Here is a 111,363-nt window from a genome sequence, read left to right as displayed (position 1 = left end):
CAACGTTGCAATTGACCTGCCGTCTCAGACGGTGTCAGTCGAGACAGAGGCCGACGCCGACAGAATCAGGAGCGCGGTGGAGGCTGCAGGCTACACCGTTAAGGCGGCCTGAGATCCGCCGCCATCATAAGAGTGGACGACTGGGTATGGAGTTGAGGGACGACCTCGATCTTCGCGGCAGTTGGTTTAGTGGCCTGGTCGGCTTCTTGCTCGGTCTGCTCGGCGGCGTCGGCTCCCTTCTGGCCACGCCGCTGTTCATCTACGTACTCGGGTAACGCAGCCGAATATTGCTGTTGGAACCGTGACCTTGCGGTTTCGGTGAACGCCTTCGGATCGCGGAGTTCATCGGCGGAGGCTCATTGGCGACCTTTACAGAAGGCTGCTCGCCACTCGTCTCGGCAAAACACGGATACAGTCCACCGTTTGTTCGTCGCGCTGGTGCTAGAGGTCGCGAGTTATATTTTCTACCGGAGCTAGGAACATTGAGGATTGGCTGAGCGCGGCCTAGCGACAGCGGACTGCGGTTCGTGCTGCCGCGGTGCCTCAGGCGATCATGCGGAGGGACGTTGGCGGGCGTCGTGCTGATCCAGCCGATCAGAGGGCGGGTAGGCCGATGCCATGGCGGCTCGGGTTCCCTTCCCTATGTTGCCTGGCAGGCTTGCAGCGACTGACCACGCGTGGCCGATCCGCATAAGGAGGAATAATGATGCACGACATGATGGGTGGCAGGATGATGTGGGGCATGGGCTTGATATGGCTGCTCGTGCTGGTCGTCCTGGTACTAGCGGCCCTCGCCCTGGTCAAATATATCCGCAAATAGCGCCCGCCGTCCTCACCCGGTAACTTGTCTACGCTCGATCGGTGGGCAACTACACGCTCTTGGGCACCGGCTGCGCCAATCGGCTCGAAGGGGACCCGATCGCGCTGTACCGGGCGACCTGCGAAACGCGTGTACGCGACATTCGAAACCTGTGTCGCTGCTTTACCGCCTCTTAAGCCGTTGATGCTGGATTGGCTTAAAGGGGGTTCAGAAATCACAGGAGAGTCGCCGCAGACAGGAATGGCGCCGAGAGCAACATTCCTGGACTTGCAGCTGCAAATTTATGGTTGCGTTAACCATTCCCTCATTGGCTGAAGGCAAACCTTGTCCTAAGATGATCTCAAGCTCCGGCAACAGGACAGATCAGGTGCGGCGCATGTTCTTCCAGATTGCGGGCGTCGCGCTGCTTGGTGCGCTTCTCGCTGCGTGCAACAGCGACCTTGGCATGCTCGATACCGATACGAAGGCGATACAGCCAATACCCGCGAAGGTCGTGGCCGACATGCGTAGCCGCAACATGACGCCTGCGGACCCGATCGTCGTGCGCATCTTCAAGCAGGAAAGCGAACTCGAGATCTGGAAGCGCGACCGCTCGGGAAGGTACGCTCTCCTCAAGGCCTATCCCATGTGCCGCTGGTCCGGGAAGCTCGGCCCCAAGACCCGGGACGGGGACCGCCAGGCGCCGGAAGGCTTCTACCACGTCAATGCGGGAATGCTGAATCCTGCCTCCCAATACTACCTGTCGTTCAATCTTGGCTACCCGAACAAGCTCGAAGCGGCTCTCGGATACACGGGCGAGGCACTCATGGTCCACGGCGCCTGTTCCTCTTCTGGATGCTTCGCCATGACCGACGAGGGGGTCGCCGAAATCTACGCCCTGGGACGGGAGGCCCTGAACGGCGGCCAGCGCCTGTTCCAGGTCCAGTCCTATCCGTTCCGCATGACCGCCCAGAACATGGCCAAGAACCGCAACGACCTGAACTATGACTTCTGGCGAAACCTGAAGCGCGGCTACGACCTTTTCGAGGTGACAAAGCAGCCGCCGAGCGTGGGTTACTGCGGCCGGGGCTATGCTTTCGGACCTGCGGGGAGCCAGGACCTTCCGGCTGATCCGTTGGCCGCGTGCCCTGCGGACACTTCGGTCACGGATGCCCTGATCGCGTCCCGGCAGCAGTCCGACGACCTGAAGGTTGAGACTCTGGTGGCGGAGGGCTACGCCCTGAGGGCACACGCCTATTCTGACGGGGGCATGCATCCAGACTTTCGCAGGCTCCTCAAGCGCGAAGGCGCGAAGGGACTTTCCAAGCGAACCTCCCTCAACGCCGTCCCCGTGTCACGGCCGGACGCCGCGCTAGCAGACCCGCACGATCCCGGTACGGAAGACTGACCGGTCTTTACCCGGAGCAGCTGAAAGGTCGAGCGCGTTCGATACCGTGGCTTCATGAGGCCCCGCGCAGCGCCTCCTGGTTGCCCCTTCCGGCGCCGAACTCCTGGGTGCCCCAGGAGGGTCCGTTGCTGTTTACGACTGGACCACTCCGGGTGCAGGTTTCGATGACCAGCGCCCGCGGCGGCCGACACCTCTGGTACTGCGGTCGCGTTCTGATCAGAAGGCTTCGGTGCCGCGGAAGCGCATGAATGCGGCAGTGCCTTCAATCGCGAATGCTACGTTGTATGTGACGGGGAGCGTGCCTTCCGGGGCATCCATGCCGGGGGAGCAGATGATGGGTATTCCAGGCACTGCCAGGCCGATACATCCGGCCGGTCGCGCAGGAGCTTCGCGATCGCTGCCGCAGGAACGTGGCCTTCGATCACATAATCCCGATCTGTGCGGTCTGACAGGAGCGCAGGTCCACCGGACCCCCCAGCTTGCCCTTCAGCGCCTCCATGTCCTCGAGTTCGTTGACCTGGGCGGCGTGGCCGGTCGCCCTCATGTGGGCGACCCATCCGCCGCAGCAGCCGCAGTAGGAGTCTTTCCAAACTACAAGATCGCTTTTTCCGCTGGCGCGGGAAGGAAAGGCTGGCATGGCAGCAAGTGCGGCCGCCGCACCCATGACGATGAAGCTCCGTCGGTCGTGCATGTGGACCCCCATGGCGGTTCTCCGGATTACACTCGTGCCAATGACATATCACGTCCGGCCTTGAAGCAGGGCCGTCCGAATGGTCACAGTTCGTGGCGGGAGCACCGGAGCAGCGCCCGGTTCCCGGGAATACTGAGGGCCATTCCGGCGGTTAAGGACCGGCGACCAGCTCGCGCGCCGGGGCGGCGGGTCTGCCGCCCCGGCTCTGGGTCTTCGCCGGCTGTTCCGTCGGCGAGGCAAGAAAGGGGCTGATCAGGGACGCCGCGGCGCCCCTGAGTTCCGGCTTACTCGGCGATTTCTCCGGCTGCCCGCTCCTCGAGCCAAGTGAACATGTCGGAGATCTCCTGCTCCTGGTTCTCGATCACGGACTGAGCCAGTTTCTTCGCCCAAGGGTCATCGCCGTGCTCGAGCTGTGCCTTGGCCATGTTCACGGCGCTCTGGTGGTGCGGGATCATCCCGCAAACGAAGGCGACATCGATGTCTTCAGCCATCATGCCGATCATCATCTGTCGGTTCATCTCGTCCATGCCTTTCATGAGATCAGCGTGGGCCTCGTCCATGGCGTGGCCGGTTCCCGTGCCCATTGCCATGCCTCCCATGCCCTGCTCGCCTGCGGCAAGGCAGATCTCCGGGAGCTTGATTTCTCCGGCAGGCGCACGGGATGTTTCCGCAGCCGGGGCCTGATGACCTGTGCCGTGCCCGCCATGCGCGTCCTGTGCGAGGGCGATGGACGTGGAGGCAGCAAGGATCGAGGCGACGAATGCTGTAGTCTTAAAGAAGTTCATCTTGGGATATCCTGATTGAGCGAGACGTGTTTCTGCGAGTCAGGATCGCCGGGGAGGTCGATAGAGGCGTTCCCCTGGCCAGCGGTCCGCCACGCGGTCAGGCAGGGGCGAGGGACGGGGCATCTCCCAGTCAGGCAAGCTCACCCGGTTATCCGCCGGGAGTCCCGGAAGACACAGCCCCGCTCCGCAACAGGCGGGAGGGTTATGGTGACCATACGAAGGCGCGGGATCACCGCTGTCCTGGGCGGCATGGACATGCTCGTGCGGCGGACCCGAATGGACGACCAGGCCGGCCATGGCGTTGTGCAGGATCGGGCTGGCTGCGACGGCCACCAGGACCGCCAGCATCACTCCCAGGCTGAACAGGCCGGCCTTCCAGCGCTGCACGCAGGCCACCCTTGGCCGAAGTAGACGCCCGGAGCTGGCCGCGGCGATCATCGACGTAGACCACGTCGCTGCGCAAGGCAGCCCGGGCGGCAGCGTGACGCCAGGCGAAAGCGGGTAAAGCCGTCCTGCAGCAAAGGAAGTTCCCAACGCGTTGTAGATGAAGGCTAAGAATAGATTCGGGCGGATGTTCGGCATGGTCGCACATGCAGGTGGCACCCTGGACGACGCCGGGCATGCATCCGATTCCGGCACCTCCCCACATGCAAGTCGATCGCGACGTGCGCCGTTGCGCGGGGTCAATCGATGGCCGGCCCCCGGAACTTTCACGAGGCTGCCGACGGCGCGGCAGCCTCGTGCGCGGTCGGCTAGTTGGATGACTTGCCTTCGGACCCCGCTTCGTCGTCGCTTTCGGCAGCGGCATGCTCCTCCGCCCAGGCGATAAGCTCCCGCAGCCCCTTCTCGTTCTCGTCGATCGTCTTTTCGGCCAGGCGGCGGGACTCTTCGTTGTCCGCCTTTGCAAGTCCGGCCTGCGCCATCGCGATGGCGCCCTGGTGGTGAGGGATCATCGCGCATATCCATGAAACGTCAGCGTCGATGTTCATCGACCCTTCCATCATCGGGCCGTTCATCTCAAGCATGGATCGGTGCATGCTGCGCTGCGTTTCCGTCACCTGGCTCATCGCCTCCTGGACCGCCTCCATGTTCTTCGACATGCCCTGCTTCATCTGCTGCATCTGATCGCCCGCTCCCGTCGACATAGCAGCCGTGCGGCAGGCCTCGGGCAGGCTGATGGACTGCTCCTGGGCGAACGCGACAGGGGAGGTGAGGCAAACCGCTGCGGCGAGCGAAGCGACGTATGGTTTCATGGTCGATCTCCTTGGTTGAGGATAGCGTTCAACACGGTGGGCGGGTGCTGGTTCCAGCGGCGCAACGGTGGAGGTTGAGAGACTAGAACTGCACTCTCCCTGAGGGAGGAGGTTCTACTGACTGGGGCTCCGCGCGCTGCTTGCGCACCAAAGATGATGCTCCTGAAGGGCCTCACGAAGACAGATGCGATGCGTTCCGCGCTCTGCTTATCGGCGGTGGTCAAGAACTGTCCGCCATGGAGGCAAAGAGGGATGGCTGCTTTGCGCCCCATGCACGAACCCGCTTCGCGGGAGGGGCGCTTCGGCCACAGCAAGCTGGAAACGACCGCGCTCTACACCAAGGTCTCGACCTGGACGATCCACGCTGTCGCCGGACCTCTCGACCGGCTAATGGCGCTGATGGAAGGCAAGATGCCGCCCGGCTAAGCCGTGCGCGCTTCGGTCGAGGTCGCCGATATCTTCCGCGCAGCTGGGCCTGCTTACCGGGCCTCTCATGCCGGTCAACCTGAGCCTGCAGCAACTGAAGGTCGTGTCAGCGATCGAGCACTGCCGCACCGCAGCCCTTGGCCGTCAGGTCGAGGCTTGCGAGGACTGTGGTCAATGGCGCGTCGCCTACAACTCCTGCCGCAACCGGCACTGTCCGAAGTGCCAGGACGCGGCGGCGCGGACGTGGCTGGCGAAACGCGACGCCGACCTGCTGCCGGTCGGCTACTTCCACGTCGTGTTCACGCTTCCGGCCGAGGTCGCCGACATCGCCTTCCACAACAAGGCGCTCGTCTACGACCTGCTGTTCAGGGCGGCGTCGGAGACGATGCTGACCATCGCCGCCGATCCAAAGCATCTTGGCGCGCGCATCGGTGTTACAGCCGTGCTCCACACCTGGGGATCGGCAATGACCCACCATCCGCATGTCCACATGATCGTGCCGGGCGGCGGCATCGCACTGGGCGGAAGCAGCTGGGTCTCCTCGCGGCCGGCGTTCCTGCTTCCGGTGCGCGTGCTCGGGAAGCTGTTCCGCCGACTCTTCCTCACGCGGTTGCTCGCGCTTTACGAAACGGGCCGGTTGGCGTTCTTCGGGACCATCGCACACCTCACTGACCGCCGAGCATTCCTGCGTCACCTTGCTGCCGTCCGGACAAGGCGCTGGGTGGTCTATGCCAAGGCGCCGTTCGCTGGACCGGAGGCGGTGCTTGCTTACCTGTCCCGCTATACCCACCGCGTGGCGATCTCAAACCGCCGCCTGATCGCGTTCGACAAGTACGGCGTCGCCTTCCGCTACAAGGACTGCCGCCGCGACGGCGCGGATCGCCAGCAGGTCATGAGGCTGGCGACCAACGAGTTCATCCGCCGCTTCCTGCTCCATGTGCTGCCACGCGGCTTCCACCGTATCAGGCACTACGGTCTGCTTGCCGGCTCCGCCCGCAAGGCCAGTCTAGCACTTGCCCGGGAACTCCTGAATGTCGTCGCTCCCCCCGATGTCGACACACCAGGCGAACCGGACGACTACCGCCCGCGATGCCCCTGCTGCGGCGGACGCATGATCATCATTGAGACCTTTGAACGCTGCAGACAGCCGCGCGGACCTCCCGATGCAACCGCCACAAACCGGGACGGTTGGCCATGACCCGGCATGGCAAGGTCGAACCCTCAGCCGAAAGCCCAGCCGACGGCAACGACCTGCGCGCGCCGATGGTGACTGTTGCCGCCGACAGGCTCACGACGGGCAACGTGCGGCGCCGGCTAAACCGCGCCGAGGCGCAACGATGCCTCCTGTCCGCACCTCTCCCGGCGCTTCCCAGCGGCGGTCACGCGATCGCCGAAATCCACCACAAATCGAAATCGCCATAGACACCGACTATGGCCCACGGGTTCCTGGATGAGAGGCTTTCGTACGCCTGCCGGCACCCGAAACCCTTCACCTATCCTGTCATTTCACCGCAACCTCTACGAGCCCGAAAGCTGACATCATAGCCTGCCGAACCACTGCTGCGGTTAGCCGGTCATTCTACCTTTATCTGGTTTCCTGCCTATCTGGCTGTCGGGCTTCGGCCTTGCCAGAAATGCTGAAATCATTACTGTGCCGCTGCGAACATCGACGCATGCGTCTGCGATAGGGGGATTCGTATGGCTGGCAGCCCGGAAAGTGGCGGTGCCATCGACAGCGCAGTTGAGAGCGACAACAAGACGCTGAACTTCAAGGTGAGCCTGGACTTCAAGAAGGAGTTCAAGGGCTTCGCGGGTTCGCAAGGCATCACGATGACCGAGCTTCTCAAGGAGGGGTTCGCGCTCTCGAAGAAGAAGCGGCAGAAATGACCGCTCGCATATGGCGGTCCGACGCCGCTCCTTGGGACGAGCCGCGGCGATGACGATTCACGCACCCGAAGATGCTTTCGCGGCGGCACAGTGGTTGTTTGACATTGGCAACGGCGACCTCCCGCTTGCCGAAGGGCTGGTCGCAGTCAACGGCTTCAATCCAGAAGGGCAATTGCCCGACGTGGTCTCCGTCATCGAACGCGCGCAGAGCTATGGCGCGCGTGCCGTGCTATTCGAAGCGGAGCACAATGGCCGCGCGCCAGTCGCGCAGGCGTTCGTGTTCAATCAGCAGGACTATGGCGACGACGCCGAATTTGCCGAGCTCCACAAGCGCCTGTGGAGCTGGGGCGGCATCCCGCTCGTCTATCGCGCGGGTCCTGGCGTCATCCAACTCTTCCGGTGCGTCCACAAGCCCGACTTCCTGGGCGACAACGATATCCCGGTAATCAACCCGATCCGGACGTTAAAGATCGGCGCCGACATCGCTGCTCAGGAGATTTGGTGGGATCTCGACCGTATTCATAACGGCGCCATCTGGGACGATCCCGACGCGTGCGACCTCATGCTGTCCGCATCGAAGTCGGCGCATCGCAAGCTCGTCGCCGGCGTCCGGGCACTCGCCATCCAGCTGTCGGACAGCGAGCTCCTCGATGCACGGCTGCGCCGGCGGCTTCTTATCCTCTCGCTGCTAATCGCCTATCTCGAAGAGCGGCTTGTCCTGCTGCCCGAGGATTTTGCTGCGGCGCTACCCGGTGCCGAGCGTTTCTTCCAAGTGCTAGCCAACGGGCCAGCTCTCGTCAAATTGCTTGAGGCACTGGAGGAGCGCTTCAACGGCCACGTCTTCCGGCTGACCGATGCGGACCGCAAAGTGCTGGGCTCGAGCAACGAACTTGGAAATTATGCCCGCCTCGTCCAAGGTTATGAGGACGAGGATGGCCAGATCAGCTTCTGGCGCCTCTATTCATTCCGTGACCTCCCCGTCGAGCTGATAAGCAACATCTACCAGCTGTTCGTGAAGGACGCGTCCAGCTCGATCTACACGCCGCCAGCCCTCGTGCGTCTGATGCTGGAGGAAGTGCTGGATTGGGATCGGATCGACAAGCTGATGACCGGCAACGGTATCATATTGGACCCGGCATGCGGCTCGGGCGTTTTCCTGGTTGAAGCCTACAAGCGCCTCGTCCTTCATTGGCGGTCGCGCAACGGTTGGAGCCGACCGGGCGTCGATGTGCTGCGCAAGCTGCTCGTCCGCGTTCATGGCATCGATCTCGAAGACGGCGCGATCGAGCTCGCCGCGTTCAGCCTGTGCCTTAGCCTTTGCGACGCGTTGGAGCCGATGGAGATCCGCGCGAGCATTAAGCTGTTCCCGCGGCTCGCCGGCGAAACTTTGCACCACAGCTGCTTCTTCGACGCGAAGCAGCAGGCTCTCATCAGCTCCCCCGTCTCGATCGTGATCGGCAATCCCCCGTTTGAATCCGTGCTCACGACGGACGGCGCGAAGCGAAGCGCGGTCGCCTATGCCAAGGAGCACGACCAGCTAGCCGACAACCAGCTAGCCTATCTGTTCCTGCACAACGCGATGGGCATGCTCGTCCAGAACGGTGTTCTCGCGATGGTCGAGCCAGCGGGCTTCCTCTACAATCAGAATGCGCTGGGCTTTAGGCAGACCTTCTTGAATCAGTGGCGCGTGCGTGAGCTGCTCGACTTCGTGTCGGTCCGTGGCATGTTCAAAAAGGGTAATGCCGACCCCAAGGTCGTGGTGGTCATCGCCGAGGCGACTAAGCCCGAGCCCGACAGCCGCATCCTGCATGCAGTCTTCCGCCGCAACGGACGGGCGACCGCCGAGCAAGGCTTCGATGTCGACTATTACGACTTGCACTGGATACGCAACGCAGATGCGGAGAAGTCGCGCGACGTCTGGCGGGCGAACCTGCTCGGCGGCAATCGGGCGCGCGACCTGATCGAGCGCCTCCGCACCTTCCCGACGCTGGGAGCGCACGCCAAGGAGAAGGGCTGGGATGCCGGAGAAGGCTATCTCGGCGGAGAGAAGCACGCTTCGAGCAACGTCGCCCATCTGATCGGGCGTCCGCTGCTTCCGACCGGAGCGCTCAATGCTGAAGGGATCGATCGCAACGCGATCACCGTCGTGCCGAAGAAGGGGATCAAGGATCCCAAGTTTGAAAGCCGCTTCAAGTCGCCGCTCCTCCTGGTGAAGGAGCATCAGGATCTTCACCTCGACGTCTGGACGGACGGTTATCTCGTGTTCAAGAACGAGATCGTCGGGTTCTCGGCTCCCGGCCAAGTCAAAGCCCTGTGCGCAGCCGCGGACTGGCTGGCCAGCGAGCGGACTATCCTGCAGGCCTATGTCGCGGGTATCAGCTCGCGCCTCTACACGCAGCGCGCGACTGCGATCTTCAGCGCGGACATTCTGGCCCTGCCTTTCCCAGCCGATGGGAAGCTCGACATCAGCACCAATGAACGCATCGTAGCCGAGGATATCGTCAATTATCAGCGCGACTTCATCCGGCTCGGTACAGACGCCAAGGTCATGCAGAGGGTGCCAGAGCCCGCGCTAGCGACCTTCGACGAGGTTCTTACCACCCAGCTCGGCCAAGCCTATGGCCGCAAGCCGCTGCGTCCCCTTTGCGCCTATCATTGGGCTGGCGCGGTCTGCAAAGCCTACACTTTCGGCAATGGAACCGTGGACTGGTCTGGTGCCGAGGAACTGCGCGAAAGGCTCGATGCCCTGCTGCGCCAGCGCCGCAAGTCCGGCCTGACTGTCACCCGCATCGTCCGGCTCTACGATAAGGAATTCGTGTTCTTGCTGAAGCCTGACCGGCACCGCTTCTGGACCCGGTCGATTGCCCTGCGCGATGCCGACGACGTGCTCTCCGACTTGCGAGCGCAAGGCTTCTGATATGCTGGCAGATGAAGCTGATACTAAGGCCAATTCGGGCGCTCTCGCCGATGACCTGCTGCTGCCCAAAGAGTGGATCTCGTCTCTCATCACATTCATCGCCGATGCCCTTCCGGCGTGGCGCGACGACTCCCGCCGCACGGGGGAAACGGGCGAAAACAAGCTCTCCGCGCAGCTATGTGGTCGCCTCAACAGCGTGTGTCGCCACACACCCGGATGGGACTTCTTGCAGTTCCGCCGCGAAGAACCCAGTGAGAGCGATGGCCGCCGCGCGATCGACCTGGTGGCAAGCCCGTCCGGAAACATAATCTGGATCAACGGCCGAAGCTATGACCACTATCAGTACCTGCTCCCGATCGAGTGCAAGCGTCTACCTACCCCCGAGGATAAGGGTCGTGACCCACGCGAGTATGTAATCACAGACAGTGGTTCCACCGGTGGGATTCAGCGTTTCAAGGCAGGCCATCACGGCGATCAACATGAGCGCGCCGCCATGATCGGATATGTTCAGGCGAACGATGTCGCCCACTGGCACAAGACGGTGGGGATATGGATCGACGACCTCATCACGAGCTCGGTTCCCGGATGGTCGGTGGCCGACAAGCTTACGCTTGCGAGCCACGACAAGACGACGCGCGTCGCTACGCTCGCGTCGACCCACGATCGGACAAAAGGGATCACGTCTTACATCCAGATCGATCATCTCTGGATTGAACTGTAGCGCGCCCCGACGAACAGCCGAGCGACCTAGGCGGATGTCTGCTTTCGCTTCGTACTCTTCGATAGCAGCCAATCCGTTTACGTGAAGAGTTTCGGGCGCCGGCAGGCGTACGAAAGTCCCCGAGGAAGGAACCCGCGGGCCACAGGCTTCGGCTATGGGGATTTCAATCTGCGGCTGATGTCTGCGGTGGCGCGACCGTCATTGGGAAGCGCCGGGATGGATGCGGACAAACTGTTTCGTTGCGCCTCCACCCGGCCTAGCCAGCCTTGCACGCGGCTCGTCGCGGCATTGTCGGCGTCAGCGATTGCCGTGGCCGCGCGCGGGTTGGTTGCCGGAGGCGGGGCGCCCGCGGCTATAGGCTCCACCGTGCCATGCCGGGTCATGAAGCAGTCTCTCGGTTCGCCGCTGATGCGTGCGGCGGTCCGCGCGGCTGTCTCCGGCGTTCGAACACCTCGATGACGATCATCCGTCCACCGCAGCAAGTACACGGCGGGCGGTAGTCTTCCTGTTCGCCAGGTTTGTCTTCATCGGGCGGAGCGGCGACATTCAGGAGTTGGCGGGCGAGCGCAAGGCTGGCCTTGCGGGCGGAGCCGGCCAGCAGTCCGTAGTGCCGGATGCGATGGAAGCCTCGCGGCAGGATATGGATCAGGAAGCGGCGGATGAATTCGTCGGCCGAAAGCGTCATGACCTGCTGCCGGTCCGCGCCGTCGCGGCGGTAGTCCTTGTAGCGGAAGGTGACGCCGTCCTGGTCGAAAGCGATCAGGCGGCTGTTCGAGATCGCTACCCGGTGGGTGTAACGCGACAGATAGGCGAGCACCGCCTGCGGTCCAGCGAACGGCGCCTTGGCATAGACGACCCAGAGCTTTGTCCGGACGGGAGCAAGGTGGCGCAGGAAGGCATACCGCTCGGCGAGATGAGCGAGGGTGCCGAAGAAGCTGAGCCGCCCAGCGTCGTGCAGCGCGAGCAGCCGCGTGAGAAAGAGCCGTCGGAACAGCTTGCCGAGCACCCGCACGGGAAGCAGGAAGGCAGGGCGTGACGAGACCCAGCGTGACCCGTCGAGCGCGATGCCGCCGCCTGGCACGATCATGTGCACGTGCGGATGGTGGGTCATCGCCGATCCCCAGGTGTGGAGCACGGCGGTGATGCCGATGCGCGCGCCGAGGTGTTTTGGATCGGCGGCAATTGTCAGCATCGTCTCCGATCCCACCTTGAACAGCAGGTCGTAGACCAGCGCCTTGTTCTGGAAGGCGATGTCGGCGACCTCCGCCGGCAGCGTGAACACGACGTGGAAGTAGCCGACCGGCAAGAGGTCCGCCTCGCGGTCGGAAAGCCACGTCCGCGCGGCGGCGCCCTGGCACTTCGGGCAGTGCCGGTTGCGGCAGGAGTTGTAGGCGATCCGCCATTGGCCGCAATCCTCGCAGGCTTCGACATGACCGCCGAGAGCCGCGGTACGGCAATGCTCGATCGCCGACATGACCTTGAGCTGGCCGAGGCCCAGGTGTCCTGCATGAGCTGCCCGATACGAAGGCCCTGCGGCACGGAAGATGTCGGCGACCTCGATTGAGGCGCGCACGGCTCAGCCGTCGGGCAAGATCTCTGACGGCCTGAACAGGCCAAGCCTGTCGAGCGGGCTCGTGACGGTGCGCACCGTCCGTGTCGCGACCTTGGCGTAGAGAGCAGTGTTGTTGAGCTTGGCATGCCCGAGCAGGACTTGGATGATCCGGATGTCGGTGCCGTCTTCCAGAAGGTGGGTTGCGAAGCTGTGGCGCAGCGTGTGCGGCCCGACCCGCTTGGCGATATCGGCGGCCCGGGCCGCCTCGACAACGATGCGATAGAGCTGGCGCGTGCTGATCGGCTTCATCGCGTGGTGTCCGGGGAACAGCCAGCCGTCGCGGTGCATCACGCCTTGCTGCCGTCCGACTTTCCACCACTCACGTAGGAGAGCCAGCAGATCCTTGGAGAGCATGGCGTTTCGTCAGCGCCCGCCCTTGCCGCGTTCGACGCGCAGCAGCATGCGCTCGCTATCGACGTCGGCGACCTTCAGCATCGACACCTCGGCGACGCGCAGGCCGGCCCCATAGGCGACGGACAGTGCGGCCTGGTGCTTGAGGCACGTGGTGGCATTGAGCAAGCGAGCAACCTCGTCGCGGCTCAGCACCACGGGCAGGTTGCGCCGATGCGCCAGCCGGACGAGCCTGCGCGCCAGGTCCGGGCGGTCGAGCGTGTGGGTGAAGAAGAAGCGCAGCGCCGATACGATGCTGTTCATGGTCGGCACGGGCACGCCGTCCTCCTGCTGCTCTATCTGGAACCGCCGCAGGTCGTCGGCGGTCGCCGTGTCAGGTGAACGCCCGAGGAATGCCGCCAGGCGCCCGATGTCGCGGAGGTAGTTGCGCTGCGTCTCGCGTGAGAAGCGCCGCATGTTCATGTCGTCGATCAGCCGCTGGCGCAGCGGGCTGATGGACGTGTCGAGATGAGGGTACTGCATGGACAGGCTCCTTGTTAAAGAAGCCCTTCATGCTCTGCCGTTGTCCGACGTCGCTCAATGGATGCGCAACCTCCGGCCTGTGCCTTCTACATCAAGCCCAAGCGCCCTCCCGCGGGAGCGGGTTCGTTCTACGGCCCACTAACAGCCGTAGGAAATCATTTTCCCCAAGTCTAGCTTGATTGGAGTGTAAAGCCGATAGTCGGCTCAGATCCCAAGAGCAAAAAGCGAGCCGCTCTCGGTCAATGAAGGGGAGCCCAAAGCGCAGAAGGCAGTGTGCCCCTCAATTGAGGGACATTGTTCAAGCCATACCCACGGAATGTAGCGCAAGGCTGCCTGCGGCGCAGCCTGCCAGAACCATGACCGGGCCAAGCTTGAAGCGAAACACGGCGACGAGCGCGACAAGGACCAATGCCGCAGCCGCCAGGTTGATCGACGACCAAACGGGCACTTCGAGATCGAGGCCGAGGGTCGTGATTGTCTGGAGCTCGTTGAAGACGACGTGCATACCGAACCAGACGGCGAGGTTCAGGATGACGCCCACAACGGCCGCTGTGATGGCAGTCAGCGCCGATGACAGCACCTTGTTGTCGCGCAGGCGCTCTATAAATGGTGCACCAAGGAATATCCAAAGGAAGCAGGGGAGGAAGGTCACCCAAGTCGTCAGAAGTCCGCCCAGGGTTCCTGCCATCAGAGGCGACATCCCGCCCGCGTCGCGGAACGCGCCCATGAAGCCCACAAACTGGGTCACCATGATTAGCGGGCCAGGTGTCGTCTCAGCCATGCCGAGGCCATCTAGCATCTCGCCCGGTGCAAGCCAGCCGTAGTTCTGCACGGCCTCCTGCGCAACATAGGCCAGAACCGCATAGGCGCCGCCGAAGGTGACAACCGCCATGACGCTGAAGAAGCCGGCGATCTGGGCGAAGACATTGGCGGGGCCCAGCCCGGCGAAGAGGACGGCGACCGGCGCCAGCCACAGCACAAGAAAAACTGCCGAAATCCGAAATGCCCAGCCCCGGTTGACCAGCGTATGGTCTGGTGACTCCTCGCCCAACAAAGTGTCGGCGTCATCGACCTGGACCTTGCCCACCTTGCCGTGTCCGCCGCCGGAACGGAAGGCTGGCAGGCCCGCACGCGCTCCGAGGAACCCCGTGAGGCCAGCGATCAGGATAATTATCGGGAAAGGCACGGCGAACCCGAATATCGCGATGAACGAGGCGGCGGCGATGGCGACCATCGCGTTGTTCTTCAGCGCACGTGATCCGATGCGGATGACTGCCTGCACAACGATGGCCAGCACCGCTGCCTTCAGGCCGAAAAAGAGCGCCTCGACGGGGCCGACGTTGCCGTAGAGGGCATAGATCCAACTCAGCGCCATGATGGCGACGACCCCGGGCAGCACGAACAGGATGCCCGCGATGATGCCGCCAAGCGTCCGATGCATCAGCCAACCGATATAGACGGCGAGCTGCATCGCTTCCGGCCCCGGCAGCAGCATGCAGTAGTTGAGCGCATGGAGGAACCGTTTTTCCCCAAGCCAGCGCTGCTCCTCCACCAGAATGCGGTGCATGAGGGCAATCTGGCCTGCAGGGCCGCCAAAGCTCAAGAGGCCGATGCGGACCCAGATGCGGGTAGCCTCGGCCAAGGTGGGGTAAGCGCGGTCCTGCATCATTGCGCCTTCGGCTTGTTGGTGGGCCAGTTGTGGGTCTCCTCGGCTGCGTCTCGCGCCCAGCGATAGAAGGCGTCGTAGAGCAGCATTCCGGCGTCCAGCTGTTCCAGATCGTCGGAGTACATCCGCGACAGGCCAAGCGAAGCCGCAAGCAGACCGGCTGTCTCTGGCGCGAGGTCGAGCCTGGCGGTGTCAGCGCCGCGTACGATGGCGGCCAGGCGGTCTAGGGCGGAAATACTCAAGCCGAACTCTGCCAGCATGACATCGAAGGTGCAGAGCTCCCCCCGGTGGCTCCAAAACACGCCCTCGATGTCGAAGGGCGCGGCATCGTAACGCTCGGCGACGCCCACCACTTCGGCGGGCGCGACAAACAGGATGATCGCGCGGGGATCGAGAAAGCGCCGGATCAACCAGGGGCACGCGATGCGGTCGATCTTGGGGCGCGACCGGGTGACCCAGACGGTGCGGCCCTGTGGATCGCGCGTGGGCAGCTTCGCCGGATCGATCAGCGGTAGCCCAGCCGCTCGCCATGCCTCAAAGCCACCCTCGAGATACTCCGAAGGGCAGCCTTCGGCACGAAGCCAGGCGGCCGTGCCCTGGCTGCGCCGATGGCCGGCTTGGCAGACGGCAATCGACGACTGACCGCCTATCTGGGAAGCCAGGCCGGCAAGCGCCTGGTCGTCGACCCGGGTGGCGCCGGGAACCGATCTTGGATCAGCGGCAAAATCGTCCTCGGATCGCACGTCGAGCAAAAGCGGGGCGCGGGGGGTTCCGATGACGCGGGTGAGCTTGTCGATAGAAATGGCATTGGGCGCAGGCATGTGCGTTCCTCCGTCGCCGGGGTTGAAAAGGAACGCGATCTTCGGCTGGCGCCTCGTGGGGAGCTCGCAATCCCCATGATAGGCAGATATCGACATCCCAAGCTGATCGTCAACATCGCTGTGGCAGAAGGCGACAAGTCGCTTCCACAGAATGGCAGCTCCTAGCGGAGATTCACAAATGTTTGGCAGATGAAAGGGGTCGAACGGACCGTCCGCTTCCGACAGTCTGTCGCTCGTCAACGGACAGACCGCAGTCGGCCCAGTTTAGGACATCCTGAACGCTTTTTGGATGCTGAACCGCGACTGGACTTCGTCTGCAAAGGAAGCGTGTGTATTCTCGGTAAGAGGACACGGACATGGCGAGCAGGAAGAAAAGGCAGCACGAAGAAGGTCGTGCAACGATCGTCGATCTGCTGCTCAGAATGGAGCCTGAACTGAAGCAGCTGCAGGGGGGCATCGAGATCTTGCGAGCGCTTGGAGAAACGGCGGAGAGTGTTGAGCCTATCGCGCTAGCCACACTGGCGCGATGCTGCGAGAGCGGCTTTGAGCAGTTGATGGCGCTGTGGCGAACCTCGCTGGACAGCGCGCGTTAGAGATTCAAATCGCTCAACTTCATGGTGCCCGTCTTAGTGCGGGCTCGTCTCAGTACCAGCGGCAGATTGTCCGCTGGCTCAACTGGGAGACAGTCCATGAATCAGATCCACAACCATCTCGAGCAGCTTCACTTAGGCGATGCCGATCACGAGCATTCACCAACGACCGCCGTTTCTGCTTCAAAACGCCCGGGAGCCTCGACGGCCAGCAAGACGGAGATCGTGCTGCGGCGACTGCGCAGCGCGCGAGGCGCCTCAGTTGCCGATGTGATGAAGCTGACCGGCTGGCAGGCTCACTCGGTACGCGGGTTCCTGTCAGCCACCGTGCGCAAGAAGCTTGCGCTGCAGCTGGTCAGCGAACCCGGCAAGGACGGTGTGCGACGCTACCGGATCACCGCGGCCGAACAGCCCGGTCAAAACAGCTGATGGTCGCTTCCGCCAAGATCGCGCAAGAGCTTGCCGCTCTCGCTGATGAACCGCGTGAAAGTCTCGTTGCTCAGTGGGAACGGGCTTACAGCTGCACGCCACCGCCAGGAGTTCGCCGCGAGATGCTCCTTTATGCTGCCGCCTGGCATTTGCAGGCAAAACGGCTTGGTGGGTTGTCGGGCGCGACCAAACGTCTGCTGAGAGAGGAGGTCGAACGCATCAAAGCCAGTACTACGCAGCGCGCCCCAGATGGGCAGGGGAGCGGTACGGAGGCCACCGAGCCTTCCTCGCAGGTCGACACGTCCGCAAGTTACCACGGCGAAGATGGCGTCGTTGCAACTCAGCCTCGCCGCAAGCTCGGACCCGGCGCACGGCTGGTCCGCGAATGGCATGGACAGACCTTCGTCGTCGACGTCACCGATCGCGGATACCTGTTCGAGGGCAGACATTATCGGTCACTGACGGCTATCGCCTTGCAGATCACCGGGGCGCAGTGGTCTGGACCGAGGTTCTTCGGCCTATGAGCGCACAACCGAAACTTCGCTGTGCGATCTACACCCGCAAATCAACGGAGGAGGGGCTGGAGCAGGAGTTCAACTCGCTCGATGCCCAGCATGAAGCCTGCGCCGCCTACATCACCTCGCAAATCGGCCTCGGCTGGAAGCTAATGCCAGACCGCTATGACGATGGCGGTTTGTCGGGCGGCTCCATGGAGCGGCCTGCTTTGCAAAGGCTGCTGCGAGACATCCGCGACGGCAAGGTTGATGTCGTGGTGGTCTACAAGATCGACCGTCTGACCCGATCGCTGATGGACTTCTCCAGAATCGTCGAAACGTTCGATAGCCAAAACGTCTCCTTCGTGTCGATCACCCAGCAGTTCAACACCACAACCTCGATGGGACGCCTGACCCTCAACGTCCTGCTCTCCTTCGCCCAGTTTGAACGCGAGGTTACGGCCGAGCGCATTCGCGACAAGGTCGCTGCTTCCAAGAAGAAGGGCATGTGGATGGGAGGCACGGTGCCCACCGGCTACGTGGTGAAGGCGAAGAAGCTGCAGATCGACCAAGCCGGTGCCGACGAGGTGCGATCGCTCTTCAGCCGGTACCTGGAAGTCGGCTCAGTGCCGGGCCTTGTCGACATTCTCAACGAGGAGCGTGCAAGAGCCGCAACGGATGAAAACTGGAAGAGGGTCAGCAAAGGCAAGCTCTACTATATGCTCGCCAACCCGCTCTACATCGGCAAAGTCCGCCATGGCGAAGAGGTCCACAAGGGCGAGCATCGGCCGATCATCGACGAAGCAACCTTCGCCGAGGTTCAAGCCAGGCTTGCAGAGCAGGCACCGCGACGAAAAGGCTTGCCTGTCCAGAAGGACATCCACCTGCTGAACGGCATCCTCTATGATGACCTCGGTGATCGGATGAGCCCAATCCATGCCACGAAGGCTGGCAAGCGCTACCGCTACTACATGTCCAGCCGCCTAAAGAACGGCAAACGGCACGAGCACGATGGCTGGCGTATCGCAGCACAGGAGATCGAAGCAATCGCGCTGCATCAACTGCGTGCAGTGCTCAGCGATCAGGTCATGCTAGCCGACTGGATCGTCGAACATGCCACCCAGCAACAGGTGGCGACCGGCCTCGACCGCGCAGCACCCTGGTTGATGGCCATCGAGCAGAACCAGCGACCATCACTGCTGCGCCAGGCACTGCAAATCGCCATTCACCGCATCGAGCTGGCGCAGGATCGGCTTCGTCTGCATGTCAGTCGCCCAGCCATCGTCAGCTGGTTGATCGCGGATCAAGTGTTAGACGATGGTGAGCTAGCTGTTACTCGACGCAGCAAGCGAACGCGCAGCCGCGGCGGCAGAAGCAAGGGAAGGGATGCATCCGTGCATCGTGATCCAGCAGACCACCACGTCATCGAACTGCCGATGGTGATGAAGCGGCGTGGCATCGAGAGCCGCATTGTGATTGAAGGCATGGCTATCGCTCGCAAGCCTGACCGCCCCTTGGTAGACATGATCGCCAAAGCGCACGCTTACCTCGAAGCTTTCACCGATGGCCGCGGCCTCGACCGCAAGCAAGTAGCTTCGCGGTTCAGAGTTCACCCGGAAGATGTGAGCCGCTTGCTGCCGTTGGCCTTCCTATCACCACGTATGGTCGATGCCATCCTGCAGGGCCGTCAGCCTGTCGATCTTTCCGTCCGCCATCTCGCGCGGGCTGTCGATCTGCCCATCGCCTGGAATGATCAGGCCGAGCTACTGTCGTTCTGACAAGCAGAGGCGGCGGAAGCCGTCTGCCGAAAAGCACTTTCCTCAAAGCACCAGTATCGCAAGCGATGCACTGAGCATCACGGCGCCGACTTAGTGGAACCAGCGAATGGCTATTCGAGACGCTTGGGCTAAAGTCTGTGTACTTCGCGGGATATTGAGCTCCGCCGTCCCACTATCTTCGTCTCGGAAGCCGCTAAGTCGCGGAACAGTCGACACAAAGTTGGCGGCAGCGAGAGACGTAAGAAAAAGGTGGACCGGATGGTGGGCGTGACAGGGATTGAACCTGTGACCCCTACGATGTCAACGTAGTGCTCTCCCGCTGAGCTACACGCCCATCCGTGGCGCGGCTTACACCATTTTGCCGGCGTGGCGTCAAGGGAGCTCCGCGCGCTTTGTACCCGCTTCGCAACCGTTTGCGACGGCGGACCAGAGAACATCGGCCGGAGCCGCGAGAGCCCTGATTGCGATAGGTGTCGTCAGGCCGCCTTCAACATCTTTTCCACCTCGTTGACGAGGTCGCGAAGGTGAAACGGTTTTGAAAGGACCTTGGCATCGCGCGGCGCCTTTGAGTCGGGGTTGAGGGCCACCGCGGCGAAGCCGGTGATGAACATCACCTTCAGGTCGGGATCGATCTCCGTGGCGCGGCGCGCCAGCTCAATCCCGTCCATTTCCGGCATCACAATGTCGGTCAGAAGCAGAGAAAACGGCTCTTCGCGCAGGCGCTCATAGGCGCTTGCGCCATTGTCGAAGTCACTCACGTCGTAGCCCGCACGCTCCAGCGCCTTCACCAGGAAGCGGCGCATGTCGTTGTCGTCTTCCGCAAGCAGGATGCGTTTCATCGATATCGTCCGGATCCGCGAAGCGCCGCCAGAACGGCGGCGCGTTAACCATGCCCAAGATATGGCGTCGCGAGGGTAAACATCCAGTGAACACAACGCCCGCGCTGCTTTGCCCGCAAGCTCAGCGGCTGGACAGCCGTTTTCTGCCATGCGAGTTTTTGTTCAAACGGATTGGAACGGGATTGAATAAGCGAGGAAAAGGCAGATCGCGGCGCGGAGCGCGCTTGAAGTGACCTTGGCCGAAGATTTTCCGCACGGGGTGTTTTCGGTTCGCCTTCCTGCGGAACAGCTTGCTCCGTTTGTGTTCAACTCGCCGCATAGCGGGCGCGTTTATCCCGCTCGCTTTCTCCAGATGAGCCGGCTTGATCGGGTTACGATCCGGCGTTCGGAAGACAGTTTCGTGGAGGAATTGTTTGGTGCCGCGCCATCGCTCGGGGCGCCGCTCCTTTTTGCACACTTCCCGCGCGCCTTTTTGGATGTGAACCGCGAGCCCTTTGAGCTCGACCCGAAGATGTTTCGCGAGACCTTGCCGCCGCAGGCCAACGTGCGGTCGGCGCGCGTGGCCGGCGGTTTGGGCACGGTGCCAAAGGTGGTGGGCGAGGGGCAGGAGATCTACGCCGGTCGCATCAGCCTTGCGGAAGCCGTTGGTCGGATCGACAACATCTATCGGCCGTATCATCAGGAACTGGACCGGCTGCTTGCCGAAACAAAGAGCCTGTTCGGCTCGGCCGTTCTGGTTGACTGCCATTCCATGCCTGCCAGTATTCGGGTCGGCGACCATGGAATGAGGCCCGATTTCATTGTCGGCGATCGCTTCGGCGCTTCAGCAAAGCGCCCGCTTTCGGAAGCGGCCCTCGGGCTTCTGGCAGGCATGGGCTACACGGTGGCGCATAACCGACCTTATGCCGGCGGCTTCATCACGGAACACTACGGCCGGCCTGCGGAGGGCATTCAGGCGATCCAGATCGAGATCAACCGCGGCCTTTATCTCAATGAACGGACGCTGCAGAAAACCGCCGGCTTCGAGCCTCTTTTCCAGGACCTGACCCGCTTTTGCGCGAATCTCATCGCGCTGTGGGAGGAATGGAACTGGACTCCGCTCGCTGCTGAATGAGATTTGCTGCGGCAAGCCCTCGCAGCGCTTGTTCCTTTGCATACGAAAAAAAGACCGCATCGTTGACACGACGCGGTCTGAGTCTAGGGAGGAAACGCCCAAGGAGGGCATGAACAGGAACCCCCTGTTCACCCGTGAAGCTATCTTGGGTCTTTTCCAGCGTCAAGCTAATTTCTGAGCTGAATTTCAAAGTGCCTACTAATGAGGCATATCCAAGATGATCCGAGACAAGCGCTTTATGGTCGAGCCTGCGTTTTTCCGAAGCCTTGCCGCCGCCGCTGCGGCTGAAACACTGCCGCGGTTCCGGCAGCATGGGCCTGTGAGCAACAAGCTGGCAGCGGGGTTTGACCCAGTCACCGAAGCCGACCAGAAAGCGGAAGATGCCATCAGGCGGTTGATTACGGCGGCCTTTCCGCAGCACGGCGTTCTTGGCGAAGAGTACGGCAGCACGGCAGGCGATGGCGAGCATGTCTGGGTGATCGACCCGATCGACGGGACGCGCGCGTTTATTTCCGGTTTGCCGGTCTGGGGGACGCTGGTTGGCCTCACCCAGCGGGGTGATGCGGTCGCTGGAATGATGTCGCAGCCCTTCACGGGTGAGCTTTTCTACAGCTGCGGCAGCGGCTCCTTCTTCGAAGGCCCGGGCGGCGAGCGAAAGCTGCAAACGCGACTCACGACCGACCTTGCAACCGCCACGCTGTTCACCACCACGCCGGCCCTGTTCAAGGACGCGGCGCGCGCCCGCTATGACCGGCTGGAAGCGTCCGTGCGCCTCGCGCGCTATGGCGTGGATTGTTATGCGTTTGCCATGGTTGCAGCAGGCTTTGCCGATCTGGTGATCGAGGCGGGACTTCAACCCTATGACATCGTGGGGCTAATTCCGATCATCGAACAAGCGGGCGGCGTGGTGACAAGGCTCGACGGAGGGCCCGCCGAAACTGGCGGCGACATCCTGGCCAGCGCCACGGCTGGGCTGCATGCAGCCGCGCTCGCTCGTTTCAACGACTGATCAGTCGGTGCCCGGAACGAAGGCGTCGAAGGCCGCGAAAAACTGGTCACGAAAGATGTCCCGTTCCTGCAGCAATTCGTGCTTGGCCCCGTCGATGGTGAGGATCGAGCCGGATCGCAGGCGCCGCGCGTAAAGCTCGGTCGCCCGCGTCGACACGATCGTGTCCGCGCCGGCGGCCAACAACAAGGTCGGGATCTGGATCCGCTGGACGAATTCCTGCTCCTGGATCGCTGCGGCGGCGCGACACGACGCTCGCACCCAGGCTGCGGTAGGCCCGCCAAGGGCAAGTTCAGGGTGTTCGGCGTAGATTGCCTGATTGCGGCGGTAGCGCTCGGGATCGCTGGTGACGGTGTTGGTTTCAAATGGCGCTGCTTCACGTGGCTTGGGGCCGCTGCCGAGATAACGGCCACCCAAGCCCAGCCAGAACAGGAGGTTGGCGGTGCGGCTGACCGCCGGCATGGTTGTCGTGTAGCCGGCCAGCGCGATGAACGGGGCAGACAGAACCATGCGCCGGACGCGGTTGATCAGGCGGGGGGTGGCAAGCAAAGCGATGAGCCCGCCGGTGGAGTGCGCCAGCATGGTGAAAGGGGCGCGGCAGTCCGGCAGCACCACCTGCATGAAAAGCGCGTCGAGATCGTCCACGTAATGGTTGAAGTCGCGAATGTGGCCGCGCTCCCGGTCGCGGTGGATGCGGTCTGAATTGCCTTGGCCACGCCAGTCGCTCACCACCACCTCGAAGCCGCGGGCCTGGAGATCGCGTACCGTTTCGAAATACTTCTCGATGCACTCGTTTCGACCGGTGAGCACAATCACCGTGCCCTTGTGAGGACGGACGGCTGTGCGGAAGTGGCCGTAGCGAATTCTCTTGCCATCGCGCATCGTCAGCATGCCTGCGCTGGCATGGTCCGGCAGGGGATTGCCGGGCGTGGCAAAAAGAAGGTCTGTCATGTCTGCGTTGCGGCTGCTCGAAGTGAGCGAGACCATGATAGGAACGGCGAAGCCATTGCAAGCTTTGGCGATCAGGCGGAGGGTCCTATTCGATGGTGGAAAACAAGGTGGCTTTGGTCACGGGAGCCGGCAGCGGCGTCGGGCGCTCCGTGTCGCTTGCACTGATGCGGGCGGGCTGGACGGTTGTTCTGGTTGGCCGCCGCGAAGGTGTGCTGGAAGAGACGCTCGGGATGGCGGGGCGAAGTGCTGGCGACAGCCTTGTTCTTGCCGGTGATGTGTCGGATCCCGCTTCGGTTGAAGAGATCTTCCGGCGCGTGGAAGCCGAGTGCGGCCGGCTCGACCTCCTTTTCAACAATGCGGGCACCTTTGCGAAAACCGCCACGATCGACGAGATACCCGTGGACACCTGGAGCGAGGTTGTTGGTGTGAATCTCACCGGGGCGTTTCTTTGCGCACGTGCAGCCTTTGCCCTTATGCGACGGCAGGTGCCAAGGGGCGGGCGCATCATCAACAACGGCTCGATTTCGGCCACAACGCCGCGCCCAGGCTCAGCGCCATATACGGCCACAAAGCATGCCATCGCCGGGCTGACCAAGACGATTGCGCTCGATGGGCGGCCGTTCGACATTGCTTGCGGCCAAATCGACATCGGCAATGCCGCCAGTGACATGACCGAGCAGATGGCGAAGGGAATCCTGCAGCCGAACGGCCAAACCGCACCGGAACCGGTTATGGATGTGTCTCACGTCGCCGACGCCATTCTGCACATGGCCAGCCTGCCGTTAGAGGCCAATGTGCTGTTCATGACGGTGATGGCGACGAAGATGCCGTTTGTCGGGCGCGGCTAGGCGGCGTTTTTCTCGAGATACGCGCCCATGCGCTCCAGCGCCCGGATGATGTTTTCTTCCGAGTTGGCATAGGACAGCCGAAGGTAACCTTCGCCGAGCACACCGAAATCCGGTCCGCCGATTAAGGCGACGCCGGCCTCCTCAAGCAGCGTGGACGCGAGTTTCTTGGCCTTCCAGCCTGTTTTCGCAACATTGGGAAAAGCATAGAAGGCGCCCTTCGGGGTGGCGCAATGAACGTTCGGCAAGGCGTTCAGCCCTTCAACAACCAGGCTCCTGCGGTTGTCGAAGGCCCGCATCATGGCCTCCACGTCGTCCTGTGGCCCGTCTATCGCGGCGATGCCGGCATACTGGCTTGGCGCATTGACGCAGGACCAGCAGTTCACGGCAAGCTTGCGCACTTTGTCGTAGAGGTTGGCGCTCTTCTCGCCGTTCGGCCAGATTGACCAGCCCATGCGCCAGCCAGTCATTGCCCATGTCTTCGACCAGCCATTCAAGACGATGAGACGGTCACGGATCTGCGGAAACTGCAGCAAGGAGCAGTGCTCCTCTCCGTCATAGGTCATCGTGTCATAGATCTCGTCGGACAGGATCGCCACCCCAGGATGGGCTTCGAGCCCCTTCACCAGCGCTTCGATTTCGCTGCGCGGCGTGATGCCGCCCGTGGGATTGGCCGGCGAGTTCAAGATCAGGAGGCGGGTTTGCGGCGTGATCAGCGCCAGCGTTTCCGCCGCGGAAAAGGCAAAGCCGTTTTCCTCGCGGACAGGCACAGGCACCGGCCGAGCGCCGGTGAATTCGATCATGGAACGATAGATCGGGAAGCCCGGATCCGGGTAAAGGATGTCGTTGCCTGGTTCACCGAATATGCTGATCGCCGCGTACATGGTTGGCTTGCCGCCTGGCAAGATCATCACGTTGTCCGGCGAAACCTCGACGCCGGTCGTGGTCAGCGTGCGCCGAACCACCGCCTCGCGCGTCGCAAGCAGGCCTGTTGCCGGCGTGTAGCCGTGATGCCCGTCCCGCAGCGCCTTGATGGCGGCCTCCACGATGTGCTCCGGCGTGCGGAAATCCGGCTGGCCGATGCCGAGATTGATGATGTCACGCCCGTTCTGGCTCAGGGCCGTCGCCCGCGCCAGCACCGCAAATGCATTTTCCTCGCCCATCCGGTCGAAGGCGGCAACAGTGTGGATCATCGTCGTTGTGTTCCTGGGTCTTCCGTCTTTCGCGCGTTCTGACAGAACTCAGCTTAACTGCAATGCGGAATCGTCCTGGAGCTCCCAATGGTTGCCGACCTCGCCAACTGGACGCCACGGCCGCGACCGGCCCGCGCCGGACTTTCCGGGCGCTATGTGCGCTTGGAGCCGCTCGATCCCGCCAGGCATGGCGATGATCTCTTCGAGGCATCACAGGCGTCGCACTCCGCCGAGCGCTTCCGTTACCTTTTCGAAGAGCCTGCGGTGGATCGCGAAGCCTTTCAGAGCTGGCTCCAGAAAGTTGCGGCGGGCGGCGATCCCCTGTTTTTCGCTGTCGTGGACGTTGCATCGGGCAAGGCGGTGGGCCGGCAAACGCTGATGCGCATCGACACCAATCACGGCGTGATCGAGATCGGCAACATCTATTGGGGTCCGCGACTTTCGCAAACCGCGGGTGCAACGGAAGCGCTTTATCTTTTCGCCGATTACATTTTCGCGCTCGGCTATCGCCGCTTCGAATGGAAGTGCAACAACGAAAACGAGCCCTCGAAGCAGGCAGCCGAACGCTTCGGCTTCGTTTTCGAGGGCACCTTCCGCCACCATATGATCCAGAAGGGCAAGAACCGTGACACGGCATGGTTTTCCATGCTGGACAGCGAGTGGCCGGGCTTGAAGGCTGCCTATGATGCTTGGCTCGATCCGTCGAACTTCGATGCGGCTGGACGCCAAAAGCAGCGCCTTGCCGCGCGGCGTCCGGGCTGACCCACGTTTAATCAGAGACGGAAGCGGGCTTGCCAGCGAGCAGTCCATCGGCCATGCGTTTGCAGGAACCTGCGGAAGATGCCGCCACACTTTCCCGCATTGCTCGTTCAGCGGAGAACAAAGCCCGTGATCGCCCCTGAAAATCGCGGACCGCTTTTGGCGGCCGCCCTTATCCTGCTTTTCTTTGGCCTGGGCGGCTTCTTCCTGCCCACGATCATGCTGCTCGTCGGCGACTATTCCACGACGGTCGCCGGGATTATCGCGATGGTGTTCGTGGCTGCCTTCTTTGGCGTGTTTTGGCTGCGCGCGCGCGCGCAGGCCCGTCGTGACGGGTCAAGCTGAAAGGCTGGCCCCAAGCAGCAAAAGGCCGATCAGCAGCAGGGCCGCAGCTCCGGCGATCTCGATGATCACGTGAAGCGTCGTGCCGATCTTGCCGCCGCCGGCCATCGCAAGCGCGCCGTGCTTCGCGCTCACGGCCAGAATGGCCAGCGCCGCCACCGTCACGGCCGTGCCGACAGCCATGGCAAACACGGAAACGATGCCGCCGAACCACAAGCCGTTCAGCAAGGAGAAGGTCAAAACGATCAGAGCGCCGGAACAAGGGCGGATTCCGACCGCCAGAACCGCCGCCCAGGCGCTGCGCCAATCCAGACGTTCATCGCCGAGCGCGGCGGGGTCTACGGCATGCGACTGGCCGCAATCCTCGCAGATCCGGATCTCTCCGGGGTTGGCTTCTGCGGCCTGGAAGCGTGAAGCCGCAAGCGGTGTCGCTGCGCGTCCCTGCGAGGTCACGCCTGATGCGCAGGGAGGCTGGGCGTCAAACAAGTCGTGAAGAGGGCCACCGGCGGTCGCTAGGGCTTGGCGTGGCATCAACACAGGCAGGAAGCGGTGGAGCTTGCGCCACAAAAGCCAGCCGCCGTAGACCGCAACCAGGGCAAAGCTTGCAACCTCCAGCCAATGGGTCGCGTCCGTCATGGAAAAGGCCGTGCCCCGCAGGAACAGGAACACCGCGCCAATCACGATAATTGCGCTGACGGCCTGGAGAAGCGAGGAGACCACAGACAAGGCAATGCCACGGCGCAGGGCAACGTCGTTTGCCAGCATGTAGCTCGCTATGACGACCTTGCCGTGGCCGGGCCCAGCGGCATGGAAGATGCCATAAGCAAATGAAAGCCCGATCAGCAGCCAAAGCTGGCCGGTGTCGTCGCGCATGCCTTTCAACGCGGCGGTCATCGACCGATAGAACGCCTGCTGGTGCGTGTTGATCCACTGGAAAAGACCAGCGAGCAGGCCTGTCGGGGCAATCGACGGCTCGGCAGTGCCGATCCCCAGCGAACTCTGTGCGTGGGCGGCGCCGAGGATGTGTGTCAGCGCAAAGGCAACAACCAGAAGGGCCAAGCCGCAACGAAGAAAGGTCTTGATCATTCCGTCACCCAGCAGCGGTGCAGTTCAGTTCGAGCTTGGTCGCGAAGATCTTGCTGAGATCGGTGCCGGCCGGATCGTTGAAGAAGGCATCGGTGAGCGTCGACTGGTTTGCGGCGAGCGCTTCATCGGCATCGGGGCGGATCACGGCACGGGAACACTCCGCCGGAAGGCCTTCGGCGGCCATATTTGTGTCTTCCACGAAATCAATTGCGGTATAAAACGTCGGGTCGTAGACACCGAAGTCCAGCTTGCCCTTCAGATCCGTGGGCTCAGCAAGGCGTGATTCAAACAGGATGATGAGCTGGTTGTCTTCCAAGGTGGCGATCAGCTTGTCCGGCGGAATCATGGTCAGGTCGCGACCGTCCTGCGTCACCACCTGGAAGTAGTTGAATTCTGCGAGGGACTGATGGACCACGGCGCCGACCTCTTCCAACTCCGCCTCGTCCAGCTTCAGGTCCTTGTTGGCGTCGAACTCAACCAGGACAGTGCTCGAGAACAGGTCGTCGAAGCGCCATAGGTGACGCAGGGCGGTAACTTTGCTGTTGCTGTCGATCACCACGTCGAGGCGCGCTTCCGCAAAGACATGCGGGTGAACCCAGGCCGGCATAGTGGACGCGAGAAGCGCGCTTCCAGCTACAAGGCTGGCAAAGATCCTTTGTTTCGGACGCATTAACGGCTCCTGTGGAAGCACGCCACCTCGCCGAAAAAGCGGGCGAAAGTGGGACACTCGCGGTTGTAGGCAGCCAAACTCGCGCGGAACTTTCGCTCAGCCTTCCCGCGCCTTGAACCAGGCGGCGAGGAAATCCACCAGCGCGCGCACCTTGGCGGGAAGATAGCGCCGATGCGGATAAACCACGAAGATGCCGCCGTTGCGCGGCATGCGATCTGCCAGCACCGTCACAAGCGTGCCGTCCTCGATGGCCGGCGCCGCGATAAAATCCGGAAGGACGGCAAAGCCGAGGTCCGACACTGCGGCCGCACGTGCGGCCAACGGGCTGTTGACCTCCATCGGTCCGCTGACCGGCACGCTGATCGTTTCCCCTGCCTCGTTGCAGAACGGCCAGTTCGAAAGCCAGCGCCCGTTGGTGTCGATGATGCAGGGCAGGCTGGTAAGATCCTGTGGCCGCGCCGGAACGCCGTGCTTCTTGATCGTCGCCGGGGACGCGCACACCACGGTTGAGAACGGAGCGAGCCGCCGCGCAATCAGGGACGAGTTTTCCAGTCGCGTGATCCGGATCGCGAGGTCGAAACCTTCTTCCACCAGATCGACGAAGCGGTCGTCCAGGTGGATTTCAAGGGTGATCTGCGGGTTTTCCTTGGCGAAGTCGATCATGGACTGGCCGATCGCTGCATCCGCAAAGGTTCGCGGCGCCGACATCTTGATGCGACCGCGCACGTCGCCGGCGTTTTCGCGCACCGTATCGGAAAGGCTGTCGATCTCGCGCACGATTTCCGCGGCGCGCTGGTAGTAGGTGTGACCGGCCTCGGTCAGGGAAAACTGCCGCGTTGTGCGGTTGAGGAGCAACGCGCCAAGCTCGTCTTCCAGCTCGCGCACATATTTCGACAGCAAGGCCTTTGAACGCCCGATCTTGCGCGCGGCAGCCGAAAAACCTTCTGCCTCCACCACATCGATGAAGGCGCGCATGCGGGTAAGCGTGTCCATGGATTATCCTTTCGCCGCCATCAGCTCGCTTGCCAGTTGCACCAGCGCCCGATCGCTTCCGGCGGGACCCAGGAGGGATAGCCCGAACGGCGCGCCTTCGGCCGTGCCAAGCGGGACCGTGATCTGCGGGAAACCCGACAGTCCGGACAGGCAAAGCAACTGCAACGCACGTTCGCGGTAGGCCTGGATGGCATTAAACCCCGCATCTCGCAGCGGTGCTGCGCCCGGCACCGTCGGCATCACCAGAACGCCGTCGTCCCCCAGCAAGTCCGCAAACGCCTTCGTGAACTCGGCCCGTGCGCTGTTTTCAGCCTCGTAGGTCGCCCGGTCGATCGTCGAGCCATATTCGAAGCGCTCCTTGACGCCCGGCCCGAGGCCGCGATCTCGTGCCGCGATCCAGGCACCATGCGTTGCCCAAGCCTCGAAGGCCTGGATCTTGCGGAAGCACCAGTACAGTTCTTCCGTGCTCGTCGGTAGCGCTGGAGCCAGTGTAGCGCCACCGAGCACGGTGGCGGCAATCCCCAGCATGCGTTCCAGCTCGGATGCTTCCCCCGTGCCGAGCACGAGCGCTTCCAGTGCGGGCAAGCGCAGCGGCCGCGTCAGGCGTATTTCCGCTTCCGTCCCGAGAAGAACATCAGCCACCTTGGCATAGGTTGCCGCGTCCTTCGCGAACCAGCCAAACGTATCGAAGCTCGGCGCCAGGGGCATCGCGCCTCCAAGCGAGACGCGGCCGTGCGTAGGCCGTAGCCCGATCAGCCCGCAGAAGCTCGCCGGGGCGCGAATCGATCCGCCCGTGTCGGAGCCAAGCGCAATGTCCGCCAGACCTGCTGCAACCGCAGCGGCTGATCCGGAGGATGACCCTCCGGTGACCCGCCCGGGTGCGGCCGTGTTGACGGGCTCCGGATAGTGCGCGTTCTGCCCCATCAAGGAGAAGGTGAGCTCGTCCGTTTGCGTTTTGCCCACGAATCGGGCGCCGGCGTCCAGAAGCTTTTGCAGCGACGGCGCAGTGTGTACTGCGGGCTCTGCTTCCGCGAGTCGGTGCGGATTTCCGCCGCCGGTCGGCAGGCCGGCGACGTCGAAAATGTCCTTCACCGCAAGCGTGAGGCCAGCCAAAGGGCCGGCTTGCGCATGCGGAAGAGCCCCGTCGTCGCCTGTCAGGAAGGCATTCACGCGATCATCGGCAAGGCTCATCGTTCAATCTCCGGATACGAGGGCGGCACCATCGTCCTTGCGGCGAACTTTTTCAACGGGGTCTCGTTTTCCCGTTGATTGTGACAGGCGGTCTGCATATATCCGCGCTTGCCCAAAGTCGCACATGCCTGTGGGCGTCCCCCGATCCTCGAAATGGCGAGGTTATCGGGACGGTATCCGGGGACTAACACACCCGGTCGGTTCAGCGGCCAACCGCCGATCCGAGGACGCCTTGAAGCAATGACGGTGAGGGCCTTTCTGGTCTCTGTCGGTGGTCCAATCGCCGGCAATTACTAAAGAGGCACACCTTCCTTGCCGGTAGTGCGGTTGGGTTTTCCCATCCAAGCCAAGGCAGACAAAGCGGGCAGGAGCCGGGCAGGCTTTTGCTCACCGCCGCGCCGTTAGTTGTTCTGGTTCCGGGGTCTCCACCGGCTGGTTCCAGGATCGCTATCGCGCCTTTGTCCACCACGCTTGCAGCGAGGCTCGTGAAGCCCGTGCAAGCGCAGCTTTGAGCACGCATCGGCTTACCGGTGCGGCATGGAGAGACTACCATGGCGACCCAGCGCATTCTCGATTTCCTCGCCACCCGACGTCCCGATGGTCCTTGCCTCGTGGTCGACCTCGACGTCGTACGCGACAATTTCCACGCCTTCGAAAAGGCACTCCCCGATTCCAAGATCTTCTATGCGGTCAAGGCGAATCCGGCGCCGGAAGTGTTGCGCCTCCTGGCACAGCTCGGCTCGTCCTTCGACACCGCGAGCGTTGCCGAAGTTGAGATGGCTTTGGATGCGGGTGCAACGCCCGACCGCATCTCCTTCGGCAACACCATCAAGAAGGAGCGCGACGTGCAGCGCGCCTTCGCGCTCGGCATCCGCCTTTTCGCCGTGGACTGCGTCGAAGAGGTGGAGAAGATCGCCCGTGTTGCACCAGGCAGCCGTGTGTTTTGCCGTGTGTTGACCGATGGTGCCGGCGCAGAATGGCCGTTGTCGCGCAAGTTCGGCTGCGTGCCGGCGATGGCGGTTGATGTTCTGCGCCATGCCAAGGCGCTCGGCCTCGACGCGCATGGCGTTTCGTTCCATGTCGGATCGCAGCAGTGCGACCTCCGGGCATGGGATCGTGCGCTGGGCGACGCCAAGATGGTCTTCTCGACCCTGGAAAAGGAAGGCATCGTCCTGAAGATGGTCAACATGGGCGGCGGCTTCCCAACCCGCTACCTGAAAGACGTGCCGGTGGCGCAGGCCTACGGGCAGGCGATCTTCTCTGCGCTACGCAAGCACTTCGGCAACGAGATCCCGGAAACGATCATCGAGCCGGGTCGTGGCATGGTGGGCAATGCTGGTGTCATCAAGTCGGAGGTCGTGCTGATTTCCAAGAAGGCCGACAACGACAATGTGCGCTGGGTGTATCTCGACATCGGCAAGTTCGGCGGTTTGGCCGAAACGATGGACGAGGCCATTCGTTACCCGATCGCCACGCCGCGTGATGGGGACGAAGTGGCGCCTTGCGTGCTCGCCGGGCCGACCTGCGACAGCGCTGACGTTCTTTACGAGAAGACGCCTTACCCGCTGCCGCTCTCGCTCACGATCGGCGATGAGGTGCTGATCGAGGGAACGGGTGCCTACACCACGACCTACTCGGCCGTAGCGTTCAACGGTTTCGAGCCGCTGCGCGCCTACGTCATCTGACATCCCGTCAGATCACGGTTTAGCGGGGCTATTCGGCCCCGCTTGTAACAATCTTCACAATTCCTGCCTGCGGCGGCCCATGTCTGCAACGACTGGGTGCGCCAGGTGTTTCGCCACTCCGCTGGAGTGGAAATGCCGAAGTGTCCTGCCATGAACGCCCTGCCTGTTGTCACCACCGAGATCCCCTCCGTCACGAGCCCCGCCTTCGTGCTCGGTCCCGAGCGCCTGCAGGACGTGACGCCGCGCGAGATGTTGCTTGATCGCGCCATGGGTCCCAACCGCAAGCGCAAGTCGTCCGAAAAGCTGCGGCGTGGCCGCAAGCCGGCGGAAGGCCTGGCCCTGGTTGCGCGTGACGAGGACGAGCGTCTGATCGGCACCGTCAGGTTGTGGAATGTGAAGCTCGGCGAGCGCGGCCGGTCAGCCCTGCTGCTTGGCCCGCTCGCCGTGGAACCCTCGGTCAAGTGCGGCGGTATCGGCTCAGCGCTGATGCGCGAAGCAATTGCGGAAGCGCGCCGTCTTGGCCACGGTGCCATCCTGCTTGTCGGGGATCCGGAATACTACGAGCGCTTCGGCTTCACGGCCCGGAAAACCGGTGATCTCGCCATGCCCGGCCCCTTCGAGCGTCACCGCTTCCTTGCGCTGGAACTGATCGAGGGCTGGCTGGATGGAGCCGTCGGCACGCTGAAGGCGTCTGGCCGCAAGTTTGGCGCCGTGCTGGCAAAGGCCGGCTGAGAACAAGTCCTCCCCATCTGCGAAAGAGAGGAGGACGATCTTTAGAGGCTTAAAGAAGCTGGCTTACGGCCATCGCGGCGGACATGTCGCCCTCGACCTTGAGCTTGCCGGTCATGAAGGCGGCGGTGGGGCTCATGTCACCCGCAACCAGTTCCTCGAAGTTTTCCCGTGATACGGTGATGGTGCAGTCGGTTGGCGCATCCTGCGTGCTGACATTCGTGCCGTCGAGCACGACCACACCATCGCCGCCGAGCACGAACTTCACCGACTTGTCGAATGAGGAGCCTGCAACACGCTCACGCAGCTTGGCTGCAATTTCTTCTACAGTCATGGTGTATTCCCCGGCTGTTCGGCATTGGAAGGAAGGTCTGAGCTTAAACCATTCGCTTCCGTTTACGTCAACGACAACACGCGGCGCCTGAGCGACGCGGCGGCCCTGGCTAGTGCGCGGCCGGCTTTACTTCGGGAGCTGGTTGCGGCGCAACGGTGCCTGTGGTTTTGCGACGAATGTTGTTGTCGCGGATGTCTTCCTTGGACAGGTAGTCGACCTGTTCCACCAACACCTCGTGGATCAAGGTTTCGCCGAGCTTCGTGTTGATGGCATCGCGGATGCCCGCCTTGAGGCCGCTGACATCGATCGTCTTGGCTTGCGCGAAGTCGATATCGGGATTGGAATAAAGGTAGCCATAAAGCTCGTCGACGATCAACGGCTGTGCGGGAACCGAAAGCCGCGCCATCTTTTCCTTTTCCACCGTGTAAACCAGACGGGCCAGGAAGTAGCCCTGAACTCCGCCTTCCTTGACCACCGGGATCGAAACAATATCGGTTTTCACGTAGTCGAGGCCGCCAAAATAGGGGGCCGGTGCTTCTTCCGCACCCTTGGGCGAGGCGGCGGAGAAAGCGAAAAAGATGGACCCTGCTGTTGCAGCGCAGATCCAGATCCCCGCGACGGCGAACTTCAGCATCAGAAGCTCCGGCCGAAGGTGCTTTCGGAATAGGTGCCGTCAGCCTCTGCCCTTTGAATGGCCGTTTGCATCATGGCGGCGACTTCCGTCACCGCCGACAGGTGCGCGGTGATCACCGTCTGGTTTTCAGCCAGCTTTTCGCGCAGTCGAGCCAGGCTGTCCTTGGCAGTCGCGGGCAGATCAGCGATGCCGTGCGCCTTCAAAGCCCGCGTCAGATCATAAAGATGCCGGCTCTTGCGGATGTTCGATCCTGCCACGTCAAACTGCAGATCCGAGCGGATTGACGCCGTTTCTTCCTCGATCGCCTGTTCAACGCGTTCGATGATCGTCAGCAGCCCTGCGACGCGCTCGCCGGTGTCGAGGTCGGGGACCAGGCGGCGCGAGGGAGCCACAGCATAGCCGTCATACATGGCGATCGTCTCTCATCAAGGTTTGCTGCTGGACTGAGTGGCTGCATCCTGGCGGATGGATTGGACGAGGCGCCTTTGCATTTCGTCGAGCAGGGCGGAGGACAGAAGCGCCTTGTCACCGCGAAGTTCGTTGACGCTTTCGGCGGTCGCGCCGGCGAGCGCCACCTTCTTCTTGTCCTCGATCGTGAAATCTCCGAGCAGGCGGTCGGCGATGCCGATCCCACCGCGTTTTGCCATCACGCCTGCGATCTGCTCGGCCAACATCGACTTCCAGATGTCGCCCGCCATCCCGCCGCCATACACAGTCTCGCTGTCGTTCGGCATCATCGACTGCAGGAAGCTTTGCAGGACCATGGCTTCGAACTTCTGGTGCGTCTGGGGGCGATCGCCTTGCTCCGTTGCGCGGACGACCGACGCGAAGCGAGCGGTGCCAGGTTCGGCAGGAAAGGTTTCAGAGGCGGGTGCAAGGGCTGCGAGCTTGGCTTTCGCTGCTGCGGCACGCTCGGGATCGGCAGCGCGAAGCACGTCAAGCACGATGTCGCTGGGAGGTGAGATCGCCACTTGGGTTCGGCTCCACGATGAGGCTTGCATCATCGCATGAGATGCCTTGCCGCAGGCTTGCCTCGTCAGGATCGATCGGAAGGTGGCCGCGCCAGGAGCGCTTCCAGCCGATCGCGGTCGCCTGATTGGCGGTCCTGGTGCGAGCGTGCTTCGCTATGGGCTTCATGGAGGCGTTCGGCCCGCAGCTTGGCAGCCATGGCTTCTTTTCCTGCAGCGTCGGCTTGAAGAAGGGCCTCGTCGCGGCGGCGGAGCGCGTCGGCGACGCGTCGGGCATAAACATCGGGGAAAAGGTCGGCGAGAGAATCCTCCGCATAGGATCGGCGGCTGATGTCTTCGGCTTCCTGTCCCGCTGCCATGGCTTGCGCCAGAAGCGTCGCGTACCGTGCTTCATGCAGGCCGCGGATTCGGTTTTGCACCGATGCCAGGTCACCTAATCGTTTGATGCGCTCGTCCATCTCAGCGGCCGATCGTTACGGGCATGAAGGCGTCGCCAAACAGAGTGAGAAAGGTGCTGGCGCCGAAATAAAGCAGCAGCATTCCCCCGGCGATCACGAAGGGCAGCGAGATGAAGTAAACGGGGATCTGCGGCGTCAGCTTGTTGACGAAGCCAATCGCCACGTTGACTAGGATCGCGTAGGCGATGAATGGGCTACCGAGGCGCAGCATTACCATGAACGCGTCTCGCATCGTGTCTCCGAGGTCGACCAGCGCGCCTTGAGGGTCAAACAGGGTTTCCACCGGGATGACCTGATAGGACTCGACCAAGGCCCGCACCACCTCGTGGTGGAAATCGAGGCTGAACAATAGCAGCAAGGCAGCGAGCGAGATGATAGAGGCAAGTGGGGCCTGTGGCTCGTTCTCCTCGATTGCCGTGCCTCCCACGGCGCCATAGCCGACCAAGGTTGCAATGCCTTGCCCGATGAAGCTCAAAGCCAGGGTGTAGATCCGCGCTGTCAGGCCGATCAGCGTCCCAACCAGAAGCTCGGATCCAATCAAAAGAAGAAGAGTGTTCGGGTTGCGGTCGACCGCGGGTCGGATGAAGCCGGACAGGTTCATCAACAGCGCGAGGGTGATCGCGACGGCCACGAACAAGCGGATCTGTGTTGGAACACGTGCGCTGGACAGACCGGGCATGACAATGAAGCAGGCGCCGATCCGGCAAAAGCCGAGAAAGGCGGTCAGAACCAGGAGGTTCAGCTCGTCGCTCAAGCGACGGCCCCGAGCACCCGTATCTCAACGCCCTTGGCAATCTCCACGTGGCTGAGCACAGGCAGCGTGGGGAACAAGCGCTCGATAATCATGCGCACGTAAGGACGGGCGTCAGGCGCCGTGACGATCACGAAGCGCTCACCGTTTTCGTGGTGCTGGCGGATTGCCTTGGCCGAGTCTTGGCCGAACTCTTCCAAAAGCCGCGGATCGATATCGAACTCCCGGATCTCGCCTTTGGCGTCTCGCTTCAGGCTCTGGTGGAACACGAGGTCCCAGCGGTTGCCGAGCCGAAGCACCTTGAGCACGCCGCCTTCAGTCAAGTCGCCGCAGATCTGCTGGGCCATGCGGATGCGAACATGCTCGACGATCTGTTCCGTGCGCCGGACATGCGGTGCGATCTCGGCAATGGCTTCGATGATGAGGTGGAGATTGCGGATCGAAACGCGTTCTGCCAGCAGCAGCTTCAGAACCGCCTGTAGGCCGGGGTAGGACAGGTTGGAGGTGCAGATGTCATCCGCAAGCTTCTTGTATTCGGGATCCTGGCGGTCGATCAGCGCCTTCATGTCCTTATAGGACAGGAGCTGCGGCAGGTTGTTGCGAATGACCTCAGACAGATGCGTCAAGAGCACCGACATGTTGTCGGCGAAGGCGAAGCCGTCGCGCTTGAGGTCTTCGGCAAAGAGTTCCGGTACCGAGAAAGCGCGCATGCCGAAGGCCGGCTCCTTGATTTCTTCGCCGGGGAACTCCGGCGGCTCGGCATTGCCGCCCAGCAGGACCATCAGTTCACCGACCCGCATCTGGTATTCGGCGACCACGGTGCCGTGGATCTTGATCTGGTAGGACTTGGGTGGAATCGAGAAGTCATCGGTCACCTTCACTTCCGGCACCACGAAACCGTATTGCGAAGCAAATTTCTTGCGCATCTTGCCCATGCGGAAGGCGAGTTCCTGATGCGAGGGCAGAAGCTTGGTGGAAAGCTGCTTGCCGATCAGGAGTTCGATCTCGGCTGTTTTCAGCGAATTCTTGACCGAATGACGCTCTTCTTCTTCCTTGGTGACCTCCTTTTGACGTTCGACCGCTTCGGCGGCCGCAGCGCGTTGGGCTGCCCGCTGAGGGATGAAATAGGCAATCGAGGCCATCGCCGCTGCCAGAACAAGAAAGGGGAAGGCGGGCAGGCCGGGCATGAGGCCAAGAACAACAAGCAGGCTGGCCGCCACCCAAAGGGCGCGGGGATAGGCACTCAACTGGCCGAAGACAGCCTGGTTGGTTGAGCCGCGCGTTCCGCCCTTGGAGACAAGCAGGCCGGCGGCGAGGGACACGATCAGGGCAGGGATCTGCGTCACCAGACCATCGCCAACCGAAAGCTTCACGAAGACATCGGCGGCTTCGCCCATCTCCATGCTGTGCCGCGCATAGCCGATGGCGATGCCGCCGACGACGTTAATGGCGGTGATGATCAGGCCGGCAATGGCGTCACCGCGGACGAATTTGGAGGCACCGTCCATCGAACCGAAGAATGAGCTTTCTTCCTCCAGTTCACGGCGACGTAGTTGCGCCTGCTTCTCGTCGATGAGGCCTGCAGACAAATCCGCGTCGATCGACATTTGCTTGCCGGGGATGGCGTCAAGGGTGAAGCGCGCGCCTACTTCGGCGATGCGGGTCGAACCCTTGGTAATCACGATGAAGTTCACCACGATCAGGATCAGGAAGACGATCAGGCCGATAACGAAGTCGCCACCCATGACGAGATTGGAAAAGCCGCCGATGACATAGCCGGCGGCGTTTGTGCCCTCGCTGCCATGGGTCAGGATCACACGCGTGGTGGCGATGTTCAGCGACAAGCGCAACATCGTGACGATCAGGAGCACGGTCGGAAAAGACGAGAAATCCAGCGGGCGCTGGATCCACAGCGCCACCATCAGGATCAGGACCGAGACGGCGATCGAAAAGGCAATGCCGATGTCGATCAGAAAAGCAGGGATCGGCAGAAACAGGATCGCCAGAATGACGATAATGCCGGCAGCAAAGGCGACGTCGCGGCCCCGGCTCTTTATCTGGGGCAATGCTGCCGTTTCTGTGAGTGCCATGCGCGTGCCCCGGCGTTGGTTGTTGCGCCATCGCACGCTGTTCTAGGACCCTAAACTTGCGCGGAGCCGGGCGGCGGCTGAGTTGCCGACGCGCTGGTTGATCAACTCTGCACTTCGTGAAGGAACAGTCTTTGGTTTGAAGACTTAAGCAGCCAAGATCAATCAGATGGCTTCGTGCCTAGGAGAAGAACAATGCGTAAGGTGATGACATCCGCTGGGCTCGCCCTGGCGGTCGCAATGGGTTCATTTGCCGGCGTTTCATCGGCGTTTGCCCAGGGACTTGAACTGCAGATCGGCCCGGACGGTATCAAGCCGGTCCAGCGCGATCGCGATCGTGACCGCGATCGTCGTGACGCCCGCCGCGGCGGCTGCTCGGAGCGTGAAGCTCGCGCTGCAGCCCGCGAGGAAGGACTGCGTGACCCGGAAGTGATCCGCGTGACGTCGCGCAGCATCACTGTTGAAGGCGACACGCGTCGCGGCGTGGAAACGATCCGCTTCGCCAATGCGCCGGGCTGCCCGGAAATCTGATTAACGGCAATTGCCTAAAAAAGGCCCGCAAGTGCGGGCCTTTTTTAGTTTTGGTGCTTGTCGCTGAACAACGGTTAGGAGGTCGGAAATGTACGGAACAGGGCATTCTGCTACACGCCCAACAGGTTCGATACCGCGTGTGCGGCGTGCTTATTGGGCGGTTGCTGCTTTCGCGCTGGGGCTTCCGCTTGCCGCGATGCCATTCACGAATGAAGTGAATTGGGGATTTTCCGACTTCCTCCATGCTGCGCTCCTGCTTGGCGGAACGGGCGTCGCTTTGGAGATTGCTGGCCGCACCATTCGAAGCCAAGGCGCGGCAACCCTGACAGCTCTGCTTCTGGTGGCCGTGTTGCTCGCAGTCTGGGCTCACCTTGCCGTCGGTGTCTTTTAGCTGCTCCTCACTGCTTCAGCGCGCGAGTTGGGCAGCTCGTTTTGGCCATTCTTTCAAGAGCTGCGCCTTGGCGAGGCGACCGGGCGAGAGTCCGGGCTCCCGTTCTCCCTGAATCAAACGGGCAAACACCAGCCTGCGGTTTTTCTGCTCGGCCCAGCCGACAAACCAGCCCCAACCCTGCGCGCGATCAAACTCTCCATTCGCCTTCCGCGGAAAGGCACCACCGGTTTTGCCCCACAAGCGCCAGCCGCCGCCGACATCCGCTTCCTCAACGATCGCCCGAGTGTTCGCGACCGCCTGCTCGGTGACCGAAAGCTTCCCGTTCAGCAGGCGCGTCAGAAAGGCGACTTGTTCCCGAGGGGAGATCTTTAGCGACGAGCTTATCCAGGCGCGCTCCAGACCATTGTTCTTGCCGGGGTCGCCGGTGAAATCGGCATTGCCGTAGCCGAAGGCCTTCGAATAGCGGCTCAGTTCAGCCGCGCCGATCACAGGCGTGATGCGTTGGGAGTACCAGACCACCGAATGCTTCATCCAAGCGGCGGGATCTGTCGGTCGGCGCCAGGCAGCGCCACCCCAATCCGGGTCGCCCTCTTTCCATTCCCAGGTCGGCGCGCTGGTGCTCTTCAACACGCCGGCATCAAAACCCATCACCGCTAGGGCAATCTTGAAGGTGGACGCCGGCGTAACACGGGTTTGGCAATCGCCTTCTTCCGTCAGGATCTCGCTTGTGGCGGCGTCCGCGACAATCGTGCAGATCATCCGCGCTTCGGCGGACTGACCCGAGCCAAGCAGCAAGGCCGCAGCGGCGGCCAAAAAGAACGTCGGGAGCTTTGGCGTTCTCATTTAGAAGCCCGTTTCAACGCGCTCGAACACCACCGTCGTGAAGGCGGAAATCTGGCCGCCAATAAAGGGTCCCGACAGCGACACCACGATCAGAATGGCAATGATCTTGGGAACAAAGGTGAGGGTGATTTCCTGCACCTGGGTGAGTGCCTGCACGAGGGCAATCGCGATGCCAACCACCATAGCAACAATCACGGCCGGCGCCGAAGCCGTCAGTACGGTCCAGATGGCAAACTGAGCGATGTCCAGTGCGTCGGCTTCGTTCATGGCGCTATTTGACCGTCACGCCCGGGCCAATCACGACCTCCGAGCCGTCCTTCAGAACTGCCGTGATGTTGGTTGCGCCAAGCTTCACTTCCGTCACCACGCCGGACACTCCCCCATCGGGCGAAGTGACGGTGCGGCCGATGATGGTGTCGGCCTGCGCGAGCGATGAAGCCTGCATGATCTGCGTCAGCTTGGTGTTTGTCTGGATCGCCTGTTCCACTTGGCTGAAATTCGCAAGCTGCGAAACATATTGCGTAGAATCCATCGGATTGGTGGGGTCCTGATGCTTCATTTCTGCAACAAGCAGCTTCAGGAACGACTGGTAATCGACATTTGCCTTGGTAGCGCCCTTGTTTTCGGCGGTCGGGATGACGGCATCGGCCGGAGGCAGTTGCGGGGTAATGGCCAAGGTCATTCTGCCGCCTCCAAGGGTGCCATTTCGGCGCGCTGATCCGTGCCCTTCAATATCCCGACTTCCTCTCCGAAGAGGCCGCGGATCGTCCGCAGCGCCTCAAAGGTCTCGCCTTCCGCAACCATGCGATCCACGTCCTTCAGCGTCGAGCGGATGCTTTCCGAGGTGAAGGTATCGAGAAGAATCGGGAGCGAGTTGCGAAACAGATCGCGTGCCTGCGCGGCATCGTCCGGGTTCATCAGGATGATCTGCACGATAAAGTAAAGCTGCCGCAGGGGTGATGTCGCGTCTTCCGGCTGCATCACATGGTTTTGCAGAAGAAACTGTACATCGTTGAGAAATTCCAGCGAGACCTTCCTGTCGACGCTGATCACAGCGCCGTTGACGTAGATCTTTTCCCCCGGCTTCAGCGCAATCTTCAGCTTGCTTTTCATTGGATCCCATCCCGAATGATCTGCGACACGTCGATCAGTCCGTCGAAATTCTGAGAACGGCCCTGACGCACTTCTTCCGCTTCCCGCAGGAGCCAAAGCCCAATCGAGATCAGGTTGGCGCGGAGTTCCTTCGGCAGGGAGTTCTCGGGGTTGCCGAGATCTTCCACAAAGGTGGTCCAAACGCGGTTGAGAAAGAGGATCGCTTCCGTCGACTGATGACTTTGCGCACCTGCCGTCCGCGCGTCACGAAGGAGATCGATCGATCGCGACAGCAGCTGGCGTTCGCGGTCGCGCGAGTCTGCCACGGAGTCGGATTGGATCTCGGCATAGCTGAATTGGTACATCGTGTTCCCGTGCGTGGTCAGGGCAGGTAGTTGAGCAGGCTAAGCTGCTGGATGCGGGCTGTCAGGGCATACGAGGTTTCGATCTGCGTCAGCAGGTTCGTCACGCGTGTCTGAGCCTCATAGGGGTCGACCCCCTCGAGTTCCTGCAGACCCGTCTTGAACAGGCTGACCTGCATCTCGATACGCTCGTTGGCGCGGGCAACCCGTTGCTGCGTGACGCCGATTTCGGATTGCGCGTTGGCGATATCGGCGATCGCGCTGCCAACCAGCGACGCGCCCCTTTCGGCAACAAGCTGGCGTGCGCTGTCGTTCAAGGGTCCTTCGAGCAGCGCCTGCGCCAGGGCGGTCGACATCGCGAGCTTACGGATGCCGGCTGCATTCGCGCTGAGGGACGTTTGCGCGGTGTCCGTCATGGTGATGCGGCTGGTGATCGTTTGGTTAGAGGCAAAGGATGACGTGCCTTCCCAGCCGCTTCCCAGAAACAAGTCGTTGACCGGCCCATCGATGAAGGCCTCCAACGCGCCGGCCGAGATGGTCGCTGCCTGCGGATCCGTGATGGAGAAGCCGAACTGCGCCGTAAACGCAGCGTCGAAAGCCATGCGGGACGTAGAAGCAGGATCGCTGAAGTCGGCGAGCGGCTTCACGTCCGTGCTGACGCCGGCAAAAATGTATTCCCCGTTGAGACTGCCATTCACCACATCGCGCAGCGACGTGAAGGCGGCGGTGGCATCCGCGCTGGTGATCTTCGCGTTGGCGTCGCCGGAAACCGCGGCTGTCAGGGTCGAAAGGTAGGTTTGAGCTGCGGATGTAATCTGGCTGAGGCCGTTCTGCGTCGCCGCCATGCGGGCTGTCGCCACGCTGTTGGCATCGGCGATCGCTTCAAGACGATCCATGTCGCGGCGGAAGGACACGGTTTGTCCGGTGCGCGATCCGAGCTGCAGGCCGGCATCGGCGAAACTGCCGGAGCTCATCTCCGTTTGCGCCTTCACCAGATCGCTTTGCAGCCGCATCATCTGGTAGCGCAGCGCCTGGTTAACAGCAGAAGTGGAAACGAAGCTCGTTTTCATGGCGTCAGTTCACCGCCGCGAGCAAAGCGGTCAGCATTTCATCCACGGCTCTGATCAGTCGCGCCGAGGCTTGATAGGAATGCTCCAGTTCGAGTAGCAGCGCCATCTCCTCGTCCATGTTGACGCCGGTGGCGTTCGACAAGGCCGCGGCCGTCCGGGTTGCCAGGGCGCCGGCTGTTTCCAATGCTCCCGATGCAGTTCTGCGCTGAGCTTCGAGCCAGCCGACCGAGCTGCTGGCGAAGTCACCCAGGGACATGGCAGCGGTGCCAAGCCCGGATGCAGCGGAAAAGGCGACGGGTTCGTCGAGCCTGGAGATAAATGCCTGAATGCGGGTGCCATCGGACGCTGCCGTTCCTGCTCCGCGCAGCAGTTCCGGGTTTCCGCCGGCATTGACGTCGTAGGCAGCGTCGTTCCGGATCACACCGGCAAAGCCCGCGCTGGCCATCGTGCCGGATCCCGCCCAGTTCATAAGGCCGGTGGAGCCTGCCTCCGAAAAGGCTGTGACAACCGCTCGCGCCATGTCGTCGAGCTGGTTCTGCATGGTGGGGGCAACTGCGTCCCGCAGGTGCAGCAAGGCGCCCAACGTGCCGGGAGACTCCGCTGTCCTGCCCTGCGATAGTGCCACGCCGTCGATGTAGATCGGGTTTCCGCCCAGTGACGCGTCGTAGACGGTGGTCGGCGTAAACGCCACCTTGCGCGGAACCTTGTCGAACAGCGTGATGCCGTCCTTGGTGATCAGGCTGATGTCGTTATCGGCCCTCTTGTGGGCTGAAACCGGCACGATCTCGGAAATCTGCTTCAACAAGGCGTCGCGTCGGTCGAGCGCTTCGTTGACATCTGTTCCGAGCCGCGTCCCGTTGACGATGGTTGCGTTGAGCTCCTGGAACTCTGCAAGCATCGTGTTGAGGTCGCCCACGGCCGTCGCCATCTGCTTGTCGGCGTCCGCGCGGAAGGTCTGCACCGCTTGGGTTGCATTGTTCAGCGAAGAAACAAGATTTCGCGCGGCTTCAACGGCGTTCAAGGCGAGGGTGCGGTTTGCTGGCGAAGCGGAATAAAGCGCAAGCGCTTCCTGCAGATCGCCAAATGCTGCCGAAACGGTCGCGTTGTTGGACGCGCCATTCACTGCCGTCGCAAGCTGGTTGAGGCCATCGAGCAAAGCCTGCTGTCCCGAAGCCGAGGACAGTGCGGCCAGGTTCTGCTTGAACAAGACTTCGCTTGTCGAGCGCTGGATATCTGCAACGCGTGCCCCGCTGCCACCTGTACTGGCGAGGATGGCGGTCCGGCGCGTGTAATCGGCATTGCCCTGTTCTGCGATGTTGCGCGAAACGACACTCGTTTGGCGCGACGTGTTTTGCAGTGAGCGTTGTGCGATCCCTAGCGCGGAAGTCAGTGACATCTCAGCCTACCGATGCCCTTATCGCTTCAGGTTGACGAGGATATCGAGCAGGTCCGAGCCGGTCTGAAACACCTTGGAATTGGCCGTGTAGTTGCGCTGCGATTCGATCATGTCGGTCAGCTCTTCGGCGATATCGACGTTGGAGCCTTCGAGCGCGCCAGACACAACCGTGCCGAGGCCTGTCGAATTCGGGAAGCCAAGACGGACGGCTCCGGACTCGGGGCTCAGGGAGTACACATTGCCCGGCATGACCGTGAGCTGGTCGGGGCTCGGCACGCTTGCGAGCGGGATGCGGTAAAGCGCCTTCAGCTCTCCGTTTTCGTATTGCGCCGAAACGATGCCGTCGCCGCCGATGTTGATGCTCTGGATTGGGCTCGGACCGTTGCCGTTGGCGCGAATCTCCGGATCGAAGGAGGTCGCAAGCTGCGTCAGGTTCTTCAGGTCGAGCGTGAACTCGCGTCCACCTGGGATGTCGAAAACGATGTCACTATTGCTTGCCGCGGTCAGGCGTCCATTGGCGGGGTTGAAGTTCAGTGTCGTGGTTGCGAGCGGCCCCGTGGAATAGGGAAACGAGGTGTCCGCGGACGCGTCAGCCTGGTTATAGATGGCAACTTCCCAGGTCGGCTCCGTACCTGGCGGCGACCCTGCAGCCGGACCGGTCTTGGTGAGGAAGACGTCGAGCAGGATTTCCGACCCCAGGTTGTCGTAAACTACGACGGAGGACTTCGCGGAATAGCTCGCATCCGCTGCATTGGTGGACGGGAGTCGGGCTGCGTCGACCACTGCCGCCGTGGCTGGCAGATTGGCCAGGATGAGGCCGGCGTCCGAGGGCGTTACCGAAAGCTCGTAGGCGCCGATGTTCACCACTTCAAGGCCGTTGAAGCCGTTGGCGACGGCGCTTGGCTCGCCATTGGCGTAGTTGTAGCCCATCAGATAGAACCCGGCCGCATTAACCAACCGACCTTGCCCGTCCGGCACAAAGGAGCCGGCACGCACGAGGTTGGAGGTGCCGTTAGGGCTTTCGACGATGAAGAAGCCGTTGCCGTTGATGGCAAGATCGTTGCCGGAGGTGGTGTACTGCAGGACGCCCTGCTTCGACACCTCGTAGCGCACGGATGTTTTGACGCCGCCGGAGTTATAATAGCCCGGCGTATTCGGCACCACGAGCGAGGAGAACTCCGTCTTGGAGCGCTTGTAGCCGGTGGTATTCGCGTTCGCGATGTTGTCGGCGACCGTCGACAATCGGTTGGCTTGGGCAGACATGCCCGACACGCCCGTCCGCATCATTCCGTAAAGGCTCATGCCCGCATCCCCTGATCCGCAGTTCCGCCCGGTCTCACGATAGGGCAGCCGGCTTGCGCGAACCTGACGGGCAAGCGCCTGCCGGATCAGCTCATCAGCTGGTAACCGAGGAAGCGCTTGGACTCGATCGGATCGAAGCCAAGCTTTTCGCGCAGCTTCTTGCGCAGCTTGGAGATGTGGCTTTCCACCACGTTCTCCTCGACCGCATCATCGAACAAGCCGTAGATGGCGTTGAAGACCTGGGTCTTCGTTACACGGCGGCCGCGATTGCTCGCGAGATATTCCAGGATGCGGCGCTCGCGGCGCGGCAAGGGGAGGGCAACACCGTCGATTTCAGGATCCCGGCCATCGGTGTAGATGCGCATCGGACCGACCTCGGCGTAGCTTGCGACTTCATCCTGAACCCGGCGGCGGATTGCAGCGACACGGGCAAGAATTTCGCGGATGTGAACCGGCTTGCGGATCACGTCGTCGACGCCGGTTTCGAACAGGCGAAGCGTGTTTTCGAGGGAATGATGTTCGCTCAGCGCGATTACCGGTGCGCTGGTGCGGCTACGGATGCTGCGCGGGGAAACCTTGTCTTCCGCACCTTCGCCCAAGAGGAACGCGCGCACCGACTTCAGGTCGGATTCAGCGGCGCTCGCCACCCATTCGCTGAATTCCTTCGAGCCGAAGCCGGCGCTTGCGATGCCTTCCCGTCCGAAGAGCGATTGATACCCTTCTTTAACGAGGTCTCGTTCATCAACGATCACGATCATCGTGCGCCCCTTCCGAATCAGCTCCCGCATGAGCTGTGCAAAGGGGTACCGGCTGCGCGGAATCCCGCACAGTACGAGTTCTTACAGGGATGATCTGGGGAGTCGCAGATCCGCAATGGTTAACGGGCTGTAACACTCAGCCGCTCAAGGCTGGCAGAAGCTCCTTGCTTCGGGCGTCCAGGCGCCCATGCCAGTGGCGATCATGTTGCCGATCACGCGACACACATAACGCTTCTGCGCCGGATCGTTGTTGGGGCCGGCATGATAGCGCGCCACCGTCATTGACCAGGAGGAATGCTTGCGCTTCAGGGCGGCAAGGAAGCGGGCGGCGTAATCAACATTTAGATGCGGGTCGAGCATCGCCGCGAGCGACGGAAAAGCCGACGAATGGTAATGGTGGTTGATCTGCATGCAGCCGAGGTCGATCAGGGTCTTGCCTTCCGCGCGTGCCTGTTGGAACAGCGCGATCGCCTTTTCCTTGGAGGGTGCGAACTCCGCTTTCCCCTCTATGTTCAAGGCGTAAGGCTGAAGGCTGCCGCGCTTACCTGTTTCGGTGAGACCCACAGCGTAGAGGATCGCGACCGGAATGTCGTGCGCCCGCGACGCCTTGATGATCTCGGCTTCGCACGCGTTGTTTGCGCGTGCCGGCGCAGTGGCGACACTACTAGATATAGCGACCACCATCAGGACGAGCGGAACCGTTGTCTGGGCGCGAACCAGAGCTTCCGCCGCGCCCTTCGCTGCCATCATTGCGATGCTGCGCAGGCGGATTGCCGCGGTTTTCGTTGCGGTTGCCGGTCGCCGGGTCATGGGGTGTTCCGTTGTTGGCTTGGGGCAGGGAGCCCGCATAATCGGCTTCACGGCCCGAGGCTGCGGCCGCGCCAGGGACATGCTGAACCGTGATGCGATCCACCGATACGCCGACATCGGCCAACGCGTTTCCGATCGCATCGCGGTCCTGCACCAGGCGCGCATGTGCTTCCGCAGTTTCCACCTGCAGTTCAACCACAAGACCGTCGGCTGTGCCTCTCAGCACGGCGGTCACGAGCCCCAGGTGAAGGGGGTTCAAACGGAGCTTCAGGGTCTCGCTCGGACCGGCCATCTGGCTGGTCACCTCGGCTTCGGTGACCCGTCGAGCCGCTTCAACGAGGGCTGGTTGTTCGACCGGATCGAGCGCTAAAGGTGCCGCGCCCGGCAGCGCCATGCCTGATGTGGCAGCAGATGGCGGCGTTGAGGGCGTCGGAAGCGGTGCACCGCCGTTGCGGTCGTCTGCCGGCGGGGAAGCGTCCTGCTCGGTCGGCTGAGTCTGGTTGTCCGCCGGCGGTGACCACCGGACGGTCGGCTCTTTCACGGGAGCGGAGGGCCTGAAAGCTACTTCAACGGAAGGGTTCACGTTCGTCTTAGGATTGGTATCTGCGGGCGCCTCGGATACGTCCTGCCGCGACAAGGACTGGTTCTGCGCAGCGCGTGTCATCGCGGGCGCTGCGAGGGCCGCCTGCGGTGCTGCAACAATGGCTTGCGCAGCCGGAGGAGGCGCAACCGCCGCCGGGGCAGACGCGGGCGCCGCAGGCTGCGCGGCCGGTGAAGCGGTGGCTTCCGTTGGAGCCATCTCGGCCGGGCGGTTCGCGCCGGCCGCTGGATCTGCCTCTGCCCCCATTAGCATCTGGGCGGCACCAGAGGGATCATCTCCGAGGTTGGATTTTGCGATCTGCGCCGGCCGCTGCTCGGCAGCAACCTGCAAAACAATGGCGATCGCTTCACCATCGGGCTGTTCCCGTTCCGCATCCTCCTCGCTCGGCACCGGATCGCTCGGCGCTGAATTGGTTTCCGTTGCCACTGTGGTTTCCGACGCAAGAAGGAGATGCAGGGCGGACCACGCCTTTCGCTTCGGCTCGCCGAGCTCTTCGTTGTCCTCACGGGGTTCCCGTGCGCGCGTTTTTGCGCTGCCGGCTGGCTTTTCCAGAAGATCGCCGAACGGACCCGCGTCAGGCGCTTGCCCTTCGTTTTTTTGCGAGGTCGAAAATGGATCGAGAGCCGCATGTGGGGCTGCGGAAGCGATAGGCATCATTGGGCACTTCGCTCCAAAAGCGCGTCCACTGCATCGAGCTTGGCGCGCGCGCTCGTCAGGATATCCATGTGGCCGCCGTCAGCGGTTTCGGAGCCCCGCGTGTCCGTGGAGGGATCGGCGCTGACTTGGACCACCTCCGGCTCCCCCTGCGGCTGCTCGGCCTCCGGGGCGCTGGCCGCGGGTGATAAGGCCGCCGCTGGCGATGTCACGCTGTTGGCAATCGCTTCCGCGGCATCAAGGAGCAAACGGTCGTTTTCGGACAATCGGCTCTTGTCGATCTGCTTCAACCGGGCCAGGGTCTGGTCCACCGTTTCCGATGTGACCTCGGGCGCTGCCGAGTAAAGCAGGGCGCGCGGATCCGGTTCACCGTCCACGCCGCCGAGGCTTCTTGCCTTTTCCGCAGCGAAGGCATTGAGATCGGCGAGGTTCTCGATGGCGCTGATCCGCGCCAGCTTCAGGTAAACGAAGCGCTGCTGTTCGGGCGTCATCAAAGCAATGGTGCTGGCAATCGACCCACGGTCGATGTGCTGATCAAGTGCAACAATGCCACCCAGCAGGTCATCCACGAACTGTGAGGCATAGGGAGAGCGGATGAAGCGGCGCACGTATTGCTCCGCCGTGCGCTGGAAGCGTGGCACCTGCTTGAGCGTCGCGGTGAGGGAAAGGGTTCTACGGAGTGCAGCCTCCTCAACCAGTGTGCCAGGGCCGAGAAGCCGCGCCTGATCAAGAAAACGCAGCGCATCCAACGGCGTTTCGGCCGCCATCAGGGATCCTTGCACCAAAGCCAGGAAGGCGCCGAGTTCTGGACGCAGCTTGCCAGCGTCGATCGTCTTCAGTGCCGTTTGGGCAAGGCGCAGCCGTCCAGTCAGATAAGCGCTGACGCCCAGTGCAAGCTGTTGGTCGTGTGTCGCCAGATGCAGCCGCCCGGTCAGCATCTCCAGGGTGACGGGATTGCCGCCGGACATGCCGTAAACCAGCATCGCGCGGAAATTCCGGCGGTCCTCGAAGTCGGCGTCCGTTGCATCGCGGAAGCGCTTGTCGATCATCTCGAGCAGTTTGTTCTGCATCGGCAAGGCCGCGTGGTCGCCATCGGCGATGCGGTCCTGCAGCACCTGCAGCGAGCGCACCATCTGGTATGGCGCAAGCGCGGTTTCGGCTGCCGCATGCACCGGGAGCAAGGCCACGAGCAGTCCTGCCGCGAGGAAGTGCCGAAGCTTCATTCGCCGACGCCGACCAGGATCTCGATGCGGCGGTTGGTATCGGAAAGCGGGTCGCCCGGAACCTTCAGCTGTCGGTCGGCAAAGCCCGCGACTTCGCGGACGCGTTTTTCGTCAAGACCGGCTCGAACCAGCATGTAGTAGGCGGAATGGGCGCGAGCGGTGGACAAGCGCCAGTTGTCGTAAGTTTCGCTACGGAAAGGGCGACCGTCGGTATGGCCCTTGATGGTGACTGGGCCCTTTTGGCTTTCCACCACCTTGGCGATCTTTTCCATGCCGAGAACCAGATCGCGGCCAGGCACAGCGGAGCCGACGGCGAACATGCCGTAGTTCTCCTTGTCGGTGACCGAGATCAGAACGCCACCTTCCGTGGCTTCCACGGTCATGCCCATCAGGAGCCGGGGGTCGCTTGCAAGCGCTTGCTCGAGTTGGGCGCGAATGGCGGCAGCCTTTTCGGTGACCGCCGAGCTTTCGGGAGAGGAAGCAGTCGGTGCTTCGACCTTTACGGCCTCTTCTTCGGGAGCAGGGGCGAGAGCCGGCAGGTCAGGCAGCGGCTTCGCGGCAGGGGCTGGCGGCGCTTCAGGGAAGCTTTCGGCGGCAGCGCTCGGCTGTGCGGCCGGTCCGCTGCTGCCATTGCTGTTGGCGCTGAGTTCTGCGTAGCCGTCGCGCGGGTTCTCGCCGGCATCTTCCGGCTTGGCAACCTGCTTCGACCAAAAGTCAGGAGCGAAGGGGTCGCGGTAGGACTCCCCGCCCGAGGCGCCGGTGGCTGGTCCTGCGTCCTGTGCGCCGCCTTCGCCTTTTTCGGCCATGTTCTGCAGATTGCCGGTTTCGGCGGCAATCTCCGCCAGCACGGCATACGGATCTGAGAACAGGTTCTGGTCGGTGAAGATGCGCGATTCCTTGATCGGATCGCTTGTCACGGTTTGATCAGCCTGGCCGGCCGTGGGCGCGGTCTGGTCCTGCTTGGGAACAGGGGAATTCTCCTGATCCTCTGAAACCGTACCGGCCGCGAGCGGGCCGTTGCCCTGATCGGCCAGGCTTTTGCGGCTGGAATTGCGGTCGGTCAGCTTCACCGGATTGAAGTAGCTCGCGACCGCCGCCTTCGTTTCCTCGTTGGCCGCGTTGATCAGCCACATCACGAGGAAGAAGCACATCAACGCCGTCATGAAGTCGGCGAAGGCGATCTTCCACGCCCCGCCATGATGTCCTTCCTCATGGTCGTGGTTGCGACGGATAATGATGATTTCGTGCCCGTGCGGCGGGCCTTCCACGACGCTCATGCCAGCACGCGCTCCAACTCAGCGGACCACGATTTCAGGCGGGTCACATAAAGGGCGTCGTCGATCGTCAGAGTGAGATCGATATCCTCGCTTTCCACGAAGTCGAGCCGCGCAATCGTTTCTCCGAGTTGCGCCAGAAGTGCGTGGTACAAGGCAGCCGGTCCGCTCACGCGCAGGCGCACCGCAGTTCCTTCGGCCAAAACTGCCTGCAACTTCACCGCCAGCTGGTTAATCGCCTTCGCGCGCAATGGCTCGGACAGCAAGGGCGACAGGATCTGCGCCACGGCCGCACCGGTGCGCTCCACAACGGCCTGCTCCAGCTTCGTGAATTGCTCCATCATGGTTTCAGCGGCACTTGCCGCCCAAAGCGCTTCCTGCCGCCGCATCCTGGAGGCATGCTCCGCCTCGATCTCGGCTTCCCGGGCCGCCCAACGTTCCGTTTGCTCCTGGCGCCATTGAGCTTCAGACTGCCGCACCGCTTCCGCGATGCGATGCTCCAAATCGGCAGCAGTTGCGTGCTCTTCCCTTTGCTCCGGAATCGCGGCGAGCACGGGCCGAGGAAGCCTTGGCTCCGACCCGAAGTCGACCAGCAGGTCCGAGATAGCGCGAGCTGGCATCAAGCGGCCTCTGCTGCTGCCCATTTGCGCAGGATCTGCGCCGTGCGCTCTTCATTGATGTCAACGAGTCGAGCGAGCCGTTCCTGTGGCGCGGGGCGAATGCGCTGGCGTAGATCGTCAAGCGCGGTGGGCTGCCCGGTTGACGCGCCCGGCAAGGCCGCCGTTTCTCCTGCTGCAATCTGCGGCGTTTCGCCTGCGGCCGGCAAAGCAAGGTTGGCTTCAGCCATTTCGGTGGCCGGCGGTGTGGTGCGCGTCACGGCCGCCATCATCGGACGCAGTCCAAACAAGGCGACGAGCAGGGCCACGATCACGAAGGCGCCGGCATTGATCAGCGTTCCACTTTGGCTTTTCACCAGATCCATCAGCCCCGGCTCCGGCAGCGGCTCGCCGATCAGGCCATCAAGGAACTGAACAGCCGCCACGTTGATCTGGTCACCCCGCGCTTCGGACAAGCCGGCTGCGGATGACACCATGGCCTGAATCTCTGCCACGCGTGCGGCAATCTGTTCCGGTGTTGCGCCTTCGCCGACCACCTCTGCCAATCGCTTCTGATTCACGACCACGCCGATGGACAGCTTGGCGATGTCGTAACCGTTCGAAACGGTGGCGATCTTCTTGGAATTGATCTCGTAGTTCGTGACCTCTTCCTTGCGCTCGCTGTTTTCGCTCGACTGCGGGCCTTCGGTGGCATTTGCCTGCTCTTCCGGCAGGTTCTGTTCCACCGTTGCCGGCTGGTTGGTGGTGGATTGCTGCGAGTTGTCGTTGGACCGGATGATCTGCGTTGAGCGCTCGACACGCGATTCGGGATCGAAGATCGTTTCCTCGATCTGGCGCTGGTCCGTGTTGACATCGGCCTTTACGCTGGCCCGGAAGTTGTCGGCTCCAAGGTAAGGCGTCAGCGCCCGGCGGATATTGTCCTCGATCTGCAGCGCGACGTTCTGCTCCACGGTGATCGCCCGGTTGGCCGTACTGTTGGACAGGTCGTCGCCGGATGCCAGCAGTGTGCCTGCCGAGTCGAGCACTGTCACATCATCGGCTTCAAGCCCTGGAACGGCCGCAGCAACGAGATGGCGGATCGAGTTGGCGCTACGCGTCGCTTCCATGGAGCTCGAGGTTCGGATCACGACCGATGCCGACGACTTCTGCTGGTCGCGCCGAAAGCTCGCCCGTTCCGCGAGCACAATGTGTACACGCGCGGCCCGGATGCCGGCGATGGACTGGATGGTGCGCGCGATCTCACCTTCGAGAGCGCGAATGCGCGTGATTTCCTGCATGAAGGATGTCAGGCCGAGCGAGCCGACATTGTCGAACAGCTCATAGCCCGCATTGGTGGATGTGGGCAGGCCTTTTTCGGCGAGGAGCATGCGGGCTTCTGCCGTTTGCCCGACCGGAACCAGCACAGTCGTGCCGTCGGATGCTACATCGAAGCCGATGCCGGCTTCGCCGAGAACAAGGCCGATCTGGTTCACGTCGGCGCGTTCGAGCCCGACATATAGCGGCTCGTAGGCAGGCCGATTGAGGTAAACAGAAGCACCGACGATCAGCGCGACCATCAGAACACCGGCTGCTGCAAGCAGGCCGAGCCTTCGCGCACCGAGCGCACCAAGATTGTTGACGATGGCTTGTAGCTGTTCGGGCACGGGCAGGGGCGCTCCTGGACTTCAGGGCCACCCTAGAGTTGCAAGCTTGTGCGAAAATGAAAACGGGCCACAAGAGGCGGCCCGTTTGAAGAGGTTGGCGTACGCTCTTAGCGGAAGAGCGACAGGATCGACTGTGCCGAGGAATTGGCGATCGAAAGTGCCTGGATGCCGAGCTGCTGCTGCACCTGAAGCGCCTGCAGCCTGGTCGACTCTTCGTTCATGTCGGCGTCAACCAGGGAGCCAACGCCGCGGTCGATTGTGTCCATGAGGTTGGACACGAAGGTCTTCTGCAGGTCGATGCGCTTTTTGGCGGCGCCAAGATCAGCGGCAGCCGTGGTCATCAGCTTGATCGACGCATCAACGCCCTTGATGTAGGAGTCGAGCGTCGTCAGGTCGGCTGTGCTGTTCGTAAGGGCAGAGATGTTGAGAGTGGCAACCGTGAAGCCAGCCGTTGTTTGATCGGCATTTCGCACACCCGTCGTAGTGCTGTACTTGGAGTCCAGAATGCCGGTACCCGCGGCTGCCGCGTCCGTTGCCGAGTCGAAGAGCTTGATCGTTGACGTATCCACGGCGATGGTGCTGACGGAAACGGTGCCGTCGGCAGCGCGCGTGAACGAACCCACGATTGCCTTGCTTGCGCTGTAGCCGGTGGCGCTGGAGTCCACCGAAAGCCAGTTCTCGCCCGAGAACGAAGCGGCGGCCGCATTGCTGGTAAGCTGAGCCTGCAAGGTGGTGATCTCGGCCTGGATCTTGGCTTTGTCCACGCCGCCTTCGCGCGCCGCTACGAGCTTTTTCTTGATTTCGTCGACCGTTTCGATCGCCGCATTCATGCCGGTGTAGGCCGTGTCGACCTTGGCAGCGCCCAGGCCGAGAGCGTCCTGGACGGTGGACAGCGCCTTGTTGTCCGAACGCATGGTCGTCGCAATCGACCAGTAAGCTGCGTTGTCGGAGGCTTCAGCAACGCGGAAGCCGGTGGAGATGCGCGCTTGCGTGGTGGAAAGCGCGCTGTTGGTGGCGTTGAGCGACTTGAGCGCGGTCATCGCCGATACGTTGGTCATGATGCTAGACATGGTTGATGCCCCTTTATTCGATACAATGTGGGCAGACCGGGCTCACCGGTAGAACAGCGCGGCATCATGCCTCCGGACCAGAAGATCCAGACTGTTCTGCAAGGGCGTGGGCGGATCCGAAGACGCCGCCCGAGCCGGGTTCGATTAGCGGAAGAGCGACAGGATCGACTGCGCAGAGGAGTTGGCGATGGAAAGCGCCTGGATGCCGAGCTGCTGCTGGACCTGCAGCGCCTGCAGCTTGGTCGACTCTTCGTTCATGTCGGCATCAACCAGCGAGCCAATGCCGCGGTCGATCGTGTCCATCAGGTTGTTCACGAAGGTTTTCTGGAGATCGATGCGCTTCTTGGCAGCGCCTAGATCGGCGGCGCCGGTCGTCATCGCCTTCAAGGCCGTATCGACCGCGCTGATCATGCCGTCGATGACCTTGTTGTCGACACCTGTCGCAGTCAGATCCAGCGTGGACACGGAGTAGGTCACGTTTACAGCAGTAGGAGTCGTGCTGTTTGCCGTGGTGGTTTCCTTGTCCAGAATGCCGGTCTTGGTAGAGCTGGCAGTCGTACGAGTGTCAAAAAGGATGGAGTTCGCGGTCGTGGTGGCCAGCGTGATGTCGATGGTCTTCACAGCCACGCCCGTTGAGTCGCGGGTAAAGGAACCCACGACCTGCTTTGTGAGCGGGGCGCCGGCCGTGACGGTGCTCAAGTCCGCCTTCAGCCAGTTCTCGCCCGAAAAGCTCGCGGCGTCGGCCGTGCTGGTGAGCTGGCCCTGGAGGGTCTTGATCTCGGCTTGAACCTTGGCTTTATCGACGCCGCCTTCCCGGGCAGCAACAAGCTTTGCCTTGATTTCGTCGACGATATCTTTCGCTGCGTTCATGCCGGTATAGGCCGTGTCGACCTTCGCGGCACCCAGGCCAAGCGCGTCCTGAACGGTTGCAAGCGCCTTGTTATCGGAGCGCATGGTGGTCGCGATCGACCAGTAGGCGGCGTTGTCGGATGCTTCAGCCACCCGGAAGCCAGTGGAAATGCGCGCCTGCGTCGTTTGCAGCGCGGCGTTCGTGGCATTGAGCGACTTCAGCGCCGTCATTGCCGATACGTTTGTCATGATGCTTGACATGGATGATGCCCCTTAAGCGGTACAGGTCGGGACATACCGGGCTTCTGCCGGTAGAGCGGCGCGGCCTCATGCCTATGAGGACCCCATGCCTCAATCCACCCTGCGTGGAGGGCTTATGGCACGAGGGGGCTGACCAAACGGCTAACCGGTATGGTTAACAGTGTGTGTGTTGCTGAATGGGTGGGAGCGTCAGGTGAAGGATCGAACGAGGCTGCCGACGAGGAGATTCCAGCCGTCGATCAGCACGAAGAACATGATCTTGAAGGGGAGCGAGATCACGGTTGGGGGCAGCATCATCATGCCCATCGCCATTGTCACGGTGGCCACGATCAGGTCGATCACCAGAAACGGCAGCACGATCAGAAAGCCAATTTCGAAGCCGCGACGGATCTCAGAGATCATGAAGGCGGGGACGAGGATCCGCAGATCAACCGTTTGCCGATCTGCGGTCTGCTCGCCGCGTTCGGCGGCGAGATCTGCAAAAAGCTGGTAGTCCTTTTCGCGCACGTTGCGGGCCATGAAGTCCCGGAAAGGGTCGGAAATGCGCTGAAGGGCTTCCTGTTGCTGGATCTGGTTGTTCAAAAGCGGCTGGACGCCGTTGTTCCACGCCTGATCAAAAGCGGGCGCCATGACGTAAAAAGTCATGAACAGCGACAGGCTGATCAGGATGAAGTTGGCGGGCGTCGTTTGCAGACCGAGACCGGAGCGCAGGATCGAAAAGGCGATCACGAAGCGGGTGAAGCTCGTCACCATGATGAGAAGCCCGGGCGCCAGCGAGAGAACCGTCAGCAGGCCGAATAACTGGATGATGGTGCCAACGGTCGTGCCATCGGCCTGACCGACCAGCGGCGTGAGGTCGAACTGCTGGGCGCTTGCCGGCGTTGCGAAACCAAGAAGCGCGGTGACGAGAAGGAGAATTCTCATTCGAACAGGAGCGTGCGCACGAGGACTTCTTTGACCTCGCCCTTGCTGATCATATTGGCGCGCTCGAGAAGATCCGCCTTCAGGTGCTGGAACCCGCTCGGCCCTTCGATCTGATGCAGCTTCACCGTGCGTAGATAGCCGAGCATGTCTTGATGGATGGCGTCGGCAACACCCGGCTGCGGTGCGCGCGTGAAGTGAACGGCCAGTTCCGCCCTGACCCAGGTGTCGCTTGGTGCCGCGAGGTTCGTTGTGACGGGCAGAAGGTCGACGATTGTGGGGTTCGCATAAAGCGGCGGCGTCTCGCCATCGGCATCCGCAGCACCATGTCCCTGGCCGCCGTCGTGCCCTTGCGCGGCCGCATGACCTGCATCGGCTTTTTCGTTGGCGGCCGCTGCCTGGTGGGTATCAGCCTCGGCACGCAAGTGACCGCCCACGAGCCAGCCGGTGCCCACCGCGGCGGCCGTCAGCACGGCCAGGACGCCGAGTTGCACCACAAGCGACGAGCCTTTGGCCGGTGTCGTCGCTTCCTTGTCGTTGGCTGCGGCCATTCTGTCAGCCTCAGAAAGGGAGAACCGTGTCGAGAACCTGCTGGCCATAAGCAGGCTGCTGGACCTCGGTTAAACGCCCTCGACCGCCATAAGAGATGCGGGCCTCGGCGATGCGCTCGTAATCGATTGTGTTGTTGCCGCCGATGTCGGATGGCCGCACGATGCCTTGAATGGTGAGGACGCGCAGTTCAGCGTTGACCCGCACTTCCTGAGACCCGGAAATAATCAGATTCCCGTTGGGCAAAACATCGGAAACAACCGCTGCCACCTGCAGCTCGATTGCTTCAGATCGGGTGGTGGCGCCTGTTCCACGCGATTTCGAAGTGCCATCGGCATCGAAATCAAGCGAAGCGTCGGAGCCTGCACCGGCCACCGCAAAGGCGCCGGTCAAACCCAGGCCGCGTCGCGAGGTGCGCTCCCGTTCCGACTCATTTTGGAAGCGCGCGCGGTCATTGATTGAAATGTCGACGGTTAGGATGTCTCCCACCTGAAGGGCACGCGGATCAGTGAACAAGCGGCTCTGCTTGTCATTCCAAAGCGAGTAGCGCTTCACCGGTGCGGCCGGAATGGCCGGGTAGCTGACCGATGTCAGGGCAGGAGTGGCATAGCCTGACCCCACGGGAGACAGCGTAGGCGGCACGAAAAGTTCACTGCGCTGCTGCGTGGAGCAGCCCGCCATCAAACCGGTTGTTGCGACAAGAAGAAGCGCGCGCATCATGTGGGATCTTCCTTGCGCGCTGCACTCGCCATCACGGCAGTCAAGGCTGCGGCAGTTTTGCGTTCCATTTCGTTGAGGATGACGCTTGCCTTGCGGGCTTCAAGCTTCATCAGAATGCCCGCTGCGAGCTCCGGCGACAGTTCCGCCATCCGCTCGGCCGCCGCATCGGGCCGCATCTTGGAGTAGATCTCCACCACGCCGTCCTCGGCCTTGTTGAGGAAGTCGTCGCGGCGCTTGAGCCACTCCTCGTATTCGCGGCGCTTGGCTTCCAAAGCTTCAAGCCGCTTGTCGATGTCAGCTTGCAGAGTGGCGAGTTCCTGCGCCTGGATCTGGTAGCGGCGGTCGCGCGCGGCATCGGCGATGTTGGAGCAGAAGCGCTGGATCTCGCTTTCGGTGCCGGTCGCCTTGGCGGGTGGCGTTGCCAGGTCAAGCTGTTCGGTTGCGGACGAAGCGAACGTGCTCGATGCAAAACCTGCCGCGACCACCATCATGCTGAGGCCGAGCCGGATCATTGCAACACGAGCTCCGCTTGGAGCGCCCCGGCGGACTTGATGCCTTGAAGGATTGCAATGATGCCGGAAGGCTTGACGCCGAGGCGGTTCAGGCCGGACACCAGCGTTTCAAGATCAGGCCCGTCGAGCATCGCAACCTGGCCACCTTCCTCGAACGCGTTGATCACGGTGTTGTCTTCAACAGCCGTTTCGCCACGGGAGAAGGGCTCAGGCTGAACGATCGTCGGCGTTTCGCTGACGCGCACGGTCAAGGAACCGTGGCTGATCGCCACCTTGGCGATCTTTACGTCCTGGCCGATCACGATCGTGCCTGTGCGCTCGTCGACCACCACCTTTGCGGGCGTATCAGACACAACGGCGATGTTTTCGAGTTCCGCATAAAAGCGAGCGGCCGAGATCCCTTCAGGACGGTGGATCAGGATGGTGCGGGCGTCCTGTTCGGCGGCAAGCCGTTTGCCATAACGATCCTTGGCATAGGCATTGATCGCGTCGGTCACGCGAACGGCGGTTGAGAAGTCTGGATTGCGCAGTTGCAGGGTTAGCGACGTGTCACCATTAAAGCGCGCTTCAACCTGCCGCTCGATGATGGCACCGTTCGGCACCCGCCCCGCGGTCGGCACACCCTGGGTCAGGGTTTCGGCAGCACCCTCGGCGTTGAAGCCTGAAATGAAGACGGGCCCCTGAGCCACGGCATAGATGTCGCCGTCGGCCGCCCGCAAAGGCGTCATGATCAGCGTGCCGCCCTGGAGTGACGTCGCGTCGCCGAGGGACGAAACCGTCACATCGATGCGGGTGCCGGATTGAACGAAAGGAGGCAGGTTGGCCGTGACGATCACCGCCGCAACGTTTTTCGAGCGCGCCTGGCCCCCTTCGGTGGCGATGCCGAGATTTTCGAGCATGGCGCGAATGGATTGCTCGGTGAAGGGCGAGTTGCGCAGACCATCACCGGAGCCATTGAGGCCGATCACCAGACCGTAGCCAACAAGCTGATTGTCGCGCGCACTTTGCAGCTGCGCGATGTCCTTGATGCGCGTCCAGGCGCCGGCGCCCACGCCATCGGCGGCAGCGGGCATGAGGCCCGCCAGCATCACCAAGGCAAGAACACAGGCGCGGCGGATCACGAGGCGCTCACCTGAATTGAACCATCGGCCAGCACCACGCCCATGAAGACCGTGCCGCTGTCCATGTTGCGCACCTTGATCATGTCGCCTGCCGATCCGTCCTGCAGCGGAACAGCTGTGGTCGCGATGATCAAGCCGCCGGCCACGAAGCGGACTTCCACCGGCTTCCCGCTTTCCACGAGGTAGACCTCGCGGAGTGCCGAAAGCGGAATGGTGCGGCCGGGCAAAAGCGTGCGTCGGGAGACTTTGCCGATCAGTTCCTCGGCGGACGCGGCCATGTCGGAGGTGAGGCGGGACCCGCGCTTCAGCTTGGCTTCCTGGATGGCTCCGCTTGTGATCGTTTCCCCGGGGTAGATCACGCGCGTTGGCACAGGCGCGACGTCCTGCGCGGCAGCACCGCCAAGCGGCACCGCAGAAAGGAAGGCAAGGAGGAGAAGCGCGCGCATCATGCTTTACCGAAGGCTTTGGGACACAACCGACGCCATTTCGTCGGCCGCCTTGATGACCTTGGAGTTCATTTCATAAGCACGCTGCGCCGAGATGAGTTCGGTGATTTCCTTCACCGGGTCGACGTTGGAGTTTTCCAAATAGCCTTGCTCAACCGTGGCGAAGCCCGGGTCGCCAGGGACGCCGACATTTGCTTCTCCCGAGGCTTCGGTCGGTCGGAACAGGTTGTCGCCGATCGGATTAAGGCCGGCTTCATTGGCGAAGGTCGTCAAGGTCAGCTGTCCGAGCTCCTGGAGCTCCATCTGGCCGTCGACACGGGCATAAACCTGTCCGGTTTTGTTGACGATCACCTCGGTGGTGTTCTCTGGGATCGTGATCGCGGGGTTCACCGTATAGCCGTCAACGGTGACCATCTGGCCGGTGGCGTTGGTGTTGAAGGCTCCCGAGCGCGTGTAGAGCGGCTCCCCATCTCCGGTGTCGATCTGAAACCAGCCGGTGCCCACCAGCGCGAGGTCGAACTTGTTGCCGGTTGCGGTGAGCTCGCCTTGCATGTGCACGTTGCGCACGGCCGTGGTCTTCACGCCAAGGCCGATCTGCGCGCCTTCCGGAACGATCGCGCCGTTGGCACGGTTCGGGACGCCCTGCAGGCGCTCTGTCTGGTAGAGCAGATCCGAAAATTCGGCGCGCGCACGCTTGAACCCTGTGGTGTTGATGTTCGCGATGTTGTTCGCGATCACCTCGAGGTTGGTTTGCTGCGCCGTCATGCCGGTTGCGGCAATAGCCAAGGCTTTCATGAGTCCAGCTCCTCAGATCGCCATGCGGCTGATTTCGAGATAGGCAGTGACGATCTTGTCGCGGATGGCGATGGCCGCCTGCATCGATTGTTCGGCGCTCATCACGGCATCCACGACAGTGCGGGTATCCGCATCACCCTGCAAAGCCATCAGCGAAACCTGCTCGGCCTGCTGAAGCGAACCGATGGTGTTGGTCGCCATGTCACCCAGCGCAGCGGCAAAGCTCGTCGGTTCGCCCGCCTTGGGAGCGGCAACCGGGGCAACGCCGGCAGAAAAATCAAGCTTGGCGCCGGCTGTCTTGCCGATGCCGATCAAACTGTCGAGGCCACCGATCATCATTGGTTCCGCATCAGGTCGATGGTCATGGAAATCAGTTCTCGCGCCTGCTTCACGACCTGAAGGTTGGCTTCGTAGGAACGGTTGGCTTCGCGCATGTCGGCCATCTCGACCAGGACGTTGACGTTGGGCATCTTCACGTAGCCTTTGTCATCCGCCGCCTCATGGCCGGGCAGGAACTCGACGGGATAGGCTGAGCTGTCGCGGCCGATGTCGGACACCTGCGCGAAGGACCCGCCGCTGACGCGATCAAGCGTCGACGCAAAGGTGATGGTTTTGCGCTGGTAGGGTTCAGCGCCCGACGTGTTGCCCGTAGACTGGGCGTTGGCAAGGTTTTCCGACACCACGCGCACGCGCTGCGACTGCGCTTCAAGCCCGGATGCGGCCACCTTGAGGGCTGTGGTCAAAGCATCCATCAGGACCTCGTCGTCATCAGATACATGCGGTGAAAGGCCTTCACGATCGAAGTGTTGAGCTCAAAGGCACGTCCGACCTCGCCGGCCTTCAGCATCTGGTCTTCCAGTGTGACCGTGTTCTTGGACGGCAGGATCGCGATGCCGTCCTGCTTTGTTTCCACGCGAGTGCGCGCAGGCGACGTGCTGGCGAGGATATGGTTCGGCTGCGTTGCCGCCATCGTCACGGCCTTGTTTTGCAGCACCTTTTCGAAGGGCTCGACATCAACGGCGCCATAGCCGGGCGTGTTGGCATTGGCGACGTTGCCGGCGATGGCCGACTGACGGACGCTGAGCCAGCGCGCCTGCTGGCTCGCAAGATCAAACAAGTTGACGGGCTGCATGGAAGACAAGATCCCCGAAGTCTCCGCAAATCCTAAGCGGATGAACTTGCGTGGACCTTGCCCGGACGCGCTCAGGGCTCGAGCAGCAGGACCTTATCGCGGCTGGTTACCAGAACCCAGTCATCGCCGCGCTGCTCGATGGCCCTGACCTTGCTGTTGTCGGGCAGTTTGGAGCCGGGTTGAACGACGAACAGCCCGCCGTCGTCCTGAATCATCGCGCGCCCAAGCGTTGCGTGGACCATGCGATAGGGGATCGAATCGGCCGGGAAAGGCTGATCAAGAACCTCCTTGGCAGGGGTCTCGCCGTCTCGCTTGCGCTGGGGCAGGGTCCCGGTCGAAAACGGATCCAGTGGAAGTTGCGCGGCTTCTTCGATCGACATCGGTGAGCCAACCCGGTCGGGAAATGAGCGCATGCCGCTTGGCCCGCTGGCGATCATCCCCTGGCCGCTGAACTTCATGGCACGAATGCCGAACTGGTCCTGGTTGTAGAAGACGTACCAGGGAAAGAGGGCGCAGGTTAGGCCCAGCGTGATGCCAGCAATCGCCGTGCCGAGTTCGCTGCGCTGCTTCTTGTCGTCTGCGGAACGGCGCCAGCGAATGAGCGAGAGCGCCCGCCGCAAAGGAGACAATTTTGCGGGCTGGTTGATCTCAGGCTGCGGCATTCTGAGCTTCCTGCGCTTTCAGGTGCTTGGCCAGGGCGGCAAACGGGTCGGGGCTTTTTTCATCGCCCGGCGCTTGCACCAAGGCGTCATAGATCACCGGAACCTGCCGGACTGCCTGGTCGAGCTCCGGATCGAGGCCCGGCTGGTAGGCACCCAGCAGCCGTATGTCACGGGTATCTTCGAAGCGAGCAATCATGCTTTTAAGGCGGGTGACGAGGACCTTTTCCTCTGGAGTCCAGGCCTTGGGGGCGAGGCGCGAGATTGAGGTCAGCGGGTTCACCGGTGGAAAGCGTCCTTGTGCTGCAAGAGCGCGGTCCAGCACGATGTGGCCGTCAAGAATGCCGCGCACGCAATCGGCAACAGGATCATTGTGGTCGTCTCCGTCGATCAGCACAGACAGAACGGCCGTGATGGAGCCGCTGCCTTCCCTCCCTGGTCCCGCTCGCTCGAGCAGCTTGGGGAGCTCCGTGAATACGGAGGCGGGATAGCCGCGCGCCACGGGCGGCTCACCGGCGCCGGTGGCGACTTCACGATGGGCATGGGCGAAGCGGGTGATGGAGTCGAGAATCAGGAGAACGCGGTGCCCCTTGTCGCGGAAGTGCTCGGCCACCCGCATGGCCGTATCCGGGGCCCGGCGGCGCATCATCGCGCTTTCATCGGATGTGGCGACCACGGCCACCGTCTTCTCCATCGCCTGGCCGATGGTGTCTTCCAGAAACTCGCGCACCTCGCGACCGCGTTCGCCAATCAGCCCGACCACAACCGTGTCGAAGGCATCCGAGCCCGCCAGCATCGCGAGCAAGGTTGATTTGCCGACGCCCGAGCCAGCAAAGATGCCCAAACGCTGGCCGAAGCAGAGCGGGGTGAAGATGTCGATGACGCGAACGCCCGTGCGCAGTCCTGTATCAACCCGCTGACGGCTCAGAGCGCTTGGCGGTTCGCTTCTGCGCGACCTCGCTTCGCCACGGACTAGGAACGGTCCCCCGTCTACGGGCTGACCCAAAGCGTCGACCACACGCCCGCGCCAGGCTTCGTGCGGTTCGATGCTGGCTGGACCCGTGTCGAAGGCTGGATCGCCAATGCGCGTCGAAAGGGTTCGCTCGTACGGTGCCGCGAGCAGATGGTCGGTTTCGATCTTGACCACCTCTGCACGAGCGTCGCCGAGTTCCAGAAGATGCCCGAGGCGCGCCACATCCGACAGGCCGCGGATCTTCAGGTGGGTGGCCGATATTTCCACGACCTTGCCGCCGCGCCGAAGCAGCGCTTCTTCGTTGACGAAGCGCCCCACCAGATCGGCCAGCGCTTGCAGGGCAGGGGCGGGAGCGTCCGGCATCGCTTAGCCGCTGCGTGAGCCGAGCGTCTTGATCGCGTCCGACATGCTGGTTTCGGTCTGCCGGTTCATTGCAGCTGCATTTTCGAAGGCACGCTGAACCATGATCAGCTGCGTCATGGACACGACCGGGTTCACGTTGGAATCTTCAAGGAAGCCCTGCTTCACGCCGATGTCGTTGCGATCCACGACCGGTTCTACCGGCCCGCGCGGCAGGATCCCGGAGTTGCCGAAGCGCTCGAAATTCTCATGCGGGGTAAAGGCAAACAGCCCAACAGCGCCCACCGGATTGCCGTTTTGAAACAGCATGCCGTCGGCGCCCGCATTGGGTGCGCCGCCGCGTGGGTCGAGCTGGATGGGGGCTCCGCCGGCATCCAGCACCGGATAACCTTCAAGCGTCAGAAGCTCGCCAACGTCGTTCAAGGCAAAGCGGCCGTCACGGGTCAGAACCTGGCCGGCCGGCGTTTGGATCGAGAACCAGGCGTCGCCCTGGATCGCAAAATCCAGCGCGTTGCCGGTTTCCCGGATGCCGCCGCTTTGGGTATTGAGATAGGTCTGCCCCTTCGAAACAAAGGACAGGGCATTCTCCCCCGATCCGCTGACCAGGTCGTTGAACTTCATGCCCGTCGCGCGGAACCCAACGGTGTTCACATTGGCCAGGTTGTCGGCCAGCGTGTTCAGCCGACGCTCCAGCGCGATCTGCGACGACAAGGAAACGTAGAGTCCGGCTTCCATCGTCGTTCCCTAGCGGCGCATGCTTTGGATGGTGAGCATCAGGTTCGTCGACAGCCCGTATTCCACGCTTTGTGCAAAAAGGGCGCTCATGGCGCTTTGTGCCGACGAACTGGGGTTCTTAGTCTCCCACATGGCGGTGAAGGTTTTCAGGAACTTGTCGAGCTTCTCGGGATCCTGGAAATCCTCGATGTCCACCCGCTGCTCGAAATAAGCGACCTGCTTGTCGATGTCGCCCGTGGCAAATGCATCCGGAAGTCCGAGCGTGGTGCGCAGCACTTCGGAAAGGGCACCATCAGCGAGAATGGAATAAAAGGAGGTGATTTCCGATGCCTTGCGCTCGAAGTAGAGCGCCAGCCGGACGCCTTCGTTCTGCGCGCCCTGATCTTCTTCCAGCGTTTGTCGAACATACTTGTCCACGGTACCCTGCTGGGCCTTGGTGAACACCGTTGCCGTTTCGCCATGGCGGACGAAATTGAACGTCTCAACAAACTCGTAGTAGCGCTTGTCGGTCAGCTTGTTGGCAAAACTTGCATCGTCGTCGATGCCGCCTTCCAGAGCCTTGCGCATGAAGGCCTTGGCGTAGTTCATGTCCTCAAGGCCATGCGCTTTCATGGCGTAGCGGAACAGCTTGTCGTCCGCCATGAACGCGTCGATCGATTTCACCTTAGTGATGTTTTCGAGGTAGTAAGCCGTGTCGCGCTCGACCATCGGCTGCTTTTCAACGCGCGCCAGTGACTTCGCCATGTCGCGCGAAACAAGCTGATAGCCGAGATAGGTGTTGATCACGCCCTGCGCTCCGGAGATCCCCTCCTGTTGATGTAGAATCAATCGCTTGTGCGAGGCTGGCGGCCGACTTCAAGCCTCACGCAAGCGAGAGCTCTTAGACCCGAAGCTCAATGGACGGGTAAGGGCTTGCCGTGGGCATTCTGATCGGATTTGTCGTGACGCTGGGCTGTGTGCTCGGCGGCTTCATGGCCATGGGCGGGCACGTTGAAGTGCTGGTCCAGCCGTGGGAAGTCGTGATCATCGTCGGCGCGGCGTTCGGCACCTTCCTTGTGGCCAATCCGATGAAGGTCGTGAAGGACACCGGAAAGGCCACGCTTGAAGCCTTCAAGCAGGCGGTACCGACGGAAAAGGTTTACCTCGAAACGCTCGGCGTCCTGCACAGCCTTATGCGCGAACTCAAGACCAAGCCGCGCAACGAGGTTGAAGCCCATGTCGACAATCCCAAGGAATCGGCGATCTTCCAGTCGTTTCCGACCGTGCTCAAGAACGAGACCCTGACGTCCTTCATTTGCGATTATTGCCGCCTCATCATCATCGGCAATGCGCGCAGCCACGAGATCGAAGCGCTGATGGACGAAGAAATTCAGACCATCCGCGCAGACTCGCTGAAGCCCTACCATGCCATGACAGCAGTGGGCGACGGTTTCCCCGCCATCGGCATCGTGGCTGCAGTGCTGGGCGTCGTGAAAGCCATGGGCGCGCTGGATCAGTCGCCGGAGATCCTCGGCGGGCTGATCGGCGCCGCTCTTGTGGGTACCTTCCTCGGCATCTTCCTTTCCTATTGCGTTTGCGCTCCGATCGCGACGAAGATCAAGGTCGTGCGCGAAAAGAACAACCGCCTGTTTGTGATCGTGAAGCAAAGCCTCATCGCCTACATGAACGGCTCGCTGCCGCAGGTCGCCATCGAGTTCGGACGCAAGACCATCTCGACCTACGAGCGTCCGTCCATCGACGCGGTGGAACAAAGCACGTTGAACATGCCGGAAAAGAAGGCTGCCTGATCGGATGGCGGCGGTTCTTCAATCCACAACCAATCCCCTCGCAGGAATGATGCAGAAGGGCATCATCGAACAGCTGACGGGCGAAACAGGCGAGCCGGACCGCGTGGCGCAAGCCGGGCGGGCCTTGGCCGAGCGCGCGCTTCCTGCGCTTCGCGAAAGCTTGAATGCCGAGCTTGCGAGCGCCGTTGACGTGGAGATCGATGACGTGACGGTTGGCCGCTTCGCGCAGGCGCGACCATCGGAGGGCACTTTCGGCACCATGGCCGTGGCCGCTTCGGAAACGTCCCCCGACGCGCTGGTGCTTGTGAGCGATGCCGCCGCCGCAGCGCTTCTTGTTACTGCATTGTTCGGGGCTGAGCCCGACCAGCCGATCACGCCGATCGATCGGGAGCCCACCGCCACGGAACTCGACGTTATCGCGCTCACCTTCGAGGTGTTTGCCCGCGTGATCAACGGGTCGGGCGAGCGCTCCATGACGATCAAGCTTCCGATACCCGAGCCGCTTGCTGGCAAGGAACTCGCAAAGCGCAGCTTGCGCGACGGTCCTGCGGTGACCCTTCGCTTCCGGCTGTTGTTGCCGGGCGGGAGCGGCACGATCAGCCTCACCATGCCGCAGCGTGTCTTGTTGAAGCATCGCGCGCTGCCGGAAGGAGAAGCAAACGCAGCAGACCCCCGGTGGGGCGCGCATTTTGGCGAAGAGATCATGCGCTCCACCGTCGATCTCAGGGCAACGCTTGCCATGGAGCGGATGACGCTCGGCGAAATCGCCGATCTGGAGGTCGGCCAAGTGCTGGCGCTGCCGGAAGGGGCGCAAGCGAGCACGCAGCTGTCTTCGCGCGGACGGACCTTGTTCGTGTGCGAATTCGGCAAGCTCGGCCAAAACTACACAGTGCGCGTGTCGGAGGAATTCGATGCCCGCAAGGACTTCATCGATGGCCTGTTGCCAGGCTGACGGAGCGACTTGAATGACAACCCAGCCAATGGTCGACGATACGGAACTTGCCGCTCAGGAAGATCAGCTCAACAAGGCGATCGAGGAGCTGAAGGGTGTTCTGCACGAAGGGCAGGGCGGAGTTGCCCAGGCTCCGGCTGCGGCAGCCAAGCCGCGCAACAACAATGTCATCATGAACATCCCCGTTGATGTTCAAATGGTGCTGGGCAGCGCGTCCATGCCGGTGTCTGACCTCATGGCGTTGCAGAAGGGCTCTGTTGTTGCGCTCGACCGACGGATCGGCGAGCCGGTGGACGTCGTGGTGAACGGCCGTATGATTGCGCGCGGCGAGATCACCGTGATGGAAAGCGACACCTCGCGCTTCGGCATCCGCCTAACGGAAATCATCCAAGCCACGCGGAGCGCCTGAGCGACCCCTCGATGTCACAGCTGACCACCTTCACGAAAGCGCAGAAGGCCGCGGCAATCCTGGTGGCGATGGGAAAGCCGTCGGCTGCGAAGCTCTTGAAGTTCTTCAAGCAGGAAGAACTGAAGGCGCTGGTGGATGCAGCGCGCGTTCTGCGCACCATTCCACAGGCCGAGCTGGAAAAGATCGTGGCAGAGTTCGAGGCTGAATTCACCGAAGGTGCCGGCCTGCTCGATTCCAGCGACAAGATGGACACGCTGGTCAGCGAGCATCTGTCACCGGAAGAAATGAACGCCCTGATGGGCAAGCCTTCGATGAAAGCCGGCGATCAGTCGGCGTCGGTGTGGGAGCAGCTGGAAGCGGTGACCCCGGACCGACTTGCCGCCTTTGTGGCAAGCGAGCATCCGCAGACCACGGCTCTGGTGCTTTCAAAGCTTTCTCCTCCGCTTGCGGCAAAAGTCGTGGTTCTCCTGGACAAGGCGGTGCGTGGCGAGGTGGTGAAGCGCATGGTGTCGCTCGGGCAAACGTCGCCGGCAGCCTTGCGCATTCTTGAAAACCGGCTGCGGGCACAGGTGTTGGCTGAAAGCGCTGGCAAGGACACGTCTGCTGGACATAGCCGCGTGGCCAGCCTGCTCAATGAACTCGACAAGGACGCGCTCGACGAGGTCATGGACGACCTGGCGGCGACCGGCAGCCGTGATGTGGAGGCCATTCGCGCCCGCTTGTTCTCCTTCGAAGATATCGCGCTTCTCAGCCAACGCTCGCGCGTTTCCCTGTTCGATGGTGTTTCCACGGAACTCGTGACGCTTGCCTTGCGCGGTGCGCCCGGTCCGCTCGCCGAAGCGGTTTTGTCGGCCATCGGCGCTCGCTCGCGTCGTATGATCGAAGCCGAACTTGCGTCCGGCGGCGAGAACGTGCCGGCCGACGAGATCCTCAAGGCGCGCAAGCAAATCGCGTCCACAGCGCTCCGCTTGGCGCAGGAAGGCGTTGTTGAACTGCCGAACCTGCAGCAAGCCGCTTGATCGCGTCCGCGTGAGCATCAGCCATGGCCGATGATGCACCCGACAAGGACAGCAAAACCGAAGCGGCCACCGAGAAAAAGATCCGCGACACCGTTGAGAAGGGCAAACTACCTTTTTCCCGCGAAGCTCCGATCCTCGCCTCCTTTCTTGCTATCCTGACGTTCACCCTCTTTTTTGCCGAGCGCAGCATCGCGGAGCTGGGCGGATTCCTCACCGTATTCATCGAGCAGCCGGAAGCCTGGACGATCGGCACCGCCCACGACGTTGAAGCTTTGCTACGCCTTGTTGCCTGGGAAGTGGCAAAGGCCACGGGTCTCATCATGGGCCTGCTCGTGGCGGCCGGTGTGCTGGCGTCCATCCTTCAGAACGCGCCCCGCTTCGTGCTCGATCGAATCACGCCGAAGATGGAGCGCATCTCCTTGGTGAAGGGATGGAGCCGAATGTTCGGTGCCCAGGGATGGGTAGAGTTCGCCAAGTCGGTGGCAAAGGTGCTTTTCGCCAGCATCTTCCTGGTTATGGCCATGCGGCAGGCCGACACTCAACTTCTATCAGGCATGATCACCGATCCGGCGGCGTTTGGGGCCGTGATCCGCGACATCTCGCTCGATCTCCTGACGGCCATGACGATGATCATGATCGTGATTGCGGTGGCAGACCTGATCTGGTCGCGCTTTCACTGGTTCCAGGACCTGCGCATGACCAAGCAGGAGGTCAAGGACGAGATGAAGCAGGCGGAAGGCGATCCGCTGGTGAAGATGCGCATTCGTTCCGTGGCACGCGACCGCGCCCGCCAGCGCATGATCGGCGCGGTGCCCAAAGCGACGCTGGTGATCGCCAACCCCACCCACTTCGCCATTGCGCTTCGCTACAACCGGGACGAAGATGCAGCGCCGGTGGTTGTGGCGAAAGGACAGGATCTGGTCGCCCTGAAGATCCGCGAGATCGCAGAAGCCAACGGTATTCCAGTGTTCGAAGACGTGGCGCTCGCACGCTCCATGTACAAACAAGTTTCGGTGGATACGGTTATACCGCCTCAATTCTACCAGGCGGTCGCGGAACTTGTCCGCATCATCTACAACAAGAAGACAGCTGCGGTCAGGCCATGAACCGACAAGACCATTCAGAAGCGCGCGAGATCATCGTTGCCACGGCTATCAGCGAAGTCGTGACCGAGCTTCGCATGGTGGATGTGAGCGACTATCTCGCCTTTATCCGCTTCGAGCAGTTCGCTTCCATTGCCGATATCGTTGAATCCGCCGCCGAACTTTACTTCATGCCCGGTACTCTGAAGCTCGGCCATGGCGGCGAAGCTCTGGTGAACTGGGGTGAAGTTCCCCGCATCAAGCTTGATCTGGAACTGCGGCCGCAGGGGGCCACGGTTTATTTCACGCTGGCCATGGAAGACAAGAAAGCGGGCGTGGAGGTCAACTACGTGTCGTTCGACAAGCCGACGCCGGATCCGCAGGAAAACACCCGGCAGCTCGCAGCCATGATCGAGCATGCCCGGATCCGCAAGTCGCCGCCCGTTTTGCAGGCGGCCGAATAAACTTAATCGATCAGGCCGAAGCGCAGCGCCTTGGCGACGGCGTGCATCCGGTTCACTGCGTCGAGCTTCTGGGTCGCGTTGCTGAGATACTGGTTTGCCGTGTGGACGGACAAACCAAGGTTCGTGGCGATTTCGTCGCTCGTTTGGCCTTCCGCCGTCAAGCGAAGGCATTCTAGCTCGCGCCGGGACAGCTTGGGATTTCCACCCGACATTTCAGCACGCAGCTTCAACAATCGATCGAACAGTTCGAGCGCCTGGAGATGGGCGGCCGCCAGCGTATCGTCGCACACGGCGAAGTCGGTTCCAGTCAAAACCAGCATGCCGTGCTCGCAACGGCCGGCGTAAAGCGGCATCACGAGCCCTGCGCGAGCCGAGCCGATCGCCACCGTGCGAACCACCCAGCGTAAGCGCTCGAACGCCGAAACAGCCGAATGGCGCGGCGCAGCCCACCAGGCGACGATGGTGGAATTGCTGGCGTGCCGCAGCATCGCCGGCGAAACGTCCGCTGCAACTTGCTGGGTCAGCACGGCCGCGTCAGGAAAGGCGGCATCCATGATGGGGGTGAGCTTGCGCTGCCGGTCGGAGCCGATCGTCGCCAGGCAGAAGTCCGAAGCACCAAGCCCTTCCGCCAGTTCCAGAAGCTCGCGATAAACCGGCATGTAGACTGCGGTTGCCGCAGGAGTGGCAAGAGAGAATCTTGCGCTTGTTGTGGCTGAGCCCAGATGCATCGCAGGTTCAGATCAAGCCAGAGCGGATAGCGGTGGCGATGGCGAGCGCGCGGTTTCGAGCGCCGAGCTTTTGCATGGCGCTGGTGAGATAGCTGTTGGCCGTGCTCCCCGACACGCCGAGAATGACGCCAACTTCTTCCGTGGTCTTACCTTCGGCGACCCAGGACAGGCATTCCCGTTCCCGATCCGACAGGGCGTCGACCTGCGTTTCAAAGCCCTGCTTGCCGGACAAGAGCGACAGAGCATAGCTGCACAGGAGTTCCACCTTTGCCACGGCACGCGACAGAAGGCTGCCCGCCTTTTCCGCGGAAAGAAGGAGGGCGTAGCGAGCGCGTCCGGCGCGAACCGGCACGCCCACCACATCCACATGCCCTTGTTGCGCAAGAAGCTCGACTTCCTCGGATGACAGCTGATGGCCCGGTTCGGTGGTTCTGCCGAAGCGGGCTGCCTTTGCAATCAGATCGATGCCGATCATGTCGATGGCGTCGAAAATCCAGTTGGAGGCGACGATGCGCGCTTGTTCGCCCGTGCGGACCGTGAGGTCGACCAGCATGTAGCGATCGGCGCCGACATCCCGACAAATCTGCCGCATGAACTCGATCAGATCGCGGCGCGTCGACACCACGGCAATCGGTTGAGAAACAGCGAGCGCGGCAGCAACCATCAGAAATCAACATCCCCCTTGGCCGCACGCCATGCGCAGCCTTGCCTTCGAACAACCCAGGATCAGGCAAAGCTCCGCACAACCGCTCCAATGAAGAAGCAGCGCAAAGAACGCCTGAGGAACACTTACGCGGGAAACACGCTCCTGCCGCTGCGAAAGGGGCGGAAACAAATCTCGAAGCAACTTTCGTCGCCCTTGTCAGCAGTGGGCCGAGAAACCCGCGCGAACCCCTCCGCGCTGGCCTATTCCGCTGCTGCCATTCGATTCGGGATCAAAGTAGTCGGCTGGGATTCGCGTGTCAAAAGACATTTGCAAGTCACGGATTCGAAATGGCGAAGCCTCGTTCCCGCGTTGCAAAGGAGTCACGCTGGTTGCGCTTCTTGCACGATTTGTATGGACCGCCGCGCGTCCCCCGCTATTGTCGTGTGTCAGGAGCTTCGGCAAACCGAAGCGCAACAAGAAAAGGGGAGTTCAACATGCTGAAGTCGCTTATGGGAGCAACCTTCCTCGCTTCTGCGACCTTTGTTGCCAGCTTGCCGATGGCCGCAAATGCGCAGGCCGAGGTCGTTTACAACCGGGGCAACGACACCGACCCGACCACGCTCGATCACCACAAGACCTCCACGGTCGCTGAGGGCAATCTGATGCGCGACCTTTACGAGGGTCTGGTGGTCGGCGACGCAAAGGCGGAGGTCATTCCCGGGGTCGCGGAAAGCTGGGAAGTTTCCGAAGACGGCCTCACCTACACGTTCAAGCTGCGGGAAGACGCGAAGTGGTCCAATGGTGACCCGGTCACCGCGAGTGACTTCGTGTTCGCCTACCAGCGCATCCAGAACCCGGAAACCGCAGCGCCCTACGCCAACATGCTTTACGTGATGGAAAATGCGGAGGCGATCAACAAGGGCGAAAAGCAACCGTCGGAACTCGGTGCAAGAGCGATCGACGACCGCACGCTGGAGATCAAGCTCAACGCACCGACGCCTTACTTCCTGCAGTTGCTGACGCACCAGACTGGCTTCCCGATCCATCAGAAGTCGGTGGAGCAGTTCGGCAACGAGTTCACGCGGCCGGGCAACATGGTGACCAACGGCGCCTATATGCTCGAGGCGTTCACGCCGAACGACAAGATCGTCATGCGCAAGAACCCGCACTTCCATGATGCGGAAAACGTCGCGATCGACGTGGTGAACTGGATTCCCTTCGAAGAGCGCGCCACCTGCCTTCGCCGCTTCGAGGCTGGTGAGGTTCTGTCCTGCTCGGATCTCGACAGCGCCCAAATGGACTACATGAAGGAGAAGCTGGGCGAACAGGTCCACGTGGTGCCTTACCTTGGCACCTACTACCTGCCAGTGAAAGGCGAGGAGGGTAGCAAGCTCAAGGACGCCAAGGTTCGTCAGGCGATCTCCATGGCGATCGACCGCGACTTCCTGGCCAAGGAGATCTGGCGCGACTCCATGCTGCCGGGCTACTCGATTGTGCCGCCCGGCATCGACAATTATCCGGAGCCCGTTCACCTGCCCTACAAGGACCAGGACATTCTGGATCGGGAGGATGAAGCCAAGAAGCTGCTTGAAGAAGCAGGCGTTGCCGAAGGCTCGCTGTCCGTGGAGCTGCGCCACAATACCGGCGAGAACCACAAGAACACGATGACGGCCATTGCCGACATGCTGAAGAACATCGGCATCACGGCGACCATCGTGGAAATGGAAGGCACCGGCTACTTCGACTACATGAAGAACGACGGCGACTTCGACATCACGCGTGCTGGCTGGATCGGCGATTATTCCGACCCGCAGAACTTCCTGTTCTTGTTTGAAAGCGCCAATCTCGGCTTCAACTATCCGCGCTGGGAAAACGCCGACTACGACAAGCTGATGACGGAAGCCTCAATGATAAACGATATCGAGGCGCGCGCGAAGGTTCTGCGGCAGGCTGAGGAGCTGTTCCTGAAGGAAGTTCCGGCCATTCCGATTCTTTACTACTCGTCCGGTTCGCTGGTGTCGTCCAAGCTCAATGGGTGGGAAGACAACATCATGAACCAGCATCCGACCCGCTGGATGTCTGTCGCGAACTGATTCAGGACACGGTGGCGGCGGCAGCGCCGCCACCGTGCTGCCGCGGTGCGAGGGAGCTCCTGAATGGCCGCTTATGTGTTGCGGCGCCTCCTTGGCGCCGTGCCGACGATGTTTGTGATCGTCACCATCGCCTTTTTCATGATCCGCCTGGCGCCCGGAGGCCCCTTTGATCTGGAGCGTCCGCTCGATCCTTTGATCATGCAAAATCTCGAGCGCGCTTACAATTTCGACAAGCCGCTTTGGCATCAGTACCTGATCTATCTTGGAAATCTTGCCCAGGGCGACCTTGGCCCAAGCTTCACCCGACGCGACTTCTCCGTGGTCGATCTTTTTCGCGTCGGTTTGCCGGTTTCCATCACCATCGGCTCACTTTCTATGCTGATTGCGCTTCTGGTCGGAACCGTTCTCGGCGCTTTGGCCGCGCTGCGCCAGAACAGCTGGGTGGATTACCTCGTGGTGGGGACGGCGACCTTCGGCATCACCATCCCGACCTTCGTGATCGCGCCGATCCTCAGCCTCGCCTTCGGCGTGATGATGGGCTGGTTGCCCGCCGGGGGCTGGGGTACCTGGAAACACATGGTGCTGCCTGTTGTGACCCTGTCGCTGCCGCAGATTGCCGTCGTGGCGCGGTTGACGCGAGGCGCCACCATCGAGGCGCTGCGCTCCAACCATGTTCGCACCGCGCGGGCTTACGGGCTGCCGACGCGGGTCGTGGTGGGCGTTCATGCGCTCCGGGCGGCCATGCTGCCGGTTGTTTCTTATCTCGGACCCGCTGCGGCAAGCCTGCTGACCGGATCGGTTGTGGTGGAAACCATCTTTGGCATCCCCGGCATTGGCCGGTACTTTGTGCAAGGGGCGCTGGGGCGGGACTACACGCTGGTCATGGGGACCGTGGTGGTGATCGCGCTTTTCGTGATCGTGTTCAACTTGATCGTCGACATTCTTTACGCTTGGCTCGACCCGCGGGTGCGGTATGACTGAGCATGTCCTTTCCGAGCAGGTCGAGGAGCCTGCGAGCCTTGGGGCCGGTCGCTCGCTTTGGCAGGACGCCTGGCTGCGGCTGCGGAGCAACCGCGCCGCCGTGGCCAGTGCGCTCGTGCTCCTTCTCCTGGCGCTGGCCGGCTTCATCGGGCCGTGGCTTGTTCCGCATTCCTATGATCAGATCTATCCACAGTATGTGCGGGTGCCGGCAAGTCTGGAAGCGTATCCGAAACAGGACCGGATCGTGCCGGATTTCCAAAGCGCCCTGGAGCGGGCACGCATCACGATCGGCGACGTCGAACTGAGTGGTTCGGTGGTGCGCGCGCCCGTGTCGGACGACGAGCCGCTTGACCCGCGCATTACACGCTATGTCGACCGTTCCGATCTGTTCGACAATGCGCGCCTGCAGGATGCAGACGGCAACCCGTTAGCGGAAGGAGCGTCGAGCGGGTTCATGGTGGCCGACGTCCAGCGGTTGCGCTTTCTGTTTGGCACCGACGCCAATGGCCGCGATCTCCTTGCGCGTATCCTGATCGGCATCCGGATCTCGCTGGCAATTGGCTTGCTGGCGTCTTTCATGGCGTTGGCGCTCGGCGTGACCTATGGCGCGATCGCCGGCTATTTCGGCGGGCGCATCGACAATGTCATGATGCGTGTTGTGGACGTGCTTTATTCGCTGCCCTTTATCTTCTTCGTGATCCTGCTCGTTGTCTTCTTCGGGCGAAGTTTCGTTCTGATCTTCATCGCGATCGGCTTCACCGAGTGGCTCGACATGGCGCGTATCGTGCGCGGGCAGACGCTGACCATCAAGCGGCAGGAATATGTGCAGGCGGCGGAAGCGATGGGCGTTTCCAGCGCGGGCATCTTGAAGCGCCATGTCATCCCGAACACGCTTGGACCGGTTGTGGTGTTCGTCACGCTGCTGGTGCCGAAAGCGATCCTGCTGGAAAGCCTCCTTTCCTTCCTTGGTCTTGGCGTGCAGGAACCGCTCACCAGCCTCGGCCTTTTGATCGCCGAAGGGGCGTCCAACATGCGGGGTGCGGCCTGGCTCCTGCTTTACCCCGCAGTGACGCTGACCGTGATCCTGTTTGCCCTGAACTTCCTCGGCGATGGCTTGCGAGACGCGCTCGACCCGAAGGACCGCTGAATGGCCGGCGAAAAAGTGCTTTCCCTGCGTGGGCTTACCGTCGACTTCGCCACCCCTGACGGCTGGGTACAGGCTGTCCGAGGTGTCGATCTCGACGTGGCGCGCGGTGAAACCGTCGCGCTTGTAGGCGAGTCCGGCTCGGGCAAAAGCCAAACCATGATGGCTATCATGGGCCTTCTGGCGTCCAACGGCCGCGCGGGAGGCTCCGCGCTTTACCGGGGCCAGGAGATGATCGGTTTACCGGAACGTCGGCTGAACCGCATTCGCGGCGAGAAGATCACCATGATCTTTCAGGAGCCGATGACGTCGCTCGATCCGCTCTACCGGATCGGACGCCAGATCGCGGAGCCTATCCTTCATCACCGTGGCGGCAGCCGTGCCGCCGCACGCCAGCGTGTCCTTGAGCTTCTGGAACTGGTCGGCATTCCGCAGCCGGAGCGACGCATCGACAGCTACCCGCACGAACTGTCCGGCGGGCAGCGCCAGCGCGTTATGATCGCGATGGCGCTTGCCAACGATCCCGACATCCTGATTGCCGATGAGCCGACAACGGCGCTCGACGTGACGATCCAGGCGCAGATCCTGACGCTTCTTGCGGAACTGCAGGAAAAAATCGGGATGGCCATCGTGTTCATCACCCACGACCTCGGCATTGTCAGGCGCTTGGCTGACCGGGTTTATGTGATGAAGACGGGGGAGGTTGTGGAGCAAGGCGAGACCGGCCCGCTTTTTGCCGCACCGACCCATCCCTACACGCGCATGCTGCTCGAAGCAGAGCCGACCGGCCGGAAGGCTCCGCCCAACCCCGAAGCGCCGCGCCTGCTTTCCGGCCGCGACATCGGCGTTCACTTTTCGCTCGGCCGAAGCTGGGGCGGAGAAGAAGCACTGCTGAAGGCGGTTGATGGCGTGTCCGTCACGCTGCGGCGCAAGCAGACGATCGGCATCGTAGGCGAGTCTGGCTCTGGCAAGTCGACGCTTGGGCGTGCATTGCTGCGCCTTCTGCCCGCATCCGGCTCGCTCGAATTCAAGAACCAAGACATCAGCCATGCCGATCGCGCGCGAATGCGACCGCTGCGACGTCAACTGCAGCTGGTGTTCCAGGATCCGTTCGGCTCGCTTTCACCTCGGATGACGGTGGGGCAGGTGATCACCGAAGGCCTGATCGTGCACGAAAAGGACCTGTCGAAAAGCGAGCGTGACCGCCGTGCCATCGCCGCAATGCGCGAGGTCGGACTCGATCCTGCCATGCGCAACCGTTACCCGCACGAGTTTTCCGGCGGCCAGCGCCAACGTATCGCGATCGCCCGAGCCCTGATCCTCAAACCGGAAGTGATGGTGCTCGACGAGCCCACGTCGGCCCTGGACCGTTCCGTGCAAAAGCAGATCGTGGACCTGCTGCGCGACCTGCAGGAAGCTCACGACCTGTCCTACATCTTCATCAGCCACGACCTCGCTGTTGTGCGCGCCATGGCCGACTACATCATCGTCATGCGGCACGGGCAGATCGTCGAAGAAGGTCCTGCGGAAGAGATCTTCGAGGCGCCGCGCGCCGCTTACACCCAGGCGCTGCTTGCGGCTGCGGTGGACAATCGGCGCTTCCGAACAGCGGTTCAGGAGGCCGCGAAATAAGGCGTTTCAGCAGGCGTCAAGTGTGGCAGTCTTGCCGAAGTCACGGAAAACATTGACGGGAAGCTGCGTTTTCGTGCTGCTTCAACGTCCCGAACAGCTATAACTTGGGCGGGATGGACGTGCGAGTGCAAACAATCAATGCGTTTTCAGGCGTTGCGTAGCTGGAATTTGCGGGTTGCGGCCGTGCTCGTGGCAAGTGCCCTTGCGCTTCCCCCTGCGGCAGCCTTCGAGCTTTTCGGCATCAAGTTCTTCGAGCGGAAAGCCGATCCGGAGGATGTGCCGATCGGCCAACCGCAGCCTTACACGATCACCTTCAACGTTGCATCCGACGACGAGGACCTCGAAGACACGCTCAAGGGCGCTTCCAATCTTTGGGGTGACCGTGAGGAGCCTGCGTCCGGCGCTTCCGGCCTCCTGTCCAAGGCACGAGGCGATTATCGCCGGCTGCTCGGAACGCTTTACGCCCAGGGCCGCTACGGCCCGACCATCTCCATCCTTGTTGACGGCCGTCAGGCCGCCGATGTTCCGCCAGATGCGGCCCTGAACAACCCGGCCAGCGTTGTCGTTTCGGTTGAAACCGGGCCGTCCTTCACCTTTGGCCGCGCAGACATCGTCAACCAGGCGCCACCGGCCACGGAACGGCGCGACCGGGTGGAGCTGCCGTCGGACAACGGTTTCGTGCCAGGCGAGGTGGCAAAGTCGGGCGTTATCCTGCAGGCGGAAAACCTCGCCGTTGAAGCGTGGCGGCAACAGGGGCACGCCAAGGCTGAAGTGGCCGAACGCAGAGTGGTGGCGGCGCACGACAGCAACACGCTCGATGCGACGCTGCTTGTGGAGCCCGGACGGCGCGCCGTTTACGGCACCACCAGCGTTCAGGGCACAGAGCGGATGGACCCCGCCTTTGTCGCCTACATGGCGGATCTGCGCCGCGGCGAAGAGTTCGATCCGGACGACATCAAGCGCGCCAACGACCGGCTCGCGCGCTTGGAAGTGTTTCGCTCGCAGCGCATCGAGGAAGGCGAGGCGATCGGCGCCAACGGCGAATTGCCGCTCGCCGTCATCGTGCAAGAGCGTCCGCTGCGCCGTTTCGGCGTCGGCGCCTCTTATTCGACGCTCGATGGCGCCGGTGTGGAGGCTTACTGGCTGCACCGCAACCTGTTCGGCCGTGCGGAGCGCCTGCGCTTCGATGCCAAGGTTGCGGGCATCGGCGCCGATGTCGTCGACCGCTCGCGCGACGAGCCCCAACGCAGCCGTTTCGATCCGACGGCCTTTACTTACCGTGTCGGTGCGACCTTCACGAAGCCTGGCGTTTACACACCTGACACGAACTTCGTGGCCTCCTTGTTCGGCGATCGCGAGGTGCTTGACCCTTATACCCGCACGGCTGTGACCGCGCAGGTCGGCTTCAACCACATCTTCAGTGAAGAGCTTTCCGGCAGTCTTTTCCTGAGCGGCGGGCCGTCTCGCTTCGACGACGATCTCGGCAGCCGTGAGTTCATCACGGTAGGTCTCCCTGGCACGCTCACCTATGACACGCGTGACAACGAGGCGGACGCCACGGAAGGCTTCTTCGTGGAAGCGATGGTGGAGCCCTTTTTCGAGTTCAACTACGGCAATGCCGTTGCACGCGCGACGCTGGAAGGGCGGACCTATTACGGGTTCGGCGATGACAACCGGCTGATTGCCGCAGGACGCCTCAAGATCGGCTCGCTGGCCGGTGCGCCGATCGAGGAAGTGCCGCCGGACCGGCTGTTCTTCGCTGGCGGCGGCGGCTCTGTGCGCGGTTATGAGTTCCGGGGCATCGGGGTCGAAACCTTCGATGGCGGCTTGATCGGCGGACGCTCGCTGATGGAAGCGTCCGTGGAACTGCGCGGACGCATCACCGAAACCATCGGGCTCGTGGGCTTCGTGGATGCAGGATATGTCGGCGCAGAGTCGTTTCCGAGCTTCGACGAAGACGTGAAGCTCGGCGCGGGCGTGGGCCTGCGCTACCTTACCGGGCTCGGCCCCATTCGCGCCGATGTCGCCATTCCGCTGAACCCGGGCAACGATGACCCGAGCTTTGCCTTCTATTTCGGCATAGGACAGGCGTTTTGACACGAATTCTCGCTCTTCTCCTCGCAATTCTGCTTCTCGCGTTTCCTGCACTCGCGCAGGATGAAACACCCGAGGAGGAGCGCTCCTATCTGGTTGGACTGCTGGAAGATCAGCTTTCCACGCCCAACCGACAGATCCGCCTGAACAACATCCAGGGGGCGCTGTCGTCCGATGCCACGATCGGCGAGATCACCATCGCCGACCGCGAAGGCGTATGGCTGCGCATCATCAACGCGCGCATCAACTGGACGCGCCGGGCTCTTCTGCTCGGCCGCCTCCAGATTTCCACCTTGGCGGCGGAGCGCATCGAGGTGTTGCGCAAGCCCCTGCCGGAAGAAGGCTTGCCGCCTCCGGAAGCGGGCAGTGGCGGGTTCGCGCTTCCCGAACTGCCGGTGTCGATCACGCTTGAAGAACTGACCGTGCCGCGCGTGGTCTTCGGGCCCACTGTGTTCGGCCTTGCTTCCGAACTTTCGGTCACCGGTCGCGTTCAGCTGGCGGACGGGTCGCTTGACACGGCGCTGAACGTCACGCGCCTCGACGGACCGGGCGGGCAGCTCGCGCTGACGGCGACATACTCGAACGAAACGCAGAACCTCGGCATTAACTTGAGGCTGCAGGAGCCGGAAAACGGCATCGTCGCCAATCTGCTGGAGATCGAGAACCGGCCTCCCGTCAGCCTCGTGGTTGAGGGCGAGGGCCCACTTGAGCAATTCGACCTTGCCTTGACGCTCGATGCGGCCCAGCAGCGGATCCTGACGGGCGACCTGGCTCTTCGGCGCCAGGACCTCGGGCTGGGCTTTACGACTTCCGTGAGCGGGCCGATCGCGGCATTGATCCCGGAGCGGTTCCGTCCGTTCTTCGGCCAGTCGACGCAATTGCAGGCGAGCGGTGTTTCCAAGGACGCGGGCGGCTTCCGGCTCGATGAACTTCAGGTCGACAGCGCGCAACTGCAGCTTCGCGCACAGGCAGAAACCGCCGCCGACAACTTCCTGCAGCGCCTGACGGTGAACGCGACCGTCGACAATGGAACCGCCGAGCCGATCCTTCTGCCGGTGCCCGGACAAAACACGATTCAAAGCGCTGCACTCAGGATTTCCTTCGGCGACACGGCGAGCGACCAGTGGTCCGGAGCCCTGACTGTGCAAGATCTCCAGACCGGCAGCTTTTCTAGCGAGGAGGTTGCACTGACCTTTTCCGGTCTGGCGCAGAACCTTCAGGATGCCGCTGCCCGCCGTGTCAGCTTCCAGGTCAATGGTGGAGCCCGTGGGCTTGATGCCGCGTCGCCCGAAGTGGCGGAAGCCCTTGGCAACGAGATCACTTTGGATGTTGCCGGCGATTGGCGCGCCGGCCAGCCCGTTCAGCTCGAGCGTGCGAACCTTGCTGGCAACGGGCTCGAAGTTGCCTTGAACGGCGTCATTGCCGATCTCGTTTTCGACGGCCAGATCGGGGTCAATGCGGCCTCCATCGCGCCATTTTCGGCGCTTGCCGGGCGCGACCTCGCCGGCGCACTGCGCCTGGATGCCGAAGGAACCGTCAACGCAACAGGCGGCGCTTTCGACCTGACGCTAGACGGTTCAGCCACCGGCTTGTCCCTCGATACGCCGGCGGCCGATGCCTTGCTCGGAGGCGAAACGCGCATCACCGGCGGCATCGCTCGCGGTGAGGATGGGCTCGTTGCCCGTGATTTCCGCGTGGCAAACGATCAAGTGGAACTGAATGCCGACGGCCGCTTTGCCACGGGTGCAGCCGACTTCGACTTCAACCTTTCCTTGAGCGACCTTGCTCTCTTGACGGAGCAGGCCAGCGGACGTTTGACCGCCGCAGGCCGGGCGCAAGGGACGGACGGCGTGATCCGCCTTTCGCTTGACGCTGCCGTGCCCAGCGGTCGCCTCGTCGGTCGGACCCTGACGGATGCTCAGGTCGGTTTCGAGGGCGTACGCCTGCCGGACCTGCTCGACGGCAACATCACGGGCAGCGCTTTCCTGGACGGAAACCGTGTGCAGCTTGCCAGTGGTGTCGCCGTTTCCGCCAACACTCGCAAGCTCAGCGATCTCCGATTTTCGGCGGGCGGTGCCGAACTCACGGGCGACATCGAGCAGATCGTGTCCAGCGGCCTGTTTGAAGGCCAAGTGCAACTGGAGGCGAGGGACATTTCCACGGCGGCTGCGCTGTTTCTTGCCGAAGCTTCTGGAGCAATCGACGCCACAATCCGGCTGCGCCCGGTCAACGGCAACCAAGACGGCGATGTCACGGCCGAAGTCCGCAACCTTGTGTTCAACGAGGTGCGCCTCGGCAGTGCGGATGTGGAAGCCGAATTCTCTGACCTCTTCAACGTGCCTGGTGGCAATGCAACCATTGCCGCGCGAGACGTGGTTGCGGGTGGCCAAACGCTGACACGTCTTGACGCGGAAGCGCGGCAGAACGGGGACACCACCGATTTCTCCGCCTCCGTGGCGCTCGCCAACGGCACGGAAGCCACGACGGCAGGATCGCTGTCGCGCGTGCAAACGGGTTTCCGCGTGGCGCTCAATGAGCTCGCCCTGACGCAAGGCCAAACCAGCGCACGGCTCCTGCAGCCGGCATCGGTGACCATCATCAATGACGTCATCACCATTGATGACGTGGCTCTCGATGTGGGCGGCGGGCGGATCGAGGCCGAGGGGCAAATCGCAGAAGCGATCGATCTTGACCTGGTGATCGCATCCTTGCCGCTGGATATCGCCAACACGATCGTCCCGGATCTCGGGCTCGGCGGCACGCTTGATGGCACGGTGGCGGTCAATGGCACTCGAACTGCGCCAGAGATCTCGTTTGATATTCGGGGTGAAGATCTGACAGCCGCGCAGTTGCGGCAAGCGGGGCTGCAGTCGATCGACGTCGTGGCTGAGGGAAGCACGCAGAACCAGTTGCTGACCGTGGATGCCGCCATCACCAGTCCGCAGGGTTTGGAGGCCCGCGCGGAAGGCGTTGTGCCGCTCGGCGAAGGCGAGTTGGCGCTGGACGTCACGATTGGCGCTTTTCCGCTCGCCGTTGCGAACGCTGTGCTGCCTGACCAGAATCTTGCCGGAACGGTGACCGGCTCCGCCCGCGTCACCGGCCCGATCAGCGATCCCGCTGCCACCTTCCAGATTTCCGGCACGGGCATCAGCGCCGCACCGCTTGTTCGCGCGGGTGCGGCTCCCTTGTCGATCGAGGCCGATGGCGCTTATGGCGACAACGCGGTGACGCTGAACAGCTTGAGCATCAGCGGCCCGCAGGGCTTGTCCCTGAGCGGAAACGGTCGGGTCCCGCTGCAAGGTGGCGAAGTTTCCGCAAATGTGGAGCTCAACGCGTTTCCGCTGGCGATCCTCAACGCCGTTGTTCCCGACCAGAACCTGTCGGGAACGGTTACCGGATCCGCCCAAGTCGGTGGTACCCTTGCCGATCCGACGGCCAGCTTTCAGCTGTCCGGAAGCGGCATCAGCGCTGCACCGCTGGCAAATGCTGGCGTCACGCCGCTCTCGCTTCAAGCCGACGGTGCTTACGGCGACAATGCCGTCACGCTGAACAGCCTGACTGTCAATGGTGCGCAGGGGCTTACGGTCAGCGGCAATGGCCGCATCCCGTTGTCGGGTTCGGGGCTTGCGGTGGACATCAACGCGCAGGCGCCGCTTGCGATTGCCAACCGGTTCCTTGGCGACCGCGGCACGCAGCTCTCAGGGACTGTCAGCGCCGACGTATCGGTGACCGGCAGCTTGCAGCAGCCGGACATTCAGGGTCGCATCACCTCCACCGGTGCTGCAGTGGTGGACCCGGACACGAATGTGCGGATCAGCGACATAGCGATGGACGTCGGCATCAGTGGGCAAACTGTTACCATCGAGCGGGTCAGTGGCGCCATCGCTGGTGGTGGCACGATTTCTGCGTCAGGTACGATCGGCATCGCACCGGGAAGCAACTTGCCGGTCAACATCGCGATCACTCTCAATGACGCGCGATATGCGGACGGCGAGTTGCTGGTTGCCACGGTGGACGGACAGTTGACCATCAACGGCGCCTTGTTGCGGGATCCGCTTATCGGCGGAACCATCAACGTCGAGCGCGCCGAAATCACCGTGCCGGAAAGCTTCGGTGGGGGTGCGGCCGCGATCGATGTCCGCCACGTCAACCCGCCTCCCGGCGTCCGCGCGACGTTGGCCCGCGCAAAGGCGAATGACGGCACGCCGGTGCCGGAGGCGCGGCCGAGCGTCGCCAGCCTAAACATCACGATCAACGCGCCCAACCAGGTGTTCGTGCGCGGCCGCGGCCTTGATGCCGAACTCGGCGGTTCCGTGCAGATCACCGGGCCGGTCACGAACATCCAGCCGGTGGGCGCTTTGGAACTGATCCGCGGCCGCGTTGGCATCCTGGGGCAGCGCATCACCTTCGATGAAGGCGAAGTGACGCTGGTCGGCGATCTCGATCCTTACCTCAACTTCGTCGCTCGCTCGGAAGCAGACGACATCACTGTTTTCGTGACGGTCACCGGCCGTGCGTCCGACGTTGAAATCAACTTCTCGTCGCAACCGGAGTTGCCGCAGGATGAGGTGCTTGCGCGGCTGATCTTCAACCGCAGCATCAACGATCTTTCTGCGTTCCAGATCGCCCAGCTTGCCGCAGCCGCTGCGGAACTGGCGGGCGGCGGCAACAGCTCGCTTCTGGGCAGCCTTCGGGCCAACACGGGGCTCGACGACCTCGATGTGGTGACCGACAGCGAAGGCAATGCGGCCGTGCGTGCCGGGCGCTACATCCAGGAGAATGTCTACCTCGGCGTGGAAGCGGGTGCCGGCGGCAATGCGCGCGCCACCATCAACCTGGACGTCACGGAAAACCTCAAGGTGCGCGGCGCGGCCGGCACCAACGACTCCAGTGTCGGCATCTTTTATGAGCGGGACTACTGAGGCAGCGCGCCTGCCTCAGACCGTGAAGTAGTAGATTGCCAAGGCGATGCCGATGGCGATCACCACGCCCCGCACAAGCGACTGCGGCAGGCGCTTGGCCACCCAAACGCCGGCATAACCGCCTGCCGCGACTGCCGGGATCAGCACGACCGCTGCCGTCCAATCGACCACTCCACCTGCCGTGAACACAAGGATTGCCACCGCGGCGATCACAACGGCCAGCAGGTTCTTGAGCGCATTGAGCTTGTGATAATCGGTGGTTTTCTCGGTCAAGCCGAGGCTCGCCAGCATCATGATGCCCATGCCTGCCCCGAAGAAGCCGCCATAGATGGAGGTAAGGAACTGGGCAATGGCTCCAAGGCCCTTGGAGGGCTGCTGGTTGACCCCTTGCTTCGGTTTCAACCAGGGACCCGCCGCGAAAAGCGCCGTCGCGGCAATCAGCAGCCAGGGCACGACCGCGCGGAAGGACGGGTTGTCGAGCATAAGCAGAATGCCCGAGCCGATCAGCGCCCCCACGGCCGACACAACCGCAAACAAGACGGCGCCGCGCAGATTTTTGCGGATATCGGTCCAGTATGCGAGCGTGGAGGTCACGTAGCCGGGAAACTGGGCGATGGAGCATGTCGCATTGGCTGAAATCGGCGGCAGACCGGCCAGGGTCAGGGCGCCGAACGAGATAAAGGTGCCTCCGCCGGCGATCGCGTTCACCACACCGGAAAAGAAGCCGGCGAGCAGCAGAAAGAAAATGGTGGTGATGCTGAGGGTCATTCGTTGATCCTCCTTTTCCGACAAGAGCGACGCGTGCGAGTGCCACAATCCCGGCGCGCCGTCATTGGCCCTGATGACTGCATTTCCCCGGCCACCGGCTGCGGGATTGCAGAAGAGGGAGCTTGCCACAGCTCCAGGTGCAGTATATAGAGTGAGCGCTCGCTCACATTTGGAGGTGGAATGTTCGACGATCTCAAGAACAAGCAGGTTCTCGTGACAGGAGCCTCGAGTGGCTTCGGCCAGCATTTCGCCCGCCTTTTTGCCCGGCATGGAGCGGAGGTAACGCTCGCGGCGCGCCGCCTGGAAAGCCTGGAAGCGGAGCGTGACGCGCTTAGGTCGAGCGGTGCCGTGGCGGATGCGGTGAAACTCGACGTCAGCCAGTCCTCGTCCATCAACGCACTGTTTGCGCAGCGAACCCGACCGTTCGACATCGTCGTCAACAATGCCGGGGTGAGCGGCGCCAAGCGTTCACTGGATATGCAGGAAAGCGATTGGGACGGGACGCTCGACGTCAACCTCAAGGGACCGTTTCTTGTCGCCCAGGCAGCGGCACGGGCGCTGCAGCAAGCGGGGCGCGGCGGCTCGATTGTCAACATCGCATCCATTATTGCGCTGCGCGTGGCGCATGAACTGTCTGCCTACGCGGCATCGAAGGCCGGTCTGGTGCACCTGACGCGGGCGCTTTCGCTGGAATGGGCACGCTACGGCATCCGCGTCAACGCGATCTGCCCCGGCTATTTCGAGACCGAAATGAACAGCGCCTTCTTCAAGACCGCTCCCGGCGAAGCGCTCATCAAGCGCATTCCCCAGCGCCGCCTGGGGCAGCCGGGCGAACTCGATGGCGCGCTCCTTCTGCTGGCGTCGGACGCCGGCGCCTACATCACCGGCTCCACCATCGTGGTGGATGGCGGCCACACCAATTCCTCCTTGTAAGGCAATAGCGATGGACTTCACCATTCCCCCACGCGTCGAGGACTTCCGTCAACGCATCTACAACTTCGTCGACACCCATGTGCTGCCGCTTGAAAGTGACGCGGCCTCCTACGACGCGCATGGCAACATCAACCTGCCGCTGCTCGACAAGATGCGCGAAAAGGCCAAGGCCGAGGGCCTGTGGTCGTTGCAGCTGAAGCAGGAAACGGGCGGGCAGGGGCTCGACAAGCGCGGCATGGCCGTTTGCTACGAAGCCATGAACCGCTCGATCTTCGGCCCGGCCATCTTCAACTCGTCCGCGCCGGACGATGGCAATATGATGGTGCTGGAGCAGATCGCGACGCCGGCCCAGAAGGAAAAGTGGCTGCAGCCGATCGTGCGCGGCGACGTGAAGTCAGCCTTCGTGATGACCGAGCCGCATCCGGGCGGCGGATCTGATCCCAGCATGATGCTGACCAAGGCTGAAAAGCGCGGCGACAAATATGTGGTCACCGGCACCAAGTGGTTCATCACGGGGGCCGAGGAATCCAGCCATTTCATTCTCATCGCCCGCACGTCCGACGACCCGCGCAACGGGCTTTCGGCCTTCATGTTCCACAAGGACCAGCCGGGCTGGCGCATCAAGCGGCGCATCGAAATCATGGGGCCGGAAGAGCATGGCGGCCATTGCGAACTCGAGTTCGACGGACTGGAAATTCCCGAGGAGGATCTGCTGCTGACCGAAGGCAAGGGCATGAAGATCACGCAGATCCGGCTTGGACCTGCACGTCTGACGCATTGCATGCGCTGGCTTGGCTTGTCCAAGCGCTGCACTGAAATCGCGCGAGACTATGCCGACCAGCGTCATGGGTTCGGCGTGCGGTTGGCGGATCGCGAAAGCGTGCAATTGATGCTCGGCGACCTCGCGATGAAGATCGAGATCGGCCGTTTGCTGGTGCAAAAGGCAGCTTACGCCTTGGACATGGGCTCACGAGCCCGCAAGGAAGTCTCCATGGCCAAGGTGCATGTGGCCAACCTTCTGCACCAGGCAGCCGATGTGGGCATCCAGATCAACGGTGCGCGGGGTTATTCCAAGGATACGGTGCTGGAATGGATCTACCGTTATGCCCGCCAGGCGCGCCTCGTGGACGGCGCGGACGAGGTGCACAAAATGGTGCTGAACCGCCATTTGAACGAAGAAGGGGACGACTTCTGGAAGTGGCCGGTCGCCGAGGCCTGAGCAGTCTCGCCAAGTCTTCTCCCACGCGGGAGAAGGCGTGAAGGCCCTCAGGACCGGAAGGTCTTGTCGCCCGACAGGATATCGGCTGCCCGTTCCGCGAGCACGCTCGACAGCTTGCCGACTTCGGCTGCATTCGCACTCGCCGCGCTACCATCCTTTGCGCGGGCGGCGATCCCCTCGAAGATAACCGCAAAGCGGAACAGCGCGAAGGCGAGGTGAAAGGGCTTCAAGCCTTCACTTTCGCCAGCCGCCTCCAAATAAGCTTCCTCGAAGGCTTCCCGCGAGGGAATGCCGGCTGCGGCATAGTCAATGCCCATCACGCCGCCATACTCTTCTGGTGTCACGAACCACAGCGTTTCCGTGTGGGCAAGGTCAGCGAAAGGATGGCCGAGCGTGGAGAGCTCCCAGTCGAGCACACCGACGATGCGCGGCTCGCTTGGGTGGATCATGACATTTCCGACGCGATAATCGCCATGCACGATGGTGGTGCGCTCGTCAGCGGGAATGTTTTGCGGCAACCATTCGGCGAGCGCATCGATCTCCGGGATCTCGCGCGTCTTGGACAGGTGCCACTGCTTGGTCCAGCGGCCGATCTGGCGCTGAAAGTAGTTGCCCTGCTTGCCGTAGTCGCCAAGGCCAACCGCCTCCACGTCCACACCATGCAGGTTGGCCAGCACTGTGGCCAGGTGGTTGTACACGTTCGCACGGTCCGGCTTCGCCAGTTCCGCCAACCGGCTGTCATGGAACACGCGGCCTTCCAGCCTTTCCATGACGTAGAACTTGGTGCCCACGACGGCGGGGTCATCTTCGTAAAGCACCATGGCCGGAACAGGGACACCGCTTCCGGCCAGCGCGGACATGACGCGGTGTTCGCGGTCGACCGCATGGGCGGAAGGCAGCAACTGTCCAGCCGGCTGCTTGCGCAGCACAAGTTCTCGGTTGTCAAAGGACAGAAAGAAGGTGGGGTTGGACTGCCCGCCTGATATCTGCTGCGCGCGGGGCTCGCCTTGAAGGCCAGGGATTCTGCTTCGCAGGTAAGCGCCCAAGCCGCCGAGATCCAGTTGACCCTGTCCCGTGGATGCCGCGTTCTCGGTGCTCATCAGTTCTCCTCCTGCTGCGCCCGCGTTCGCTGAGCGGTCGCTCATTTTTCATAAGCGACCGCAGAAGGAGTGGAAAGGGCCTAAACCAGTTCCACCGCCATTGCCGTGGCCTCGCCGCCACCGATGCAGAGTGATCCCACGCCTTTCTTGAGGCCGTTCGCCTTGAGCGCGTTGAGGAGCGTGACCATGATGCGGGCTCCCGATGCGCCGATCGGATGGCCCAGCGCGCAGGCGCCACCATTGATGTTCACGACATCATGGGAAATGCCAAGTTCATGCATGGCAGCCATCGGCACTACCGCGAAGGCTTCGTTGATCTCATAGAGATCGACGTCGTCTTTCGACCAGCCTGTTTTTTCTAACAGCTTCCGCATCGCGTAGACTGGAGCCGTTGTGAACCAATTCGGTTCCTGCGCGTGGCTGGCATGGCCATGGATGATCGCAAGCGGTGTCATTCCACGCTTTTCCGCTTCCGACATGCGGGTGATCACCAGGGCTGCGGCGCCATCGGAGATGGAGGAGGAGTTAGCGGCCGTCACCGTGCCGCCATCGCGGAAGGCCGGCTTCAGGTGCGGGATCTTCTCCGGTCGCGCCTTGCCCGGCTGCTCGTCCGTCTTGACCATGTCGATCGCCACGATTTCGGCATCGAACCGGCCTTCTGCGATCGCCTTCTGGGCGCGCGACAAGGACGTAAGGGCGTAGTTGTCCTGCGCTTCGCGGGTGAACTGGTAGTGCTGCGCGGTGTCTTCAGCGAAGGTGCCCATGGCGCGGCCCTTGTCATAGGCGTCTTCCAGGCCGTCCATCATCATGTGGTCGATGATCCGTCCGTGCCCGATGCGATAACCGCCACGCGCCTTTTCCAAGAGGTACGGCGCGTTCGTCATGCTCTCCATGCCGCCCGCCAGCACAATGTTGGCGCTGCCAGAAGCAACCAGATCGGTCGCCACCATGGCAGCCTTCATGCCCGAGCCGCACATCTTGTTCAGGGTCGAGGCAGGCACCGACTGCGGCAAACCTGCGCCGATCGAAGCCTGGCGCGCGGGAGCCTGACCAAGCCCGGCCGAAAGAACGCAGCCCATGACGACTTCGTCGACGTCGGCGCCCTGAAGGCCGGCGCGGGCAAGCGCTTCGCGGATCGCCGCTGCGCCCAAGGCCACAGCATTCTGGTTCTTCAATTCGCCTTGAAAGCCACCCATCGGCGTGCGGGCGGCGGACGCAATAACGATCGGATCACTTGCGGAGATCATGGACAGGCTCCTGAAGGAAGGTTTGACAGCTGTTTACTCGCCAGTATATCGTTTACGCAAGAGAAATCCACAAGCCCAGGAGCATCATGCCAGCGCGACCTCTTCTCGCGAAGCCCCGCGCAAGTGCGTCTCCGTGGCGTAAAGCAGATGAGCGCGAGCGTGATCGGGCGCTGAAGCGCGAAGCAGTGTTGGTCCGCGCCGTGGAATATTTCAACGAGCGCGGCTTTCATGCGACATCGCTCGATGACGTGGCGCTTTCGCTTAACGTGACAAAGCCGACGATCTACCACTATTTCGGCAACAAGGATGAAATCCTGTTTGAATGCGTGCGGCGGGGGCTGGTGGATATCCAGGAAGCTGCGCAGGCCGCAGAAGCGGCGGGCGGCAATGGGCTGGAGCGACTGACGGCTCTGCTCACCGACTATGCGGTGATGATGAGCGACGGATTCGGCGCCTGCGTGGCGCGCACTTCGGATCATGCTTTGTCTCCGGAAAGCCTGAAGCGAATTAAGGCCTTGAAGCGAGACACGGATGCGGTGGTGCGTCGCGTTATTGAAGCCGGAATTGCGGATGGATCGATCGCACCTGGCGATGTTCGGCTGATGACCTTCACCGCGCTGGGTGCGCTGAACTCAATTTCCCGCTGGTACGATCCGGCCGGACCAAAAACCAAAGAAGAAATTGCCAGTGCCTGTGTCGCGACACTGGTGAAGGGCTTTGCGGCTCGCAACGAACCCTCAGGGAGAGACTAGACATGCCAATGCCGAAGAGCCTCGAAGGACGCTTGAAGATCCCGGCGATTGCCGCGCCGATGTTCCTGACCTCCGGTCCCGATCTCGTGGTTGAAACCTGCAAGGCGGGCATGCTCGGCACCTTTCCGGCGCTAAACCAGCGCACCAGCGAAGGCTATGCAGAGTGGTGCGACGAGATCCAGTCGCGCCTGGCTTTGACGCCGGATGCAGCGCCTTACGGCGTCAATCTCATTGTCCACAAGAGCAACCCGCGCGTTCATGCCGACCTTGCCATCACGGTCGAGAAAAAGGTGCCGCTGGTGATCACGTCGCTGGGCGCCGTGAAAGACCTGGTGCAGGCGGTGCATTCCTATGGCGGACTGGTGTTCCATGACGTCATCAACCGCCGCCATGCCGAGAAGGCTGCCGAAGCAGGCGTCGACGGCATCATTGCTGTTGCGGCCGGTGCGGGTGGTCACGCCGGTACCATCAGTCCCTTCGCGCTGATCCGTGAAATACAAGAAGTCTTCGACGGCACCATCATCTTGTCGGGCGCCATGTCGGATGGCCGGCAGATTGCGGCGGCCCGGTTGATGGGTGCCGACCTTGCATATCTCGGCACTCGATTCATCGCCACACGCGAAGCCACAGTTAGCGATGCGCAGAAGGAGATGCTCCTGTCTTCAAAGGCGGGGGATATCCTGTACACCTCCGCCATTTCGGGTGTTCACGCCAACTTCCTGCGGCCAAGCATCGTTGCGGCCGGGCTCGACCCGGACAATCTTGTTGGTCATGGCAAGCTCGACATGCAGAACGAGGCACGCGCCTGGAAGAATGTCTGGTCTGCCGGGCAGGGCACCGGCACCATCACCGATATTCCGGGGGCGGGCGAACTGGTTGCCCGGCTGATTGCGGAATATCGCGAGGCTATGCAAGGCGCGGCGCGCGATCCGTTCCTGGAAGCAGGGACGGCAGCGGCGTCTGCTGCTGCCTGAGCAAGCTTCAGGGGAAAGCCAGCGTGCGCATGTCCATGATCAGCGCCGGCTTTTCTTCACCTTCGATCTCGATCTTGATTTCAGCGGTGATCTGCCAGCCGCCACCACGGGGCTCGACAGTCTTGATGGTCTTGCGGGCGCGCACCCGCTTGCCAACCTTCACGGGCGCAGTGAACCGCAGGCGATCCGCGCCATAATTCAGGTTGTGCGAGCTTTGCTCGAAGGTCAGCATGTCGTCCACGAGGGCGGGCACCAGGGACAAGGTGAGATATCCGTGGGCGATCGTGCCGCCGAGTTCGCGCGTCGCGCGTTCCACATCGACGTGTATCCACTGGTGGTCGCCGGTGGCGTCCGCGAATCGGTTTACGCGATCCTGGTCCACCAGAAGCCAGTCGCTGACGCCGACCTCGCGGCCGACCAGTGTCGGCAATTCTTCGATCTTGATGTGCATCTTTGTCCTTCTCAACCGGCAGCAAGGGCCGCCTTTGTAGCGGAAAGTGCTGCCCGCCGCAGCGCTTCAATTCGCGCGCATGCTCATCGAGAATGTCAACCCGCTTCGCTTCAACGGGCGCCATGTTGCTCCTGGGTTCGGCAAGGGTTAAACAGCCGACAAATCTCGCACACAGCATAAAGTGGCCAACGCATGAGCGAAGCTCACCTCGACGACCAGCGGGATATCGACGCGATCCTCGCCGCCATCCGCGCAGAGGTGGGTGCCTCGCACAAGCCACAGCCTGCAATGGCCGAAGATCGCCGGACGCTGAGCGTCGTGCGCGTTGAGATGCTCGACGAAAGCGACGAGGGCTTTGCCAGCGACCGCCGCAGCTTCGATGCTGGAGAGTTCGAGGGGCTGGACGAACTGGCATTCCTGCGCACGGCTTACCGTTCCGTGCTTGGGCGCGATATCGATGAATCCGGACTGGCCCATTATCTTCCTCTTTTGCGGGAGGGCCATACAACTCCGAGGGAAATCCTGCGCTCCTTGCGCGCATCGCCTGAAGGACAAGCGCGCGGCGTCGAGATCACGAGCCTCGAAAGCCGGTTCGGCCTCGACCGCCTGCGAGGTGTGCCGGTGGTTGGCGGCGTTGTCAGTCGCCTGCGCCGCTACCTGTCCTTGCCCCAGAATCTGCGACGCCTGCAAAGGCGCGTTGCAGCGGCTGACCGGCGGCGGCGCGAAACGGTGACGGCCCTCAATGCATCCCTCACGAGCATTCGGCGCAGCCTGCAGAAGCTCGAGCAGCAGAACATCGAAGCCCAACACCGGGCGGACCAGGCCGCCGCACTCGCCCGCGAAGCGATCGATGGCCGCGACGCCGCACTTTCGGAACTTGCAGCTTCGCGCCGACAGTTAACCGAGCAAAGCAGCAACCTTGCAAGGCTGATCGATCAAGCGCGCCTAACCCTGCCTGTCGATGATGCAGCCGGGGCCAGGTCCATCGCTCCGATTGAGGATGCGGCGCTCGACAGCCTGTATGTCGCCTTCGAAAACCGGTTCCGCGGGTCAACGGACCTGATTGCTGGAAGGCAGAGGCGCTACCTCGACATGTTCCGCTTGTCCCCGCCCGTACTCCGCGGTGGCGTCGTACTCGACATTGGCTGCGGACGCGGCGAGTGGCTGAGCCTCCTGCGAGACGCCAACATTGCAGCGCGCGGCATCGACCTGAATGGCGCAATGGTTGCGGAAGCATCTGCCCAAGGTTTGGCCGTAGAGGAAGGTGATGCCATCGCGCATCTGCGCGCGGCGCCCGCTGAAAGCCTTGCTGCCGTGACCGGCTTCCACATTGTCGAGCATCTTGCATTCCGCGACCTGGTGGCGCTGTTCGATGCTGCGTTCGCCGCCTTGGGCGAAGATGGCTTCGTGTTGTTTGAAACGCCCAACCCCGAAAACCTCGTGGTCGGCGCCTGCACTTTCAATTACGACCCGACGCACAACAAGCCGCTGCCGCCCGACCTCCTGCGCTTCATCGCGGAAGCGCGCGGGTTCACGCAGGTCCGGATCATCCGGCGCGACGAGGATTGCCGACTCGACCAACCGGAAAGCGGCTTTACGCCGGCCGAAATCAACGACTGGTTCCGGCAGCCCGGAGATTACGCCGTCTATGCCCGTAAAAGCTGGCAAGGATTGGCAGCCTGATGCGCGTCGGCGTTGCCACCGTTTACACGCCGGGAATCTACGGTGGGGCGGAATTTCTGGCGGCGGGGCTGGAAGACGCCTTTCGCCGTGCCGGACACGTGTTGCACAGCATTCGCATCCCGTTCCGCTTCGATCCGCCGGCTGCCGCGCATGAGGCAATGGCGCAAGCCCAGTCTCTGGATTTCACCCGCTACGGGGGCGGGCAGATCGACGCCATGATCTGCCTGAAGTTCCCGGCCTATCTGATCGAGCATCCCAACAGGGCGCTGTGGCTTCTGCACCAGCACCGGCCGGCCTACGATCTTTACAACACCCCCTATGGCTGGACGCAGGGGCATAGGGAAACCGATAAGCTGCGGGCCGAGATCATCGCCGCCGATAAAAAGAGCATTGGCGGCGCACGCGCGGTGTTCACCATCGCCGAACGGGTGTCGCAGCGCTTGATGCAGCACAACAAGATCCCGTCGCGCGCGCTTTATCATCCACCTTCCGATGAAGCTGCCTTCCATTGTGCCGAAGCCATGCCTTACATCTTCGCGCCCAGCCGGCTAGAAATCCTGAAGCGGCAGGATCTCCTGTTGCAGGCTGTTGCCGCCTGCTCGCGCCCGCTTCAGGTAATCTTCGGCGGCACGGGTGGGCGTCGCTCCTTTCTTGAAGACATGGCGCGAGACCTTGGCATCACCGACCGGGTCCGCTTCCTCGGAGAGATCTCACGCGCCGAAATGATCGCGCTTTATTCGAACGCCACGGCCGTGTTTTTCGGGCCGCTCGACGAGGATTATGGCTATGTCACGCTGGAAGCCATGTTGTCGTCCAAGCCCGTGATCACCTGCACCGATTCCGGTGGTCCGCTGGAGTTTGTGGTGCATGGCGAAACAGGGCTCGTTTGCGCGCCCAACGGGGAAGCGATCGCGGAGGCGCTTCTGCGATTGATGGACAATCCGGCGCAAGCTGCTGCAATGGGGCAGGCGGGGCGCGTCCGCTACGACGAGATGGCGATCGGCTGGCAGCCGGTGGTTGATGCGCTTCTCGCCGGTGCGCTTGGCGGCGCCACTAGTCCAGCGCAAGCGGCATGAAGATCGCGATCGTCACAGGCCATCCCATCCCTTTCGCGTTGGGTGGTGCTGAAAACCTGTGGTGGGGGCTGCAGAACCATATCGAGCAGGAAACAGCTCACAGCTGCGACATCGTCTCGTTGGTCGTCCCCGAAAACACGCTCGACGGGTTGGTGGTGTCCTACCAGGCCTTTTCCGAACTCGACCTCAGCCGCTACGATTGTGTGATCTCGGGCAAGTACCCGGCCTGGATGGTACGGCATCCGAACCATGTCTGTTACATGCTGCACCGGCTGCGGGGCTTGTACGACACCTATGCCGGTCTGCACGAGATCGCTTCACCGCGTGCAGCGGGGCTGGCAACATGGATGGCGGACATGGCCGGTGACCACGGCGCCCACGACCAGGTGCTGCCGGAGTTCTTTGCGCGCTACAAGGCGCTGCGCGAGACCGATCTGGCGGACGACGTGTTCGCTTTTCCAGGACCACTTGCCCGCGCCATAGTGCATTTTCTCGACGGGATCGCACTTTCCCAGGCACGGATCCAACGTCACGCAGCCATTTCCGAAATGGTGGCCAATCGCCGCGACTATTTCCCACCCGGCGCCAAGGTCGGCGTTTTGCATCCGCCACCGCATCGAAACGATTATCGCTGCGGGGAGGGCAAGTATTTCTTCACCTCGAGCCGGCTCGACGGACCGAAGCGGCTGGACCTCATTATCGAGGCCATGCAGTTCGTGCAGGCTGACATCCCGCTTCTCATTGCGGGTGCAGGTCCTGATGAGGCCCGGCTGAAGAATCTGGCCAAGGGCGATGGGCGGGTGCGCTTTCTCGGCTTTGTGGCCGATGCGGAGATGCCAGCGCTTTATGCGGGCGCTCTTGCGGTGCCTTTCACGCCCCAGGATGAGGACTACGGCCTGATCACGGTGGAAGCCATGCGAAGCGGCAAGCCCGTGGTGACGGTTTCCGACTCAGGTGGGCCAACGGAGTTCGTCCGGCACGGCGAAACCGGCCTGGTGGCTGCGCCCAATGCAAAAGCCTTGGGCGATTGCCTGAACGAACTCGCGCAAGAGCCGGATCGGGCGCGGCAGTTGGGCGAGAGAGCGCGCGAGCGGGTGGCGAGTGTCACGTGGAGTGCTGTTTTCGATGGCCTGATGGAGCGGCCGACAAAGGCGGCTCGGGTCGATGCCGAACACAAGCCGAAGCTCACGGTCGCCACGACCTTTCCGATCGATCCGCCCATGGGCGGCGGACAATCACGGGTTTTCCATCTTTACCGCCATATGGCGCATCACTATGACATCGACATCGTGTCGCTCGACGACACGGCGGCTGCCCCTCGTGAGATCGCGCCAGGGCTGGTGGAGATCCGCATCGCCAAATCACCGCGCCACCTGCGCTACGAACAGAAAATTGCCGAACAGGTCGGACGCCAGCCGGTCGGCGACGTCGCGGCCGCGCTGGCGGTGGAGTTCACGCCCGAATACGGGGAAGCGCTGGCAAACGCCTGCGCCACGTCTGAAGCGGGAATAGCCTGCCATCCCTACCTCCTTGAGCCGCTCCGCAGCGCTCTCGGCGCGAAGCCTCTGTGGTATGAGGCGCAGGATGTCGAAATTGATGTGAAAAGCGGGGTGCTGGCGCCGTATGCGGGGGCGGGTGCCCTGCTTCAGGCGGTCGAAGACGTGGAGAAGCGCGCCTGGCAGGTGGCTTCGCATGTTTTCGCCTGCGCCCAGCGCGACCTTGACCGACTGCGATCCCTCTATGGTCCGACCTTGGCGGTAACGCACGAGGTGCCCAACGGGGTCGCGCTCGAAGATATTCGATACACCGCACCGGGAAAGCGTCGGCAGCTGCAGGCCGCGAGTTCGCTTGGTCAGCCGATCGCGCTCTTCATGGGCAGCTGGCACCAGCCCAACATCGAAGCCGTGGAAGAAATCCTGGGCACCGCCGAACAGATGCAAGCGGTCCGTTTCATCGTGATCGGCAGCGTGTGCGGTCCCTTCTCAGGGCGAGCGCTGCCACCGAATGTCGACCTGCTGGGGCCGGTTTCGAGCCTCGTGCGAGACGACCTTCTCGCCGCCGCGCATGTGGCGCTCAATCCCATGCGCTCCGGCTCGGGCACCAACCTTAAGATGCTGGACTATTTCGCGGCGGGCATTCCCGTGGTGTCCAGCCTGTTTGGCGCCCGCGGTTTGCTTGTGCAGCCAGACCGCCATTTTCTCGGCTTCGACGGATCGCTTGCCGAAGCGCTCCGTCGCTTCCTGTCGCTTTCGGACGGCGAGGTGGAGGCGCTTGTGCTGGGCGCGCGTGCCGTTGTCGAAGATCGCTATTCCTGGGAAACTATCGCGCAGAATTTCCTCCGCGCCATCGCCAGAAACGATGCGCCTGTCCATCGCAGCGTGTGACGCCCGGAGCCTGCAGTGAAGTCACAGAATCTTCGCTACATCCCGCAGGTCGACCAGCTTCGCTTTCTGGCTGCGCTGCTGGTCTTCGCATTCCACTTCTTCCACAGCTACAAAGGCGGCTGGGCGCCGCTGCCGCAATATCCCTGGTTCGGGATTGTTTCGGAAGGCCATACCGGCGTCAGCCTGTTCTTCGTGTTGTCCGGCTTCATCTTCATGGTAATCGCCACGCAAGGCGAGGGGATCGCGTATCGATCCTTCCTGCGCAATCGCCTGCTGCGCATCGCACCGCTCTTTCTGGCGGTTTTCCTATTGGCCATCGCGATCCACCGCGATCGGTTCGTGGCGACCGACCTGCTTTACGTCTTCGTGACGAACATTGGCGATCCGCCGACTTCCTGGCACTTCGTCACGGGGCCGGCCTGGAGCATTTCGGTGGAGTTCACCTTCTACCTCGTGTTCCCGTTCCTTGCGGAGTTCACGCGTCGGCTGGGCGCTGCGTATCTGTTGAAGCTTCTGGCGTTGATGCTTGTTGTGAAGCTCGGCGCTTATTTCGCCAGCGAGAACAGCAAGCTGATGCTTTATTCCACGCTGGTGGGTCGGTTCGATCAGTTCCTGATCGGCATGCTTGCCGGTCTGCTTTTCGTGCTGCGTTCCGCATGGCTCGAACTTCGAGGCCGGCTGATCTGTCTCGTCGGTGTTGTTCTCACCGTTGTCGCGGTTGGCCTTCAGGCCCGTCATGCCAGCTACTTCCTTCCCGAACAGAAGCAGCCGTTCTGGATTCTATGGGGTACAATCGAGGCACTCTGCTGGGCTTTGGTGATCGTCGGCTTCACTGGCGGACGCATGTCTTTCGGGGCGCGTGCCGATCGCTTTCTGGCGCAAGGCGGCACATGGAGCTTTTCCATCTATATGTGGCACGCGCTGATCATCTTCATCGCGCTGCAACTGTTTGGATCGATCGGCGGTGTGGGGCCCGCAGCGCTTGTCCTGAACTTCGTGCTGGTGCTCGCCGCAACGCTGGCTTTCGCCTGGCTGTCGTTCACGGTTATTGAGCAGCCATTTCTTTCGTTGCGCGGTCGCTACGTCGAACCGGCTGGAAAAAACTAGCGCTCGATGGTGATGGCCGGCGGCATGTACATCTTGCCGTCGAAAGGCGCCTTGTCGAGGTTGACCACATCGAACATCAGTGCCAGGTCGCGCCACTCATAGTTGCTGTCGAGATGGCTTTCGCCCCCAGACAAGGCAAGCGCGATCGAATAGGTGCCAGGTCCCAGCATCATGGGAAACGCGATGCGGAACGTGTATGTCGCGCCGACTGGTGGCGCTACGATCCCCTGCTTGCTGAAGGCCGTGTTGATCCCGAAGAATGTTTGGCCCAGGCGATCCTTGATCGCATAGCCGAGAACAAGCGACGGAATCTCCCTTACCACGCGGGCCCGAACAAGAAGAGTCACGGTTGCCCCGACTCCCACGGTATCGGCAGGCCCGCCATCTGGACCGAGGAGGCTTGCGCTCTCGATCACCGCTTCGCGCGTGCCGGAGATGGTGCGGACGCGTCCGTCAGCCAGCGTTTCCACCTCGATTTCCTCGCCTTCCTTCTTGGCAAGGAGCGCGTTGTAGTAATCGAGGACGCTTTGCGGATCACCGTCGCGGAGCAAGGTGCCGCCGTCGAGCAGAATTGCCCGTGTGCAAAGGCTCTGGAGCGCGACCTTGTCGTGCGACACGAGGATCAGGCTTGTGCCCTGCGCTTGGAAAGCTCGGATCCGCTCCATGCTCTTGTGCTGGAAATAAGCGTCGCCCACCGCCAAGGCTTCATCGACGATCAGGATGTCGGGCCGGAACGCCGTCGCGACAGCAAAGGCCAGGCGCATCTGCATGCCGCTGGAATAAACGCGTATGGGCTGGTCGAAAAAGGCGCCGATTTCAGCGAAGCCGGCAATGTCATCCAGCGCCGCTTCGATCTCGGCGTGGCTAAAGCCCATCATCCCGGCCGCGTGGAAGACATTCTGCCGTCCGGTGAGTTCGCCGCTGAACCCCATGCCGAGTTCAAGGATGGCAGCGATGCGGCCGGAAACGATGATGCTTCCTTCCGTTTGGCGCATGATCCCGGCGATCATCTTCAAGAGCGTACTCTTGCCGGCACCGTTGCGGCCGACGATGCCCACCGCTTCCCCCGGGTGAACGGCGAAGCCGATGTCCCGCAGCACCCAGCGCTCGTCGACGGGCGGCATGGGCAGGCCGAACCAACTCAGCACACGGTGGATTTCGCGACGGTAGCGGCGGAAGGATTTGCCGACACCCTGAAGGGCCAGGAGCGGCGCTGTCACAGGGCATCCATCATGTCGGCCTGCGAGCGCCTCAGCATGAAGCGCCCCAAGGCGAGCAGCAGGCAGGCCAGCGCCGCGGCGGCTCCCAATGCTTGCCAGTTCGGTGGAAGATCATAAACAAGAACACGGTGGTAGTTGTCGACGACCCAGAAAACCGGATTGAGCGCAATGATCCAGCGGTAGCTCGCTGGGATGATGTCGATCACATAAACGATCGGGGTGAGCCAGAAGCCAAACTGCAGCGCGATTTGAACGAGTTGTCCAATGTCGCGGATGAAAACGTTCAAAACGCCACAACACAGGCCGAGGCCCATGGCCAGGCCGAGGTTCACTGCGAGGATCAACGGCAGCCAAAGCACGGTGAGACTTGGTGCATGGCCCATCAATAGAAAGGCTGCGAGCACCACAGCCAGCATGATCAGGTTGTTCACGACGGCTATCCCGAGCGTCACCAACGGCAGCACGGCGCGCGGAAAAGCGATCTTTTTCATGGCGTTGGCATTGTCGATGAAGATCGTGACGCAACGCGTTACGATCTCAGTGAAAGGATACCAAGCAAGAAAACCGGCCAGCAGGTAGATCGCGTAAGCATACTGATTGTCGATGCCGGGCAGGCGCGCCCGCATGACCGCTGACAAGACCAGAGCATAGATCGCGACCTGCAGGAGCGGCGATAGGATCAGCCACACCAGACCGAGTCGGCTTCGCACCACGCGCAACCGGAAATCCGTCGCGATGGAGGACAAAACGAAGTAGCGGTAGGCCCAGCTGCGTGCGAACCCGCCCCGAGGCTGTGTCGCGGGCGTCATGCCGCTGCCTTCAAAGCCTGGCGATAAACATCGGCGGTTTCTTCGGCGCAGCGCTTCCAACTGAAGCCAGCCGCCTGCTGGATGCCAGATGCGACGGCGTCCCGCCGCCACTCCTCATCTTCCAAACCGCGCTGCAAAGCTTCTGTTAGACCCGCGGCATCTTCGGCGTTGATCATCAGGGCCGCATTTCCGGCGACTTGCGGCAGGGACGCCGCGTTCGAACAGACGACGGGAACGCCCGAGGCCATGGCTTCGAGAACGGGCAATCCGAAGCCTTCGTAGAGCGAGGGAAAGGCAAACAGTCGGGCCCCGGCGAAAAGGTGAGGAAGCGCTTCATCGGGAACATAGCCGAGATAGCGCGCCCAGCCCTGCGTTTCCGCCCGATGTAGCCTTTCCAGGATGGCGGTGTTGTTCCAGCCTTTGTAGCCAGCCAGAACCAGCGGATAACGCTGACGCAGCGTCTGCGGCAACTGTTCAAAAGCGTCGAGCAGCCGCACCAGGTTTTTGCGCGGCTCGATCGTGCCAGCGTAGAGCGCATAGCGACCCGGTTGCAGCCCGAACGGCGAGAGCGCGGGTGCCATTTCAGCATCGGATCGCGGAAAGAACTCGGGACTGCCGGCAAGGCAGGTCGTGAAAACACGGTCGAGCGGCCAGCTGAAGGTTTCAGCGATTTCCTGCCGCACGAATTCCGAGTCGGTCACGATCATCGTTGCGCGGCTTAGCGCGAGATCGATCTCCTTGCTCATGTAGGCGACACGTTCCGGCGGATGGCACTCCGGCATCTTCAGGATCGACAGGTCATGCACCGTCACCACGGACGGACCTTCCGTCGGCGGCAGGTAGAAGTTCGGCCCATGGTAGACCGCATCCTTAAGGCCGGCGAGATTGGTGCGTCGCGCCTGGTCAATTCGGTGGCGATAGATGTCGAGCAGAAAGGGCAGGCGAGCGAGGGTTCGCTTGACGGTCTGCAGTCGGGTTGCGGGTGCGGACGACGCGGCCTCGGCCCCGTTCGGCAGTTCGGCAACGAAATCCGTTCCCGCAAAGAAGCGCAGTTCCTCGATGTCATGGAGGTTGGCGAGATTGCGCGCAAGCTCAAGCGTGTAGCGGCCAATCCCGGTCAAGGGATAGCGGATCGGTTCAACCGAAAGGATGACCTTCATGCGTTTGCTTACAGCCTGGATGTGCAACGTGTCAGCAGGGGCCTAAACGATGGGTGATGCGGGCGCAACCGCCGCGAGCCTTGCCGGATCCGCCCCTGGCGTTTATCACCGCCCCACTTCCGACGCCCCGAACCGTCTGATGAAAAGGTTTATTCTCCATGACATCTGCCATTCATGCTGTCACCCGAGATCGGCACAGTGCCAAGAAGTGGCTGACTCCGCAGAACTTCAGCTTCGCGGGCGATCGTCACTTCGTTCCGATCACGAATGCGGAAGTGGGGCATGCCGCACGAGCGCTTCCGCTCGCGTTTGTGCAGGCGGGTGACAATTATGTTCTGGTTGCCGTGCTCGGCCTGACACCAAACCGCAATCTCCTGGTGGGGCCGAACGGCCGATGGCTCGGCTTGTACACGCCTGCTTATCTGCGTAGCTATCCGTTCCGCTTGTCGCGGACAAACGACGACAAGCTGGCTCTGTGCGTCGATGAAGAAAGCGGTCTTGTGAAAGACAGTGCTGTGGGGGATCAGGGTCACCCGTTCTTCGATGAGGCGGGCGGCGTTGCACCCGAAACGCAGCGAATGATGCAGTTCATGACCACCCTGCAGCAGGCCGAACAGGCAACGGCCGTTGGCGTGCGTGCCCTGCAGGAGGCGAACCTCATCGAGCCTTGGCCGCTGAAGCTTGGCAGTGGCGAGAATGCGCAATCGGTGGCCGGCTTGTTCAGGGTCAATGAAGCCGCGCTGAACGCTCTGGAAGCTGAGCCGTTGCTGACCTTGCGCAAGGCGGGAGCCCTCGCGCTCGCTTATGCGCAATTGATCTCGGCCGGCAATATCCAGGTGTTGGGGAGCATCATGGGTGCCCAGGACAAGGCCAACGCCCAGCGCATGACCGTTCCGGAAAAGAGCTTCCTTCCGGAAGACGATGGCTCGCTGAAGATAGACTGGAACACGTTCCTGAAGAACTGAGGCTCAGCCTTTCAGCTGACGCCCATCCTGATCGGCAAGTTCGCGCCAGCCGCCAAGCACCTCGCGCAGCATTTCGTTCAATGAAACGCGCGGCTGCCAAGCGAGCTGGCGCTTGGCTTTGTCGGGATTTCCGCTGATCACGGGGATCTCGCTTGGCCGCATCAAGGTAGGGTCCTGCCGCACGTCGATGCTGACAGGGGACAAGGCGACGAGCGCGTCGAGAAGCTCCGAAATGGCCACGGGCGCGCCGGTGGCAAGGTTGAAATCTCCGACGCAGTTCTCGTCGCTGCACATCGCGGCCAGAAGGTAGGCATCAGCGACATCGCGCACGTCCAGGAAGTCGCGACGCGCGTCCAGATTACCGACCACCATCACCGGCTCCTGCCAGCCCCGCTCGATCCGCACGATCTGCCGCGCGAAAGCGGATGCGACATAGGCGGCAGTTTGGCCGCGGCCGGTGTGGTTGAAGGGGCGGAACCGGGTCGCTCGGAGCCCCTCGCGAACCATCTGCGCGAGCATCAGGTCGGCCGAAGCTTTGGTGGCGCCATAAACCGACTGCGGCTGAAAGGGCGCGTCTTCCCGTAGTGGTTCCTCTTGGTGGAGGAACGAGGCGCCATAGGCTTCGGAACTGCCGGCAAACACGAAGCGGGCCTTTGGTGCATGCTGAAGCACCGCTTGAGCAAGGTTGAAGGTTCCCATGACGTTCACCGCCCAGGCGGCACCCGGCTCGGCTTGCGCATCGCGTGGCGAGGCGATGGCCGCCAGGTGGATCACAGCTGTTGGCTGAAGGGCGGCAACGGCGTCGGCGACACGGGGTTGATCACGGATGTCGATCGCCTTGCCGTCGCCGTCCAGAAGGCCGGACACTTCGATGGACATCTCAGAGGCGCGGGCGCGCCCGGCCAGCGTCGAGCCAACGAAGCCGCGCAGACCCGTGACCAGAACGCGATGCGTGTCCATGTGCCGCTTGCCTTTCGCTGCCGCCGGCGTTCAGCGTGCCTTGTTTTTCAGGCGCTGGAGATCGGCATCCACCATTTCGCGGATCATCTCCTCGAGGCTGATGGTGGCTTCCCAGCCAAACGCCGCCTTTGCCTTTGCCGGGTCGCCAAGCAGCACATCCACCTCCGCCGGACGAAACAGGTTCGGGTCGATCACCAGATGCTTGTCGAGTTCCAGCCCGGCATGCTCGAAGGCGATCTCGCACATGGTGCGCACGGTCGAGGTGCGGCCGGTGGCGATCACGTAATCATCCGGCACGTCCTGCTGGAGCATCATCCACATCGCGCGGACATAATCCTTGGAATGACCCCAGTCCCGCTTCGCGTCGATGTTGCCGAGGCGCAGTTCGGACTGCAGCCCGAGCTTGATGCGGGCCACTGCGTCCGTGACCTTGCGCGTCACGAACTCGATGCCCCGCAGGGGCGATTCGTGATTGAACAGGATGCCGCTCGAGGCGTGGATGCCGAAGCTTTCGCGGTAGTTCACCGTCAGCCAATGCCCGTAGAGCTTTGCCACGGCGTAAGGCGAGCGCGGATAAAACGGCGTCAATTCGGTTTGCATGGGCTCGCGGATACGACCGTACATTTCGGAAGACGAGGCCTGGTAGAAGCGGGCATCCGGCTTGGCGATACGCACGGCTTCCAGCACGTTGGTCACGCCCAGGCCGGTCACTTGGCCCGTGAGGATCGGCTGCTGCCACGACGAATGCACGAAGCTTTGCGCCGCAAGGTTGTAGACCTCGTCCGGCTGGATGTCCTGGACCGTGCGGATCAGCGCCGAAAGGTCGAGGAGATTGCCATCGACGATCCGCACGCGCTTTTCGATGCCGAGCCATTCCAGACGGCTGAGATTGACGTCAGAGCTCGAGGACCGGCGCGCCAGGCCGTGCACTTCGTAGCCCTTGTCGAGAAGGAACTGCGCGAGATAAGCGCCATCCTGACCGGTGATCCCCGTTACAAGCGCTTTCTTCGACACAGGTGGTTCTCCAGTTCTCTCTTATGACAGGCGGGTCGGCCGCCCCTGCTTGCCGCGGCTTATGCCACCAGCCTCCGCTTGGCCGCAAGTTCACCCGTCAGCTTATCTGCGGGTTGCGGGCGTGCTGCTGTAGATAAAAGCAGCAGAAGGCAAAGCCCGCGCTGATCAGGATGAAGGATTCGCCGATCGCCAGCCGGTTGTTGGAATTGGTGAGGAGTGTCAGGGCAAAAAAGAGCAGCGTGAACATCCAGGTCTTGGCGGCGCCGGCCGGGATCAAGCGCTGCCGCGCGGCTCGGACCACATGCAGGGCGAAGGCGCCGTACAGCACCAGGAAAAACACCAGCCCGCTGATCCCGTAGCGCACGAGGATCTCCGCATAGCCGTTATGCATGAGCTTGTAGGGCGCGCCGGCATAGCGCGATGCGTTCCAGCCTTCTTCCCAGCCGATGCCGGCGCCGAACACCGGGTGCAGGGCCACCACTTCCAGCGCGTTCATCCACAACATGAGCCGCTCGCCGAACGAGAAAGGAACCGCGCCGGACGCGATGGCCTCATGCACGCTTTGGAAATCTCCATCGACGGCGACAGCATCCAGCAGCGCCAGCGCGCTCATCAACGAGGGCTTCATTTCGAGCGTCAGGCTGCCGGCAACCGCCACAAGCATCCCCGCCACGGCCGCTGCGGCTGCCGCACCGACCAGCAAACGGCGGCGACGCGGCAGGTGAATCAGCATCGCAGCCACCTGCAACGGCATGGTGAGCCCGAGTGCCAGCCAAACCCCCTTCGATTTGGCGCCGAAAATCCCAAGCAAACAAAACGCCAGCACCAGCAGCCCCAAGCCCAGCCGCAGCAGTGTGCCGCGATGTGCCGAACGTCCGAGTCCGCGCAGCGCTCGTTCAATGAAGCTCACGGCAATCACCGCGATCAGTCCGCCCGCGACCGAGGCGTGAATGGTGTTGTTGTGGAACAGGAAGCCGGCGCGTTCCCCGGCAAGCACTGCTTGATAGTTGATCGACACTCCCAGCATGACGAGGCTGACGAGCATGAAAAGGAGCGGCAGGCGCCTCAAATCTGCGCGGAAGCGGTAAAAGGCGTAGCCCAACAATGTGAAGGCGACAGGAAACAGGTAGATGCCTTCGGCCGAGCCGAGCCTCAAGCCGGGCGGCGCGGTGGCTGCCGTCAGGGCAAAGCGGGCTGCAACATAGGCTGCCCAGGCAAAGCAGGCGATGCCTGCCATGCCGATTGTTACGCGCGCCGGCGAAGGGGTTCGCCAATAATCAAGCAGTGCCAGGATGAGCAGCACGCCGCCGGCATAGCGGTAAGCGTCGCTTTCGACCCAAACGGCGGAAGGAAGAAGCAGGCACAGACACAGGAGGATCGGCTGCCGGAGCGTTGGGTTGGAAGCGGCAGTCCTGATCAACGCGCAGACCCCTGGATGCGAAGCGAAGATAGGGACAGCCGCACCGCCGGTGCACGAGGATGCGCTCCCGACCGACTGTCTAGCCGGCCGCACCTATCAGGGGTAGCGTTTTGCGCAACTTTCCCGCGAGAAAATGCGCGCTCGCCGCTTCAGCGCCCGGCGAGCAGGGTTTCGAGCTTGGCGATCCGTGCTTCGAGGTCTTGCGCGTTGTCCGTCGACTTCGCGGTGCCCCCGGCAAGCAGCTTGCCCACCACCTCTTCCGTGAAAATCAACTCGAAGGTGAGGGGATCATAATAGCGCATCAGGTTGATGGCGAATTCGCGCGACGACACGCCCAGTGCTGCGGCCCAGTCGGCCATCTGCGCCGGCGGCACGCGGCCGCGGCCGGACTCGATCTGCGAGATGAAGGTGTAGTGCTCGATCCCCACGGCCTTGGCCAGGTTGCGTTGCGACAGGCCGGCTGCTTCGCGCAAGCTGCGCAGGTAAGCGCCGGCAGCCTGCCGCAGTTTCACCACGTCGTCCTGAGCAATCCCTTGTTGTGGATGCGAAAACATTGCCATGCCCTTCCATGCGGATGTTGCTGTGCAACTTTCTGCTCGCCTGCGCGTTTAGGCGCCGGGGCAGTCCGCTCGTTGATCTCGATATAAGCAACATGGTAACCTTTGTAAAGCAGGGACGCCTTGTCGTCTCTGCCCCGGCGCTGCACGGTATATGTTTCACTGAACAAATTTTTGCTGTTTGTGCATTGACGACTCAACCACCGCGGAGTTAAAGAGCCGCTGTCTACTGCGATGATGACCGTGCCTCCTTGGGGTCGCGGCACGTCGCCAGAGCGCAACCTAAGGGAACCCCAATGGACGCCATTCAAACCATCTACATCGCCCTCTTCGGGCGTCCGGCCGACCCGCTCGGCCTCGCATACTTTATGGACGAGACCAACAATGGTGCCGACCTGACATCGATTGGTGATCTGGCCGCTACGGCGGAATACCAGGATCGCTTCTCGGGTATGACCAATGTCCAGATCATCACCTCGATCTACCAGGAACTGTTCGGTCGTAACCCAGAAGCTGCTGGCCTGACCTACTTCCTCGCTGAGCTCGAGTCCGGTCGCCAGAACATCAACACCATCGCGATCAACATCGCGCAGGGTGCACAGGGCAATGACGCTGCCGTTCTGGCCAACAAGGTTGAAGCTGCAAACACCTTCACGGCTGCAATCGACACGCCGGATGAACTCGCTGCCTACAACGGCAACAACGCTGCTGCGGCAGGCCGTGCGTTCCTCGATGGCGTTACCGCCGACGACGCGACCGTCCCGACCGCTGCTGAAGCACAGGCTGCAATCGACGTTCTGCTCTCCACTCCGGACAGCGTGATCACTCTGACCACCGAAACCGGCGAGCAGATCTCTGGCACGACCGGCGCTGATCAGTACAACATTATTGCTGGTGGTCCGAACGCGACTCTCAACTCGTTCGACACGATCAATGACCTCGGTGGCGTCGACACCGCGAACATCGTCGTGCGTGGCGCTGGTAACCTCCCAGCAGGCGCTTCGATCTCGGGCGTTGAAATCATCAACCTCGACCAGTCGCAGGCTTTGCTGAACAACGGCAACGACATCGACGCAACGTTCTTCCAGGGTGCAACCCAGATCTGGCAGATCGGTGGCGCTCAGGACATCAACAACGTCAGCGCGTCCGTTACTGCGGGCTTCCGCAATGTTGAAGCTGATGCCGCTGTGGAGTTCACCGGCGAAATGGGTGCTATCGCGCTCGATAACGTCGGTGATGACAGCGATCTCGTTCTTGACGGCGAAGCCGTCACCAACGTGATGATCTCGGGCACTGTGGATGACGATGGTGTAGGCGGCGCCGGCACGGTCACCTTCACCGCTGGTGCGGATCTCGACGCTCTCGAGACTCTGACGCTTTCGCTCACCAGCGATGCCATCGTTGATGTAGACGGCCTGCTCGGCGACAACGATTTCACTACGATCGATGCTTCTGCTTCGACGGGTGATATTGAGCTCGCGGATCTTGAAAACACCAACAACATCACCTCGATCACGACCGGTTCTGGTAATGACGACGTGCATTTCGACACCGACTACACGCCGGGTAGCGCTGGCGGTACGGCTGTGACGATCGATGTTGGCGCTGGTGATGACGTTGTTGAGCTGCAGCTTTACAGTGCAACGGCAAACAGCTCCGTAGAAGTGACGCTCGGCTCGGGTTCTGATCTGGTGTTGGTCACCGATCAGTTCGAGAACATCAACACGGCGTCGGCAGCAACCCTCGAAGCAGGCTTGGTGACCGTCACTGATTTCAGTGTAACTGAGGATACGCTCGACATCTCTGATTTCGGCGCTATTCGGACGACGATCGTCAACACTGACCTGACGACGATCGCCAATCAGGACACGCTGTTTGAAGCGGCTACCCTGGCGGGAACCTTCGCCACAGGCGCAAACGACTTCGTCGTATTCAACTACGAAGGCAGCGCGTATGTGCTTTACGACGGGAACGACAGCTCGTCGTTCAACGCTGGCGATGGTCTGATCGAATTGACCGGCGTAACAGCGGCTCAGCTCAACGCAGCAAACTTCGCTTTCTGATCTCTTTAAGAGATTGAAACAGACCCGCCGTCTTCGGATGGCGGGTTTTTTTTGGCCGGCTGTGCCTGTATGTGGGTGACAGGGGCGGCGCTACGTGACTGTCGTTGTTAGCTGCCTGGCTACGCTCGCTGATGCTGGCGCGTTTTTATCGAAATTCCTTCTTCTAAAACTTGATGCGCCTTCCAACTCTCTTTTGAGAGGCCAAACGGATCCCCGCCAACAGCCAGCTGCCTCTTTCCGTTGCAGAAAAACACCTACAGGCTGTTTGCAGCACGGATGTCGGGTGGGCGTAGCAGGTTGGATGAATTGTGATTTGAATTGAAGCCGCTATAGCGCGACGTAATACTTCGTCGATGAACGGTACAGCTGAGCCCGAAGTTGATAGTTAAGTCTAATTTACTTCAACTCACGATGACTTCAGATACTTCAAACCGCCCGTTAAATAACCAATCCGCTGCCTCTTTTCGAAGGGCCCGCTCAGCTCAAGCTAGGGGACTTTTTGATGAGGCGGTACGTGGTTTTCGCGCAGTACTTCAGAAGCACCCACATCACTTCGAGACACTATTTGCGCTCGGGGAAATCGCGGTAGCGCAGGGCCGAGAAGTAACTGCGCAAGCGTACTTTCAACGCGCTGCTGCGGCAGCGCCAGATGATTTCCGGCCCCTCCATAACCTAGCTACGCTGGCTCTCAAAAGCTCGCGGCTGGCTGATGCGCTCAAATATGCTCAAGCCAGCGCTCGCCTCGCTCCCGACAATCCGGCAGCACACCAATCCCTCGCGTCCGTTTCTATCGTGCTTGGTCGTCCTGCGCGCGATCTGCGACAGGTCGAGAACGCTTTCGCGGCACAGCCAGACGATTTTAAGATCTTTCTGAAAAAGGTCCTCCTGAAGCGTCAGGTTTGCGACTGGCGGAACTATGATAGCGACGATGAGCGGATCCGGAAGGAAGCATCGTACGGAAGTCTCATCTCACCGTTTCTGCTGCTCTCGACAGAGGCTGGCAATGCAGAACAAAGTGCGTGCTCCAGGAGGTGGGCTCATCAATTCGAGAAGCACCGCTCCGAGCATCTTCCGATCCGCCGGCCCAATCGCAACGGGCCGATCAAGCTTGGATACCTTTCGGGCGATTTCCATGACCATGCGACATCTCGGCTGGTGGGTGAACTGTTCGAGAGCCATGATCGCCAGCGCGTGACTGTGCATGGGTATTCTTATGGCCCCGATAGGGATGGCCATGCGCGTAAAAGGATCGCCGCGGCTTTGGATGTCTTTCGTGACGTCAAGAATTTATCCTCAAGATCAATCGCTGAACGCATCCATGGGGATGCGATCGATATACTTGTGGACCTGAAAGGCTACACAAGCCGGGCCAGAACGGAGATCCTCTCCTGGCGGCCCGCACCGGTCCAAGTGAATTATCTCGGCTTCCCGTGCACCATGGAAGCGAACTTCATCGACTACGCCATCACGGATCGGGTCGTGTCTCCCCCTGAGTATCAGATCCACTCGCAAGAAAAGTTCGCATACCTGCCAAACTGTTTCCAACCTAACGATACGCGCCGACCGATCCCTGATGGTTCAGCCACCCGCGCACGCTATGGTATTTCAGAAGACGCATTCGTGTTTTGCTGCTTCAACGCAGCCTACAAAATCTCGCCGAAGATCTTTTCTGTTTGGATGCGGATACTAGAGGCCGTACCGCACGGGGTCTTGTGGGTTCTTGTAAGATCGGAAGAGCAAGCGACCTTCCTCACCAAGGAGGCCGTGTCCCGGGGGATTGATGCTAGCCGCATCATCTGCGCGCCACATGCCAGCACGAACGAACACTTGGCGCGGTGTGCTCTCGCCGATCTTTTCCTTGACACTCTTCCTGTGAGCGCATTCACAACCGCCAGTGACGCGCTATGGGCAGGCCTGCCAGTTCTAACATGCGCAGGCCCGACGCCAGCTGGACGCGGGTCCGCGAGCCTTCTCACTGCGATGGGCGTCCCTGAGTTGGTCACCAGCGACTTGGCGGCTTATGAGGCACTTGCAGTTCAACTCGCGAGCGATAACAACTACCTTGCCCGCCTACGTCGGAAGATCGAGTCAGCTCGTTTCGAAGGCTTCCCCTTCAATCCTCGCGGCCTCGCGCGAGACTTGGAGGCATTATACGGCAAGATGATCGCAGCTGCCTGCTAGCATCTAGCTAGAGAGGGCAGCGGAACCGTATCTGCCAAAGCGCTGCAACTTGGCCTCGTTGGTTGCAAAAAAAAGCCGATTTGTCACTGAAATGACCTTGCAGAAGCTTCTACTTTGTTGAAGGTGAGCGCGCCTTAAAACTCTTGAGGGACCAAGATGTTCACAACCAGCCGTGAAGTCGTTGCAGCACTTTATCTCGCCTACTTTGATCGCCCCGCAGAGCCGGAAGGGCTCGAGTACTGGTCGCGCCAGTTAGATGCAGGCAAGTCGATCTTTGAAGTCGCAGCAGGTTTTTCTACGACCAGGGAAGCGCGGGAGATCTATCCCGATCTGCGCAACGATGATGTTGGCGATATCAACAGCTTCCTCTACAAGAGCTTCAACAACATTTTCGATCGCGCCCCGACGCCGGCTGACAACGCCTACTGGTATCCTGCCATCGAGGGCGGGAAGACTGCCTCGCAGGTGCTGGTTGAGCTAATCCTGTCTGCGCAAGGTGGTGATGCACTGAAGCTGCAGAACACGATAGACGTGTCTCTTTATTTCACAGAGAAAGCTGGTGACTCGTCGAAGCCTTTTGTTGTTGATGATGCGCGCGAGCTCATCAACGACGTAGGCTTCACACAAACGGGAGTTGATGCCTCTGAAGCGGTTATCGATCGCTATTTCGCGAAGACAACGAATGATCCGCAGCCGGAGCCAACTACCTATGACGTCCCGCTCAACACGTTCGATCTCGAAATCAGTGATTGGAATCCGGACTTGCTGATAAGGGCGGAGACCTACGTACAGAGTGGAGCGGCTGACTACTTCGAGCTGTTAACGATCTATGCTTCACGTGCGGATGCTCTGGCGGCAGCCGATCTCGCCGAAGACGGCGATGTTGACGTTGCAGTCGCCTTCTATGACGATGGAATGGGCGGAACCAACGCAGTGGTTGCGATCGACGGCGACTCCTCGGGAAGCGCCCTGGACTCCTCAGTTCACATCGTCGGGGTTGGTGCAGCCGACATCTCGGCGACCAATTTTGAACTCTATACGGGATTCCTCCCGGTCTAGTTCATCTCTTCGTCGTCCCAAGCCGCTGCGGACCAGGCGTTCACAGCGGCTTGTCGTGTGCAATCTGGAAGCATAGTGGTACATCCCACGCCGACACGCCGAACTCGTTTGGCGGAAGTCGAGAACTAGCTAGGCAGGGCGGCTATTTTATGAGGTCGCAAGTACGGGTCAGCGGTTCGTTCAAGCTCCCCGCAGCGTACTGCCACGAGCCCGTAGTTCAGCCAGTTGATCCCGCACGCGATTGACGCTGGCACTTCCACCGCTGCTGGCTTCCGCAACGCTGAAGCAGATGCAACCGTGACTTTCACGGGCCCGACTGGTTCGATCGCTTTGGACCACACAACGACCGATAGCGATCTGGCCGTTGATGGCCTGGTTGAAGTCACCCGACTTCAGCGTATCCGAAGAATCGGTCGTCCTGTACGTTTCGGGTGGTAACACCGTTACGCGGTCACCGACGCGCAGCAGACGGCGATCACAGGTGCGATCACCTCTTTGGTGTCGTAACCATGGCTGCCAGCTACCTGATGGCGCGACGGACAGCTTCACTGTGTTCAATTACGGTGGCAATGCCTACGTGTTGGTCGACTACGACACCAGCGGTTCGTTCAGCACCGATGCTAGCCTGATCCCGTTGACGGGCGTGAATGCCACTCAGCTGAACGGCACGAACTTCGTCGCCTAAGGTAGAACCTTGATCAGGTTTGCAGAACCCGCCGTGCTCGGACGGTGGAGCGCACCCCATTTTGACCGGACACGCGGCATAGCTGATAAGGCATAGGCATACGCCTATGAGTAAGACTATGTCCAAAGCCTCTGACGCTCCGTTCAGCAGGGTCGAAGTCATCACATC

The 111,363-nt window shown here is 61.9% G+C and carries 111 protein-coding genes, 1 tRNA gene and 3 pseudogenes (1 of these 115 only partly in view); 48 read left to right on the top strand and 67 right to left on the bottom strand.

Annotated features, from left to right (window positions below; genetic code table 11):
* The 3 genes and pseudogenes from J5Y06_RS21845 to J5Y06_RS21840 all read left to right on the top strand — a co-directional run.
* Window positions 1-112, top strand: partial view of a heavy-metal-associated domain-containing protein gene (locus tag J5Y06_RS21845; protein ID WP_209337317.1) — the 3' portion only. Its footprint begins 86 nt before the window's first position; only the last 112 of its 198 coding nucleotides appear in the window; its start codon lies off the left edge, out of view; it ends in the stop codon at window positions 110-112.
* A gap of 56 nt (window positions 113-168) precedes the next feature.
* Window positions 169-351, top strand: a pseudogene (locus tag J5Y06_RS23495) (hypothetical protein); the annotation flags it as partial.
* 845 nt (window positions 352-1,196) lie between these two features.
* The gene (locus J5Y06_RS21840) at window positions 1,197-2,207 is read left to right on the top strand and encodes a L,D-transpeptidase family protein (protein WP_245248264.1); all 1,011 of its coding nucleotides are present in this window, start codon (window positions 1,197-1,199) and stop codon (window positions 2,205-2,207) included.
* Window positions 2,208-2,482: 275 nt separating this feature from the next.
* On the opposite strand, the gene J5Y06_RS23650 is transcribed toward J5Y06_RS21840, so the two are convergent.
* The 3 genes from J5Y06_RS23650 to copM form a co-directional block, all read right to left on the bottom strand.
* Window positions 2,483-2,632, bottom strand: coding sequence for a DUF411 domain-containing protein (locus J5Y06_RS23650; RefSeq protein ID WP_209337316.1), 150 nt, complete (start codon window positions 2,630-2,632; stop codon window positions 2,483-2,485).
* Window positions 2,629-2,910, bottom strand: coding sequence for a DUF411 domain-containing protein (locus tag J5Y06_RS21830; RefSeq protein WP_209337315.1), 282 nt, complete (start codon window positions 2,908-2,910; stop codon window positions 2,629-2,631). The genes J5Y06_RS23650 and J5Y06_RS21830 overlap by 4 nt, the downstream gene beginning before the upstream one ends.
* Before the next feature lie 272 nt (window positions 2,911-3,182).
* Window positions 3,183-3,683, bottom strand: coding sequence for a CopM family metallochaperone (gene copM, locus J5Y06_RS21825; RefSeq protein WP_209337314.1), 501 nt, complete (start codon window positions 3,681-3,683; stop codon window positions 3,183-3,185).
* Between the two features lie 204 nt (window positions 3,684-3,887).
* Between copM and J5Y06_RS21820 the strand changes: the two genes are divergently transcribed.
* On the top strand, window positions 3,888-4,094 hold the full coding sequence (locus J5Y06_RS21820; protein ID WP_209337313.1) for a hypothetical protein: 207 nt from the start codon (window positions 3,888-3,890) through the stop codon (window positions 4,092-4,094).
* Between the two features lie 341 nt (window positions 4,095-4,435).
* On the opposite strand, the gene J5Y06_RS21815 is transcribed toward J5Y06_RS21820, so the two are convergent.
* The gene (locus J5Y06_RS21815) at window positions 4,436-4,936 is read right to left on the bottom strand and encodes a DUF305 domain-containing protein (RefSeq protein ID WP_209337312.1); all 501 of its coding nucleotides are present in this window, start codon (window positions 4,934-4,936) and stop codon (window positions 4,436-4,438) included.
* Window positions 4,937-5,188: 252 nt separating this feature from the next.
* Between J5Y06_RS21815 and J5Y06_RS21810 the strand changes: the two genes are divergently transcribed.
* From J5Y06_RS21810 to J5Y06_RS21785, 6 genes and pseudogenes are all read left to right on the top strand, one after another.
* Window positions 5,189-5,362, top strand: coding sequence for a hypothetical protein (locus tag J5Y06_RS21810; RefSeq protein WP_245248262.1), 174 nt, complete (start codon window positions 5,189-5,191; stop codon window positions 5,360-5,362).
* A 3-nt stretch (window positions 5,363-5,365) separates the two neighbouring features.
* A pseudogene (locus J5Y06_RS21805) lies at window positions 5,366-6,560 on the top strand (IS91 family transposase).
* Window positions 6,557-6,784: a hypothetical protein gene (locus J5Y06_RS21800; protein ID WP_209337311.1), complete on the top strand. Its 228-nt coding sequence runs from the start codon at window positions 6,557-6,559 to the stop codon at window positions 6,782-6,784. Before J5Y06_RS21805 ends, J5Y06_RS21800 begins: the two are co-directional and overlap by 4 nt.
* A gap of 276 nt (window positions 6,785-7,060) precedes the next feature.
* Window positions 7,061-7,249: a hypothetical protein gene (locus J5Y06_RS21795; protein ID WP_209337310.1), complete on the top strand. Its 189-nt coding sequence runs from the start codon at window positions 7,061-7,063 to the stop codon at window positions 7,247-7,249.
* A gap of 49 nt (window positions 7,250-7,298) precedes the next feature.
* The gene (locus tag J5Y06_RS21790; protein ID WP_209337309.1) at window positions 7,299-10,166 is read left to right on the top strand and encodes an HsdM family class I SAM-dependent methyltransferase; all 2,868 of its coding nucleotides are present in this window, start codon (window positions 7,299-7,301) and stop codon (window positions 10,164-10,166) included.
* A 1-nt stretch (window position 10,167) separates the two neighbouring features.
* Window positions 10,168-10,887, top strand: coding sequence for a hypothetical protein (locus J5Y06_RS21785; RefSeq protein WP_245248261.1), 720 nt, complete (start codon window positions 10,168-10,170; stop codon window positions 10,885-10,887).
* A 379-nt stretch (window positions 10,888-11,266) separates the two neighbouring features.
* Here J5Y06_RS21785 and J5Y06_RS21780 read toward each other — a convergent pair whose 3' ends face one another.
* The 4 genes and pseudogenes from J5Y06_RS21780 to J5Y06_RS21765 form a co-directional block, all read right to left on the bottom strand.
* Window positions 11,267-12,460, bottom strand: coding sequence for an IS91 family transposase (locus J5Y06_RS21780; protein WP_209337308.1), 1,194 nt, complete (start codon window positions 12,458-12,460; stop codon window positions 11,267-11,269).
* Between the two features lie 3 nt (window positions 12,461-12,463).
* A pseudogene (locus tag J5Y06_RS21775) lies at window positions 12,464-13,372 on the bottom strand (tyrosine-type recombinase/integrase).
* 298 nt (window positions 13,373-13,670) lie between these two features.
* Window positions 13,671-15,038, bottom strand: coding sequence for a chromate efflux transporter (gene chrA, locus J5Y06_RS21770; protein ID WP_209337329.1), 1,368 nt, complete (start codon window positions 15,036-15,038; stop codon window positions 13,671-13,673).
* A complete protein-coding gene (locus J5Y06_RS21765) occupies window positions 15,038-15,859 on the bottom strand; it encodes a chromate resistance protein ChrB domain-containing protein (RefSeq protein WP_209337307.1) in 822 nt (273 codons plus the stop codon). The genes chrA and J5Y06_RS21765 overlap by 1 nt, the downstream gene beginning before the upstream one ends.
* A 356-nt stretch (window positions 15,860-16,215) precedes the next feature.
* On the opposite strand from J5Y06_RS21765, the gene J5Y06_RS21760 reads away from it, so the two are divergent.
* The 4 genes from J5Y06_RS21760 to J5Y06_RS21745 all read left to right on the top strand — a co-directional run bounded on the left by J5Y06_RS21760 (window position 16,216) and on the right by J5Y06_RS21745 (window position 19,150).
* Complete coding sequence (locus tag J5Y06_RS21760; protein WP_209337306.1) at window positions 16,216-16,452, top strand: hypothetical protein; 237 nt, start codon at window positions 16,216-16,218, stop codon at window positions 16,450-16,452.
* Window positions 16,453-16,548: 96 nt separating this feature from the next.
* The gene (locus tag J5Y06_RS21755) at window positions 16,549-16,878 is read left to right on the top strand and encodes a DUF3489 domain-containing protein (RefSeq protein WP_209337305.1); all 330 of its coding nucleotides are present in this window, start codon (window positions 16,549-16,551) and stop codon (window positions 16,876-16,878) included.
* Window positions 16,878-17,402: a DUF2924 domain-containing protein gene (locus J5Y06_RS21750; RefSeq protein ID WP_209337304.1), complete on the top strand. Its 525-nt coding sequence runs from the start codon at window positions 16,878-16,880 to the stop codon at window positions 17,400-17,402. Before J5Y06_RS21755 ends, J5Y06_RS21750 begins: the two co-directional genes overlap by 1 nt.
* Entirely contained in the window at window positions 17,399-19,150 is a 1,752-nt protein-coding gene (locus tag J5Y06_RS21745) for a recombinase family protein (protein WP_209337303.1), read from the top strand. Before J5Y06_RS21750 ends, J5Y06_RS21745 begins: the two co-directional genes overlap by 4 nt.
* Window positions 19,151-19,409: 259 nt before the next feature.
* On the opposite strand, the gene J5Y06_RS21740 is transcribed toward J5Y06_RS21745, so the two are convergent.
* Window positions 19,410-19,484, bottom strand: a tRNA-Val gene (locus J5Y06_RS21740).
* Between the two features lie 142 nt (window positions 19,485-19,626).
* Window positions 19,627-19,989: a cell cycle two-component system response regulator CpdR gene (gene cpdR / locus J5Y06_RS21735; RefSeq protein ID WP_209337302.1), complete on the bottom strand. Its 363-nt coding sequence runs from the start codon at window positions 19,987-19,989 to the stop codon at window positions 19,627-19,629.
* A 229-nt stretch (window positions 19,990-20,218) separates the two neighbouring features.
* Between cpdR and J5Y06_RS21730 the strand changes: the two genes are divergently transcribed.
* Both J5Y06_RS21730 and hisN read left to right on the top strand, forming a co-directional pair.
* The gene (locus tag J5Y06_RS21730; RefSeq protein WP_209337301.1) at window positions 20,219-21,103 is read left to right on the top strand and encodes an N-formylglutamate amidohydrolase; all 885 of its coding nucleotides are present in this window, start codon (window positions 20,219-20,221) and stop codon (window positions 21,101-21,103) included.
* Window positions 21,104-21,320: 217 nt separating this feature from the next.
* A complete protein-coding gene (gene hisN, locus J5Y06_RS21725; RefSeq protein WP_245248258.1) occupies window positions 21,321-22,112 on the top strand; it encodes a histidinol-phosphatase in 792 nt (263 codons plus the stop codon).
* Here hisN and J5Y06_RS21720 read toward each other — a convergent pair whose 3' ends face one another.
* Window positions 22,113-23,060 (bottom strand): alpha/beta hydrolase, encoded by a 948-nt coding sequence (locus J5Y06_RS21720; protein WP_209337300.1) that lies wholly within the window; start codon window positions 23,058-23,060, stop codon window positions 22,113-22,115.
* 92 nt (window positions 23,061-23,152) lie between these two features.
* On the opposite strand from J5Y06_RS21720, the gene J5Y06_RS21715 reads away from it, so the two are divergent.
* A complete protein-coding gene (locus tag J5Y06_RS21715) occupies window positions 23,153-23,908 on the top strand; it encodes an SDR family oxidoreductase (RefSeq protein WP_209337299.1) in 756 nt (251 codons plus the stop codon).
* Here the strand turns inward: J5Y06_RS21715 and J5Y06_RS21710 are convergent.
* The gene (locus tag J5Y06_RS21710) at window positions 23,905-25,098 is read right to left on the bottom strand and encodes a pyridoxal phosphate-dependent aminotransferase (RefSeq protein ID WP_209337298.1); all 1,194 of its coding nucleotides are present in this window, start codon (window positions 25,096-25,098) and stop codon (window positions 23,905-23,907) included. The genes J5Y06_RS21715 and J5Y06_RS21710 overlap by 4 nt on opposite strands.
* Before the next feature lie 87 nt (window positions 25,099-25,185).
* Here J5Y06_RS21710 and J5Y06_RS21705 point away from each other — a divergent pair, with 87 nt between their 5' ends.
* Window positions 25,186-25,860 carry a GNAT family N-acetyltransferase gene (locus J5Y06_RS21705; protein WP_209337297.1) on the top strand — a complete coding sequence of 225 codons (675 nt, stop codon included), beginning with the start codon at window positions 25,186-25,188 and terminating at the stop codon, window positions 25,858-25,860.
* A gap of 126 nt (window positions 25,861-25,986) precedes the next feature.
* Complete coding sequence (locus J5Y06_RS21700; protein ID WP_209337296.1) at window positions 25,987-26,202, top strand: hypothetical protein; 216 nt, start codon at window positions 25,987-25,989, stop codon at window positions 26,200-26,202.
* Here J5Y06_RS21700 and J5Y06_RS21695 read toward each other — a convergent pair.
* The 4 genes from J5Y06_RS21695 to J5Y06_RS21680 form a co-directional block, all read right to left on the bottom strand.
* Window positions 26,194-27,285: a nickel/cobalt transporter gene (locus J5Y06_RS21695; RefSeq protein ID WP_209337295.1), complete on the bottom strand. Its 1,092-nt coding sequence runs from the start codon at window positions 27,283-27,285 to the stop codon at window positions 26,194-26,196. The genes J5Y06_RS21700 and J5Y06_RS21695 overlap by 9 nt on opposite strands.
* 4 nt (window positions 27,286-27,289) lie before the next feature.
* Complete coding sequence (locus J5Y06_RS21690; protein ID WP_209337294.1) at window positions 27,290-27,955, bottom strand: DUF1007 family protein; 666 nt, start codon at window positions 27,953-27,955, stop codon at window positions 27,290-27,292.
* Window positions 27,956-28,051: 96 nt separating this feature from the next.
* A complete protein-coding gene (locus J5Y06_RS21685) occupies window positions 28,052-28,948 on the bottom strand; it encodes a LysR family transcriptional regulator (RefSeq protein ID WP_209337293.1) in 897 nt (298 codons plus the stop codon).
* A gap of 3 nt (window positions 28,949-28,951) precedes the next feature.
* A complete protein-coding gene (locus J5Y06_RS21680; RefSeq protein ID WP_209337292.1) occupies window positions 28,952-30,139 on the bottom strand; it encodes an amidase in 1,188 nt (395 codons plus the stop codon).
* Between the two features lie 551 nt (window positions 30,140-30,690).
* Between J5Y06_RS21680 and odc2 the strand changes: the two genes are divergently transcribed.
* Window positions 30,691-31,824: an ornithine/lysine decarboxylase gene (gene odc2, locus J5Y06_RS21675; RefSeq protein WP_209337291.1), complete on the top strand. Its 1,134-nt coding sequence runs from the start codon at window positions 30,691-30,693 to the stop codon at window positions 31,822-31,824.
* Window positions 31,825-31,974: 150 nt separating this feature from the next.
* On the top strand, window positions 31,975-32,556 hold the full coding sequence (locus J5Y06_RS21670; protein WP_209337327.1) for a GNAT family N-acetyltransferase: 582 nt from the start codon (window positions 31,975-31,977) through the stop codon (window positions 32,554-32,556).
* A gap of 49 nt (window positions 32,557-32,605) precedes the next feature.
* Here J5Y06_RS21670 and J5Y06_RS21665 read toward each other — a convergent pair whose 3' ends face one another.
* From J5Y06_RS21665 to flhA, 7 genes are all read right to left on the bottom strand, one after another.
* A complete protein-coding gene (locus J5Y06_RS21665; RefSeq protein ID WP_209337290.1) occupies window positions 32,606-32,887 on the bottom strand; it encodes an SCP2 sterol-binding domain-containing protein in 282 nt (93 codons plus the stop codon).
* A 109-nt stretch (window positions 32,888-32,996) separates the two neighbouring features.
* Window positions 32,997-33,521 carry a hypothetical protein gene (locus J5Y06_RS21660; protein ID WP_209337289.1) on the bottom strand — a complete coding sequence of 175 codons (525 nt, stop codon included), beginning with the start codon at window positions 33,519-33,521 and terminating at the stop codon, window positions 32,997-32,999.
* Window positions 33,521-33,931, bottom strand: a complete 411-nt coding sequence (locus J5Y06_RS21655) for a hypothetical protein (protein WP_245248256.1) — start codon at window positions 33,929-33,931, stop codon at window positions 33,521-33,523. The genes J5Y06_RS21660 and J5Y06_RS21655 overlap by 1 nt, the downstream gene beginning before the upstream one ends.
* Before the next feature lie 15 nt (window positions 33,932-33,946).
* Window positions 33,947-34,492: a rod-binding protein gene (locus tag J5Y06_RS23490; protein ID WP_209337288.1), complete on the bottom strand. Its 546-nt coding sequence runs from the start codon at window positions 34,490-34,492 to the stop codon at window positions 33,947-33,949.
* 65 nt (window positions 34,493-34,557) lie between these two features.
* Window positions 34,558-34,947, bottom strand: coding sequence for a hypothetical protein (locus J5Y06_RS21645; protein ID WP_209337287.1), 390 nt, complete (start codon window positions 34,945-34,947; stop codon window positions 34,558-34,560).
* Between the two features lies 1 nt (window position 34,948).
* Window positions 34,949-35,701: a flagellar biosynthetic protein FliR gene (gene fliR / locus J5Y06_RS21640; RefSeq protein WP_209337286.1), complete on the bottom strand. Its 753-nt coding sequence runs from the start codon at window positions 35,699-35,701 to the stop codon at window positions 34,949-34,951.
* Complete coding sequence (flhA, locus tag J5Y06_RS21635; protein ID WP_209337285.1) at window positions 35,698-37,788, bottom strand: flagellar biosynthesis protein FlhA; 2,091 nt, start codon at window positions 37,786-37,788, stop codon at window positions 35,698-35,700. The genes fliR and flhA overlap by 4 nt, the downstream gene beginning before the upstream one ends.
* Before the next feature lie 192 nt (window positions 37,789-37,980).
* Here flhA and J5Y06_RS21630 point away from each other — a divergent pair, with 192 nt between their 5' ends.
* The gene (locus J5Y06_RS21630; RefSeq protein ID WP_209337284.1) at window positions 37,981-38,316 is read left to right on the top strand and encodes a hypothetical protein; all 336 of its coding nucleotides are present in this window, start codon (window positions 37,981-37,983) and stop codon (window positions 38,314-38,316) included.
* 88 nt (window positions 38,317-38,404) lie between these two features.
* A complete protein-coding gene (locus J5Y06_RS21625; RefSeq protein ID WP_209337283.1) occupies window positions 38,405-38,707 on the top strand; it encodes a hypothetical protein in 303 nt (100 codons plus the stop codon).
* Between the two features lie 15 nt (window positions 38,708-38,722).
* Here J5Y06_RS21625 and blaOXA read toward each other — a convergent pair whose 3' ends face one another.
* From blaOXA to J5Y06_RS21470, 31 genes are all read right to left on the bottom strand, one after another.
* Entirely contained in the window at window positions 38,723-39,550 is an 828-nt protein-coding gene (blaOXA, locus tag J5Y06_RS21620; protein ID WP_209337282.1) for a class D beta-lactamase, read from the bottom strand.
* Complete coding sequence (gene fliQ / locus J5Y06_RS21615; protein ID WP_209337281.1) at window positions 39,551-39,817, bottom strand: flagellar biosynthesis protein FliQ; 267 nt, start codon at window positions 39,815-39,817, stop codon at window positions 39,551-39,553.
* 4 nt (window positions 39,818-39,821) lie between these two features.
* Entirely contained in the window at window positions 39,822-40,232 is a 411-nt protein-coding gene (gene flgD / locus J5Y06_RS21610) for a flagellar hook assembly protein FlgD (protein ID WP_209337280.1), read from the bottom strand.
* Window positions 40,229-40,663 carry a flagellar biosynthesis repressor FlbT gene (gene flbT, locus J5Y06_RS21605; RefSeq protein ID WP_209337279.1) on the bottom strand — a complete coding sequence of 145 codons (435 nt, stop codon included), beginning with the start codon at window positions 40,661-40,663 and terminating at the stop codon, window positions 40,229-40,231. The genes flgD and flbT overlap by 4 nt, the downstream gene beginning before the upstream one ends.
* Entirely contained in the window at window positions 40,660-41,007 is a 348-nt protein-coding gene (gene flaF, locus J5Y06_RS21600) for a flagellar biosynthesis regulator FlaF (protein WP_209337278.1), read from the bottom strand. Before flaF ends, flbT begins: the two co-directional genes overlap by 4 nt.
* Before the next feature lie 17 nt (window positions 41,008-41,024).
* The gene (locus J5Y06_RS21595; protein WP_209337277.1) at window positions 41,025-42,074 is read right to left on the bottom strand and encodes a flagellar hook-associated family protein; all 1,050 of its coding nucleotides are present in this window, start codon (window positions 42,072-42,074) and stop codon (window positions 41,025-41,027) included.
* A gap of 4 nt (window positions 42,075-42,078) precedes the next feature.
* The gene (gene flgK, locus J5Y06_RS21590; RefSeq protein WP_209337276.1) at window positions 42,079-43,470 is read right to left on the bottom strand and encodes a flagellar hook-associated protein FlgK; all 1,392 of its coding nucleotides are present in this window, start codon (window positions 43,468-43,470) and stop codon (window positions 42,079-42,081) included.
* A gap of 18 nt (window positions 43,471-43,488) precedes the next feature.
* Window positions 43,489-44,772 (bottom strand): flagellar hook protein FlgE, encoded by a 1,284-nt coding sequence (locus J5Y06_RS21585; protein ID WP_209337275.1) that lies wholly within the window; start codon window positions 44,770-44,772, stop codon window positions 43,489-43,491.
* A gap of 86 nt (window positions 44,773-44,858) precedes the next feature.
* Window positions 44,859-45,530, bottom strand: coding sequence for a response regulator transcription factor (locus tag J5Y06_RS21580; RefSeq protein ID WP_209337274.1), 672 nt, complete (start codon window positions 45,528-45,530; stop codon window positions 44,859-44,861).
* A gap of 144 nt (window positions 45,531-45,674) precedes the next feature.
* The gene (locus J5Y06_RS21575) at window positions 45,675-46,277 is read right to left on the bottom strand and encodes a transglycosylase SLT domain-containing protein (protein WP_385932604.1); all 603 of its coding nucleotides are present in this window, start codon (window positions 46,275-46,277) and stop codon (window positions 45,675-45,677) included.
* Window positions 46,195-47,598, bottom strand: a complete 1,404-nt coding sequence (gene fliK / locus J5Y06_RS21570; protein ID WP_209337273.1) for a flagellar hook-length control protein FliK — start codon at window positions 47,596-47,598, stop codon at window positions 46,195-46,197. Before fliK ends, J5Y06_RS21575 begins: the two co-directional genes overlap by 83 nt.
* Window positions 47,595-48,818 (bottom strand): chemotaxis protein, encoded by a 1,224-nt coding sequence (locus J5Y06_RS21565; protein ID WP_209337272.1) that lies wholly within the window; start codon window positions 48,816-48,818, stop codon window positions 47,595-47,597. The genes fliK and J5Y06_RS21565 overlap by 4 nt, the downstream gene beginning before the upstream one ends.
* The gene (locus tag J5Y06_RS21560; protein WP_209337271.1) at window positions 48,815-50,095 is read right to left on the bottom strand and encodes a MotB family protein; all 1,281 of its coding nucleotides are present in this window, start codon (window positions 50,093-50,095) and stop codon (window positions 48,815-48,817) included. The genes J5Y06_RS21565 and J5Y06_RS21560 overlap by 4 nt, the downstream gene beginning before the upstream one ends.
* Window positions 50,092-50,712, bottom strand: coding sequence for a hypothetical protein (locus tag J5Y06_RS21555; RefSeq protein ID WP_209337270.1), 621 nt, complete (start codon window positions 50,710-50,712; stop codon window positions 50,092-50,094). Before J5Y06_RS21555 ends, J5Y06_RS21560 begins: the two co-directional genes overlap by 4 nt.
* Window positions 50,712-52,352 carry a flagellar basal-body MS-ring/collar protein FliF gene (fliF, locus tag J5Y06_RS21550; RefSeq protein WP_209337269.1) on the bottom strand — a complete coding sequence of 547 codons (1,641 nt, stop codon included), beginning with the start codon at window positions 52,350-52,352 and terminating at the stop codon, window positions 50,712-50,714. The genes J5Y06_RS21555 and fliF overlap by 1 nt, the downstream gene beginning before the upstream one ends.
* 107 nt (window positions 52,353-52,459) lie before the next feature.
* Entirely contained in the window at window positions 52,460-53,422 is a 963-nt protein-coding gene (locus J5Y06_RS21545) for a flagellin N-terminal helical domain-containing protein (protein WP_209337268.1), read from the bottom strand.
* 144 nt (window positions 53,423-53,566) lie between these two features.
* Window positions 53,567-54,532, bottom strand: a complete 966-nt coding sequence (locus J5Y06_RS21540) for a flagellin N-terminal helical domain-containing protein (RefSeq protein WP_209337267.1) — start codon at window positions 54,530-54,532, stop codon at window positions 53,567-53,569.
* A 189-nt stretch (window positions 54,533-54,721) separates the two neighbouring features.
* Window positions 54,722-55,456, bottom strand: coding sequence for a flagellar type III secretion system pore protein FliP (fliP, locus tag J5Y06_RS21535; protein ID WP_209337266.1), 735 nt, complete (start codon window positions 55,454-55,456; stop codon window positions 54,722-54,724).
* Window positions 55,453-56,004 (bottom strand): flagellar basal body-associated FliL family protein, encoded by a 552-nt coding sequence (locus J5Y06_RS21530; RefSeq protein WP_209337265.1) that lies wholly within the window; start codon window positions 56,002-56,004, stop codon window positions 55,453-55,455. The genes fliP and J5Y06_RS21530 overlap by 4 nt, the downstream gene beginning before the upstream one ends.
* Before the next feature lie 10 nt (window positions 56,005-56,014).
* A complete protein-coding gene (flgH, locus tag J5Y06_RS21525) occupies window positions 56,015-56,722 on the bottom strand; it encodes a flagellar basal body L-ring protein FlgH (protein ID WP_209337264.1) in 708 nt (235 codons plus the stop codon).
* Entirely contained in the window at window positions 56,719-57,234 is a 516-nt protein-coding gene (locus J5Y06_RS21520; protein ID WP_245248253.1) for a MotE family protein, read from the bottom strand. The genes flgH and J5Y06_RS21520 overlap by 4 nt, the downstream gene beginning before the upstream one ends.
* Window positions 57,231-58,322, bottom strand: coding sequence for a flagellar basal body P-ring protein FlgI (locus tag J5Y06_RS21515; RefSeq protein ID WP_209337324.1), 1,092 nt, complete (start codon window positions 58,320-58,322; stop codon window positions 57,231-57,233). The genes J5Y06_RS21520 and J5Y06_RS21515 overlap by 4 nt, the downstream gene beginning before the upstream one ends.
* A gap of 29 nt (window positions 58,323-58,351) precedes the next feature.
* Window positions 58,352-58,804, bottom strand: coding sequence for a flagellar basal body P-ring formation chaperone FlgA (flgA, locus tag J5Y06_RS21510; RefSeq protein ID WP_209337263.1), 453 nt, complete (start codon window positions 58,802-58,804; stop codon window positions 58,352-58,354).
* A gap of 3 nt (window positions 58,805-58,807) precedes the next feature.
* A complete protein-coding gene (gene flgG / locus J5Y06_RS21505; protein ID WP_209337262.1) occupies window positions 58,808-59,596 on the bottom strand; it encodes a flagellar basal-body rod protein FlgG in 789 nt (262 codons plus the stop codon).
* A gap of 12 nt (window positions 59,597-59,608) precedes the next feature.
* Entirely contained in the window at window positions 59,609-59,932 is a 324-nt protein-coding gene (gene fliE / locus J5Y06_RS21500) for a flagellar hook-basal body complex protein FliE (protein WP_385932601.1), read from the bottom strand.
* Window positions 59,932-60,348, bottom strand: coding sequence for a flagellar basal body rod protein FlgC (gene flgC / locus J5Y06_RS21495; protein ID WP_209337260.1), 417 nt, complete (start codon window positions 60,346-60,348; stop codon window positions 59,932-59,934). Before flgC ends, fliE begins: the two co-directional genes overlap by 1 nt.
* The gene (flgB, locus tag J5Y06_RS21490) at window positions 60,348-60,728 is read right to left on the bottom strand and encodes a flagellar basal body rod protein FlgB (protein WP_209337259.1); all 381 of its coding nucleotides are present in this window, start codon (window positions 60,726-60,728) and stop codon (window positions 60,348-60,350) included. The genes flgC and flgB overlap by 1 nt, the downstream gene beginning before the upstream one ends.
* Window positions 60,729-60,799: 71 nt before the next feature.
* Entirely contained in the window at window positions 60,800-61,390 is a 591-nt protein-coding gene (locus J5Y06_RS21485) for a hypothetical protein (RefSeq protein WP_209337258.1), read from the bottom strand.
* A complete protein-coding gene (gene fliI, locus J5Y06_RS21480; RefSeq protein ID WP_209337257.1) occupies window positions 61,377-62,723 on the bottom strand; it encodes a flagellar protein export ATPase FliI in 1,347 nt (448 codons plus the stop codon). The genes J5Y06_RS21485 and fliI overlap by 14 nt, the downstream gene beginning before the upstream one ends.
* A 3-nt stretch (window positions 62,724-62,726) precedes the next feature.
* On the bottom strand, window positions 62,727-63,455 hold the full coding sequence (flgF, locus tag J5Y06_RS21475) for a flagellar basal-body rod protein FlgF (protein ID WP_209337256.1): 729 nt from the start codon (window positions 63,453-63,455) through the stop codon (window positions 62,727-62,729).
* A 9-nt stretch (window positions 63,456-63,464) separates the two neighbouring features.
* The gene (locus J5Y06_RS21470; protein ID WP_209337255.1) at window positions 63,465-64,241 is read right to left on the bottom strand and encodes a DUF1217 domain-containing protein; all 777 of its coding nucleotides are present in this window, start codon (window positions 64,239-64,241) and stop codon (window positions 63,465-63,467) included.
* A 131-nt stretch (window positions 64,242-64,372) separates the two neighbouring features.
* Here J5Y06_RS21470 and motA point away from each other — a divergent pair, with 131 nt between their 5' ends.
* Genes motA through J5Y06_RS21440 form a run of 6 tightly spaced genes read left to right on the top strand, consistent with a single transcriptional unit; the run spans window position 64,373 to window position 69,168 of the window.
* Window positions 64,373-65,242 carry a flagellar motor stator protein MotA gene (gene motA, locus J5Y06_RS21465; RefSeq protein WP_209337254.1) on the top strand — a complete coding sequence of 290 codons (870 nt, stop codon included), beginning with the start codon at window positions 64,373-64,375 and terminating at the stop codon, window positions 65,240-65,242.
* Between the two features lie 4 nt (window positions 65,243-65,246).
* The gene (locus J5Y06_RS21460; protein ID WP_245248251.1) at window positions 65,247-66,194 is read left to right on the top strand and encodes a FliM/FliN family flagellar motor switch protein; all 948 of its coding nucleotides are present in this window, start codon (window positions 65,247-65,249) and stop codon (window positions 66,192-66,194) included.
* A 13-nt stretch (window positions 66,195-66,207) separates the two neighbouring features.
* Window positions 66,208-66,603, top strand: a complete 396-nt coding sequence (fliN, locus tag J5Y06_RS21455) for a flagellar motor switch protein FliN (protein WP_245248250.1) — start codon at window positions 66,208-66,210, stop codon at window positions 66,601-66,603.
* An 11-nt stretch (window positions 66,604-66,614) separates the two neighbouring features.
* Window positions 66,615-67,622 (top strand): flagellar motor switch protein FliG, encoded by a 1,008-nt coding sequence (locus tag J5Y06_RS21450; RefSeq protein ID WP_209337253.1) that lies wholly within the window; start codon window positions 66,615-66,617, stop codon window positions 67,620-67,622.
* Window positions 67,623-67,645: 23 nt separating this feature from the next.
* Entirely contained in the window at window positions 67,646-68,728 is a 1,083-nt protein-coding gene (gene flhB, locus J5Y06_RS21445; protein WP_209337252.1) for a flagellar biosynthesis protein FlhB, read from the top strand.
* On the top strand, window positions 68,725-69,168 hold the full coding sequence (locus tag J5Y06_RS21440) for a hypothetical protein (protein ID WP_209337251.1): 444 nt from the start codon (window positions 68,725-68,727) through the stop codon (window positions 69,166-69,168). Before flhB ends, J5Y06_RS21440 begins: the two co-directional genes overlap by 4 nt.
* A 2-nt stretch (window positions 69,169-69,170) precedes the next feature.
* Here the strand turns inward: J5Y06_RS21440 and J5Y06_RS23185 are convergent, their stop codons facing one another.
* Both J5Y06_RS23185 and J5Y06_RS21430 read right to left on the bottom strand, forming a co-directional pair.
* Entirely contained in the window at window positions 69,171-69,827 is a 657-nt protein-coding gene (locus tag J5Y06_RS23185) for a helix-turn-helix transcriptional regulator (protein ID WP_245248248.1), read from the bottom strand.
* Window positions 69,828-69,903: 76 nt separating this feature from the next.
* Window positions 69,904-70,560, bottom strand: a complete 657-nt coding sequence (locus tag J5Y06_RS21430) for a helix-turn-helix transcriptional regulator (RefSeq protein WP_245248246.1) — start codon at window positions 70,558-70,560, stop codon at window positions 69,904-69,906.
* A gap of 476 nt (window positions 70,561-71,036) precedes the next feature.
* On the opposite strand from J5Y06_RS21430, the gene J5Y06_RS21425 reads away from it, so the two are divergent.
* From J5Y06_RS21425 to J5Y06_RS21400, 6 genes are all read left to right on the top strand, one after another.
* Window positions 71,037-72,635: a peptide ABC transporter substrate-binding protein gene (locus J5Y06_RS21425; RefSeq protein ID WP_209337250.1), complete on the top strand. Its 1,599-nt coding sequence runs from the start codon at window positions 71,037-71,039 to the stop codon at window positions 72,633-72,635.
* Between the two features lie 63 nt (window positions 72,636-72,698).
* Complete coding sequence (locus tag J5Y06_RS21420; RefSeq protein ID WP_209337249.1) at window positions 72,699-73,616, top strand: ABC transporter permease subunit; 918 nt, start codon at window positions 72,699-72,701, stop codon at window positions 73,614-73,616.
* Window positions 73,609-74,763 (top strand): ABC transporter permease, encoded by a 1,155-nt coding sequence (locus J5Y06_RS21415; RefSeq protein ID WP_209337248.1) that lies wholly within the window; start codon window positions 73,609-73,611, stop codon window positions 74,761-74,763. Before J5Y06_RS21420 ends, J5Y06_RS21415 begins: the two co-directional genes overlap by 8 nt.
* Window positions 74,764-76,392: an ABC transporter ATP-binding protein gene (locus J5Y06_RS21410; protein ID WP_209337247.1), complete on the top strand. Its 1,629-nt coding sequence runs from the start codon at window positions 74,764-74,766 to the stop codon at window positions 76,390-76,392.
* A gap of 138 nt (window positions 76,393-76,530) precedes the next feature.
* On the top strand, window positions 76,531-78,489 hold the full coding sequence (locus tag J5Y06_RS21405) for an autotransporter assembly complex protein TamA (RefSeq protein WP_209337246.1): 1,959 nt from the start codon (window positions 76,531-76,533) through the stop codon (window positions 78,487-78,489).
* Window positions 78,486-83,408 (top strand): translocation/assembly module TamB domain-containing protein, encoded by a 4,923-nt coding sequence (locus J5Y06_RS21400; RefSeq protein WP_209337245.1) that lies wholly within the window; start codon window positions 78,486-78,488, stop codon window positions 83,406-83,408. The genes J5Y06_RS21405 and J5Y06_RS21400 overlap by 4 nt, the downstream gene beginning before the upstream one ends.
* A 15-nt stretch (window positions 83,409-83,423) precedes the next feature.
* On the opposite strand, the gene J5Y06_RS21395 is transcribed toward J5Y06_RS21400, so the two are convergent.
* A complete protein-coding gene (locus tag J5Y06_RS21395; RefSeq protein ID WP_209337244.1) occupies window positions 83,424-84,176 on the bottom strand; it encodes a sulfite exporter TauE/SafE family protein in 753 nt (250 codons plus the stop codon).
* Window positions 84,177-84,356: 180 nt separating this feature from the next.
* Here J5Y06_RS21395 and J5Y06_RS21390 point away from each other — a divergent pair, with 180 nt between their 5' ends.
* Both J5Y06_RS21390 and J5Y06_RS21385 read left to right on the top strand, forming a co-directional pair.
* Window positions 84,357-85,109, top strand: coding sequence for an SDR family NAD(P)-dependent oxidoreductase (locus J5Y06_RS21390; RefSeq protein WP_209337243.1), 753 nt, complete (start codon window positions 84,357-84,359; stop codon window positions 85,107-85,109).
* A gap of 10 nt (window positions 85,110-85,119) precedes the next feature.
* The gene (locus J5Y06_RS21385; protein WP_209337242.1) at window positions 85,120-86,328 is read left to right on the top strand and encodes an acyl-CoA dehydrogenase family protein; all 1,209 of its coding nucleotides are present in this window, start codon (window positions 85,120-85,122) and stop codon (window positions 86,326-86,328) included.
* 47 nt (window positions 86,329-86,375) lie between these two features.
* Here J5Y06_RS21385 and J5Y06_RS21380 read toward each other — a convergent pair whose 3' ends face one another.
* Together J5Y06_RS21380 and J5Y06_RS21375 are read right to left on the bottom strand one after the other, a co-directional pair.
* Window positions 86,376-87,428, bottom strand: coding sequence for a phosphotransferase family protein (locus J5Y06_RS21380; protein WP_209337241.1), 1,053 nt, complete (start codon window positions 87,426-87,428; stop codon window positions 86,376-86,378).
* An 80-nt stretch (window positions 87,429-87,508) separates the two neighbouring features.
* Complete coding sequence (locus J5Y06_RS21375; protein ID WP_209337240.1) at window positions 87,509-88,675, bottom strand: acetyl-CoA C-acyltransferase; 1,167 nt, start codon at window positions 88,673-88,675, stop codon at window positions 87,509-87,511.
* Between the two features lie 86 nt (window positions 88,676-88,761).
* On the opposite strand from J5Y06_RS21375, the gene J5Y06_RS21370 reads away from it, so the two are divergent.
* Together J5Y06_RS21370 and J5Y06_RS21365 are read left to right on the top strand one after the other, a co-directional pair.
* On the top strand, window positions 88,762-89,427 hold the full coding sequence (locus J5Y06_RS21370; protein ID WP_209337239.1) for a TetR/AcrR family transcriptional regulator: 666 nt from the start codon (window positions 88,762-88,764) through the stop codon (window positions 89,425-89,427).
* Between the two features lie 2 nt (window positions 89,428-89,429).
* Window positions 89,430-90,401 carry an NAD(P)H-dependent flavin oxidoreductase gene (locus J5Y06_RS21365; protein ID WP_209337238.1) on the top strand — a complete coding sequence of 324 codons (972 nt, stop codon included), beginning with the start codon at window positions 89,430-89,432 and terminating at the stop codon, window positions 90,399-90,401.
* 7 nt (window positions 90,402-90,408) lie between these two features.
* Here the strand turns inward: J5Y06_RS21365 and J5Y06_RS21360 are convergent, their stop codons facing one another.
* Complete coding sequence (locus tag J5Y06_RS21360) at window positions 90,409-90,852, bottom strand: MaoC family dehydratase (RefSeq protein ID WP_209337237.1); 444 nt, start codon at window positions 90,850-90,852, stop codon at window positions 90,409-90,411.
* A gap of 192 nt (window positions 90,853-91,044) precedes the next feature.
* Here J5Y06_RS21360 and J5Y06_RS21355 point away from each other — a divergent pair, with 192 nt between their 5' ends.
* From J5Y06_RS21355 to J5Y06_RS21340, 4 genes are read left to right on the top strand one after another with little or no spacing between them, the layout of a single operon-like run.
* Window positions 91,045-92,535 (top strand): methyltransferase domain-containing protein, encoded by a 1,491-nt coding sequence (locus tag J5Y06_RS21355; protein ID WP_209337236.1) that lies wholly within the window; start codon window positions 91,045-91,047, stop codon window positions 92,533-92,535.
* Window positions 92,535-93,611: a glycosyltransferase family 4 protein gene (locus J5Y06_RS21350; RefSeq protein WP_209337235.1), complete on the top strand. Its 1,077-nt coding sequence runs from the start codon at window positions 92,535-92,537 to the stop codon at window positions 93,609-93,611. The genes J5Y06_RS21355 and J5Y06_RS21350 overlap by 1 nt, the downstream gene beginning before the upstream one ends.
* Window positions 93,608-95,995 (top strand): glycosyltransferase family 4 protein, encoded by a 2,388-nt coding sequence (locus tag J5Y06_RS21345; RefSeq protein ID WP_209337234.1) that lies wholly within the window; start codon window positions 93,608-93,610, stop codon window positions 95,993-95,995. The genes J5Y06_RS21350 and J5Y06_RS21345 overlap by 4 nt, the downstream gene beginning before the upstream one ends.
* Window positions 95,996-96,010: 15 nt before the next feature.
* A complete protein-coding gene (locus tag J5Y06_RS21340; RefSeq protein WP_209337233.1) occupies window positions 96,011-97,102 on the top strand; it encodes an acyltransferase family protein in 1,092 nt (363 codons plus the stop codon).
* On the opposite strand, the gene J5Y06_RS21335 is transcribed toward J5Y06_RS21340, so the two are convergent.
* Genes J5Y06_RS21335 through J5Y06_RS21325 form a run of 3 tightly spaced genes read right to left on the bottom strand, consistent with a single transcriptional unit; the run spans window position 97,099 to window position 100,291 of the window.
* Window positions 97,099-98,322 (bottom strand): ABC transporter ATP-binding protein, encoded by a 1,224-nt coding sequence (locus J5Y06_RS21335; protein ID WP_342453475.1) that lies wholly within the window; start codon window positions 98,320-98,322, stop codon window positions 97,099-97,101. The two genes, J5Y06_RS21340 and J5Y06_RS21335, sit on opposite strands and share 4 nt — an antisense overlap.
* On the bottom strand, window positions 98,319-99,131 hold the full coding sequence (locus J5Y06_RS21330) for an ABC transporter permease (protein WP_209337232.1): 813 nt from the start codon (window positions 99,129-99,131) through the stop codon (window positions 98,319-98,321). Before J5Y06_RS21330 ends, J5Y06_RS21335 begins: the two co-directional genes overlap by 4 nt.
* Window positions 99,128-100,291 (bottom strand): glycosyltransferase family 4 protein, encoded by a 1,164-nt coding sequence (locus tag J5Y06_RS21325; protein WP_209337231.1) that lies wholly within the window; start codon window positions 100,289-100,291, stop codon window positions 99,128-99,130. Before J5Y06_RS21325 ends, J5Y06_RS21330 begins: the two co-directional genes overlap by 4 nt.
* Before the next feature lie 158 nt (window positions 100,292-100,449).
* Here J5Y06_RS21325 and J5Y06_RS21320 point away from each other — a divergent pair, with 158 nt between their 5' ends.
* On the top strand, window positions 100,450-101,256 hold the full coding sequence (locus tag J5Y06_RS21320) for a SapC family protein (RefSeq protein ID WP_209337230.1): 807 nt from the start codon (window positions 100,450-100,452) through the stop codon (window positions 101,254-101,256).
* 3 nt (window positions 101,257-101,259) lie between these two features.
* Here J5Y06_RS21320 and J5Y06_RS21315 read toward each other — a convergent pair whose 3' ends face one another.
* From J5Y06_RS21315 to J5Y06_RS21300, 4 genes are all read right to left on the bottom strand, one after another.
* Window positions 101,260-102,216, bottom strand: a complete 957-nt coding sequence (locus J5Y06_RS21315) for a GDP-mannose 4,6-dehydratase (protein WP_209337229.1) — start codon at window positions 102,214-102,216, stop codon at window positions 101,260-101,262.
* A 30-nt stretch (window positions 102,217-102,246) separates the two neighbouring features.
* Entirely contained in the window at window positions 102,247-103,230 is a 984-nt protein-coding gene (gene gmd / locus J5Y06_RS21310; protein WP_209337228.1) for a GDP-mannose 4,6-dehydratase, read from the bottom strand.
* Between the two features lie 97 nt (window positions 103,231-103,327).
* Window positions 103,328-104,650 (bottom strand): O-antigen ligase family protein, encoded by a 1,323-nt coding sequence (locus J5Y06_RS21305; RefSeq protein WP_209337227.1) that lies wholly within the window; start codon window positions 104,648-104,650, stop codon window positions 103,328-103,330.
* A gap of 149 nt (window positions 104,651-104,799) precedes the next feature.
* The gene (locus J5Y06_RS21300) at window positions 104,800-105,210 is read right to left on the bottom strand and encodes a helix-turn-helix domain-containing protein (RefSeq protein ID WP_342453474.1); all 411 of its coding nucleotides are present in this window, start codon (window positions 105,208-105,210) and stop codon (window positions 104,800-104,802) included.
* A 293-nt stretch (window positions 105,211-105,503) separates the two neighbouring features.
* On the opposite strand from J5Y06_RS21300, the gene J5Y06_RS21295 reads away from it, so the two are divergent.
* From J5Y06_RS21295 to J5Y06_RS21280, 4 genes are all read left to right on the top strand, one after another.
* Window positions 105,504-107,270, top strand: coding sequence for a DUF4214 domain-containing protein (locus tag J5Y06_RS21295; RefSeq protein WP_209337226.1), 1,767 nt, complete (start codon window positions 105,504-105,506; stop codon window positions 107,268-107,270).
* A 411-nt stretch (window positions 107,271-107,681) separates the two neighbouring features.
* Window positions 107,682-109,451 (top strand): O-linked N-acetylglucosamine transferase, SPINDLY family protein, encoded by a 1,770-nt coding sequence (locus J5Y06_RS21290; RefSeq protein WP_209337225.1) that lies wholly within the window; start codon window positions 107,682-107,684, stop codon window positions 109,449-109,451.
* 156 nt (window positions 109,452-109,607) lie between these two features.
* The gene (locus tag J5Y06_RS21285; protein WP_209337224.1) at window positions 109,608-110,510 is read left to right on the top strand and encodes a DUF4214 domain-containing protein; all 903 of its coding nucleotides are present in this window, start codon (window positions 109,608-109,610) and stop codon (window positions 110,508-110,510) included.
* 481 nt (window positions 110,511-110,991) lie between these two features.
* A complete protein-coding gene (locus J5Y06_RS21280) occupies window positions 110,992-111,195 on the top strand; it encodes a hypothetical protein (protein ID WP_209337223.1) in 204 nt (67 codons plus the stop codon).
* Window positions 111,196-111,363: the final 168 nt, after the last annotated feature.

The organism is Tianweitania sediminis (genome assembly GCF_017813335.1).
GTDB lineage: Bacteria > Pseudomonadota > Alphaproteobacteria > Rhizobiales > Rhizobiaceae > Tianweitania > Tianweitania sediminis.
The sequence above is the reverse complement of the archived record's forward strand: the minus strand, read 5'-3'. Positions and strand labels throughout refer to the sequence as shown.

Excerpts from the sequence above, each read along its gene's own strand:
- fliQ (WP_209337281.1), bottom strand. The coding sequence starts at position 39,817 with ATGAACGAAGCCGACGCACTGGACATCGCTCAGTTTGCCATCTGGACC.
- J5Y06_RS21345 (WP_209337234.1), top strand. The coding sequence starts at position 93,608 with ATGAAGATCGCGATCGTCACAGGCCATCCCATCCCTTTCGCGTTGGGT.
- J5Y06_RS21790 (WP_209337309.1), top strand. The coding sequence starts at position 7,299 with ATGACGATTCACGCACCCGAAGATGCTTTCGCGGCGGCACAGTGGTTG.
- J5Y06_RS21760 (WP_209337306.1), top strand. The coding sequence starts at position 16,216 with ATGGCGAGCAGGAAGAAAAGGCAGCACGAAGAAGGTCGTGCAACGATC.
- flhA (WP_209337285.1), bottom strand. The coding sequence starts at position 37,788 with ATGGCACTCACAGAAACGGCAGCATTGCCCCAGATAAAGAGCCGGGGC.
- J5Y06_RS21350 (WP_209337235.1), top strand. The coding sequence starts at position 92,535 with ATGCGCGTCGGCGTTGCCACCGTTTACACGCCGGGAATCTACGGTGGG.
- J5Y06_RS21315 (WP_209337229.1), bottom strand. The coding sequence starts at position 102,216 with ATGGACACGCATCGCGTTCTGGTCACGGGTCTGCGCGGCTTCGTTGGC.
- flgG (WP_209337262.1), bottom strand. The coding sequence starts at position 59,596 with ATGAAAGCCTTGGCTATTGCCGCAACCGGCATGACGGCGCAGCAAACC.
- J5Y06_RS21585 (WP_209337275.1), bottom strand. The coding sequence starts at position 44,772 with ATGAGCCTTTACGGAATGATGCGGACGGGCGTGTCGGGCATGTCTGCC.
- J5Y06_RS21750 (WP_209337304.1), top strand. The coding sequence starts at position 16,878 with ATGGTCGCTTCCGCCAAGATCGCGCAAGAGCTTGCCGCTCTCGCTGAT.
- J5Y06_RS21430 (WP_245248246.1), bottom strand. The coding sequence starts at position 70,560 with ATGGTTGCTGCCGCGCTCGCTGTTTCTCAACCGATTGCCGTGGTGTCG.
- J5Y06_RS21695 (WP_209337295.1), bottom strand. The coding sequence starts at position 27,285 with ATGATCAAGACCTTTCTTCGTTGCGGCTTGGCCCTTCTGGTTGTTGCC.
- J5Y06_RS21420 (WP_209337249.1), top strand. The coding sequence starts at position 72,699 with ATGGCCGCTTATGTGTTGCGGCGCCTCCTTGGCGCCGTGCCGACGATG.
- J5Y06_RS21705 (WP_209337297.1), top strand. The coding sequence starts at position 25,186 with ATGGTTGCCGACCTCGCCAACTGGACGCCACGGCCGCGACCGGCCCGC.
- J5Y06_RS21515 (WP_209337324.1), bottom strand. The coding sequence starts at position 58,322 with ATGCTGGCGGGCCTCATGCCCGCTGCCGCCGATGGCGTGGGCGCCGGC.
- J5Y06_RS21560 (WP_209337271.1), bottom strand. The coding sequence starts at position 50,095 with ATGAGCGTCGTGGAAGGCCCGCCGCACGGGCACGAAATCATCATTATC.
- flgA (WP_209337263.1), bottom strand. The coding sequence starts at position 58,804 with ATGATGCGCGCGCTTCTCCTCCTTGCCTTCCTTTCTGCGGTGCCGCTT.
- J5Y06_RS21295 (WP_209337226.1), top strand. The coding sequence starts at position 105,504 with ATGGACGCCATTCAAACCATCTACATCGCCCTCTTCGGGCGTCCGGCC.
- J5Y06_RS21450 (WP_209337253.1), top strand. The coding sequence starts at position 66,615 with ATGTCACAGCTGACCACCTTCACGAAAGCGCAGAAGGCCGCGGCAATC.
- J5Y06_RS21595 (WP_209337277.1), bottom strand. The coding sequence starts at position 42,074 with ATGAAAACGAGCTTCGTTTCCACTTCTGCTGTTAACCAGGCGCTGCGC.
- J5Y06_RS21325 (WP_209337231.1), bottom strand. The coding sequence starts at position 100,291 with ATGAAGGTCATCCTTTCGGTTGAACCGATCCGCTATCCCTTGACCGGG.
- J5Y06_RS21415 (WP_209337248.1), top strand. The coding sequence starts at position 73,609 with ATGACTGAGCATGTCCTTTCCGAGCAGGTCGAGGAGCCTGCGAGCCTT.
- J5Y06_RS21365 (WP_209337238.1), top strand. The coding sequence starts at position 89,430 with ATGCCAATGCCGAAGAGCCTCGAAGGACGCTTGAAGATCCCGGCGATT.
- J5Y06_RS21840 (WP_245248264.1), top strand. The coding sequence starts at position 1,197 with ATGTTCTTCCAGATTGCGGGCGTCGCGCTGCTTGGTGCGCTTCTCGCT.
- J5Y06_RS21555 (WP_209337270.1), bottom strand. The coding sequence starts at position 50,712 with ATGCCAGCTCGCGCTATCTCGGACCTGCTGGTCGACTTCGGGTCGGAG.
- blaOXA (WP_209337282.1), bottom strand. The coding sequence starts at position 39,550 with ATGAGAACGCCAAAGCTCCCGACGTTCTTTTTGGCCGCCGCTGCGGCC.
- J5Y06_RS21625 (WP_209337283.1), top strand. The coding sequence starts at position 38,405 with ATGTACGGAACAGGGCATTCTGCTACACGCCCAACAGGTTCGATACCG.
- fliK (WP_209337273.1), bottom strand. The coding sequence starts at position 47,598 with ATGATGCCTATCGCTTCCGCAGCCCCACATGCGGCTCTCGATCCATTT.
- flgD (WP_209337280.1), bottom strand. The coding sequence starts at position 40,232 with ATGACCTTGGCCATTACCCCGCAACTGCCTCCGGCCGATGCCGTCATC.
- J5Y06_RS21815 (WP_209337312.1), bottom strand. The coding sequence starts at position 4,936 with ATGAAACCATACGTCGCTTCGCTCGCCGCAGCGGTTTGCCTCACCTCC.
- flgK (WP_209337276.1), bottom strand. The coding sequence starts at position 43,470 with ATGTCACTGACTTCCGCGCTAGGGATCGCACAACGCTCACTGCAAAAC.
- J5Y06_RS21800 (WP_209337311.1), top strand. The coding sequence starts at position 6,557 with ATGACCCGGCATGGCAAGGTCGAACCCTCAGCCGAAAGCCCAGCCGAC.
- J5Y06_RS21660 (WP_209337289.1), bottom strand. The coding sequence starts at position 33,521 with ATGCTGAAGTTCGCCGTCGCGGGGATCTGGATCTGCGCTGCAACAGCA.
- J5Y06_RS21810 (WP_245248262.1), top strand. The coding sequence starts at position 5,189 with ATGGCTGCTTTGCGCCCCATGCACGAACCCGCTTCGCGGGAGGGGCGC.
- J5Y06_RS21520 (WP_245248253.1), bottom strand. The coding sequence starts at position 57,234 with ATGATCCGGCTCGGCCTCAGCATGATGGTGGTCGCGGCAGGTTTTGCA.
- J5Y06_RS21395 (WP_209337244.1), bottom strand. The coding sequence starts at position 84,176 with ATGACCCTCAGCATCACCACCATTTTCTTTCTGCTGCTCGCCGGCTTC.
- fliN (WP_245248250.1), top strand. The coding sequence starts at position 66,208 with ATGACAACCCAGCCAATGGTCGACGATACGGAACTTGCCGCTCAGGAA.
- J5Y06_RS21690 (WP_209337294.1), bottom strand. The coding sequence starts at position 27,955 with ATGCGTCCGAAACAAAGGATCTTTGCCAGCCTTGTAGCTGGAAGCGCG.
- J5Y06_RS21355 (WP_209337236.1), top strand. The coding sequence starts at position 91,045 with ATGAGCGAAGCTCACCTCGACGACCAGCGGGATATCGACGCGATCCTC.
- J5Y06_RS21540 (WP_209337267.1), bottom strand. The coding sequence starts at position 54,532 with ATGTCAAGCATCATGACAAACGTATCGGCAATGACGGCGCTGAAGTCG.
- J5Y06_RS21755 (WP_209337305.1), top strand. The coding sequence starts at position 16,549 with ATGAATCAGATCCACAACCATCTCGAGCAGCTTCACTTAGGCGATGCC.
- J5Y06_RS21745 (WP_209337303.1), top strand. The coding sequence starts at position 17,399 with ATGAGCGCACAACCGAAACTTCGCTGTGCGATCTACACCCGCAAATCA.
- fliE (WP_385932601.1), bottom strand. The coding sequence starts at position 59,932 with ATGATCGGTGGCCTCGACAGTTTGATCGGCATCGGCAAGACAGCCGGC.
- J5Y06_RS21545 (WP_209337268.1), bottom strand. The coding sequence starts at position 53,422 with ATGTCTAGCATCATGACCAACGTATCGGCGATGACCGCGCTCAAGTCG.
- J5Y06_RS21795 (WP_209337310.1), top strand. The coding sequence starts at position 7,061 with ATGGCTGGCAGCCCGGAAAGTGGCGGTGCCATCGACAGCGCAGTTGAG.
- J5Y06_RS21460 (WP_245248251.1), top strand. The coding sequence starts at position 65,247 with ATGGCGGCGGTTCTTCAATCCACAACCAATCCCCTCGCAGGAATGATG.
- J5Y06_RS21370 (WP_209337239.1), top strand. The coding sequence starts at position 88,762 with ATGCCAGCGCGACCTCTTCTCGCGAAGCCCCGCGCAAGTGCGTCTCCG.
- J5Y06_RS21390 (WP_209337243.1), top strand. The coding sequence starts at position 84,357 with ATGTTCGACGATCTCAAGAACAAGCAGGTTCTCGTGACAGGAGCCTCG.
- chrA (WP_209337329.1), bottom strand. The coding sequence starts at position 15,038 with ATGCAGGACCGCGCTTACCCCACCTTGGCCGAGGCTACCCGCATCTGG.
- hisN (WP_245248258.1), top strand. The coding sequence starts at position 21,321 with ATGATCCGAGACAAGCGCTTTATGGTCGAGCCTGCGTTTTTCCGAAGC.
- copM (WP_209337314.1), bottom strand. The coding sequence starts at position 3,683 with ATGAACTTCTTTAAGACTACAGCATTCGTCGCCTCGATCCTTGCTGCC.
- J5Y06_RS21380 (WP_209337241.1), bottom strand. The coding sequence starts at position 87,428 with ATGAGCACCGAGAACGCGGCATCCACGGGACAGGGTCAACTGGATCTC.
- flgF (WP_209337256.1), bottom strand. The coding sequence starts at position 63,455 with ATGGAAGCCGGACTCTACGTTTCCTTGTCGTCGCAGATCGCGCTGGAG.
- J5Y06_RS21300 (WP_342453474.1), bottom strand. The coding sequence starts at position 105,210 with ATGGCAATGTTTTCGCATCCACAACAAGGGATTGCTCAGGACGACGTG.
- flgC (WP_209337260.1), bottom strand. The coding sequence starts at position 60,348 with ATGGATGCTTTGACCACAGCCCTCAAGGTGGCCGCATCCGGGCTTGAA.
- J5Y06_RS21405 (WP_209337246.1), top strand. The coding sequence starts at position 76,531 with ATGCGTTTTCAGGCGTTGCGTAGCTGGAATTTGCGGGTTGCGGCCGTG.
- J5Y06_RS21575 (WP_385932604.1), bottom strand. The coding sequence starts at position 46,277 with ATGGCAGCGAAGGGCGCGGCGGAAGCTCTGGTTCGCGCCCAGACAACG.
- J5Y06_RS21530 (WP_209337265.1), bottom strand. The coding sequence starts at position 56,004 with ATGGCCGCAGCCAACGACAAGGAAGCGACGACACCGGCCAAAGGCTCG.
- J5Y06_RS21360 (WP_209337237.1), bottom strand. The coding sequence starts at position 90,852 with ATGCACATCAAGATCGAAGAATTGCCGACACTGGTCGGCCGCGAGGTC.
- J5Y06_RS21720 (WP_209337300.1), bottom strand. The coding sequence starts at position 23,060 with ATGACAGACCTTCTTTTTGCCACGCCCGGCAATCCCCTGCCGGACCAT.
- J5Y06_RS21685 (WP_209337293.1), bottom strand. The coding sequence starts at position 28,948 with ATGGACACGCTTACCCGCATGCGCGCCTTCATCGATGTGGTGGAGGCA.
- J5Y06_RS21765 (WP_209337307.1), bottom strand. The coding sequence starts at position 15,859 with ATGCCTGCGCCCAATGCCATTTCTATCGACAAGCTCACCCGCGTCATC.
- flaF (WP_209337278.1), bottom strand. The coding sequence starts at position 41,007 with ATGTACCAATTCAGCTATGCCGAGATCCAATCCGACTCCGTGGCAGAC.
- flhB (WP_209337252.1), top strand. The coding sequence starts at position 67,646 with ATGGCCGATGATGCACCCGACAAGGACAGCAAAACCGAAGCGGCCACC.
- J5Y06_RS21375 (WP_209337240.1), bottom strand. The coding sequence starts at position 88,675 with ATGATCTCCGCAAGTGATCCGATCGTTATTGCGTCCGCCGCCCGCACG.
- J5Y06_RS21665 (WP_209337290.1), bottom strand. The coding sequence starts at position 32,887 with ATGACTGTAGAAGAAATTGCAGCCAAGCTGCGTGAGCGTGTTGCAGGC.
- J5Y06_RS21715 (WP_209337299.1), top strand. The coding sequence starts at position 23,153 with ATGGTGGAAAACAAGGTGGCTTTGGTCACGGGAGCCGGCAGCGGCGTC.
- odc2 (WP_209337291.1), top strand. The coding sequence starts at position 30,691 with ATGGCGACCCAGCGCATTCTCGATTTCCTCGCCACCCGACGTCCCGAT.
- fliP (WP_209337266.1), bottom strand. The coding sequence starts at position 55,456 with ATGAGAATTCTCCTTCTCGTCACCGCGCTTCTTGGTTTCGCAACGCCG.
- J5Y06_RS21425 (WP_209337250.1), top strand. The coding sequence starts at position 71,037 with ATGCTGAAGTCGCTTATGGGAGCAACCTTCCTCGCTTCTGCGACCTTT.
- J5Y06_RS21330 (WP_209337232.1), bottom strand. The coding sequence starts at position 99,131 with ATGACGCCCGCGACACAGCCTCGGGGCGGGTTCGCACGCAGCTGGGCC.
- J5Y06_RS21580 (WP_209337274.1), bottom strand. The coding sequence starts at position 45,530 with ATGATCGTGATCGTTGATGAACGAGACCTCGTTAAAGAAGGGTATCAA.
- J5Y06_RS21820 (WP_209337313.1), top strand. The coding sequence starts at position 3,888 with ATGGTGACCATACGAAGGCGCGGGATCACCGCTGTCCTGGGCGGCATG.
- J5Y06_RS21830 (WP_209337315.1), bottom strand. The coding sequence starts at position 2,910 with ATGGGGGTCCACATGCACGACCGACGGAGCTTCATCGTCATGGGTGCG.
- J5Y06_RS21565 (WP_209337272.1), bottom strand. The coding sequence starts at position 48,818 with ATGAAGCTTCGGCACTTCCTCGCGGCAGGACTGCTCGTGGCCTTGCTC.
- J5Y06_RS21645 (WP_209337287.1), bottom strand. The coding sequence starts at position 34,947 with ATGGACGAGCGCATCAAACGATTAGGTGACCTGGCATCGGTGCAAAAC.
- flbT (WP_209337279.1), bottom strand. The coding sequence starts at position 40,663 with ATGAAAAGCAAGCTGAAGATTGCGCTGAAGCCGGGGGAAAAGATCTAC.
- J5Y06_RS21385 (WP_209337242.1), top strand. The coding sequence starts at position 85,120 with ATGGACTTCACCATTCCCCCACGCGTCGAGGACTTCCGTCAACGCATC.
- J5Y06_RS21670 (WP_209337327.1), top strand. The coding sequence starts at position 31,975 with ATGAACGCCCTGCCTGTTGTCACCACCGAGATCCCCTCCGTCACGAGC.
- J5Y06_RS21655 (WP_245248256.1), bottom strand. The coding sequence starts at position 33,931 with ATGTATGACGGCTATGCTGTGGCTCCCTCGCGCCGCCTGGTCCCCGAC.
- fliI (WP_209337257.1), bottom strand. The coding sequence starts at position 62,723 with ATGCCGGACGCTCCCGCCCCTGCCCTGCAAGCGCTGGCCGATCTGGTG.
- J5Y06_RS21440 (WP_209337251.1), top strand. The coding sequence starts at position 68,725 with ATGAACCGACAAGACCATTCAGAAGCGCGCGAGATCATCGTTGCCACG.
- flgB (WP_209337259.1), bottom strand. The coding sequence starts at position 60,728 with ATGCAGCCCGTCAACTTGTTTGATCTTGCGAGCCAGCAGGCGCGCTGG.
- J5Y06_RS21485 (WP_209337258.1), bottom strand. The coding sequence starts at position 61,390 with ATGCCGCAGCCTGAGATCAACCAGCCCGCAAAATTGTCTCCTTTGCGG.
- J5Y06_RS23185 (WP_245248248.1), bottom strand. The coding sequence starts at position 69,827 with ATGCCGGTTTATCGCGAGCTTCTGGAACTGGCGGAAGGGCTTGGTGCT.
- flgH (WP_209337264.1), bottom strand. The coding sequence starts at position 56,722 with ATGATGCGCGCGCTTCTTCTTGTCGCAACAACCGGTTTGATGGCGGGC.
- J5Y06_RS21785 (WP_245248261.1), top strand. The coding sequence starts at position 10,168 with ATGCTGGCAGATGAAGCTGATACTAAGGCCAATTCGGGCGCTCTCGCC.
- J5Y06_RS21285 (WP_209337224.1), top strand. The coding sequence starts at position 109,608 with ATGTTCACAACCAGCCGTGAAGTCGTTGCAGCACTTTATCTCGCCTAC.
- J5Y06_RS21630 (WP_209337284.1), top strand. The coding sequence starts at position 37,981 with ATGCGTAAGGTGATGACATCCGCTGGGCTCGCCCTGGCGGTCGCAATG.
- cpdR (WP_209337302.1), bottom strand. The coding sequence starts at position 19,989 with ATGAAACGCATCCTGCTTGCGGAAGACGACAACGACATGCGCCGCTTC.
- J5Y06_RS21320 (WP_209337230.1), top strand. The coding sequence starts at position 100,450 with ATGACATCTGCCATTCATGCTGTCACCCGAGATCGGCACAGTGCCAAG.
- J5Y06_RS21680 (WP_209337292.1), bottom strand. The coding sequence starts at position 30,139 with ATGAGCCTTGCCGATGATCGCGTGAATGCCTTCCTGACAGGCGACGAC.
- J5Y06_RS21710 (WP_209337298.1), bottom strand. The coding sequence starts at position 25,098 with ATGATCCACACTGTTGCCGCCTTCGACCGGATGGGCGAGGAAAATGCA.
- J5Y06_RS21410 (WP_209337247.1), top strand. The coding sequence starts at position 74,764 with ATGGCCGGCGAAAAAGTGCTTTCCCTGCGTGGGCTTACCGTCGACTTC.
- J5Y06_RS21290 (WP_209337225.1), top strand. The coding sequence starts at position 107,682 with ATGACTTCAGATACTTCAAACCGCCCGTTAAATAACCAATCCGCTGCC.